This window comes from Sphingobacterium sp. UBA5996 (genome assembly GCF_002429765.1).
GTDB lineage: Bacteria > Bacteroidota > Bacteroidia > Sphingobacteriales > Sphingobacteriaceae > Sphingobacterium.
In genome coordinates this window covers 1-115,343 of the sequence record NZ_DJAS01000022.1, presented here as the reverse complement: position 1 = coordinate 115,343, position 115,343 = coordinate 1, and the positions used below count along the sequence as shown (strand labels likewise).

Sequence of the window (115,343 nt, the reverse complement as noted above, 5' to 3'; positions counted from 1 at the left end):
GTTCGAAAATTATGAATTTATCTTAAATGGTGGGACCATCAGCCATGAAGATTTAGTCAATTATCCCGGAGCAGTGCTGGGTAGGGCATTACCTTATTCGACTACAGCAAAAAACAGATACCAGGGGGCTGTCTACTTCCATACTCCCTGGTATCCGCCATCACCTTCTGATCAGTATGCCGACGATCCGGCGTATTTTATCAATACGATACAGGTCAGTCCTTATACAATTCGGGCATCAAAGGCAAAATACTATAAGCAGATCCGTCGATCAGCACGGGATACGCTGATAGATGGTATATCCTACAGGGGTTCCATCCATGTAGATACTGAAGAAGATTTTTTTGCTGACCGTATTGCCTTGCCAGAACTTATCAGGAGATATACGGGCTTGCCTATTGAGCAGGTTACCGTACATTGGCATAGTGGATATCTTAATCCGTTGAATCCCGGCGTTACCATTCATCATAATTTTTTGTTGTATTATATCGATCCCAGGGGTATTAAGCAGATTAAGGTCGATCGGATCCGCTTTGCCGAAGGAGAACGCTATTTTGTGCATTTAGTGGACGATGGCTATCCGTTTAGCTATTATACAAAAAAGGGTTGGCGTTCACCGCAGCACACCTATTTGATGTTCAAGTATCCACGTGTTTTCGATCCTTCTGCACCCTGTTATTTAGCTGATTTTGATACAATAGGTACGAGAATATACCATCGTGCGAAAGAAGAACCCCGTCCTTTAGGAGGGGAGGAAGTTTATGTAAAAAAACTATCGGCTATTATGGGGCTGCCTAAAGGAAAACTGAAAGGGGCAATGCGTCTGGATTCAATCACTGTCCAATTTGTTGTACTTGGAAATGGGCAGATTACCATGCTCGAATCCATGGCGCCTCTGCAACCAGAGCATATAGGCATATTAAAAGCTATCAAACAACATTCGTGTGTGTGGCCTGTTGTGTGGGAAGATGGACGGGTTTTGCTCTTTCGGCGAAAAATGGTTGTTTATTACCATAAAAATAAAGCAGGAAATATGAAGTCGCTAGATCGGCTTGAATATCGATAAAAATGGAAATTAAATTTAAAATTGAACAATTATCATCTTCTAATTTGGATTATCATGAAGAGCTAATTCACGAAAATATTAAAACAAGAAAGTTATTCGATGCTATTTATCAATCATGGAGTAGGTGTTGGGGCAGTAATTGAATAGCACTGATTTTATTAAAAAACAACGCACGAAAATGAAGGTTCGTATAGATTATAAGGGCTCTGTTATCAAAATATAACTAGCCCTTATTCCTATACTTCGAATCCCCAGGTTTGTGTTTGTGCGGTTTCAGATCCTGATGTTTGGGTTTCGTTTCGGGAGTAACCCGTTGTCTTCTGTCGGGTGTGCCGTCTTGTTTCTTCCGCTTTGGTCCCGGTTTGATTGCTTTAATTGTTTCCATATAAAAAATGTTTTTATCTAAAATACAGTTAGATAAGGAGGTTATTTTATGGTATCCCGTAGAGTATTATAAAATTCTGAGGCTATAATTGCATTTTTGATTTCTCGATAGATAATCATTAAATTTAAGAATGAGCCATAATATTGCATTACCTAAATCAAGTCGAGAAGAGTAGCTAGAAACTATTTCTCGAAATCTGTTGTCGCTTAAATTTGATCCTTCATTATTTGAACTTCGTTCTGAGAGTCAACGAGACAAAGGGATTGATTTTATAGGTGAAATCAAGCAGAATGGTGTGTATACCAATTTTCGTTTTGCCATACAGCTGAAATCTACTGAGTCTAGTAAAAAGTTAAAAGATGGATCTATAACATACCCAATTGAAGTAAGTAATTTGAATTATTTAGTAAATTTTGGAATTCCTTCCTATTATATTCTATATGATTATCCCGCAGATCAGTTTTATATAGAATCAGTCGGAGAGGTATACCGCAGTTTTTTTGATAAGTATAATTCAAAAAAAACTCCCAAAACATACAAAGTCAAATTCAGACAAGCTCTTGATCATGCAAAGATTGATATGATTTTTAAGGAAGCTTTCGATTTTGGTAATGTACAGCGTAATGTAGGAATGCATCTTCGATTAAATAACAATGAAGGAGGAAAGTTAAAAGGTATTGTTATCGATGATATTCAAGAGGTATATAATATCGATCAAAACATAGCGTTTATTGAAAATTATGGCTATGAGTTGCTGAATCAACATGCATTCTACAGGATTATTGAGATAGAAGAGCGCTCCCATCCGAGAGATAATGCTTCAGCAACATTTAATATGGTATGTGGAATAGCCTACTATCATCAACATGATTTATTGAAAGCTATTAACTTCCTTAAACTGGCTTATAGTGATTTAAATAGTTTGCATCCAGAAGATCAGGCTATGGTCACATATACGCTAATCCAGGCAAAGTATTTACTTGGGATAATAGGGAAAGATGAATTTAGTAAAGAGATTGAAAGGGTTGTTGAGAATGAAAATGTAGGAACATCTTTACAGTTTGAAAATCTCTATAACAAATGTTTTGAAGGAAATGAATTTGGAGCGGAACAGTTAAGGAAGTATTATGATAGTGTCATCAAAATTCTAGACAATAATCCGCAGTTCGCAGATATGCGGATTGTTGCCTATGCTCATGTGCTAAAAGCCGAAGCGAAATTATTATTGTACGAGCTGGTTGGGAATTATTTAATTTCAATTGGTAGAAAAGTCGACGCCTATCGTGACTTACTTATAGCAGAATGGTTGAAGCTGGATGAACAATATAACGATCAATTGAAAGAGCTAGTGAAGTTTGCGAAGGAGAACCACAATTTTTTAGCAGTATGCAATCTTTTATGTGTGAAAATAGAGTGGGAGTTTACGAAAACATACTATTTTCATTCCTTTAGTAATTGGAATAAAGAAACTCTCTCAATTAACATTGATATAAGAATAGAGGACCGTGATTTTTTACTTCTTTTATTAAATGATCTAGATCCAATTTTGGATACTTATGATAAATTACAGCATCGTAGAAATCAGTTTCATTGTTTGGTGTTACGGTTTGAGATCTTACATTTTTTAGGAATGAAAAATGAAGCTGATACCTGCATAAATTTGATGGAAAAACTAATAGAAGCGTATGAATTGAACGCCTTGCATAAAAATCTTGATCAGTTGGCTAATGGTCATACAAGGTCTAATTTATTTATGGAAAAATTTATCAATCAATGTAAAACAGTAGATCGAATAGCGAAGAATGGAGGGATGTATGAATATTTATATAAAGATATATCCCCAGAATTGAATGCTTATCTTGGACGAAAACCGAAATGGTCGCTTGCTGGGTTATTACCTCTTATTTATCCCGAGATTCGGATGAATACTAGTTTGGAAAATATATAGTACTAATTTTCTTTTGCCTGATTAGAAGCAATAAGTATGCATTTAGGTACTAAATAATTTTCCCTCAGTTTTGGAATGATTTAGAAATGAACACCTCTATCTTTCAAATCGATCTATTATGTAATTTATCTTTCGTAGGCCAAAACTAAGTGATTTTTCGAGAGAGGAGATGATAATATTCTTGTAATAAGTTGAATTATTGACTATACTACTACATCTTCTTTAAACATGGTGTTAAGCTCTAAGACGCCAACTAGATATTTGTTAAATGGCGTATCAGCAGTTTTCTCATGGAGGATGCCACGAGCGGTTCCTAAAGTTATTTCAGCAAGATGTTTTGCAAAGTTTCTCGGCAATGTTATGTGGTTTTTATCCTTGTCGGATAGACTTTCCAAATCATCACCATTCATCTCAAACTCGCAAGAAACTTTAATCTTAATAAATGGTCTTTCTTTATCCAAAATTGTGTAATCCATTATACAGCTAATTAGGTTGGTGTTCTCATAAGTTTCGAATAACACCTCTATTGTCTGTTGAGAAGGTAAGGTCGGTGATAAATCAGGCGCTTCACCGATAGTTGCAAATTGCAGCGTTTGAATCTTGTGCAACTTAAAATGTATACTAATAGATTTTTTTTCCACGACTAACTATGTAAATTGTTCTTCACTACAATATTTAGAAGTTTCTGTTATTGGCGCGCTTTTTAAAGCGTGGGATACATATAAATTCTTTGCAGGACGTTGTATAGGTATTACAACAATATTCGATTCGAAAGTCTCCCACAATGAACTTATATGTTCTTTATAACAAACCGCTTTAATATTAAGTTTTTTTATAAAAATGTCATCACTTTTGATTTCAATTAGTTGTATCCCAAGAACTTTTTCTATTTTATCAATAGTGTCCATTGTGAAATTTTCAGATCCTTTCACCCATTTGCTCACTTGTTGTTGACTTACTCCCAGTTTTTCACTAAACTCTTTTTGGGATATACCCAATTGGCGCAAAGTTCTAAGAATCTTTAACGCGATTAATTGAGATTTTCGGTGTATACTTTGTTCAGCTTTTTCCTTTTTAAAACGATCAACAGCATTACTTTTCTGCATTCCGCCAAAAGCTTCTCGAAGTTTTTCAAAATTATTTGCCATTTGTGTCTTAATTTTTATTTGCGAATTCTATATACCCATAATCAGTGTCGTCATCGATGCCCAATTTTTTTAAATAATCTGCTACATATTTAAGTTTCTTCAATTCTTGTGCCGTATGTTCTCTTTCTTGCAATTGTTTTGTCAATTTTATTGCCCCACCTGTAACTACATATTTATTTTTACCTAATCGAATAGCATATAGCCTTAGCATCGATGCTGTGGTATCACTTCCATACGCTTTAGACTCCGATCTTTTTATGGTTATATCATTTTTGTGCAACGGTACAAAAATATGGCTATCGAGATTTCCTTTTTCTGCATAATAAATAATATCGTCTTTGAAAGCCTGGGCTTCATCTAGCACTCTATTAACGGCATCTTCGCAACTTAAATTCCAAAATCCATCTTGGAGATCACTTTCATTTTGATAAAAAAACTCTTCTAAGTACTCGATATCGTCCCATTTTGAAAAGCAGTCATCAAAGCAATCTTTTTCATCTTCTTTATACTTTATTGCAGCTAAGGAATCTTGGACTATTTCAAAGATACAATCAATTTTCATAAAATCAACTTTTAGGTTTACTTTTATTAAATATTATAACACGGCTAACTTTAAAGACTAATACAATAGTAGTTAAAATAAATCAAAAATTGTCTAGCCGTTATTATTAAATTTTTATTTGACGGCTATTTGATTTTTTCCATATTAACCTTCGTTTTTTCTGTCTTTTTATTTGGGGGTTATTTGGTTGTGTCCTTGGGAACTGGGATGACGGTGTACTATTTTCCGCTTACCTCAATTTACTAAACTAAATTTAAGTAGCTATTTTAGGGCGAGATTACAAATGTAGTTGTGTGTTGTCTGTATACCTCCACTTCCTAAAAACTTTATGTTTTGAGAATTTGGCTCAGTGCTTGCTGGTAGTTTAGGGCCAATGTTTCTCTCTTCCTAATTAAGTCTTATAGTTCCCCAATGAGTTCTTTGCATTTATTTTTGTCTTCCATTTAGTTTGATTTACAAATCGAATCCCAATTCGGATAGCATTCGTTCGTGATTATTCATAAAATACTTCATCAATTTATACTGTTCAGTATCCTGATATGCAATTAATTTTATTCCATTTTCAGTTACCTGATAGATATCTGCTTCGGGATAGGCCATCAGAATAGGGGAGTGTGTTGCAATAATAAATTGCGATCTAAGTTCTACAAGCTCTCTTATTCGGCTCAGCATGTTTAACTGGCTTACGATAGATAGTGCTGACTCTGGCTCATCAAAGATATAGAGTCCGTTTCCGTTTAGGCGATGATGTAATAATGAGAGAAAGCTTTCACCATGAGAACGTTTGTGTAGTGATCCACCATAGGATTTCTGAGCTTCATATTGATCTACTGCGGTGGCTACATTATAAAAACTTTCAGCCCTGAGAAAATAGCCATCTTTGTTGCGGTATGCCGTACGTATCACTTGGATATCTTCGAATAAAGCGGAATGAGAATCCATGGTGCTAAAATTAAAATTACGGCTTCCACCTTCTGGATTAAAGCCTGCATTTATAGCTATAGCTTCTACGAGAGTCGATTTTCCGATACCATTTTCTCCGACAATGAAGGTCACTGGACTCCGAAACTTTAGTTCATCCAGTGCTGACAATGATGGAATATTATATGGATAATTGCCACGGTCTTCCAGCGATTTCTTATTTCGGATTTGGCTAATATAAATCATCTATTATTTAGTATTATTGATTAAACGGAGATATCCCTACGGCAGTAATTCTGTCATAATTATTATAAATCTATAGATGAAAGACTGTTATCGCTAGGCTCATCTTTTTAGACTAAGAAATTTCCAAAGGTTGAATTTGGATTTTTTCTTAATTTCCTCAATATGTTTTACGAATATTTTTTCTAAATCCAAGTCAGATTTAATCTCAACTTTCTCTCTATCTGTGACGGCAATGCCAGTGTGGCCAGGGACATTAGAAGGTATCTCTTCAAACTTTCCTAAGGCGGTCATTTTTTCTATTATTTTTAACCCATCAGCATATTCTTCAAAGAGGGGAGTTGATAGTGGGTGATAGTCTGGTGAAGATAGGATAAACTTCACAAAAAAATACGGATCTAAATCCCCAAACTCAAGCCCGAAGACAAGCGGAACTTCAATATACTGCCCGGTTATTATATTTTGAAAACCACAATGAAAACCATGGACAAAATATTTCCATTCTGCAACTTTTCCGATCTGTCGTTCATCCCTCTTTAACTCATTAAAAGTATCCAGTGGAAAATCCTTGTTTAAATTTAAATCAAGTTTGTCAACCAGCATAAACACTAATTGTTTGCCTAGTCGCCTGTAATCTTTTGCACATTGCTCAAAAAAGTTTTGATGATCTTCAATTTCTTTATCCGTAATGAGTTTTACAATGTTTAGTTCAGGGTCGATCTTATGGATCAAGACTTGAAAACCAGAAAGAGTATCATCAAGATATTGGCCAATTTGTTCGCGCTGTTTGTTAATCTTTCCTTTAAAAATAAGTTTTAGGGCTCTTTCTCTTGAAATGGATTTGATTTCATCTACTGATGGAAGTTGGTCAATTGACTTAATAATAATAACATCTGTTGTTCTGTCCACAAAGCTAATTTAAAGAAAATTTTGTGCAACAAGTGGTCATGCAGAGAGAATAGCCTTATTTTAATTTGACTATAATTGATAATTATTCATAATAATTGCGTTGAAAATATTGTACCCTCCTTGGGAATTTAGCTGAGTTTCGCCTCTCTTGTTAGTTTACTTTTGTCTATACCCAAGTCATTACTGAACAAATCAACCAGTATTTCTTCAATTTTGCTTTTATTAAAGGTGCTTGGGTTGCGTCTAGATTTCAAATAGCTTTCCCTTGTCATTTTTTTTACTACTTGACCAACAGTTTGCAGGTCAAGTATATTGCCGAATTTTCTTGCAAACCAAAGTCCAACAAAATACAAATTTGCTGTAAAAATAGCATATAGTATTTTTTAATACGCCATTGAAAATACTGTTCGTTTCATAATCCAATAATCTATTCAAGCCGCGTTCGTGATCATCCAATGTTGCTATTGGTCTTAAGCTATCCAAGTATCCTCATATTTAACAACCTTCCATTTGCCTTTTATTTTTTCAAGAATAAAATACCACCCCTGGCCACATAATCCACCGCAGATATGATCCACGGATACAAAGGCTTTTTGACCGTCACGTGTCAGGATAGGTAAGTGGAAGACCAGTTTCGTTAAGAAACGTTCTTCCTCAGTCAATCTATTGCTGTCTTTAACCATATACTTGTGAGTGATCGATTGGGGAATGAAGACTGTATCCCTGGCTCTTGTCTGATTTAGGAAACCGATTGAATCCTGCATGTTATAACCAAGATGGTCAAACAATTCCCGGATTCCAATAGCATCCCCCAGAGGATAACCCTCCTTATAGGACGTATGTATCAGATCTTTTTTAAATTTGTTTTCAATATAAGTCTCAGGTTTTTCAGTTATGATCAATCGATTGATGTAAGTGTCATGGTTAAATATCGCTTCTAGTATTTCCGCATAGTCTTTTTCAACTTTAGAATAATCAAAGCGTTTATCTGGCATTCTTGCCTTAGGTGCTTTTTTAGTGGAGCTTTGGCAAGCTACAACAAGAAATAAGAAGGGTATTAAGAAGTATACTTTCATAAAATAGGGCAAATGATTTTAAAGATGATGTCAAAAAGTCTTCTTTTCCATAATGCAATTTACTAAATTCATACATCACGTTTTTATTTATGATACTGTTGGAGGAGAAATTCAGAATTGTATCTTTTGGGATTGAGGTTAGGATAGTAAGATCTCAATGAAGTAACTAACACTTCTAACATATAGAGAAGACAATCTTAAATTATGGATTATAGAGCGACAGGAATTGATGCTGTTATATTTTATTCAATGATCCACCGTCAACTAACTGAGCGGTTCATTCCATTGAGGTATACCGATAAACATATCATTTACAAATTTTTCTGTATACCGCTGCATTCCAGTTTCCTCCTTATCAAAGTAGGTCTTTATTTTTGAGCATACTTTAGGGTTGTAGCATAACTTGACGCGGAAGTTTTCGATCCATTCTGCCCGTATAACAATGGTAATTAATTTTTTCGTATCTCTGGACAATCCGATTACGGTAATATCTTGGCACATCCCAGCATACCAATCAATAATATACACTTTGGTGCCCGGGCTAAACTGTTTCGTGCCATAGCGGGTTTCTATTTTCCCTTGACCATAGCTAATTTCCTGTTTGATGTTAGCTACCAATGTCCATAATGGTATAGGTTCTAAATGATCCATATTTATTCAGCGCTATTGTAGATATGACGCCATCGGTGTCTGTCGAAATGTTTTAGTTTTCAATGATAGTGACGTCAAGTCATCAATAATGATTTCATCTATTTGAAAATCGGTGATTATTTTTTCCTGAATGTTTGCATAATCTAAGGAGTCAATTATTTCGCCTGAGAGGATATCGAAAATATATAATGTACCTCCTGCGTACGCATTTTGGCCACTTTCAGGCATAAATCCATGAATACAACCTAAATTGCTCTTAGTTGTTATGATATTGTAACACCAAATTCTATTATCTTTTTTAAATTTGGAAAAATTTATTGACCATATCGGTTTCACCACATTGTCGTGTGTAAAGCAGTGCAATGAATTTTTTTTGTCACTTATCAATAAATAGGCTTGGGTATTATCAAATTTGATCCAACTCGTACCGCCTACATTTTCAAGTTTTATTTCATCGAAACAGTGATTGTCAAAGTGATACCTCAAAATAGATTTTTTCTCTGTTGGAATATAAATAATATTGCTTTTAAGGTGTAAATCTGCATTGTACAGACTTTTGTCGACTTTATCTTTTTTGAAAACTACCTCACCGTTTTTAATATTTACACAACATAGTCCACGATAATATTCAAGTAAAAAATAGTTAGATGATTTATCTATTATGCTTCTATATCCCAGGAACTTTTCTGTAGAAAAGAGTTGTTGTTTAGTCTCAATGTCAAAAGCTGTAATTGTCGTTTTATTTACATTTCGTATTGTTAGCCAATTTTTGGAATTCAAAAGTATAATATGGCCATTAGGGGCAAAATCTAAGAGGCGGAATTCTTCAAAACCAAGATTATTTAGAATATTTAGGTTTGAATCTGTAAAGATTAAACCTTTTTTATCATCCTCTATAATAGCCTTATTAATTTGTATTCTATTAATAACTCTTTTATTTTCGATTCTCATATTGCAATGCGCTAAGAGTCTTGTTGTTATATTTTATAATGCTTGAGATTCTTACATGACATGTTTTGTCAATTCCTGATTTGAGTTTATTAGTTTGGTATAACTAGATTAGCTTGTGAAAAGTCAATGGCTTTGTGCCTATCTTTCATTTTCTTGTCGAGTATGACCTTGTCATCCGTGAATGAAACAGGAGGGGTTTTAAAATGCCAGGTTCCCAGATAGTTTAATGAGTTTTCTGTAATCTTAAAAGTAAAGCGTTCTAATTCATCTATATTTATCAGGCCAGCATTTACTTTATCTTCAAAGCAATCTGTTGTATCCGTATTCTTAAAAATATACTCTGTATACATTTTGCCACCATACCACTTACTATTGGTCCACCAATAATTTAGAATAGCGTAGTTACCCGGCTCAATGGTATATATGAAGATATTTTCCTTTGATGATTTGAATGTCGGCTTCACTCTAAATGAAAAAACCTCCTTTGTTTCTGTATTGATCAAACGTATGTCCTGCGGAAAACCTCCACTGCTGAATCCTAATCGTTGGATGAAATTACCATAGATAATTGCTTTTCCACGAGGTATGCCGTCGTTACTTGCGACATCATTAAGGTGTTTAAGATCTTGTGCATTAATCTGCATTGATAAAAAAACTAAGAATACTGTTATTATACGTTTCATTTCTAAAGCTGATATTGGCTGAAAAATATTTCTTGCCGACTTTAATTTAGATTAACTAGCTAGCCATAAAACTATAATAAATACCCCATATTTTATGTATCAATTATGAAATTAATGATTATATAACACACCTATTTTCTCAATGAGTTCTTTGCATTTACTTTTTTCATCCATTTAGTTTGATTTAAAAATCGAATCCCAATTCGGGTAGCATCCGTTCGTGGTTATTCATAAAATACTTCATCAATTTGTATTGTTCGGTATCCTGATATGCAATCAGCTTTATTCCATTTTCAGCTACCTGATAGATGTCAGCTTCGGGATAGGCCATCAGGATAGGGGAGTGTGTTGCAATAATAAATTGCGATCTAAGTTCTACAAGCTCTCTTATTCGGCTCAACATATTTAGCTGGCTTATGATAGACAGTGCAGATTCTGGCTCATCAAAGATATAGAGTCCGTTACCGTTGAGGCGGTGATGTAATAACGAGAGAAAGCTTTCACCATGAGAGCGTTTGTGTAGTGATCCATCATAGGATTTCTGAACTTCATATTGATCTACTGCTGTGGCAACATTATAAAAGCTTTCAGCCCTGAGAAAATAACCATCCCTGTTGCGGTATGCCGTACGTATCACGTGGATATCTTCAAATAAAGCAGAATGGGAATCCATGGTGCTAAAATTAAAATTGCGGCTTCCACCTTCAGGATTAAAGCCGGAATTGATGGCTATCGCTTCTACTAGTGTTGATTTTCCTCTACCATTTTCTCCTACGATGAAGGTCACAGGACTCCGAAATTTTAGTTCATCCAGTGCTGACAATGACGGGATATTATACGGATAATGGTCGCGGCCCTCTGTAGGTTTTTTATTTCGGATTTGGCTAATATAAATCATCTAATTATACTTTATCTATATGTTGATAGTTGAGCTCTTGATTCTTTTACTTCGAATCCCCTAATTTATGTATCTGGTTTCAGATCCTGATGTTTTTAACCATTCACTTACCTCTATACGTTTAAACTCTAATTTCAACAGGAATAGCTACTTTAGCTTCGATCATATTTTTTACAGGAGTATAGATATCTATTTCAGTATTAGGTGAAGTGATACTAATGATTAGACTATACCGAACTGTATTTTCATAACGTTTTAGTTTTTTGCGAGTTTTCCACCAGCAAGTTGTAGGATGTATTGCAATAACATTTCGGGTTGCAAGGTCTGCGGCTGTACCTTCCCAAATGTCTTTGTGGACAGAACCTTTATTTCGAAGCTTTTCTCCAAGCCACCAGTTCCTCTCCTGGCCTTCTTTTTGGTAATCGTCATCTCTTTCATCTGCGCTTATTCTTTTTTTGAAGGCCTTTATGCTCTCATTTACATCAATCATTTTAAATCTTAAAGCATGCGACATATAATTATTTGCTTTTGCATATCTTTTGTTTCCTGGATTGGGTTCTATGAAATAAGAAAGCGTAACTGTCATTCTAACTGGAGTATTAAATAGCTCCGACAGCGCATCTATTGGCCACGGTAGATCGTAAAGATGGAATTTATCAGTTTTGATATCCGAGCCCTTTAACTTATAAGGTTTCAGCTCTGCCTCGCAAATTAATGTGAGTGAATTAGATGCACTTTTAATTGCTCTAGTGAGATTCGGTACGCCATATCCTACTGTTTGTAACAGCCTCATTTTTTCGGCAGCTGATAATTGGCCGATGTTTCTGTTATTTAACATGCCGGGTGTCCAGTCCGCAGAATGGACAATGAGTGCTCTTATTGTTTCCGGCCTAAAATTAGGATAGGCAATATACAATTGTGCAGCAAATCTACTGGCTAGTGCTGTTGCAGCGCTGGTGTCACCAAATGATGTTAACCATTTCAGTGTGGTGCCGCGCGACGTGCTTAACAGTTGTAGCGAATCAGGACGTAGCACTCTTCCGTATTGTAGCGCCTGATTACCACCTTCCATCACAATATCTGGTTTTCTAGGCCATTCATTTTTCCAATTGACTGAGGTTGTGTTACAAGGAGACATTGCCCCACGATTAGCAAGCAATTCCGACTGGGGATGGATAGTTAAATCTATGCTATCTTTCAGTGTATAAGCACCCACAGTTAAGGCATTAAATGCCTGTCCAGGGTCATTTATACTATGGTCATCATTCACAAGTGGGTAGCCACTTCGAACTTCGTCTAATAAGTTTCCAGAAGAGACGATAAATAAGTTTTTATCATTTATTTCTTCTGAACCATACGAGAGCTTATCAATTGTTGCAGACCATAATGATGGCGTTCCAAAATGTTGATAATGATCTGTAGAAACAGCCATGCAAATAGCTCGCTTATGAAGGGGATTCATAACTTCAGCAGTGGAAATAGCTTCTGTCGTTACAAATCCATAATTTTGAGGATCGTGCGGATTCGTATGGTCGATCATTCTTACACTCTCAAATTCATGGGAAATGTTTACAGAATGATTAGTTCCTAATACATCTGCCAAGTCTCCATAAAGTGCTAAACCGGCCATTGGTGTTCCGTGACCAGTTGTAATGCTTGTTCTATCTGCAACATGTCCATCAGGAAAAACTGTTAAAAGATTGCGCTTTTTAATATGAGGAGCAAGCAAAGGATTACCGTGATTGACCCCCGTGTCTAATAAACAGACCGATACACGGTGTTCATGTGAGTTGTTTGTCACCCTTGGTAAAAGATCATTGATCCAGTTATTTTGGTCTAAACGTTCTGCGTTAGTGAAAAAATCTGCTAGATTTCGAGGTTTGCGTAATTCACTTAGGCATTCCAAATACAGAAGACTTTTCATTTGTCGAGCAGATCCTTTGATATAACCGACCGCGTGTTCTGGAAAATAGCTCCACTGCCGACCAATTTGTAAGCCGTTTTGTTCCATTAAGGATTTGCAATGGTTAGTATGCTCCTTATTGCCGTCGTAATCAAGCCAGACTTCCCACCAAACATCTATATCCAGGTCAGAAAATCAATTTCGGGCTCTTGCCAAAAAGCCTTCAACGTAGCGGCTCTGATATCATCTATGTTGGCAATGAGAGAATTGTTTTGGGGCTTTGGGTCTCCTTTTCTGATACTCTGCCAAGTATCTTTTTTTATGAAATTATCTATTTTAGTTAAAAAGGCTTTAATCGATTTTTTGTCTAAGTAAATCCCCGCTTCTTGATACTCGATGAGATTTCCAAATTCGTCGCTTTCTTTGCAAATTCGCGTGAATGCAATACCGAAATTAGATTTATCGTCGAACTTATCAATATCCAGCTCAAAGCCTATAGCAGATTTAAAAACAAGATAAACGAAATCTTGTGGTTGTTTCCCTTCGGGAAAATCGACTAAAGCTTCATTAAATCTGACTTCCACGGAGTTTCCATGTTGTTGACGATTAATTTCGCTACGAGCTAAAACTGTATGTCCTCCTCGAATAGTAGAGGTATAATTTTTGGCATCATAAAAATTTCCATCTATCACTAGATGGGGCAGGTTATTTTCTGGCATATTGAAAAAAGAATAAGTCCCTTAAAAAGGTCTTTTCCTTCCTTCTACATAATGTAGTATTTTTTCTTCACTCACATTTTTATCACCATAAACTAGACAATCTTTCCATACATCACTTACAATACGGTGAATGTCTGCAAAGCTTAATCCGATGGCTTTATGAGTAACTTTTCTTAGATCTATAGTAGAGGGGAGGTCAAACCCAGTGAATTCTAAATCAAATAATTGGTATATATCTTCCTCAGTAGGAAGAGGAAACTGGATGATATCATCAAAACGTCTGAATAGTGCCACATCCAAAGCTTCTGGGAGATTTGTTGCAGCGATTATCAAACTTCTCGAATCATCTTTTTCAATCTGTAGTAAGAAACTATTGAGTACACGTTTTATTTCGCCCACTTCATTTCCAGCGGAGCGTGAGGTACCAATGCTATCAAACTCATCGAAAAGATATACAGCTCTAAAATCCCGCATTGCGTCAAATACTAAACGAAGTTTGGCAATGGATTTACCCATATATCGACTAATCAACCCATCGAGCCTGATGATGAATAGGGGGAGGCCCAGTTCACTCGCCAAAACATGCGCACTCATTGTTTTACCACAGCCTGGAGCACCAGTAAAAAGAAGCTTTCTACGAGCAGTCAAACCATGACTTTCGAGGATGTCTATTTTACGTTGCTCATCGAGTACACGCTGGATAGAGTTTCGTACATTTTTTGAAAGTACCATATCCATAAGTTTTACCTCAGGGCGAACTAATTCCAGTAAATCTTCTAATTCTTTTTGAGCACTATTGACAGGAAGCTTTTTGATCAGAACAGACTCTTTACTTTTAGAGAGTTTAGCTTTGGCGATCATTTTTTTGAGCTCTTCGGCTAAGGCAGTATGGCCTTGGCGCGCTTCAGCGGCAGCTATTTGCATAGCAGTAGCATAGAAACGACTGTCGTCTCCTTCGCCAAACGAACGAATCAAGCTCTTTATTTGTTCCAATGCTGCCATTTGCTGTACTCAAAAATTTTTGCAAATATAAGGTTATATAATCAAAATAGGTGCCGATTTTGGGCTTTACATAAAGGGAATAATATTATCAAAGACTGCATTTTGTTTTTTTTTGAAATAAAAAATTCGAAGCCCAAATTTTGGACTTCGAATCAATATTTACTTTTATCATTGTACATTATGAAAACCTTTTTGAACAATCAGGCTAATATCTCGCTTTAGCTGATCTCGATATTCTTTCTTTGAAAATTCTAACTCTGTCACAAAATAATCATAGTTGATTAGTCTCGCTTTTACCTTAATGTTATTGACAAAGATACCAAAGTCAATGTAAGCTATAGTAAGAAAACAAGCACTATTTCCATCAATTTCTATACTCCCAACTTTTGTAAGTTTTGTCAATTTCGTATAAAAAGACCAGGTACCGTCGGAAGATAATTTTTTAAAGGTATTTCCTTTAGAATCTAAAAATCTTATCTCGAGATTGCGTATATTTCTATCAATCGTTTTCAGGCGATACTATGTCTAAATAATAATCTTTTGGTTTTCAGTAAATACTCAAAAGTAAATCTCTCCTTGCAGAAATGTTTCTCTTTGAAAAGATAGTCCTGATTCATTTTTCTGACCATTCTAGTTTACATAGAGAAGGCCACTTTCTTTTAAGCATATATTTAGAGCTCTAAAGGAGGAGCTGGATCTAATTTCACATCTAACCTAGCGAAAAAGTTAAATCCATAATTTGGCCAATGCGCTGGTATTAATAACGTGTTCGAATTTACTGATAATAAATATGCCATTCCTGCATTAGGATAGACAATGTCGCCAGCAGCAGTAAGAACGTATTGTGTCAAACTATTGTTAAGGGCATAATTTAACTGTACATCTAAATTGGATGACCATGGAAATGCAGCGTTCTTTATGATGTAATCAAGCTTTTCATACCGATTCATAAAACGATTAACGCTATCTTGTGTCGTTGTTGGGGAACTTATACCAGCCATTTTAATTAACGTGTCAAAAGTTTGAGGCAGATTGTACTTTGCTGCTCCATCGCTTACTGCTGGAGATCCAGAGTTTGGAGGATAAGGATTGTTTGTAGGTTTTTTAGGAACGGGAGGAACAATATTTTTCAGACACTTTTTAAAATTGCTTGTTGCAATAGGATTGAAATAGTCATAATCAGGTTTTATTTCGTTTAAGAAACCGGTAGCGCAAGCTTCAACTCTTTGTGCAAACACAGCTTCGGGTTGAGGTGTGGTCAGTCCCGCTTTTTTTGCGAATTCTGCTTCGGAATCTTTTTTAGGTTCGGTAGTTTGATCTTTTTTACACGCTCCAAAGCCTAGCCCCAGCAGCGCAATAAATATTAAATATCTTTTCATTTGGTAATATAATTAGCTGAAAAGATAAGTAAAACACTGGATTTATTTTCTTTATAACGGGAAAATTACATGTAAGTGTCCCAAAAAATCCACCAGCTTAAAACTGGACATAACTGTTTAGATGACCTCCTCCCCGTTGTTCAGACAGTCAAAAGTGGAGTTTCGGGCTTTGTGAGTTGTAAGTTAACAAATTCTTTGGGAGTTAAATCATTTAGTGCGCTGTGCGGCCTGTAATGATTGTATTCCCACCTGAAATTCTCAATCTTGTGCCTTGCATCTTCAAGTGACAGAAACCAATTTACTGATAAACATTCGTCTCTGAATTTGCCATTGAAAGACTCAACATATGGGTTGTCAGTAGGTTTTCCGGGTCTGGAGAAATCCAGTGTTACCTGATTTTCGTAAGCCCACCTATCTACATCTTTTGATATAAACTCACTGCCATTGTCACACTGGATTCTTTCAGGGAAACATCCTTCCATCAGGCAGGCTTTGGTCAGTTCATTTACTACATCGGCACCTTTTAAAGACTTTCCCACTAGTAGTCCGTGGCAGATTTTACTACAATTATCCACTATAGCTAAGATGCGAAAACGTTCGCCGTTAAACAATGCATCCTGTAAGAAATCCATGCTCCATACCCGGTTTATAACTGTAGTCTGCAGTCGGTCTAACCGATGAGCAGCACTACGGCTTCGTTTTGGCCGCTTGGTACGTAGGTTTAGTCCGCAAGCCTTATAAATACGGTAAACACGTTTATGGTTATCGGTGAAACCTTCCCGTCGAAGCAGAACGAATATACGCTTAAAGCCGTAACGGATACGTGTGTGGGCTATTTCATTCATCCGCATTTTTAGCAAACTATCTTGCCAATGTCGGTAATGGATATAATAGTACATCGACCTGGCAAGGCATACACATCGACAGGCCCGTTGGGTTGATATCCGATAATTGCTAACCATCCAATAGGCCATTTCTTTTTTGTAAGCCGGTTTTACAACTTTTTTTTTATCACATCCTGTAACATATGTTTGTCCAAACTTAAGTCAGCAACAAGCTTTTTTAGCTGGGCGTTCCAGCTGCCGCAGTTTACGCAACTCTGGAACACCCAGACCGCCGTATTTTTTCTTCCAATTGAAAAATGTTGCCTGGGAGACTCCCATTTGCCGACATATCTCTTCAACACGGGTACCGGTCTCGGACTGACGTAGCGCGAAGGCGATCTGTGCCTCGGTAAACTTTGATCTTTTCATTGTTTTTCTTCCTATTTAAAATTAGTAATTCACACCCAAATTCTCTACTTTTAAAATGTAATGTTTTATGGGAGGAGGTGGAGTTGCTAACTTAGTCGGCAGATCAATTTAAGAACAATAAAATATCTTAATTTTGAAATAATGATTAAAGTCCGTAAAAAGTACGATCGCATTTTTAAAGAGCGAGCAGTTGAATTAAGTAAAAACAGGAAAAATCTTTCTGAGCTAGCTCGTGAGTTGGGAATCTCTGCTGCCCAATTATATAAGTGGCGTAAAGAGTCAGAAGAGTTTGGATCAGGAAGTTTCCCTGGGAATGGAAATATGAAGCAAACGCCAGAACAAGAGCGGATTAGTTTCTTGGAAAAAAAACTTAAAGACTCAGAACTGGAACTAGAAATACTAAAAAAGGCCATAGGCATCTTTTCCAAGAGCGATCGGTAATATATAGTTTTATCAAGCAACATCAGGGGCTATATTCGGTTGAAAAGATGTGTAAAGTTATGGGCTTTGGATCTAGAAGCTATTATGCTTGGCAAAAACGGTCCCAACAGACAAAAAGCAGGAAATGTAGCAATCTGGAGGACAAGATAAAGGCTATTTATTTCGATAAGAAACAACGGTATGGCAGTCCTAGAATAACTGCGGAGCTGTTGGATGATGGAATTAAAGTTTCTAGAAATACAGTCGCTAAGTATATGAAAAATATGGGGCTACGGAGTAAAATAGGCAAGAAATTTAAAGCTACAACCGATTCAAAACACGCACATAAAATAATGGACAATGTATTAGACCGAAATTTCAAAGCTTCAGAGCCTTCAAAAGTCTGGGTATCTGATATTACTTACATCCATACCAAAGAAGGTTTTTTATATCTAACCACCATTCTGGATTTATATGACCGCAAATGTATTGGTTGGAGTATCAGTGATGGGATGAAAACTGAAGAAACTTCATTGGCAGCTTGGAAAATGGCAATTAAGCACCGTAAACTGTCTCCTGGTCTAATTTTTCATTCGGACCGTGGCGTACAATATGCATGTGAAAAATTTAGTAACACGTTAGATTCCTATAAAATCGTAACAAGAAGTATGAGTAGAAAAGGTAATTGCTGGGATAATGCAGTAGCAGAAAGCTTCTTCAAAACGCTAAAATCCGAGCAGATTTACGGTAATAAGTTGATTACCAAGGATCAGATGAAAGCAGAATTATTCGAATACATAGAAATCTGGTATAATCGAGAACGTCGTCACTCCACATTGGGAAATCTTACAATTGAGCAATTTAATAACAAAGAGCAAAAAATTAAAAAAGCTGCTTAACTAGCACTGCCGATTTTATTTGCAAGTCCAGGTACTAACAATTCGAATGTAATTGAAATGATTAACACCCTAACTTATTTTATTATATAAATCCGTTACCCTAATTTTTAATTTATTATAAAACGCTCTTTTCTGTTGTGTCAACTTTGTTTCTAGGACTAAACAATCCTCGATTAATTCTAAAACTTCCGCCTTGGTCTTAAGTACAAATAGTGATGAGAAGTTAATATTTAATTTTTGACTCACTAACATTATGATATTCCAACCAACTATATGTTCAGCTCTTTCAATCCTACCTATCAAGGTGTTGTCGGTCTCACTAATAATGCCTAAGTCAAGCTGGGAGTACTTGTGTTCTAGCCTCCTTAATTTGACAGTTAGTCCTAGTGAGATATTAATAATTTCTATTTCGATTTTTGAATAGTTGGTCATAAACCAAATGTTGATATATTCGGGAGTTTTATTCGATACATATTTGTATTGAATAAATAAAATTTGTATATTTGCTTAATATTCATTCAATTTTTGGATAGAATAGCATTTGACTAAAAGAGTCTCGATAGTGAATTCCGACAAATTACTAGTGAACGAGACGGTAGTCCAATGCCCATGTAGATATTTTTGTACTTTTGTGCAAGCTATAGCTCGTGGGCGACTATCGTAATTCCGTTTCACTAGGCCGTCGGAAGCCTGCTATACGGTTGATAGGAGCCCGCTATAGTTCTTAATAACCTCGAGGGACTCACTTTATAAAACTTAAATTAAGTGAGTAATGAAACAGAAACAGCAAACAACAAAAAACATCTTCAAATCTCCCGAATAGTTCGGCTTGATCCGGCCAGCAATGATCTGGTAACATCAGCTATGGAATTCGAGATGCCCAATTATATACCGAGTCATACCCATTCAATAGAATTCTAGCTTTCCCAATTAACCAATTTTATTACGGGCGGTTTACGGCCTAAAAAGTAACCGATTCAGTCGGACTGGATAAGCTATGCGCTAAACTCGCCATTAAAATTCTTAAAAATGAAGTCTAATTATGCTCACCTAATCCTATTGGATATGGTTATCTATGAGACGCACAGGGAAGAATATAACCCCCTTCAGATTGTACAGAATTTCTGGGGGAAATATTCTTTGAACACGATCCTCGAACATATGGTCGCATTGCAACCTAATGTCGACAACACAGAAGGGAATTATACTATTGATCAATTGTCCTCATTTTCAGTTGATCTTCTGCGAACAACGATAGCTTATTTTATGCTGCATATGGATAAAGTCGATTTGGGTAAAGTCCCAATTTCAACGTCGGTGAACGAAGAAGAATTACAGGCAACAAAAAGAATCTTCGATTTCTTCCAGCGCGTATCCCAATCCAATACCAATTCCTAAAATGATGAAAAAAATAGAGTTACATTTAATTTGCTTTTTAAAGGCATTGAAGAATACAACAATGCTTCTGACATGCATTGCAGTATTTCATATGTTTAGTTTATCAGCTCAGACGCCCCGCAAGGACAGAGGGGCTGATAGGCTTTTTATTAAACCGCTGAAAGTGGGAGATAGCATACCAGAAGAACTTTGGAATCTTTCATTAGGGGTCGCTAACCATCCGGCTGCTAAAACCAACATCTCCCTTCAAGATTACCAGCTTAAAAAATTAATTATTTTGGACTTCTGGGCCACCTGGTGCGGCCCTTGCATCAAAGGACTCAATCAGCTCGATAGTATCAAGGCAACCTTATCCAATGAGTCTATCGAATTTATACCTGTCTCAAATGAAGATGAAAAAAAGGTATTGAAAAAAATGACTGATAACCAGTGGAGATTCTTTTCTGTATATGGCGATAACAAGCTTTCTCGGTACTTCCCGCATCAGGTATTGCCTCATTTGGTCTGGATCAGGGAGGGGAAAGTAATGGCTATCACGGGCCATGAATATTACGATATCGCTTATTTTAAGAAAGCTTTGGCAAAGCCACTACACCTGACGGAAAAAGTTGTCCCATTGATCTTTGATGCCAGCAAATCTGCTTATGAAAATCTGGTAGAGTTTTCCACCGATAAATACCTGCATCGAAGTGTCCTGACTGAATACATGGAGGGTTTATCGGACAATGTTGTCCAACAGACGGATAATACACACCTCTACACAAATATGTCTCTGGCTACGCTTTTAGTACAGGCAAATCAGCCTGAAATTCCGATGGCAGGGCATTTAGGCCGTCTGATATTTAACTGCGCCGACTCAGTGAAAGATCGCATACTGATGCCTGCTAAAAGTTTAAATAAGATGGAACGTGCCATTTGGCTACGTGAAAATGGATATTGCTATGCCATAGAAAACAGATCGACTACGGGGACGGAATCTATAAAAAGGCAGATGATTGACGATATCAATGGGCTTCTAATGGATAAATGGAACGTCAAAGCTATGGTAAAGCCGACAAAAGTACCTGTATGGGCACTGAAAAGGATTGCCAAGGTGAATAAACTAAAATATCTAAGTAATGACAAGCCCAAAATATGGGATGATAATACACTTATATATTATAGAAATGTGGAGATCGCTGACCTGATATCCAATTTAAATTACATCAATCCTGATCTGGGTATTCCCATAGTCGATAATACTCAAATAGATTTCCCGATAGATGTGCAGATGACCGTCGATCGGGATCTAGCACGCAATCTGAAAGCGCTAAATTCAGATTTGGCCAGCTATGGATTGAAACTCGTACGTAGTCAGGCTACCTTAAATATGCTTGTATTTGAAAATTTAAAAAGATAGTATTTTATGAAAACTATAATTTGCATACTGTGTATGCTGCTGATAAACTTTGGTCGCAGCTATGCACAGTCAAAACATCAAATTCGGATACTTTCTGAAACTGATCATAGGCCTATTGCGCATGCCACAATGGATCTTTTGAATGCTAAGACTTCTTTAAAGGCTGATGAAAATGGTGCCATCACGCTGACACTAAAAGATTCCTTGCATGTCATTGTTCGCTCAATGGGTTTCAGATCAAAAACGCTTTGGCTATCATCAGCGATTAATACGATCCATTTAACTGAAAATAATACCATGCTCGACGAGGTGACTGTGAATACGGGGTATCAGTCTTTTCGAAAAAGTAAGGTGCCCGGTTCTTTTGTGGTTATCGATAGTGCATTGCTGAACCGAGCTATCGGCACTGATGTCATCGCAAGGTTGGAGGGTGTCACATCGGGGCTTCTATTTGACCGAAGAATGGATAATATCCCCGTATCCCAGCCGACATCACTCGTCGCGAACGGTAAACCTCTAAACCTAAATGTGAGGGGACTGAGTACAATTGAATCGGATATGGCTCCGCTGATTGTACTCGACAATTTTCCTTATGAAGGGGACCTAGCCAGTATCAATCCCAATGATGTGGAGAGCATTACAGTTCTGAAGGATGCTTCGGCGTCGGCCATTTGGGGTGCAAGAGCTGGAAATGGGGTTATTGTCATCACAACGAAAAAAGGACGTTATAATCAAGGGAATGCTATTTCCTTTTCGGCCAATCTCTCTTATAGCCCCAAGCCCGACCTGTTTAAAAATCAGAATTATTTGGCATCACGCTCGTTTATTGATGTGGAGCGGTTGCTATTTGATCAGGGTTTTTATAATACGGCACCGTCCAACCTCAATGCGCTAAGCCCTGTGGTTGAATATCTGCAACAGGCAAAGGACAAGGGCATAGATCCGAATGAAGTAGCTGCACAATTGGATAAATGGGCTGAATTGGATGTACGCAATGATTATGAGAAATATTTCTATCGTAACCGGATCAATCAACAGTATAGCCTTGGGATGAATGGAGGTACGGAGAGATTTAAATATGTGGTATCTGGTGGCTTTGATAAAAATTTGGCTGATGTGCGTGGAAATGGCTATCAACGGATCACCCTGCGGGCGATGAATAACATTAAGTTGACCAAGGACTTGGAGTTTTCTACGGAGATAAATTTGATAAAGAGTCTCTCGGAGAACAATGGGCTGGAATATGGGGCAATACAGCAGGTTACGGGCAAACAATTATATCCTTATGCGCAGTTTGCGGATAGGGACGGGAATGCCCTATCTATTATCAAAAACTATAGGCCCTTTGTCACCGAAAATGCGCTAAAGGAGGGCTTGCTGGACTGGGAGTACCGTCCATTGGATGAATTAAATCTGGTGAAAAATCAACTAGAAAATAACACCATCAGATGGAATGCGGGGCTGCGGTATCGGATCTTTACGCCATTGTCACTCGATCTCAATTATCAGTACCAAAAGCTGGATGATAATGGGCGGATAGATTATGATAAAGATAGCTATTATGTCCGTAACTATGTCAATACCTACACGCAAGCAGATGGTACCCGGATCTATCCCTACGGAAACGAGCTTCGGGATACGTATGACCGCACGGTTTCCCATGCGTACCGTGCTCAGCTTAATTATAGCCAAAAGTGGAATGATCATGCCCTGACAGCGATAACGGGTCTGGATGTGAGACAATCCCGTATGACCCGTAATTTTTCAACCTTGTATGGGTTTGATCCGGATGTGGTCAGTTCGGTTACGCGACTGGATTTTGTTAACCGATACCCTACACGCCCGCGGGGTACAACAAGCCAGCTGCCTGCACCGCCCTCCGGAATGTTGGATTATCTGGACCGCTTTGTCTCTTATTACGCAAATGTGACCTATTCTTACCGTGATCGCTACACGCTTAATGCCAGTATCCGTAAAGACGAGTCAAACTTGTTTGGTGTCTCGACCAATCAGCGTGGAGTTCCCTTATGGTCGGTGGGAGGGCTATGGGAGATCGATAAGGAGCATTTTTATCGTCTTTCCTGGTTGCCTTCACTTCGCCTGCGTGCATCTTATGGTGAAAGTGGCAATGTCAATAAATCGGTATCGACCTTTACGACCGTGTCTTATGCCAATAATTCAACTACGGGATTATTACAAGGCACGATATCAAGCCCGGCAAATCCTTCGCTGCGCTGGGAAAAGGTGAAACAGACGAATCTAGGGCTTGATGTTTCGTTTCTTGAAAATAGGGTCAGTCTAAATGTTGATTACTATCAAAAGAAGTCTTCCGATCTGATCGGGCAGGTGGCCATAGATCCTACATTAGGCTATTTTATGGGCAGCAATCCGGCCATGAAAACCAACTATGCCGCAATGGAAACAAAGGGGGCGGATATTAAATTGAATACACGTAATCTCACAGGTAGAGTTAAATGGAATTCGGAACTGCTCCTATCTTTTGTACGCGATAAAGTCACGGATTTCAAAACAACAAATACCAATCTTGCTACTTATTTTACAACTTATAGCCCCCCGATTTTGGGCAGGCCACGCTATGGTCTATACAGTTTTGCATGGGAAGGATTGGAGCCGAGCACGGGTGACCCGCTAGTGAACTATAACAATACGATTGGTAAGGAATATACAGCCTATATAAATTCGTTAGGCTTGGATGATCTTATTTACCATGGCCCACAGAGCGCTCCGGTGTTCGGGAGCTTGAGAAATAGTTTTTCTTATGATCAATTTTCCTTTAGTTTCAATCTGACATTTAAGATGGGTTATTACTTCCGCAGGAATTCAATCAATTATTACAACCTTTTTTACAATGGAGCCGGTCATCAGGATTATGAGAAAAGATGGCAGCAGCCTGGTGATGAACTAATCAGCCAAATCCCTTCTTTTCCCAAGCAGTTCAATGATATCAATCGTGCGCTAATCTTTGAACGGTCGCCCGAGCTGGTCGAAAAAGGTGATCATATACGGCTGCAGGATATACAATTGGGCTATGATTTTAGCGGTAAACAATTAAATCGGTTTGGTATTCGCTCATTGCGCTTCAATATGTACTGCGCCAATTTGGGAATCTTATGGCGTAAAAATAAACAGGGTCTAGATCCTGATTATCCGACCACGGTCATTCTTGCCCGACCAAGTTATTCTTTTGGACTGCAGGCAAATTTTTAATAAACCCAAATAGATGTTTTATAATAAAATAAATAGATAAACATGAAATTTCTAAAAACCATATGCTTTCTGGTGATAGCTAGTCTCTTTTTATTACTATCCTGCAAGAAAGATTTTCTAGATGCGAAGTACGATAAACGGAAAAATGTACCCTCGACCGTGAAAGATTATCAGGCGCTATTGGATAACGCATCGGTATTAAATGCTGGGCAACCGATTATGGGGGAATATGCAGGTGATGATTATGAAATACTTTTTCCACGTTGGCAGAATCTCACGAACCTCTATAAGTATACATATTTTTGGTCCGATGAATTGGAGGTCATAAATGACGAATTTGTGGACTGGACAGAGGGATTCCGTAAGATATATATTGCCAATGTGGTACTGGATGGCCTGTCGTCTTTAAATCAGAACAAGGTAAATGTAGCTGAGCGTAATGATTTTGATAATGCCAAAGGCGGAGCTTTATTCTACCGCGGATCGTGCTACTACCAGCTGGCGCAGGAGTTTTGCAAGCAATACGAGCCACAATTGGCTGAAGCCGATCTCGGTCTGCCGATTAGATTGACTTCGGATCTGAATATCCATGTAGATCGAAGTACATTGTCGGCTACTTACAAGCAGATGCTTGACGATTTGCAGACAGCGGCTGTATTGTTGCCGGCTACTGTCTCGGTAAAAACCCGGCCATCTAAAGCCGCCGTGTATGCGATGCTTGCCAAAGTGTATCTACAAATGGGAGATTACGCTAATAGCTTTAAATACGCAGATTCGTGTCTTAATTTGCAGCATGAACTACAGGATTTAAATGAATTAAACTTGACGGCAAGTTTTCCATTTACCATGTTTAACAAGGAGGTGATTTTTCACGCTACGCTCTATTCCTCCGCTGGGATGACGCAAAGTAATGCGCTCGTCTCGGAAGAATTGTATCAACAGTACGAAAATGATGACCTACGGAAGATTGCTTATTTTAAGACTTCTGGCGATAGATATACGTTTAAAGGGTCATTTGCTGGAAGCGCCATACTTTTTGGAGGTATCACTACTGCTGAGCTGTTTTTAATCCGTGCCGAATCTAATGTGAGGCTTAAAAATATTGCTGCTGGAAAAGCGGATCTGCTTAATGTATTAACGAATCGGTATCGAAATAATAATATTGTACTCGGTTTAGATAATCAACAACAGTTATTGGCGAAGATTAAAGAGGAACGAAGGAAGGAATTAGTATTCAGAGGAATCCGATGGAGTGACATCAGAAGGTATAACATCTTTGATAAAGATAATATCAAAATCATTCGTAATTTGAATGGACAGGCGTTTGAATTGAAGCCTATGGATAAACGTTTTGTTTTTCCATTTCCGAAAGCAGCGATTGATTTAGGAGGATATGAAAATAACTAAACTAAGAAATCAGCCTAGTAAATTTACTAGGCTGAATTGCAGATATTCGTTATAAAATCTTATTGTTCATCTTTATAACGTTTGTTACTATTATCTGCATCATTTGGGGATGAGATTTCCGGATTGCCCATGCCATCTACTTGTTCGTCCGTAAGCCCAACAGCACAAAGTGTCGTAGGAATTGTGCTTGTACATTGAAGCTGTGGTAATCCATCTTCACCAGTAGGAATGGCAGAACCAAAGTTTCCGGATGGAGTCACCTCGAACCAATGAAGGTCAGCAAGTTTGTTGGTTTCTTCCTTTTTTAAGCCTGCTGACATTAACACTAAAGCAATCGCTCCTGCGGTAGCGCCTCCTCCCAGAAGAGACAATACCATTTTTTTAATTTTTTTCATACATCGTATGTTTAGTTTGGTTTGTAAATATTTGCCTCCAATTCATCGTATCGGTAGCAGTAAAGTCTTTTTGCTTGAAAAACTTTACAACACTAAATTACTACCTGATCTCACCCTCGCGTTAGGCCAAACTTGATTGATCGATAGGCCAAGTTTGATAAGGGCAATTTATAGATAGCCTTGATATTCGGTCAATAAATAAGGATATCCTTTTGGAAATTCACCATAGGTATGGAGGTAGGCGAGCACGATGGGGCACACTTCGCGCAGGTTAAACATTTCGATGATGGCCGGCAGGTCGAGCGGATCAATCGCCGAGCTATCGTAGGTACGGAGTATAGCAGTGATGTCCGCTTTAACCGATTCACGCCGCTGCTCTTTTTCATGGGCGTCGAGGTTACTGAATAATAGTTCTTGATATACGTTTTGAAGATCGACAACTTGTAAAATCTCATTGTGCCAATAATCGAGCTGAAAGCCATGTTTAAGCAAAATCCGAAATAATACTTCCAGACAATAATGCAGTTCCATCGCCTCCATGTAGGGCGGCGAAAAGGTAAATACCATCAAATCCGCCCAGTTTTTATCAATTTCTCCGTTCTCATGCGCCAATTGGATCACCATATCTTCCATTGTCATTTCATCGAAATAATACATGTCGCCGTCATGATTTCGATAGAGGTTACTGACAAAAGTGATTTCAGTGAGCATGCAGGAAATTAAGTAAAATAGCTCTAAGTAATCGTAGCCAATCGGTGGAAAGCAGATGTATAAATAATCATCAAGGCTTAATTTTTCTTCGGGCTGATCCACATGCGCGCGAACATCAGAGGAGGAGTCTGTCTCCCATACACTTGCGCTATCACTTTCCAGGTAACAGTCATAAAATAGCTGCCGGCTGTCCATGAGTTCCTGATGAAAGCTGCTTTCCTCCCAACCGCCAGGCGCCAACCGGCTCATCAGCTGCGGCAAAGCATCGTATGCATCTTGAAGGATGGCATGGGTAGTATTAACATCCAGTGTTTTTCTTTCTATAAAATTCATAAGAAAGTCGATTTAGTTTGATTTTTTATCGCGTATTTTGTTCGAGTTGTTGTTTAAACAGAGCGCTCGTCAAACCGGTCATCTTTTTAATAAATCGGTTCATTTCGCTCGGGCCACTAAATCCGACTTCATGAGCAGTAGTGCCCAGCTTATCGTGCTCCACAATAAGCTGCTCAATATGATCGAGAAGCAGCAGGTTGCGGTAGTCCTTCATACGGATACCGTAAAATTTGTGGAATTCGCGGCTGAGCTGTTGCGCGTCTGTCAGAAACACTGCAGCTACTTCTTTGATCAGCGCTTGAGCACCGCGCTGCAGGATCATAATATCCAGTAGCTGTCGGCAACGCACTGCAAGGTGATTGTCTATGTCAGTGTCACCCAGAAGCTTAAAACGGCTTAGATCGATCAGAAAAATCAGATGTTTGAGCAGGATATGCTCGTTGTTGAGCGTATTGGGGTTGAGTATGCTGAATAGGATACACAGGTATTTGACAGTAATGGGGCCCACACGAAAACCCACACTTTTGAGCGAAGTTGTTGACCCCTCTTTTTTTGCCTGAACCAAGTGTTTGAGAAATGAAAATTGTTGAATGGCCGGCGGCCTGAACATACCGGCATCCACGACAAAGCCAACCAGTATATGATGGCCTATAGGTAAATGTAAACGATAATGGCCCGATGCAACGTATAAATAAGCGCCCTCAGAGGGACAAAGCTCAAAACGGAATGCCTGATCCAGCCTTTCTCCCCAAATTTGAACTTCATTCAATAGCGGATAGATGACATGCAGGTCGTTCATATACACCTCAATCGTTACATCGGTCGACTTGCTGATCCAATACTCGTACGCGTAGAGATAAGCATATCGGCCGTCAAAGGTTTGTTCGCTGATCTGATTGTGAGAAGATTGCCAATGCCTCTCCTTCGCATGGCGAATGGGGTAACTTAATGGATGGGGAGGATCGTCAATGCGCTCGTATTCCGTACCAAATACAATTTTATAAGATCTTTTCATATTCTTTACAATTAGTTATGAGATGATTTTAGCAAGAATTCACCGTAAAGACCAAATAAAATGGTACATAACGTTATTTTTTATGCAAATGACACAAAAGTAGTGTAGATGACATTTTCAGATTGCACCTGATCGGTTTGTGCTGTCGTTGTCTTGCAGGCGTCCATTTGTGCTGTATGTACATTTTTTTTTGAAATAATTTTTCTTTGCCGACATCTTTGTTGCCATTGGATCCAATAAGGAGTTTTAAATTTTTGGTGAGGGAAGGTACAGCCCAAGGCCGGAAAATGGTTCAACAAACGATAGTATGAAATGGAGTCAACATGTGATTAAATGTGAAGAGGTATAGATATGCAGCCCTATACCGAATAGGGAGTGTGCTTTTGCGAAGGAAATCACTCCCTTAATTAACCAATTGAAGTCGGCTATGTGAAGGACATACGTAACCGAAAAAAACATGGTATTTTCAGCGGTAATCCCGTAGTTTTCTGTTTGTCGTAATTTTAACTGCCTGATTTTAGTCTCAATTAATAATATTTTTGTTTATATTGAAATTAAACAAATAATTTAGGTAAATTTATTTTTCTATATTTTTTTTAATTATAAACCTTTGTTTTAATAAAATAGCATGGATAAGTTAAATTATAGACTATTGATCGTTGATGATAATCCAGACTCGCTGGTGTATATTTTAATGTCATTGAAGGAACTTCCTTTTATCAATGACGACATCAAAATTGTTCGAAAGCCCATAGAAGCCCTCAACTATCTAAAAGAAAATGAGGTCGATGTGTTGATACTGGGTATGGATCTTGGAGATAAGGAGATTGATGGGATCAAATTGGCCAGTTTGATTCCCAATCCGCCCGTCATGGTTGCCTGTTCAGCACATACAGATTATGTGTTTAAGGCAAATGAGGCCGGTTTTTACACCTATTTTAGTAAAAAGATCAGTTTCAATGTATTGAAGGCCAAAATGGAAGATGTGGTCGAAAAGGTAGATAAGAAATTGCAGGACCAAGGCAGAGAAGTGAAAAGTTTAACGATAAAAGATCTCAATAACGATAGGATTCAAATAGAAGTTGACCAGATTTTTTATGCGCAAGTAGACAACGATATAATCGATATTTATTTGGAAAAAGATAAGTATCAAGTTAAAGGAAGCCTAGGAGGACTGCAGACTAACCTTCCAGCAGCCATGTTTGCCCGCCCTCGGATAAATACCTTGGTCAATCTTTCCAAAATTGATCTCTTGCGTTCAGGTGAACTTCATTTTGTCAAACCAAGAAATGGTTTCCCTATTACGGTTACCCGATCTTATAAAGATAATTTTCGGCATCAATACGAAGTCTATAGACAGAATAATAAATAAAAACCGGTAGGGCTGCGCCATTTCATGGCATCAATCAATGCAATAATTTATGTTACAATTGAATGAAATCGTACAATTGCTGCGAGAAATTAACGACAAGCTGTCCTGCAAAGCCTACCAAATCATGCCAAATGAAGGAAGGCAGATAGGCTGGAATGTGGACGAACTGATGACTCGTATGGCTGTGGTATCACGCCTCGGGATCTCTGAACGTACGTACAACCGCTGGGTAAAATCGGGAGTACTCAAACCCATTTGCCTGGGCAACAAGCATTATTACCGCGAACAGGACCTCCAGGATGCAATTAAGCGAAGCATAAATCGAGGTATGATCTAACATTGTTTTTTAAGGCTGATCTTTGGGAAAAGATTGGCCTTTTTATTTCGAGTGCACGAAGTGAACCAAGCTAGTCGCTGCTTCCTCTTTGGGATTACGTTGGGATTAGACAGCCCCTCGGTTGCCTATTCTATGGTATTTCTCTGTTATCTGTTTGCTTACCCTATACCATTTCCTTGCTTATTCTTTGCCATTTGTTTGCTTATTCATTGGTCTTTCTATGCTGTTTGGTTGCTGTTTCTTTGCCTATTGCTTGCCTATGAATAGCTTTTTTACGGCAACTTACAAGCCATTACCTGGCCTTAATGCTAACTAATTAACCTACAAATGGTCTCAGATTAACCTCAAGCAGGTAAATAACGATCAATTCAAAAGCAGGCGAGTCTGTATGAAGATCGCTCGAAAAGCACAACGTTTTCCATCAAAATGCTGGATTTGATGTCGTCGGAAATGGCATATTCAGTCAAGTGACGTCAGATGGCGCCATAAAGCAAATTCCTTTCATACACCGCTTTACCTTAGTACCATGATATCAAAGTAGTGGCTGCCTGCAGCGCCACTTTAGGGTTTAACAATTTAAAAAAATAATAACATGGCAAGATTTGTAAAAGGGATTCACGGATCCTATAGCGGAAAAGTTGGGAATGTCGTCGGAAGTTCATGGCGAGGAATAGATTATGTACGTTCGTTACCAAAAAAGAGTAGCAAGGCTTCGTCAGAAGCGCAGCTGGCACAGCGGATGAAGTTTGGGATGACGACCAGTTTTCTCAAATCTATCAAAGATATCCTGATGCTTGGGTTTTCAGACAGCAAGCTAAGGAACAAAACGGGCTATAATGCGGCCTTTCAACAGCTTATCAACCACGCTTTTCGGGGTAACTACCCACATTTTACGATAGACTTCGCGGCAGTCAAAATTGCCAGTGGTAGTCTGGCAGCTTTGGTTGGCTTAGTTGTAGGTGAGGTGGCGCCTCGTGTGCTAAACCTGACCTGGGATCCGATCAACAATCGTTTTAATGCCTTTGACGACGATCAGGTGCTGGTCATCCTGTACGATGAAGCGGACAACCTCTTTTTTGCGTACGAAGGTGCAACGAGATCGGACGCAGCGATAGATATCGTGCTACCCGACAGCTATACAGGAAAGAAAATAGTGGGCTGGTCTTTTAATATCCATCGGGATGGGCTAATCACCTCAACGAGCCAATACTTAGGGGAGTTTGTGTTGAACTAGCTGCATCTGTATAAAGGGAGGCTGCTCGCTCAGGAGCACCTCCCTTTTATCCTGAACCCCGTTTACTATTAACAAATTAAAAACAAAATAAATGGAATCCATACAAAAACAACTGGTCTCGGATGTCGAGGATATCTATTGGCCGCTAACAGGAGGACAGGTGCTTGGCATTGTACTGGTAGGTCTCCTCTTATTTTTTATCTCAGCAGGGCTTTTGCTACAGGCGATCGATCCTACAGCCGGGGTATTGGATCTAGGTATCCTCTCCGTGCTGCTCTTTGCCGTATTGGCTGGCGCGGTGGCTATTTATTGCTGCTGCTGGCTCCAGGAAATCCTGTGGCAGCCTTTTAAGTTTTTCCGTCAGGAATTTAGTTTTCACTTTAATCAATTGACATCATGGCAACAATGCATTATTTATTTTTCGGTATTCTTTCTGTCGCTATTCTCGTTCTTAGCCGTTTTGGCAATACTGCTGTAGCTTACAAGAAGCGGTCAGGCAGTTACGCTGAGCTCCGAAGTACCAGTTCTGAACTGGAGCGGGACAATGACCCATCAGTGAAACGATACTCCAGTTCGGGTGTACGCGCACGTATTGTCGATTTTGCTGTAAAGGAGATAGGCGTGCGCGAGGCCACAGGCAACAACGATGGCAGCAGGGTAGAGGAATACCTCACGTATGTCGGACTGGGAAAGGGGTATGCCTGGTGTGCGGCTTTTGCCTCCTGGTGTTACGGCAATGCTGGATTAGCAGCTCCGCGGAATCCCTGGAGCCCGGCACTTTTTCCGGTGGCCCGGCGTTATACAGCCCAGCAGATCGGGCAGGGGAGTGTTCGCCAGGCAGATCTTTTCGCTATCTATAGCTCCAGTCTCCAACGTATCAACCATGTGGGGATTGTGCGCAAAAAAAAGGACAATTGGATCGTGACTGTGGAAGGAAATGTAGGTAATCAGGTCCTTTCAAAGCGGCGTCCTGCATCCACTATTCATGCGTTTTCAAATTGGCTGGACTGAAAGGAGGTGATATGTTGAGGTATATTTACAAGCGATTATTTTTTTCTATAGTCTTCTTGTTATTTTGTTCCTGTAAACTTTATCAAAGCGAGCGGAAAGAAGCTCTGCAGGAAGAACAAACGCAGTCAAAATACAAGCAGCAACTCGATATTTGGTACAGCGGACAGAGAGATAGCCAATCGCGGCATTGGCTTTTTTTGACGGATAGCAGTTTTCGCTTTCATCCCGATAGTGGTTTGTTTGGTAGAAATGGGCAACTGGCGATGTTAGAATCTAACGTAATTACAAGCGAAAGTATGGAGATTTCTACCAATAGCAGCAATAGCCACACCCAAAGGCTACATGAAGCCAGATCAGAAAAGAGCAATGTATGGGCAGCCTTTAATCTTTGGATTATCGTATTTGTTCTGGTGGCAGTTCTTATTGGCTGGAAGTTTCGAAACTTTTTTAAAACATGATGCTGCTTGAAATCATAGATGGGCAAACATAAATTCCAGGGATAGACAATTTCTTTTTTAGGCCAATCAAGATTTTTGGTCAGTACACAAGAAAGCCGCAAAGAATATAGTTCTTTACGGCTTTCATTTTTTAGTGCTTATGACGATAATGAAAGGTCAATAGCCCGGCTGTATTTATTTTTTCACTTCCGGAAGCTGAACGATCTTGATGACGTTCTGGTCACTGATATAGCGTTGGGCAACAGCTTTAACCAGCGCTGGGGTCAGCTTATCGCGTAACGATGCGCGTTCAAAAATACGGTACATATCATCTCCATTGTACAAGTTGCTGTACAGGTAGTTCGACCAGAAATCATTTGTTTTGAGGGCCGACTCATAGCTCAGCCTATCGTTCGCTTTGAATTTGTCGAGATTGACAACAGAAGGTCCTGCTGCTTTTAATTTCTCAATTTCCTCAAGTGAATACTTCGCCAGTTTGTCCGCGTTGGCCACCGAACAGCTGAAAGCTACCGTAAGGGTGTAACGGGCATCAGGCAGCTTGCTATAATCCATCTGGATCGATGGCGAATATACACCACCTTCTTCTTCACGTAGTCGTTCCAACAAACGGATATCCAATACTTCCCGAAAGGCCTGCAAAGCCATGTTATTAGCCTCACTATAGTCATATGGGCCCGAAAGAACAAGATAGACCATCGCTTTGTCTTCTTTGCTCAGCGCCAGCTTTTTCTCGATCTTTCCTGCAGGAATGTGGATGTTTAAATTACGGTAAGCGGGTGCTTTCGACGAGATGCTCGGTAGTCCACCAATATACTTGGCAAGCAAGGGCTTTATTTTTTCAATATCAAAGCTGCCCACAAAAGTAAAATTGTATCCCGAAGCATTGGCAAAACGTTCTTTGTAGATGTCCAAAGCACGCTGAGGATTGATCTGATTGATTTTAGCCAGTGTTAGGCCTGTCCGTCGGATGTTATTGCCCGAAAGGATGGCCATCACCGAGTCTTGGAATACAGCGTCGCCATTTTTATCGCGGTCTTTCAGTCCGTCTTTGGCATTGGCCAGGATACCGGCAACAATGGTCGTGTCCAGACGCGGTTCTGTAAAATATCCATACATCATCTGCAGGGCAAGTTCCAGATCTTTGTTATTGGCGTAGCCGCTCACGCCCTGGGCAGTCTCGCTAATAAAGGGGGAAGCCGAGGCCGTTCGTCCGGCTAATGATTTTTCAAATTGGTCGGCAGTATAGTTGCCCAGTCCGCTGGCAGCAATAAGGCCAACGGCATTCGTCGCGCTCTGAAAATCTTGGTCATCGTAAAGCGATGTTCCACCGTAGGAATATCCCTGAAAGGTGATCTGATTGTTTTGGTAGTTGGTCGGTTTTAAGACTACCCGGACGTCGTTGCTCAACGTCAAAGTCGTGGTTCCTAACCTGCTGTCTTTTTCTTCTTTAACAATTGTACCGGGCTGTACTTCCTGTTTGAGCAGTGGCAGGTCGTTGGCTTCCTCCGAGAATGCAGTCTGCTTCTCTTTGGACAACGTAGCGATCCAACTGTTGATATCGGCCTCTTTCGGCAGATTTGCCTGATCGGCTTCAGGAGCTGAAATAATGATGTCGCGGTTGCTATCGGTTAGATACTGTTGCAAGAGCTGCTGGATATCCGAAAGGCTGACCGCCGGAAGCATTTCGCGCGTCAATTTCATTTCATGATCGATGCCCGGAGATGCTACATCGTTCAGAAAATGCTGGATATATTCCTGCACGTACTGTTCGGATGCAATTTTGTCTTTTTCTTGCAGCATATTTTCCATTCCGCTCATATAGGTATCTTTAGCGCGCTGCAGCTCCGTGGCTGTAAATCCATATTCTTTGGCTCGCAGCAGCTCGCGCCATACTGCATCAAATCCTTCTTTCAGACGGCCGGGTTTGGCGGTGAGCTGAATCTGGAATACATCCAGTCCGCCCATAAAGCCATTTAGTGATGCCCCGCCGCTCAAGAATGGCGGATTGGATAGCCGAAATAACGGACTATATCGCCCTGCCATCATGGTGTTAAACAAGGTCTTGATCAGGTTGTGCTTATAGTCCGACAGGTTCTGTAATTTCCGCTCAGGGTGTTTGATGCTGATATCGATGGACGTTGCGGTAATTTCAGGATCCGTCACCACCATAAATTGGTTCTTGCCCTGCAACGGAATGGTATACGTTTGGCGGGGTGTAGGCTTAACAGGGTTTTTAAGCGCCGAAAACTGCTTTTTGAGAAGTTGCTCGGTCTGATCGACATCGATGTCGCCGACCACAATAACGGCTTGCAGGTTGGGGCGGTACCAGTTTTTGTAGAAACTTTCAATTTCCCGGTAGGGAAAATGTTGAATGACTTCTTCTGTACCGATGGGAATACGCTGGGCATATAGAGACTGATTAAGCGCTACGGGCAAGGTCTTGTCCTGAATGCGCTCGCCCAAGCTCTTGCCGGCACGTTTTTCTTCCAAAATCACGCCGCGCTCTTTGTCGATTTCTCGATGTGTTAAACTGATGCCCTGTGCCCAGTCCTGAAGAATCTGAAAGCCATTGCCAACAAGTTTGCTATCATTGGAGGGCAGCTGCAGTTGGTACACGGTTTCGTTGAAGCTGGTATACGCATTGATATCGGCTCCAAAGCTGATTCCATTTTTTTGCAGGTAGTCAACTAGGCTGTTGTCGGGATAATGCGTCGTGCCGTTGAAGGCCATATGCTCCAGAAAATGCGCCAGCCCACGTTGCTTTTCGTTCTCCAGGATTGATCCTACCTTGTTGACCAGATACATATAAACACGTTCTTGGGGTTCGGTATTCTTGCGGATATAATAGGTGAGTCCATTGGCCAGTTTACCATAACGGACGCTTTTGTCAAAAGGTAAAATGCTGGTGTCAGCTTCGTGGTGTGCCCACACGATTTCAATCGCTCCGGAGGACGCATTGCTATAAGCAAGCACCGGACTAAAACCTAACAACGACAGGTAGAGCAGTCTTTTTAAATGCATATAATTGAGTGTATAAAATAGCGAATTAGAATATATTTTTTAGCGTTTCATAAAGAGCATCGCCACGAAGGTTGATGCCGATGATTTTACCTGTGGGATCCAATAAATAATTGGAGGGGATACTTTTGATATGATACTGGAGGCTTACCTGACCCTCTGGATCAACCACATTGGTCCAGGTCATACCGTCATCCGAGACGGCTTTTTTCCAGTTGTTGAGTGCGAAATCTGTGGAGACGCCCAATACTTCAAATCCCTTTGCCTTAAAAGCATTATAGGCTTTTTGCACATGCTCGTTTTCCACGCGGCAGGGTACACACCAGCTGGCCCAGAAATCAACGAGCACATATTTGCCCCGGAAATCGGTCAGCTTCACCTGCTGGCCTGTAGTGTCAGCTAATGAAAATTCTGGTGCAATATCGTCGATTTTTAGATTTTGGAGGTTGGCGAGCTGATTTTTTACCTCCTGTCCCAGCGGAGATTCCTGCAGTGAAGGCGTCAGTTTGTTGAATAACTCGGATACAATTTTTTGATTGCTGGAATCTTTCAGCAGGGCTTGTAGTTTAAAAAGGCTCAGTACACGATCGCTATGCTGCTGCACATAATTGATCTGCGCTGTCTGTAGTGCCGCAGACCACTTGTTGAGGCTCACGTCAATCGCGTTGATGGTGGTCCGTGCCGGCGAATCCATGCGAAAACTATCTTGGGAAAAGGTATTCTCTGCCTCGAAATAGGCAGCCATTAGGGTATTGATGCTGTCGAGTATGATCTCGTTCGCTTTGTCAAAACTTCTGGCTTTGGTATTGAGTGCTGAACCAGCAATCTCCGCTTGGTTGAGCTGACCAAACCGGGCCCGAATGTTAATCTTGCCCGGGTGAAGATAAAAATCCAATGTTTCAGATCGTTCCCCCGCAGTATTCATGTAAAATAGGTTCGCGATTTCGGGTCCTTCGGAAGTACCTGTAAAGCGAAAATGACCTTGTTCCAGCCGGGCAGAATCAAGCAGGAGATCGGAACCAAAACGTTGCAGAAACAGTTTTCCCTGTTGATTTTTTGGTACGCCCGCGAGCGTTCCCTGAAGGTGGTAGGTTGCTTTTTCCTGCGCCTTAACGAAGCATATGGAATAAAAAAAGGCAAAAGCTAATAGCGTAACTCTCATTGTATATCGTGTTTAGTTGTTATATCCCGGATTTTGCGTTAATTGCCTGTTATTTTGAAGCTCAACGGTCGGTAAAGGGTAGAGCTGGGCAAACGTCTTCCAGATGGTCGGTTTTGCTTTTTTCATCACATTATCGGCTAATCCCAAACGTTTGAGGGTAAACCAACGGTCGCCCCATTCGAAACAGAGTTCGACACGGCGTTCTTGCACGATTGCTGCACTGACCTGAGATTTGGTTAAACCATCGGATAAATTCGAAAGTCCCGCACGCCGGCGTATCGTATTGAGGTCTTCAACTGCTGTTGGCAGACCAAGTTCCAGACGTGCCTCGGCTCGGTTGAGGTATTGTTCTCCCAGGCGCAGTACCGACGTATACTCATTGTTTGCAGATCCGGCTTCGCCGTCCGAACGGTATTTGTTGATCTGATAGCCGTTTACCGTTTCTTCAAAACGGACAAAGTTTTCTTTCCGTTTATCGTTCTCCTCAAAGGCTTGCAAAAGACCCGTTGGATCTTCAGTCACGCCAAAGCTGGCAAATTCTCCTTTTATACCGATACCAATGGAGGCGCCCATACTGTTCCATAGCTGCAATATCTGCTCGGGATTATTTTTGGTGAAGATATCCATTGGCTCAGCCCCATCCGCACGGTCAAAGTGGCCCAGTTGGAACAACTGCGACTGTGCAATCACCTGACTGGCGGCCTCCTCGGCTTTGGTCCACTCTTTGGTGAATAGGTATACACGCGAGAGCAGAGCCAGTGCTGCCCACTTATTGGCCTTGACGCGTTCGCCCGGATAATCTGATGCCAAAAGCTGGCTGGCATCTTGCAGATCTTGAATGACCTGCGTATACACTGCCGCTGCCGCCGCGCGCGGTTTGAGGCGCTCTTCCGGGTAATTGGTCGTCAGCACCAAAGGAATATCGCCATAGAGGTTGACCAAAAAATAGTAATTGAGGGCACGCATAAATTTGGCCTGACCAATGGCCTCATCTTTGCCCGCTTGTGTCATGCCCTTGGATTGTCCAACGCCTTCAATGATTGCATTACTAACCCCAATGATGGAATATAGATTTCCCCAAAAGTCATTCGTCTGCGCCGAAAAGGGATTGAGGTTGTAGCTGTACATAAAACTATAGCCTGGGTTGAAGCTATTGACACCGGGTGTCAACTCGTCAGAAGATAATCCCGTGTTCAGTGAAAGATCATTTTGATAAGCAGCAAATCGGCCATACATCCCGACCACCACACTGTCGGCCATGGTGTCATTCGCATAAATTTGGTCCGTCGTGTAGATATATTTTGGTGTCACCTCCAGCAGCTTGTTGCAACTGCTTGCAACGACAGCAACAGGTAAAAGGAGGCTGAATAATTTGATATAGTTGGTTTTCATATCCGTAGTCTAATGGTTTAAAATGAGGTCCGTATCCCTAGTGTAAATGTGCGCAGCATCGGCATATCCACGCCGGTCTCTGGATCTGTACCCTTGTAGCTGGTGATCGTCAGTAGATTGGCCCCAGTAGCATAAGCGCGCAGGTTTTTAAGTTTTAGCTTCTCGAGAATCTTGCCTGGTACCGAATAGCTCAAAGTAATATTGCTTAAACGGATGTACGACCCGTCCACAAAATTGGCACCGGATGAATTGTAATTGGACATGGTGCTGGAGTTGGTGGTATAGGCCGGAAATTTAGCTTCTTCACCCGGATGTTGCCATCTGTCCAAGACAATTGCGGGGGCATTGATGACGCTTCCGGCACTCGTAAAGGGATAATTATAAATATGTGTGTTCTTTTTGAAACTGAAAAACACGTCTAGATCAAAGTTTTTATAATTGAACGAGTTGCCCAGACCACCAAAGAATGTCGGAATATTGTTCGCCAAAGGGACATAGTCATCTGGAAAACTGATAAAACCGTCGCCATTCACATCGCGGAATTGCGGTTGCCCATCTGCAGCGTTGATTCCCAGATATTCATAACCCCAGATCAGATTTAATGGTTTACCGATCTGATAAGTAAGGCTATTGGAAGAACTTGCAAGATTGGGATAAGACAAGAGCTTGTTGCGGTTGATACTCATCGTAAAGTTTGTTTTCCAGGTGAAAGCCAATGTATTGATCGGCGTGGTCTGGAGGCTAAATTCCCAGCCGCTATTCTGTACATTGGCATCCAGGTTTTGATTGACCGAACTAAAACCCACCTGTGTAGGTAATCCATAGCCAACTAATTGATTGCCCGACCGATTGCGGTAATAGTTTGCTTCAAAGATAATGCGGTCTTTCAAGAAGCCCATTTCAGCAGCAAGGTCAAGTTTTTTGTTGACTTCCCACTGATAATTTGCATTGAATGGGTTCTTGGGAAGATAGCCCTGCCCCTGGTAATTGTCGAATATACGTTCGTAATTGACGAAATAGGAGTAGTCGCCAATATTATCATTACCCGTCAGACCATAGCTGCCGCGCAATTTGGCAAAACTCAAGCCAAACTGATTATCCTTTAGCCAGCTCTCTTCGCTGAGGATCCAGGCTGCACCGACAGACCAAAAGTTACCATATTTTTTCCCTGGACCAAAACGGGAAGAGCCGTCACGTCTGACGGTTGCATTGATGACATATTTTTGGTCAAATGTCCATCCCATACGAGCAAATCCCGAAAGAAAACGATACTGAGTGTCCTTGGGCTCGATGTTGATAATTGGTGCGGCAGTGATGTCCCTAATCTGACTGTCGTCTGTATAGCCGTTTCCACTTGTGGTAATTGCTGAATTACCGCGATGGATATAAGTACCCCCGATAAGGGCACGAAATGAACTGCGCCCTACGATCAGATCGTAATTCAGCTGAGGCTCAAAATTGAAGGTAGCGGCGCTGGCCTTAGTAAAACTGTTGTTGCCCAAGATGTTTTCGGACGGCCGGAATGATCTCCGTGGATTGATGGCGAGCTGGTCCATTTTCATGCGCGTATAACCGGTATTGATTTTGGCCACGAGATTAGGTAACAACTCATAACTCAGCGCAATATTGCCGATTAAATTTTTAGTTTTATTTTCAAGCGTACGCTCCAGCGCAGCAATGGGGTTATCTATAGTCCAATTCAATTCTCCATCAGCATCGTAAAGGGAGAAATTTGGAGGCAGGGTCTGAAAGTTGGTAAACGATAGTGGAATGACTTCGTTTTTATCCGTTGCATAGCTCGCCGAAAGGGAAGCTTTAAATTTGCCGTCGTTACTGTTGTAGTCGAGGTTACTTCGGAAGTTACCGACGGAAAGACCATTTTTCTTTTGATATACGGTATTTTCACGCCTAAATCCACCGCCAAGGAGGTAGTTGAAACCTGATGATCCACCCGATAGCGATAATTCAGCATTGGATGTATGGGCGACATTGCCAAAATATTCTTTTTGCCAGTTGTGATCTTCAGTTTGGCTCCATTTCAGCAGGTCAGGGTAGTCATTGGGCGTAAGTTCGACACCATCGTTTTTTGCAGCTTCACGCCGCATCTCCAGATATTGGGCGGTATTGAGCATTTTTACATAGTTAGCGATAGAACCAAAACTATGGTAATAATCAGCACTGAGGGTGGGGAGACCTGCCTTACCGCGTTTGGTCGTGATCAGGATCACACCATTGGCACCCCGGGCGCCATAGATGGCGGTAGCATCTGCATCTTTAAGTACTTCAATGCTGGCAATCGTGCTTGGGTCGATACTTTTAAAAGGGCTTTCACCCAAATAGGAGGAGGTGAGGCCATTCGCACCGATATAGGCGAGTGAATTGCTATTAAAAGGAATACCATCAACAATGTACAAGGGTTGTCGCGCTTCACCATCCTGGTTGACGGTATTAATACCCCGTATCTGCACTTGGGTCTGTATGCCCGGTAACCCGTTGAGGGTATTGATCATCATACCGGGAACCCGATTTTGGAGCGCAATGAGTGGATCTGCTGTCGGTGTTTTCTCAATGGTGGCTGCAGTGACACTAGAAGTAGAGCCCGTATTGAGCCGTTTGGATACCTCTTGCCCATACGACAGTACGCTAACTTCATCAAGCAGGTTCTGCGTCTGCAACAGTTGCATGGTAACGGTGTTTTGGCTAGTTGACACAGCAAGCTGCCTTTCTTCGTAACCAACGGAACTGAATACTAAGGTATCCGTATGGCTGGTCCGCTCGATTTTAAAAGCGCCTTTATCATTGGTGAAAGTGACTTTGTCGTTGCTTTTGTTGTAAACGGTTACCAATTCTACGGGACCGGATTTGTCCCGTACAGTGCCGTCCACAAAAAGCTGTTTGGCAGGTTGCTGTTGTTTTTGATGCTGTTGGCCGCTTTTCTCCCGCGGAAGAATGGTGATCTCTTTTCCAACGATCTTAAAAGTGAACGGTAAATCCTTAAAGGCTTCTTCAAGAACATCACGCAAGGCTTTATCCTTTGCCTGAACTTTAACGACGGTATTAAGGTCTATCTGATTGCCGGAAGCAATGATGTTATAGCCTGTCTGTTGTCGGATGGTTGAAAAAAGTTCTTTGAGTGTTGGTTTGCCCTGATAATTGAGCTGTTGACCAACGACTGTGCTACCAGCAAGAAGCGACGTGACCAATAGCAAGTTTTTTAGACGATTCATCGGGTCTGTGATTTAGGTTAATGTGTTTAGATTTCTGTATTAAAAAGGCTTCGTTATTTATTTTTGTGGACAACTATTTTGCCGTCACGATAGTTAAAGTTTAATTGACCGGTGCTTTCCAAAAAGGTAAGCGTTTTGGTCAATGATTGATTTTTGTCGATAGATCCCCAAAAGACAAGCTGTTTTGTAGCAGAGTCTTCGTATTCAAAATCTACATTGTACCATCTCGAAAGTGTAGCCAAAATGGCATCGAGCCGTTCGTTGTCAAATAGGAAATATCCTTTCTTCCAGGCCGTCGCTGCTTCGATATTGGCCGGTAGAATCTGGATCGATGTCTTGGAGATGAGCGATCGCTGTCCGGGTACAAGCAGGCGTTGATTTACATCGACCGAACCTTCAAGCAGCGTAGTTTCCACAAACTCGCGGTTGTCATAACTGTTGATGTTAAATATGGTGCCCAATACCTTGACTTCTTGATTTCTGGATTTTACGATAAAGGGTTGATGTGGATTTTTGCTTACTTCAAAATAGGCTTCTCCTGTTAACGAGACTTCCCGCTTGGCGGCAGAAAATTGCATTGGATAGGTGAGTGTCGAAGCAGCGTTCAGCCATACTTTACTCCCATCGGGCAGGTTGACCTGATATTGACCACCTTTGGGAACTTCAACAATCAGTTCGCGCGATTGCAATTCCGTGTCGCTCACAGGCGATCCATCTAAATAGACAGCCGTACCGTTGACGATCTTAACACCCGATTTGCCTCCGTTGAGTGCGATGCTTGATCCGTCTTCCAATTTCAGGATGGCCTTTTCTTGTCCGGGTTTGAATTGATCTATCGCGGCTAGAGTATCGCGATGCGACTGTCCACGCGGGATAAAGAGTAAAGCAAAAGCAATCAGCAGGACGGCAGCTGCAGCGCTGATCCAAGCGGCTCTCCGGTACAATGGACTACGCGAAGCTGGTTTTGCATCAAGCTGCTCCTGGATTTGTAGGAGTATGGCATTTTTTCGGTCTTCCTGGGCGGCGCCGTCTAGTTCCCATTCCACAGCTTGCTGCGATTCGTACCACGATTCTATCAGCTGGTTTTCCGCCGCTGAACTGATGCCGAGTTCGTATTTCAATAAGATTTCTGCAATGTTTTTCTGTTCCATGAGCGCCATTGTTTATAGTATAGTTGCACCAAAACGTATTTGGTGGTAGATAAATATTAAAAAATGATGAAATTTATTTTAAATCGATGAGAAGGAGGAGAAGAAGCGAATAGAGACCTTGTTTCTTGAGGTTGTTTCTCAGAATGTTCAGTGCGTTGCTGATCTGTTTTTTGACCGTTTGGTCAGAGATGTCGAGACGTTCTGCAATTTCCTTATAACTAAGTTGTTCCTGTCGGCTCAATAGAAATACCTCTTTCATTTTTGCTGGGAGCCGTTCAATTTCACGATCAATAATCTGCTGAAGCTCCTTACCTTGCTGCTGGTCACTCAACGAAAATCCGGTTACTTCAATATATTCCAAAATAGACGCAATCAGCTTTTTTTGATTGCCTTGGGTTCGGTGATAGAAAAGAGCGCTCTTGCGGGCAGCCCCGTATAACCAGCCGTGAATATCCTGTATTTCGGACGATTGTGTCTTATTCCAGAGGTTGACGAAAATATTCTGTAAAAGATCCTCAGCATCGGTCTGGTCTTTCACCAGTTTGGACAGATAAATTAATAGTGGATCCCAATAAGATTTAAAAACAAGGTCGAACACCTGCCTGTCACCCTGCTGTAGGCGCTGAAGGATATATTTAGATTCGATCTCATTTTTAAGATTCACGTTAGTCGTAGTAGGTGACGACAAACTTAGATAAATTTGTGATTATTTGCAATAAAAGGTCCCGCTCGATTTTTAATGCCTAACTGTTTTATGCAAATTTTTGTTCCGGGGGTTTCATTCCAATGGCGCCAACTGGATTGCTTAACTACCGTCATACTTTCTGGATGATGCCACAGGATAGTTGGGTAAAATAGCTATTTTAAAGGCCTAGACATTAAAATTTGAACAATTTTGCGTCGAATTTGAACATCCAATTCTCCCATTCCCCCTAATTTTGGAATACCATTTTTTTAAAAGGAATCACACAGTTCTGTTTTATAAATCTCATAAGATCGTTGAGCAATATAATAACTGACTCCTTTGAAGAATTGGAATAACCAACAAAAAATAACACCTGATCATTCTGTAGTTCTAAAGTTTTCGGATAGCTATATGGCGCTTTTACAGCGGCTGCCTTTCCGGCAATTACAACTGAATAATCGACTAATCACTATTAAACTATAAAAAATGAACAGAAATTATGTTGAAAAGGATGTCATCCACGCCAAATATAAAGGCATGGTGACGTGGAAAATGATTGCATTGTTAGCCGTGTCATTTAATGCCACCGTAAAAGCAATGCCTTACGCGACTGATCCAACATTTGCCGTGTTGAAAACAGGAGGAAAATTAAACCAAATAACAATCAGTGGTACCGTTTCAGCGGATAATGAGCGGCTTTCGGGCGTATCTGTGAAGGTAAAAGGATCTGATCTGGGAACGAAAACCGACCAAAACGGAGCGTTCAAGATTAACGTGAACGATGCGAATGCAGTACTTGTATTTTCCATGGTGGGATACGATAGTCAGGAGGTCTCTATCGCAGGTAGAACGCAGATTGATGTTGTGCTCAAATCCGGATTTTCTCAATTGGAGGAAGTCGTGGTGGTAGGTTTCGGTACACAAAAGCGCGAAAACTTGACGGGATCTGTAGCTGTAGTCGATTCGAAACAATTGGAAAATAGACCCGTTAGAAATGCGATTCAGGCATTGCAGGGATTGGCTCCCGGGCTCAATATCTCCCAAAACAGTGGAACACTGGAAAGTAATCCCACTATAAATATTCGGGGCACGGGTACCATCGGTACGTCTTCATCGTCTCCATTGATCCTGATCGATGGTTCTGAGGGCTCATTGTCGGCATTAAATCCGCAGGATATTGAAAATATTTCGGTGCTTAAAGATGCTGGCGCTGCGTCAATTTATGGTTCACGGGCAGCTTTTGGTGTTATTTTAGTGACCACAAAATCAGGTAAGTCGGGCAAAACAACGACAAATTACAACAATAGTTTTCGCATCAATGCGCCAACACTGTTGCCGAAAATGATGGACTCCTGGACTTTTGCCAATTATTTTAACCAGGCAGACGAAAATTTTGGAAGCCAGGGTGAATTCAGTGCAGATGATTTGAAACGTATTTTAGATTACAAAAATGGCGTCATCTCGGCCTCTATCATACCCAATCCAAAAAACCAATCCTACTGGGCAGATGGCTATGGCTATGGCAACGATAATGTGGATTGGTTCGATACCATGTATAAAGACCATGCATTTGCACAAGAACACAATTTAAGTATTAATGGTGGGACTGAAAAAACAACCTATTACCTGTCGGGAAATTTTATGAAGCAGCAGGGCATGATGGCCTTCAATACCGACCATTATGATCGATACGCGATTTCGGCAAAGATAAATTCCAAATTGTCCGATATTTTAACCGTCGGATACAATGCGCGTCTCGTTCGGGAGGATTATCAAAGACCAGCCGCACTGACAAATTCCTTTTATGACGATCTTGGTCGCCAAGGATGGCCAACGCTGCCGCTCTATGATCCAAATGGACATTTATACAGTTCGCCGTCGCCAGCACTGGGTATGCGTGACGGTGGTACGGACAAATCAACCAAAGACTATATTTATCAGCAATTGCAATTGACCTTGGAACCTATCCGCGGCTGGAAAACCATTGCTAACATCAATTATCGTACGACGACGCAATTCCGCCATTGGGATTCTCAAAAATTGTACAACTATGATGTGAAGGGCGAGCCTTATGTGTACAAAAGCAACTCCAATGTGTATGAATACGCGTGGAAAGAAAATTATTATAACATTAGTGCCCATTCAGAATATGATAAACGTATAGGAGATCATCATTTTAAAACAATGGTCGGTTTTCAGGTTGAAAATACCGCTTACCGCGATCTATCGGCACAGCGTGATGGCATTTTGGTTCCCGGCCAGCCTGTTCTTAATCTGACCTCTAGCACAGATTATGATGGAAAACCTACCGTGCCAACGGTGACAGGGCAATATCAGAACTGGGCCAATGCCGGATTTTTTGGACGTATCAATTACGATTATGCGGATAAATATCTAATAGAAGGTAACTTACGCTATGATGGCTCGTCGCGTTTTAGAGCAGATAGCCGCTGGGGCTGGTTCCCATCCGTTTCTGCAGGCTGGAACATCTCCAAAGAAAAGTTCTTTACGGATAATGTTTCCTTTGTCAACTATTTGAAATTAAGGGCCTCGTATGGGGAGTTGGGCAATCAGAATACCACAGACTGGTATCCTACGTATATACTGTTACCGGTCGGCATTACCAACGGAGCCTGGCTGATCAACAATACGCGGCCCAATACTGCTAGCGCAGCAGGGTTGGTGAGTTCGACCTTAACCTGGGAATCGATCAACACGCTGAATGCGGGAATAGATTTTGGGCTATTGAATAACCGTTTAACGGGTTCATTTGAAGTATTTAAACGTAAAACGCTTGATATGGTGGGACCGGCACCACAGTTGCCTGCCGTCTTGGGAACGCAGGTGCCACAAACCAATAATACCGATTTGGAGACAAAAGGATTTGAAGCGACCATTGGCTGGACCGATAGGACCGACGGCGGATTTCGCTACAGTACCAAATTCTTAGTGTCGGATTATAGTACAACAGTGACCAATTATCCGAATAAGACCGGAAGTCTCGATGAAGATACCTACCGGACAGGGCAGCGTCTGGGAGAAATTTGGGGATATACAACCATTGGCATCGCAAAATCGCAGCAAGAAATGGATGCCCACCTGGCATCGTTGCCGAATGGCGGGCAAAATGACCTCGGAAGCCAATGGGGTGCGGGCGATATCATGTACAAAGATTTAAATGGCGATGGAAAAATCGGATCTGGAAGCAGTACCGAAAGTAATCCGGGAGACCGAAGCATCATCGGAAATAGTACACCGCGCTATTCGTTTGGTTTCAACTTCAATGGTGATTATAAGAATTTTGACTTCAGTCTATTCTTACAAGGTGTCATGAAACGTGATTACTGGCAGGGGGGATACTACTTCTGGGGAGCTACAAGTAATAAGTGGTGGTCAACAGGGCTGAAAGAACATGAAGATTATTTCCGGACAGCCGATAATGCGCTTGGTGAAAATCTGGATGCTTACTATGCACGTCCGATATTTGGTACCGATAAAAATCAGCAAGCACAAACCCGATATTTACAAAACGCAGCGTATATCCGCATCAAAAATATTCAGGTCGGTTATACTGTTCCAATGGAGACAACAAAGCGCTTTGGAATTTCAAAACTTAGAGTTTATATCTCCGGTGAGAATGTATGGACAGGCTCCAAAGTTGAGGGCATGTATGATCCTGAAACAATTGATGGCGGCAGCAACGGAACGGTCTATCCATTAACTAAAGTTTGGTCTGCAGGTTTAAGTGCTACATTTTAATAATTAATACCATGAAATTAAATACAACAACGATAAAATTCTTTTTGGGAGCGGTACTGATCGCAGCGACAGCTTCATGTAATAAATATTTGGATATTACGCCACCCTCTCAAATCGTACCGGAAGCTTACCTGAATGAGGAATCCCAGCTGGCCGCTTACACCGTTGGCCGCTATGCAGGCCTGCTTCCTTCGCATGCAAACTGGAACTTTGGAACATTTGGTATCGATGCCAATTCGGACAATATGATCAACCCCACCTTTGACAACCGGTATAATCCCGGACAGTGGCGTGTCGATGCAAAAGATGGGGATTGGAAGTTTGAGAATATCTATCAAATGAATTATTTCCTCAAAAATGTGCTGCCTAAATGGAAAAACAACCAGATCCTCGGAAATTCCGAAAATGTGGCGCATTACATCGGCGAAGCGTATTTTTTAAGGGCCTATGAGTATTTTAATAAGCTTCAGAATCTAGGGGATTTTCCGATCGTAAAAGATGTTTATAACGACGGCGAAAAACAGGCCTTGATTAATGCAAGCATGCGCTCGCCTCGAAATGAGGTGGCACGTTTTATACTGTCTGATCTGGATTCGGCTATTACGCTTTTAAAAAGTGCATCTCCTGACGGGAAAAAACAACGTATTTCCAAAAATGTAGCCCTGCTGATGAAATCGCGCGTCGCTTTGTACGAGGGTACATGGTTAAAATATTTCAAAGGAACGGCTTTTGTCCCTAATGGCCCGAATTGGCCGGGTAAAAACAAGGCCTTCACGGCAAATTACAATTACCCGCTCGGAAGCATTGATAATGAAATAAACTATTTTTTAGATCAGGCAATGGGTGCCGCGAAAACTGTAGCAGACAATATTCTTTTGGTTGAAAATAGTGGAATTATCGAATCGCCAAACAATGAAAATCCGTATTTCAGTATGTTTGGCGCAGTGGATATGTCCGGATATAGTGAAGTACTTTTATGGCGGCAATACAATCTTTCTCTTGTCACACACAACGTACCCGTGTACGCGCAGAGCGGAAACTATGCAGTAGGCATGACTAGGGGTATGGTCGAAAGTTTCTTGATGGGCAATGGTCTGCCAATTTATGCCGCGGGTAGCGGTTACCATGGCGATGATTACATTGCTGATGTGCGAAAAGACAGAGATGACAGACTGCAGTTATTCCTTAAAGAGCCTGGACAACGCAATGTATTGGTCAACACAACAGTGGGATCGCATGGAACCGCCGTTGAACCGGTGCCTAGAATTTACGATTCGAGCTGGGAAACGCGCTATACCACTGGGTATACAATCCGCAAAGGAATTTCATACGATGGCCAGCAGACTAATAACGGACAGGCGTATACGGGCAGTGTGACATTCCGCGCCAGTGAAGCTTATTTAAATTATATTGAAGCTGCCTACGAACGTAATGGAAATTTAGATAATACCGCGCGTAACTATTGGGCAAAATTGAGAGAGCGTGCCAAAGTATCTACGGATATCGATAAGACCATAGGTGCAACAGATATGACCAAAGAAAAGTTGGATTGGGGAAGTTATTCCGCAGGTATCCAGGTGAATGCAACGCTGTATAATATCCGCAGAGAGCGTCGGAATGAATTGATGGCGGAAGGACTGCGCCTAATGGATCTAAAACGCTGGAGAGCGATGGATCAATTAATCACGACTCCATACCACTTTGAAGGATTTAAATTATGGGGACCAATGAAAAGCTGGTATACCGCCGGTCAATTGATTTATGGTGCTACCAATGACAAGGCTGTGGTATCGGACCCTGCTTTAAGCGTATATCTGAGACCATTGGAAATAAAAAGTAGTGCGCTTTCTTATGCCGGAGCAAAATTCGTCATGGCACATTACCTTTCGCCGATCGCCGTAGAACATTTTCAATTGACATCGACCGACGGGTCTGTTGAAAATTCTATAATCTATCAAAATCCGGGCTGGCCTACTGTGGCTGGACAGTCTCCTACGAACTAATTGGAACAGATCATTCCGGGAAATGCCATCGCAAAATTGTTGCTGAAGCTGTTTCCCGGAATCATTTGTATTAACCCCGTCCAAGTCTTAATTTCTATACCAATTGTTAATTCTTGGAGCATCAATGTTTAATACCCTTTTGTAAATCGGTAGGGGTAATGCCAAATTGTTGTTTAAACGATGTGGCAAAATATCGGGAGTCACTAAATCCCACAGCATAGGATACTTCTGAGATGGAGATGCTTTTATCATTTTCTAGCATTTGATATGCATGTTTTAAGCGCACATTTTTAATAAGCTTACTGGTCGAAAGATCGAGCAGGTTTTTTATTTTTCGATTGAGTGTGGACTTCGATAGTCCTAAGATTGCTGCCAAAGGACCTATCTCCAAAGTGCTGTCAGACATATGCTCCTCAATAGCTTTAATGGTTTTCTCGAGAAACTGTTCATCCACAGTTGGATATTCCAGTTTAGATATATCAATCTTGGGTTCGGCTTTGAAAGCTTCTTGGCGGGTCCGCTTGTTAATGACAAAACTATTAATTCTGGCCTCCAACAGCTTAATTTCAAAGGGTTTTGAAATATAGCCATCAGCACCGACATTGTACGAATCTACCCGATCTTCTAAACTGATCTTCGCGGTCAAAAGAATGATGGGAATATGGTTCTTTTCAATGTCTTTCTTCAGTTTTCGGCAAAGTTCCCAACCGTCCATTTTAGGCATCATAACATCAGATACAATAATGTCAACATCTTGGTCAGATAATAAGGCTAATGCTTCCAAGCCATTTGTTGCTGTTAGAACATGATAGGTTTGCGAAAGAATGCGTTGAATTGACTCCCTGAGATCATCATTGTCCTCCACAATAAGGAGTGAAAGCGCTTTCTTTTTTAATGTTGGATTCTCGGTATTTTCAACCTCCTGATGTACGAGAGCTGGTTTGGTATGCTCGATCAAAGTCATATCCAAATGCGTGCGTTCAGATGGGGGATAACTTTCCAAATCAATGGGGACGCGCAGTGTGAAGCAGGATCCTACGCCCAATTCGCTCTTTACAGTAAGTGTTCCATGATGTAGGTGTGCCAATTCTTGCGATAAGGCCAGTCCTATACCGTTGCTACCTTTTTTTCTGGTTGCACTATTGGTATAAAACTGGACGAATATTTTACTTAGTTCTTCACTGGGTATTCCTGTCCCGTCATCCTGCACATCAATCACCAATACATTTTTCCCGAGCTCCTTTTCAAGCCGGGTAATGACTTCGATACTTCCTCCCACATCGGTATACTTAAAGGCATTTGACAAAAGGTTAAATAGGATTTTATCCAGTTTATCCGCATCAAAATATGCTCCTTCAATTGGTTGGTGGTGCGTTATGTTGAATGTGATCTTATTTTTCTCCGCAAGTGGATAAAAATAAGTAATGCACAAGTGATCAACAAATTGTGTTAGATGACCATAGGCAACCTTTAAATCCATGGTGCGACGTTCCGTTTTCCGAAAATCAAGCACCTGCTGCAAGAGTCTTCTGAGGCGGTCAAGATTGGACCGCATACGATCCAATTGAACGTATCTGTTTTTTGTTACCTGTTCTATATCATCCACTAAACAGAATAAAATGGTCAGTGGGGTAAGTATTTCGTGAGAGATATTTGTAAAATAATTAATTTTGGAATTGGTAAGTTCATCCAGCTTATCTTTTTCGATCTGCGCAATTTTAAGCTCTTGTTTTAATTTTATTTTACTGTAGAAGAAACGGCCGACCAAATAGATAATAAGCAACACCAGGATAACATACACGGCATAGGCGATATTGCTCTCATAGAAAGCAGCCCTTTTTCTAATGGATATTTTCGTAATTTCACTGGCTGAATTGTTGGAGGTATCAAGCACTTTTACCATAAATGTATACGCTCCTTTGGGGAGATTATGGTACGTAGCAAAAGGTCGGGATCCCGAAACACTCACCCAGTCTTTATCAATCCCTTCCAGCTTATAAGCAAATCTTGTTTTTTCCGGCGAACGATATTGTAATGCCGAAAAATTGATCTCTAGCTGTTCTTCGGATGGATTTAATACCAGATTGAGTTTATCGAAATCCATTTTTGATGGATCACTTAATTCAAAAATGGACTGGTTGTTGATTTTTAAGTCGGTAATGAATACCTTTAATCTCTTTTGCTTTCGTGATTCTTTTGAGGATATGCCCACAATACCATTATTTCCTGCAAAAAATAATGTATGGCGCTGATTATTCTCAGTTATTGCCAGTGGGGAAAAAATTTTTACACTGACACCATCTTTAGCAGAATACTCCTCCATAACCTGCTTTTCCGGATCAAATCGGAAAATGGAACGGGCAGTTGTTATCCATAAAAAATTGTCAAACCAGTAGAGGTTTAATACCTGAAGCTGCCGGGAAAAATAATTACGCAAAAACTGTTGAAAGATTTTTGTCTTGGGATTGTAACGCAATAATCTTCCGTCCAGAGTGGCTAACCATAAAAAATTATATTTGTCCATCGCGATCGCCTGTATGCTGGACGAATTTAATTGGGGCGTAGACGAATTGAGCACAGTGACGACCCTAGCTTTTTTGCGGTCGTAACCGAACACGCCTTGATCTTTGGTGCAAAACCAGATCATTTCATTATCCGATTCCGCAGCTGCGGATACAGCAGCTTGAATTTCTTTTACAGGCTCAAAATCGCTGGATGGGTTTTTCTTTTGCAAAATACCGTTACTGGTCAGTACCCAGATAATTCCTTTGCGATCCCGGAATAGATCATTGGGTGTACCGATTTTAGGATCATAATCGGTTAATTGAATGGTGCCCGTATTGGTGAGAGCACTGCCTGTTTTGTTGAAAACTGAAATTTTTCGGTCATATGCACCAGATAACCAGAGTTCATTCCCAAAATCTATTACCGAACTGGCATCTTTAATGGCGAAATTGTCGGACAGGTCCGGTTGCTCACTATACATGATGATTTCCTTCGTACGGAGATTTAAGGAACCCAGACCCAGTCGGTCTTGATTGAACCATAAGATATCCTCTTGGTCACCTTGGTTTAACATGGTGATTTTTGGAGCGATACGATAACGCTGTTTGATATAGGGTAGATGGTAGTTGCTGATGCCTGATAGTGTAAAGTCAATGGTACTCATTCCCTCATCGAATATTCCTAACCATATCGACCCTTTTCGATCGAGATATAAATCACTGAAAATATTGGCTGTCTGATCGAAAAAAGGTTTAATATTTATTTCCCTAATCTCACCGTTTTTCATCGTTCTGAAACAAGATATTCCCGAAAAAGATAAAGTCCAGATATCGCCGTTGAAATTATCCTGCAAGATGTTGTAAAATATTTTCTCAGGCTGTCCCGCGTCGTTCTTAAGCGGTATTTTCTGATAGGTATCAGTACGCGTGCCACCTGTATTCGGATCAAAAGTATACAGTCCATCTCCCCAGGTACAGACCCAATAGCGCCTATTCTTATCTTGATAAATTTTAAATGGATTATTCCTGATACCTATCTTGGGCAATGAAATAAAACGATTGCTGTTCTGATCTAGCCGAACGAATCCCCTTTCCCAGAGGCAAGCCCAAATTACACCGTTTCGATCTTGATAGAGCGAGCTGACTGTATTACCGGGCAGCGGAGAATATTTTGAATCCACATGATAGTGCTGCTGGACGTTAAAATTTTTATCGAGTACATAAATGCCGCTACGCGTTCCAAGCCAGATACGATGCTTGTTGTCGATGAGAATAGCATTAACATACTGTCCAAGAAGCTGCGGACAGGCGATCTTTTCGATCCGGCAAGTTGCTTTGTCGATTTTACATAAACCCTTTTCCGTACCGACAAGTAATATATGGTCCATTTCGGTCAAGGCGCGGATATTATTGCTGATCGCAGCTTCCCCGAGCAGGGCTTCAGGATTGATATTGAGCAATTGATTGCCATCATAACGGCAAAGTCCGCCTTGAGTCGCAAACCAAATGAATCCATTACTATCCTGGTAAGTCCTGTTGACTGTCAGCGATGGAAGATTTTCGTTTATTTTTAAGGGAGTAACACGGAAGTCCTGTCCCTTAATTTGGATGGGAGCGACAACTGTGAATAGGTACAAAAATAGATAGATGCGAAAATTGGTCACGTGTTTCGTTTCCTTAGTTGATAACAAAAATATGAAATCCTTTTAAGAAACGAACAAACACGACACCAGGATCACTTCCTATTTTTAATTTTCCTTAAAGCTGTGCCGCTGAATGTATTCGGTGGGGCTCAACCCATACATCTTTTTGAATAGCGTAGTGAAATGCGTCTGATTGGTAAATCCGAGCGAATAAGCTACCTGAGAGATATTCATTTTTTTCTCCAGCAGCAGCTTTTCAGCTTGCTGTAACCGGATATTACGAATAAATTCACCGGTCGAAATACCCGTCAGCGATTTCACCTTACGGTGCAGCTGTACACGGCTCAACCCTACCTTATCGGCTAGAAACTGCACATTGAACTCCGAATTCTCCAGGTATTGGTTTACCGTTTTAACAATACGTTCCATCAGCTGCTCATCGCTAGACTTAAAGCTGATGGTTTTTACCTTACCTTCCTGCTGCTGCGCGCCCGAAAACTTTCCTTTAATCTTCATGCGGTTTTTGATGAGATTGTGTACAACAACATGAAGCTCATCCACCATAAAAGGCTTTGTCAAATAGGCATCTGCGCCGCGACCAATGCCTTCCAAACGGTCTTCCTGATTGGTTTTGGCCGTCAGTAACACCACAGGAATATGGTTGGTCGTGCTATTGCCTTTGAGCTTTTTGACCAACGTATAGCCGTCCATTAATGGCATGGCAACGTCGGAAATAATCAGGTCGGGCTGCTCAGCAAGGGCGACCTGAAACCCCTCGCCACCATTTTCGGCAAGCAGCACTTTATAGGATGGTGAAAGTTCCTGATGCAGATAGTGGAGAATGTCGCGGTCGTCGTCAATGACAAGAACTTTATAGCCTGTTTTTTGATAATCGTTCTTTGGATGTAGGTTAGTTGCTGAAACTGGGCGGCTCTCGTGTTTTATCGTCAACGCATCAGTTGGTCTCACAGGAGCAAGATCTTTCTGCCGCAGATGCTTGTTGCCCATCGGAAGACGGATTACAAAAAGGCTGCCGCTGCAGTCCATTCTATTTTCGGCATGTATCTGTCCACCGTGCAGTTCAACCAGCACTTTGGTGAGATGTAGACCAATGCCCGAACCCTGCCGCTGATAAGTGCTATGCGCAGCAGACTGGTAGTACCGCTTAAAAACATGGCGAAGATCGCTTTTGGCGATGCCGCTACCCGTATCACTGACAACAAGTTCTAAGATTTCACTTCCCTTTCCCCGTTGTTGAACGGCTAAGGAAACCGCAATGTGACCACCACTCGGCGTAAATTTAAACGCGTTGGAGATCACATTATGCAGTATTTTTTCAAAGCTGTTGACGTCTATCCAAATTGGAATATCGTCGGCATCGCTGTGTACGGATAGCTGGATCTGATGACTAAGGGCCTGATCCTCAAAAATGCCGATCATCTGCTTGACATAATCTACCGCATTGATTTCGCAAAATTTGAGATTCATGTGCCCGCTTTCCAGCTTTCGGATATCAAGCAACTGATTGACTAGACTAAGGATGCGCTGTGCATTGCGATTCATGTTCTGCAGCGTGGATCGGGTTTGCGGATCTGCTGCATTTTTCATGAGCTTATCGATTGGACTCATAACTAGCGTCAGCGGCGATCGGATCTCGTGCGATACATCCGTAAAAAGCTGTAACCGGAAAGCATGCAGACGCTCGAGCCGACGCTCATGCAGATACTTACTGATTAGGAATAGAATACCGGTCGCAAGTAGGATATAAATGCAGTAAGCCATTCCACTTAAATACCAGGGCGGCTGGATATGCAGCGTTACCATTAAGCTTGGTGAATAGATGCCAAATTTACAGGCGCGTATTTCCAATTCATGCTCCCCGGAAGAAAGGTTGTTGTACGTGATCAGGTTCACTCCCGGAAGCGTCGCATTCCAGCTCTTGTTGATGCCTTTAATGCGGTATTCATAATGTACATTTTCTGGACTGTTAAAATCCATTGTGGACAATTCAAAAGTGAAACTGTCGTCGTTGCTATGGAAGTAAAATTCGTTTGCAGCGATCAAGTCATCCTTATAGATTACGCTTCCGCTGGGTGCCATGCCAGGCTTAATGGGCTGGTTCTTGACATACAGATTGGTAATGAGTACCGGATGTGGATAGGTCTGCAGCTGTATCTTTTCAGGAAAAAATGAAGTAATCCCCTGCCGTCCGCCGTAATATATTTTTCCTTGGGTATCCTGAAAGTGAACGCTGCGGTTGTAGGACCGATCGACCAGGCCGTCTCCGGTATAGTAATTGACAATTTTGCCTGAACCGGGATTCAGACAGTTGATACCCTTGAATGTGCTGCACCAAATATTTCCTTTCTTGTCACCGCCTAAGCCAGTGATCACATTGCTGGATAGTCCGTTATTAGTGGTGTAAATGCTGACCGACCCTGATTTCTTATCGATCTGATATAGGCCGTTGTAGGTGCCGGCCCAGATGTGACCTAAATGATCGTCCAATAGGGAGATGGTGATCTGTTCGGATAATCGATGGCCTGTATACTGTTGAGAGAAGCTCTTTGTAGTGGGATCAAAACAGCTCACGCCCTTATGATGCCCAAGCCAGATAAGACCATCATCGGCGCATAAAACGGTAGCAATCCAATCATTGGCTAAGGCGCCCTTTGTCGAATTGCTGGTATTCATACTATAACTTTGAGCAATTTTCGTATCGAGATCGTATTCCACAAAGCCCGATCCAAATGTAGCAATATAAAGCGTATTGTTTTTGCCCAAGGCGAAAGATTTGACCTGTCTGGATGGGCAGATATCCCTGAGGGTGGATTGTCCTGTTATTGGATCAATTTGTCCAAGGCCTTTCTCATATGAACTGAACCAGATCGTACCGTCCGAAGCCGCTTCCAGTTTATTGATATCCGCTATGGTATTTATTTGTTGATGTGAAATGCCTTGACGGTCAGTTTTAAAAACGCCTTCTCGCTCCACGGCATACCAAATATTACCTTGGCGGTCACGCGTGATGGCACTGATGATGTTTTGATCTGTTTTTTCCCGGCCTGAAATACGCCAAAATTCAAACTGTTTGCTTTGCACGGGGATAAAAACCAGGCCCCGTTGAAACCAGCCAAGCCAAAGATTATTTTCGCGGTCCTGCAGCAGCGCACGTATCCGTGCATGTCGGTAGTCATTGTCCAAATTAGGCAGTTCAGCTTGTGCAGCAACCAGTGGCTTTTTTTCCAGATCCAGATACCATAGCCCATCACCCTCGGTACTGATCAGCAGATGGTTTTTCTGGCCTTTTGATAATTGGATCTCCGTTACGGTAGACTGCAGTTTCGACTTGTATTCAACGGCTTCGAATGTATTGTTTTGCGGATCATAGCGGCTAATCTTTGAGGGCGACGCGAATAGGAGCTTGCCGTCATGTTGCTGCACGATGTCATAATTGCCGCCCTTCGGCATCGGAAGCAGATCCGAAACGATTTGCCTTGCCCGCTTCTGGTCGGCAGAAACCTGCGAGACCCCTACACGGTCAATAGCTACCCAAATCCTGTTCATCCGGTCTTCAAATAGACTGCGGGCAAACATGCCGCCAACCAGCGTATTGAGTCGCGGTAGCGATAGCGCCTCTCTACGGCTAACCTGAATGTCGAAGATACCCCAGCCTGATGTGGCTACCCAAATGTGACCATCTTTTTTATGGATGATATCTGTAATGTGCGGTGCAATCTGATCAGGAAAATGGATGCGCACAAATTGGTCGCTATTTTCATCGTAATACTGCAGTCCATTATTGCAGCCCACCCAGAGCCTTTTGTCGCGGTCAAGATAAAGGATGATGACATTATTGCTCGATATGGACGTGCTATCCTGCACATCGTGGAGATATTGTACAAAACGGGTGCCGTCAAACTTGTTGAGCCCATACTCGGTACCTGTCCAGATATAGCCGTGTTTGTCCTGACTGATACTGTTGGTCAGATTGGATGAAAGTTCGCCAAAGCCATAGTCCCTATTGTCATAGATGCGCGTAGCCTGTCCATGGGCATACCCTATAAAAGCAAATAGTAGTAAGACTGTCGAAAAAAGATCCCTCCGCATTGGTATGATTGGTTTATGCTTTTGAAGATACATATTATTGCGCAACCCTAAAAAGAAAAAAAAGCTTATGGCCCAATAAACCCTGTTTTACACGCCGATGTAACAAATTGAAATAAATATGAAACGTCAATGCAAGGCGTTGCAACAATGGCCAAAGGGAATGTAACAGTTACAAATGCGGCGACTCATTAAGAGTACTACTTTTAGGTTGCTGAAAAATGATCATCATGCAACATCCCTTGCTGTGCTAGTACTTAGCATTGGGAGTGGGTTACTGTATGTGCTGAATTCAGGAAAGGAAAAAACCAATTATAATGGAAATCATCATGTTTACTCATCACCGCTATTGGCGAGTGTTTTTGGTCGCTGTGCTGATCTACTGCTGTGGAGGCAATGCCCATGCTGTGTTGTCTACTACCAAAGATACGGTGGCACGGGATTTTATAGCCCGCGAGTCCGGTCCCGGTTTCCTGGCTTTAGTCAATAATGGGGTGCGTATACCTATGCTTGTCGATCCGCAAGATCACAAGGGTGTATTGCGGGCTTTCGAAAATCTAAAAAAAGATTTTATACAGGTTACGGGGCATGGGCCCGACCAGCAAAAAAACGGGCGCTCCAACATCATTATAGGTACCTATGGCAACTCGAGCCTGATTGACAGTCTCATGCATAAAGGTCTTTTGGACAGCAGTGCGCTTGCCGGAAAGCGGGAAAAGTTTATAATGACGGTGGTCAATAAGCCCTTATGGGGCATTGATTCAGCGCTGGTTATCGCCGGCAGCGACAAACGTGGTACAATCTACGGCATTTATGAGCTGTCGGCCCAAATTGGTGTTTCACCCTGGTATTACTGGGCAGATGTGCCAATCCGCAGAGCAACCGCATTGTACGCCAAGCCAGGTCTCTACACGCAGGGGGAACCAAAGGTGAACTACCGCGGTATTTTCCTGAATGATGAAGCACCGGCATTAAGTGGTTGGTCCAAGGCGACGTTCGGTGGATTTAATGCAGATTTTTATGAAAAGGTATTCGAACTGCTATTACGGCTGAAAGCCAATTACCTCTGGCCTGCAATGTGGGGGAGTGCTTTTTATGATGATGATCCAAAAAATGGACCACTGGCGGATGAAATGGGTATTATCATGGGTACGTCGCACCACGAGCCGATGGCTAGGGCGCAGGCGGAATGGAAACGCTACGGCAATGGTGGAGCCTGGGACTATGCTAAAAATAAAGTCGGATTGCAGAAGTTTTGGCGTAGTGGTATAGAACGTGCACGAAACTGGGAGTCTATCCTGACCATTGCCATGCGCGGTGACGGCGATGAACCCATGAGTGAAAAGCAAAATGTCAGTCTGCTGGAGCAGATCGTTCGCGATCAGCGACGCTTGATTGCGGAAGCCACAGGGCGACCGGCAGCAGAGACACCACAGCTGTGGGCTTTATACAAAGAAGTACAGGACTATTATGATAAAGGCATGCGGGTGCCGGACGATGTAACGCTACTGCTTTGTGATGACAATTGGGGCAACGTACGCAAGCTGCCCGATTCGAATGCCACGCCACGAAAGGGCGGTTATGGCATGTATTACCATTTTGATTATGTGGGTGCCCCCCGCAATACGAAATGGATCAATGTGTCCCAGATACAGCGGATATGGGAGCAGATGAACCTCACCTATAGACATGGCGTAGACAGAATCTGGATCGTTAATGTCGGCGACCTTAAGCCCATGGAATTCCCCATTTCATTTTTTCTGGATATGGCCTGGAATCCCGACAGGTTTAACGCCAATAACCTGATGGACTACACCCGCGAATGGTGTAGGCAGCAGTTTGGCGAAGCGTATGCCACGGAAGCGGCCAGCATGATCAACCGCTATACCAAATATAACCATCGGGTTACCCCCGAACTGCTGAACGAACGCACGTTTAGCCTCACACATTATAACGAATTTGACAGTGTTGTCAACGATTACAACAGGTTGGCCATGGAAGCCTCGCGACTTCATTACTTGCTGCCAGATTCCCTAAAGGATGCCTTCGATCAGCTTGTGGCTTTTCCAATCAACGCCTGCGCGAACCTGTATGAGATGTACCATGCTAAAGCGATGAACGACTACTATTACGCGAGAAACGATCGCAGGGCAAATGACTGGGCCGATAAGGTAAAGGCTTGCTTTCTGCGCGATTCACTTTTTACCCATCATTACAACCATTCCATTGCCAAAGGGAAATGGATCCACATGATGGATCAGGTGCGCATCGGCTACAGCAGCTGGAATGAACCGCCTAAGGCTATTATGCCTGCTGTTCACTATTTGGCGGATACTGCAGTTCACCGTTCGCCGAAGGTATTTAGCGAGACCGATGGCTATATAGCAATGGAGGCCGCAAGCTATGCTGTAGCAAGCAGTGCACCGGGGGTAAAATGGGTGGAGATTCCAGACCTGGGAAAGACCGTGTCGGCCATGACAACACAACCTGTTACAGCTAGCCTCGGAAATAACACCGCCCTAGAATACAAGATTCGCGTAAAAGAAAAGCGAGAAGCAAAGATCATAGCACTATTGTCGCCCACGCTCAATTTCAATGGAAACCGTGGGCTGCGCTATGCGATTTCCATTGACGGCGGTCCCGAAAAACTGGTCAATTTTAATGGACATTACAAGGGCGAACTCGGACAGTGGCAGGCACGCCGTATCATCGAAAGTGTGTCGGTACACAGCTTGCTGCCGGGAGAACATACCCTTCGAATCCGCTTCTTGGATCAGGGAATCGTGTTGCAGCGCATACTCATCGATTTTGGGGGGCTGAAACCCTCTTATCTCGGTCCGCGGCAGAGCGCAACCGCGCCGTTGATCGACACGGATAGTAAATAAATATTAATAAAAAAATAATTGTAGTCATGGAAAACAACGCACATTACTTACTACCTAACTTCAGGCGTAATCTGGATGGATCAAGAGGTGGACGTAACGTACAAATAATTGAAATTGCATACCCGAGTACGGTTGGTATGCTAGCGGTGGAGGGAAGCTGATGGGACAGGTGATCCGATATGGGGTCTGCCTATTGTTAGCCGTGTTGTGCTATCTGGTAGGTCAGGCAGAAGATGGCAGCCAACTGTGGTTGCGCTACACCAAGGTCGCCGATAGAGAAGCTGCACTGCGCAAAATTCACTGCTCACTCCGTGATCCTGTGGCCAATACCGCAGTCCAGGAGTTACAGCACTACTGGCGCAGAGGTGATGTAGCGCTCGTGCTGGATAAAAAATGGCCAGAATACCAGCCTGACGGATATCGTATCCGGTCGGTAGCGGGTAAGACGATTATTCGTGCAGGCAGCAGTACCGGCCTGCTCTACGGAGCTTATCACTTACTGCGGTTACAGCAGATCGGGAGTGAGCTTACACAGCTAGATATCGTTGAAACGCCGAGTTACCACTTACGCATGCTCAACCATTGGGATAATCTGGACGGTACAGTTGAACGGGGCTATGCCGGATACTCGCTTTGGAAGTGGGACGAATTACCTGCATTGAAGTCGCCTCGCTACGTCGAATATGCGCGTGCAAATGCCTCGATTGGTATCAATGCGGTTGTGCTCAATAACGTCAATGCGTCGCCCCTGATCCTGCGCGAAGACTATATAGAGAAGGTAAAGGCGTTGGCGGATAGCTTCCGTCCTTACGGTATCCGTGTGTTTCTGTCCATTAATTTTTCGGCGCCGGCGATTCTGGGCAATCTGCAGGATTCGGATCCGCTGAATCCCGCTGTGGCACGTTGGTGGAAAGACAAGGCAGATGCGATTTATAGCATCATACCTGATTTTGGTGGCTTTCTAGTGAAGGCCAATTCAGAGGGACAGCCTGGACCACAGGATTATGGCCGGACGCATGCCGATGGCGCTAATATGCTGGCCACTGCGCTGAAACCACACAAGGGGTTGGTTTTGTGGCGTGCTTTTGTGTATAATCCCTCGGCCGAGGATCGCGCCAAACAGGCTTATCAAGAGTTTGTGCCACTAGACGGCAAGTTTGACGACAATGTGATCCTACAAATCAAAAATGGGCCCATCGATTTCCAGCCGCGTGAACCGTTTAATCCATTGTTTGGAGCGATGCCCAAGACAAGCCAGATGGTCGAATTTCAGATCACTCAGGAGTACCTCGGGTTTTCTAATCACCTGGTATACCTCGCTCCGCTGTTTAAGGAGACGCTCGATGCCGAAACCTATACACGAAAGGAAGCGAGTACGGTGGCGGGTCTAACGCAAAAAGGGCCGAATCCACGGCTATCGGCGATTGCGGGTGTTGCCAACATCGGCGAGGACCGCAATTGGTGTGGTCACCACTTTGCCCAAGCCAACTGGTACGCCTTTGGAAGGTTAGCTTGGAACAGCGACTTATCCAGCGATAGCGTGGCGCGGGAGTGGCTCGCTTCAACCTTTTCGCCAGATCCGACCCTCATAGCTCGACTGTCGAAGGTGATGCTGGAATCGCGTGAGGCAGCAGTCAACTACATGATGCCGCTGGGCCTGCACCATATATTCGCTTTCGAACACCACTATGGTCCCGAACCCTGGGGCGATATTCCCGGTGGAAGACCCGATTGGATGCCTTGGTATTACCATAATGCAGATTCGCTGGGGATCGGATTTGACCGGACAGCATCGGGCAGCAATGCCGTTGCACAGTACCATAGCCCACTCCAGGAGCAGTTTGCAGCGGTGAGCAGCTGCCCTGAAAAATATTTGCTCTGGTTTCACCATGTACCCTGGGGCTACAGCATGAAAAATGGTCGCTCCTTATGGGATAACCTGTGCTATGCCTATCAGGAGGGGGTGAATCAGGTACGGTATGTTCAGCGTGTATGGGATGGTCTTGAACACAAGGTGGATGCGGAACGCTTTGAGGACGTGCAGGCAAAATTAAAAATCCAGGCAAAGGATGCCGTATGGTGGCGCGATGCCTGCCTGTTGTATTTTCAGACTTACTCCAGAATGCCCATTCCGCCTACCCTGGAGCAACCGGTGCATAAGCTGGACGAATTGAAAAAAATTAAACTAAATCTTAAACACCATAATTAGCTCCGCTAGATTAAATTATTAACCCTATTCATAGAAATAAAACCGTCAGAAAACCAGTATTGGCCCTTGGCGAACGGAAGAACGTAACAAATTGAAATGCTTTTGTTACATATTTTAATTGTTGTAAATACACTTAAAAGTATGTTTGTAATCAGATAAACCAAATTATAAATAAACCAATCATGTTAAAGCGGAAAGGGAAAATCATGCTGGGCATGTCCGTCGTTATATTGGCGACATTAACGGCATTCAGTACAAAAGAGTATAAAAGAAAACCGCAGAAAGATCGTCTTTCTGGACCTGTATTTTCGGATTTTGTCTACAAAGGTGAAGACGCAGTTTATAAGGAAAACCCGTTAAAGCCGGGACAGTTTTATTCGCCTATTCTTCAGGGGTGTTATCCCGATCCGAGTATTACGCGTAAAGGCGATGATTACTATCTGGTGAATTCCTCCTTTTCGATGTTCCCCGGTGTTCCGATCTTCCACTCGGTTGATCTGGTCAACTGGAAACAGCTGGGGCATGTTCTCGACCGCGAATCGCAGCTAAAAGTGGGGACATCAGGAATTAGCGAGGGAATATATGCCCCGGATATCGTGTACAATCGGCACAACGACACATTCTACATGATTACGACCCAAATTGCATCGGGCATCGGAAATATGGTCGTCAAAACCAAAGACCCCAAAGCTGGAAACTGGTCCGATCCAATCAAGCTGGATTTTGATGGCATTGATCCGGCACTATTCTTTGATGATGATGGCAAAGCCTATGTGGTGCACAACGATGCGCCAGATAAAGGTAAGCTGCGCTATGAGGGGCATCGTGTCATCAAACTCTGGGAATACGACACAGAGAAGGATCAGGTCATTAAAGGGAGTGAACTCATATTGGTGGATGGCGGCGTGCATCCTGCGGACAATCCCATCTGGATCGAAGGCCCACATATTTACAAAAAAGCAGGAAAGTATTACCTGATGTGTGCAGAAGGTGGGACGGGTAGCGATCACAGCGAAGTCATCTTTTCGAGCGAACAGGTTGCAGGGCCTTATACCCCGGCACCCAAAAATCCGATACTCTCACAGCGACATCTCGATAAAACTAGGCTCAATCCGGTGGAATGGGCGGGCCACGCCGACTTAGTTGAAGGTCCGGGTGGATCGTGGTATGGTATATTTCTTGGCGTCAGACCCAATGAAGTCAACCGGGTCAACACGGGACGGGAAACATTTATCCTCCCCGTAGATTGGTCCGGCGAATGGCCTATCTTTCAAGGCGGCATGGAGCCACTTAAACCTAGTGTTCCAATGCCTGCCGGTGTGGAAAACAAAGGGAATGCTCCCGGTTATTTTCCCAATGGGAATTTTACGTTCGCCGACCCGTTGACTGCAGCGAAGCTCGACCACCGTTGGGTTGCTCTGCGCGGAGCCCGCGAAAAATTTGTACAGCAGTCCGATAAAGGGACAATCCTAAAGCCATATGCTATCGATATCAGTGAGCAAAAGCCATTATCCGCCCTCTTTTACAGACAACAGCATAAAAACTTTGAGAGCACAGTATCGCTAAACTATGTGCCATCTGCGCCCTCGGATCTCGCAGGCATCACCTGTCTGCAGAGTGAAAAATACCATTATGTGCTGGGCCTGACAAAACTGGGCAAAGAAAACTATATCGTGCTGGCGAGAAATGAGAACGGTAGCACCAAGATCCTCGCGAAGGAGAAGATCAATCAAAAAGGGGCTGTGCAACTAAAGGTCAAGGCGATTGGCGATGCCTATCAATTTGCCTATGCCCTGGCACCCGGCCAGTTTAAGCATATCGGCAATACGGTATCGGGCGATATCCTGTCGACAGACGTCGCTGGCGGTTTTACAGGTGCGCTGATTGGTCTGTACAGTACCTCAGCCAATAAAATCAGGTAGCTGCATTGACCTAAAAAAGAAGTATTAAAATAACGATTATAAACAGAAGTGAAAACAAAATTTTCTTAAATCCCTAAATTATGAGAATGACGAGATTTATTATTTCTGTGCAACGAAAAAGAGCATTACAGTGTATTCTGCCCTTGCTCTTTTTGCTGGCAGCCCTGCAGTTGGCTTTTGCACAAGATAAATTGGTAAAGGGCCTGGTTTCGGATCCGAAGAGACAGCCCATTGAAGGGGTGACCGTATCTGTTAAGGGCGGCACCAAAAGTTCCATCACCGACAGAAGTGGTGCATTCGCCATCGAGGCGAGCAGTGGTTCCACACTGGTTTTTACCAATGTAGGTTACAAAACGACCGAAGTCAAAGTACCTGGCAGCGGAATGGTGCAGGTGACCCTGCAGGCTGATGATATTGCCATGGAGGAGGTAGTGGTCATCGGTTATGGTACCCAGCGTAAAGAGGCCGTCACTGGATCAGTGGCTTCGGTAAGTGGCGCCACCATGAACGAAGTGCCTGCCGCCAATATTAGCCGTGCCTTACAGGGACGTATTGCCGGAGTCAATATGCAGCAGAACTCGTCAAAACCGGGATCGCCAATGCAGATCCGCATCCGGGGTACACGCTCGCTGACTGCCGATAACAACCCACTTATCGTACTCGATGGAATTCCATTTGCTGGCTCCATTTCCGACATTAATCCGGCAGACATCAAAAGTGTCGATGTGCTGAAAGATGCTTCGGCAACAGCCATCTACGGTTCGCGTGGTGCAAATGGTGTCATCCTGGTAACAACTAATAAAGGTCGTATGGGACAGGCGGCACAATTGGCCTATAACGGTTTTACGGGACTGCGCTCCGTGTTTTCCAAATATCCGATGATGTCTGGTCCGGAATTTGCCGAAATGCGCCGCTATGTGGGACAATTTCAGAATACCCTCGATGAGTCGGACGATACCAATACCGATTGGCAAGATCTCTTTTACAAAAATGGAATGGTCAATAGCCACGATATCAGTGTCAACGGCGGAGCAGAAAAGGGCAACTACAATTTCGGAGCGGGTTACTTTCGCGACGAAGGCGTGGTACCCTTGCAGAACTATACCCGATACAATTTACGTGCAGCGTTGGACCAGCAGGTAGGTAAAATATTTAAATTTGGGTTTAACCTCAACCAGAGCTATAGTATCACCAACGGCAATAATCTGGGGCTTTTTGGTGTGCTCAGCGCGACACCGATTGCTAATCCTTTTAATGCGGACGGCAGCTTGAAGCCGCGAATCCAACAGCAGATTTCTGGACAACAATGGGTACATACCCGCCAGTCCTATGAAGCACTGGGGGATAGTTACATCAACCAGCATCGTGTGTTTGGTTCGTACAATAATATGTACGGTGAAATCCAGATTCCTGGCGTAGAAGGACTGACTTACCGCACCAATCTTGGACTTAATTTCCGCCAGAACAATGACGGAAGTTACACAGGGCAGGGAGTCTTTAGCGGTACGCCCGATAATGTGTCCACTGCTTCGGTCGCAAACGGCAGAACCGTACAGTGGGTCATGGAAAACCTCCTGACCTACGACCGCACCTTTGCGCAAAAACATAATCTAAACCTTGTGGCATTGTATTCGGCCGAACAGAATACAGGCAACAGTACGCTCATATCGGCACGCGATATTCCAATCGATGCCTTCCAGTTCTATAACCTTGGCCGTGCTCAGGGGGAGATTATCGTAGATCCCAATCAGCAGGGCTATGCCAAAAGTAGCCTGATGTCTTTAATGGGCCGCGCCATGTATACTTTCGACAACCGCTATATGCTAACGATGACCATGCGCCGCGACGGTTCTTCGCGCTTGGCGCCGGGGCACAAATGGCATACTTATCCAGCGATTTCAGCAGGTTGGAACGTTCACAACGAAAAGTTTATGTCGTCAGTATCCTGGGTAAATCAGCTTAAGCTGCGACTAGGCTATGGCGAGACCTCCAACCAGGCTGTCGATCCGTACAAAACGCTTGGGCTCCTGAGCACAAGACCGTATAATTTTGATACGCAATTCCTGACGGGTTATTACATGTCTGAATTACCTAACCCGATCTTGGGATGGGAGTTTTCCAAAACCTATAACTATGGTTTGGATTTCGGACTTTTCAAGAACAGGCTGAGCGGTACTTTCGAGTACTATGTTCAGAATACAGACAATATTCTGTTGCGTGTGGGGCTGCCACCGACCAACGGGGGAGGAAGTTATATGGCCAACATCGGAAAAACACAGAACAAAGGCTTTGAGCTTTCCCTCAATGGCGCGGTGATCGACAACGAAAGTGGCTGGAAATGGGATGTGGGGGTCAACCTGTATGCCAATCGCAATAAACTCGTTGAACTGACCTCTGGAAGTCAGCGTGATGAAGGCAACCAGTGGTTTGTAGGCCATCCAATAGACGTCATCTTTGACTATAAAAAGATTGGACTATGGCAACAGGATGATCCATACAGGGATATTCTTGAGCCAGGCGGCAATGTAGGGATGATCAAAGTGGAATATACCGGTGAGTACGACGAGAAGGGGGCACCAACACGTGCCATTGGTGCAGCAGACCGTCAGATCATTAATATTCAACCCAATTTTCTGGGAGGCTTCAACACGCGTCTGGCTTATAAAAATGTCGACCTGAATGTGGTGGGAACTTTCCAGAACGGCGGTACACTAATCAGTTCGCTCTATGGTAGCACCGGTTATCTAAACCAGCTGAATACCCGCTCAGGCAACAATGTGAGTGTAGAGTACTGGCGTGAAGACCGTACGGATGCCAAATATCCTAAGCCAGGAGGCATACAAAGTGGTGACAATCCCAAATATGGCAGTACCCTGGGCTATTTTGATGCCTCTTATGTAAAGGTGCGCACAATCAGCATGGGCTACAATTTTAAACAGAAATGGGTAGAACGCATGGGGATCGGCCGTCTGCGCGTATATGCGACGGTGGAAAACCCATTTGTTCTCTTCTCGCCCTACAATAAGGAGTCGGGCGGCGATCCAGAACCCAATTCTTATGGAGACGAAAATGTGGCCGTGGGTGGCCTGAGAAGAATCCTTGTGGTGGGGACCAATACGCCAGCAATGAGAAGTTATATTTTGGGATTAAATCTTTCATTTTAAAACATTCAGGCATGAAAACTTTCAATTCAAAACTTATTATAGGACTATGCGTCGGTTCACTCATGCTCGGCATGAACAGCTGCTCCAAATTTTTGGATGAACAGCCCAGGGGAATCTTTACACCGGGTGATTTTAAGACAGCAAATGGTATCAATAACAGTATCGTGGGACTTTATGCCCACCTGCGCAACATATATGGACAGGCGTATTATTACAATGCCTGTCTAACAGGGACAGATGAAGTGACATATGCTCAAAGCGCCGACGAGAATTTTCAGGTGATGGACTTTTCAGGTCTCAGTACCATGACAGCTGTAAATAGCCGGGCGGATGTGGCGTGGCAGGCCGCCCTGCCCAACATCAACATGGCTTCGGGCATCATCGAAAATGCACCAGCAGTAGGTACATCGCCGGCGATCATTGCCGAAGCGCATTTTTTTCGCGCATTTGACTATTTCCTGCTCGTGCAGACCTTTGGTGGCGTGCCGCTCGACCTGGGTGGAGGCGAACTCAAATATAGTACGTCTGTAGAGCGCAAATCAACACGCAATACCGTGGCTGAGGTGTATACCCGTGCCATCTTTCCTGATCTGCTGCAGGCGATCGGCGATTTGCCGGAAGCACCGCGCTTAAAAGGTGCTGCCACAAAAACTGTTGCCCGCTTGTATCTCGCAAAGGCCTACCTGACCTATGCCTGGTGGCTGGAAAATCCTAAAAATATACCCACTTATCCCGAAACCGCTCGCACGGATCCTGACGGTAAGACCAGTGCATGGTATTTCCAGCAGGCTTACGACATAGCGGTCGGCGCAATAGAAAATCCAGGACCTTTTGCTTTGCAGCCCACGTTCTATGACGTCAATGTCGGAACCAATGACCGGAACAACGAAATCTTGCTCTTTGCCGACCATACCGAGAGCAGTGAGCTGTACAATGGCGGAAGTCTCAGCTATGGAAGCGGTGGTGCACCGGATAACTTTGCGGGCTGGATGATGACCTGGAACTACCCTTCGCTGACGAGTTCGAAAACAACGGCCTGGGCTACAGCCGACCTCGTCAATTCGGTACAACGGGAGGCATCACAAGCACTGGGACGTCCTTGGACACGGATGGCACCGACCATCAATGTGGTCACCGAAACCTTTGCCGATAAAACCAACGATTCGCGTTACGACGGCACCTTTACAACAGTATACCGGGGCAACTGGGATAAGGCCAATATTAGCAATCCTTCGTTGTTCAATGCCAATAATATGCCCGTCAAACCAAAGGAAGCGATCTTGACTTTTTTGAATGAAGAACCGCAGACGCCTATCAACTACGACAATAAAACCTATAAGAGTAGTATCGGCGCTGGAGTATTGCCAGGTCGTGCGGATTATGTGATCTCTCCAGAGGGCATCAGCCGCCGCGTTTATCCAGGGCTTTGGAAGTTGGGACCTTACCGCACGGACAATGGCAATGGTCTGGGGCAACCTAACGCGGGGAGTACTCGGCCGTTTAATATTGCCAAATTCTCGGAGTTGTATTTTATCGCTGCCGAAGCAGCGGTAAAAGGAGCTACGACCAAAGCAGGTAAAAGTGCTCGGGATCTGGTTAATGTCATCCGCGGTCGTGCGGGGGTATGGCGTTGGGACAACAATGGAAACATGGCCAAGGAAGCCAACCATCGTGACGACATGATCGCAGCAACACCGGCGCAGATCACACTCAGCTACATCCTGGCAGAACGTTCCCGTGAGTTTTATGGCGAGGGCTATCGCTGGTATGATCTTGTACGTACCCAAACCTGGTCTGATATAGCCAAAACCTACCGCATTGCAGGTTCTAATGTTGGCGACCACACAGCGGCGACCTTTACCCGATCCATACAACCTTTTCATTATCTGCGACCTATTCCGCAGGGACAGCTGGATGCTATGGACATGTCGGCAGCTGAAAAAGCAGCTTATCAAAATCCCGGTTATAATTAATGGGCGTGCTGCGCCTGCCATCCGCGTACGATGGCAGGAGCAATGCCTCTGTCGCTATACTATTCCATCGCATGAAAATAAAAAGAGGACGATTTTGTGTTGTTCTGCTATCGTTAGCATTACTCTTCTGTGCCGGAGTTTCTTCCGCAGCGATACGGCTTCCCGCACTGATTGCGGATCGCATGGTATTGCAGCGTGATACGGAACTGAAAATTTGGGGATGGGCAGACCCTGGTGAAAAAATAACAGTACGTTTCCGGGATAAAAACTATCTGACGGAGACGGATGCTACAGGCAACTGGGCTGTTAGGCTACCCGCACAAAAGGCGGGTGGTCCTTATATGCTACAGGTTAATGAAATTACCGTCCGGGATATCTTGATTGGTGACGTGTGGCTCTGCTCGGGACAATCCAATATGGAAACGCCAATCGCGCGGCTGGTCGAACGGTTTCCGGAGATTAACGCATCCAACAACCATATGATCCGTTATTTTAAGGTGCCAACACAGCACGCGCTAGAAAACCGAAGCGAAATTGCCAGTGGTGGGCGATGGTGCTCCGCGGTAGCTTCGGAAGTCATGAATTGGACCGCACTGGCTTATTTCTATGCGCAGCAGAGCTATGCACATAACGGCGTACCCGTCGGTATGCTTGTCTCCAGCCTCGGTGGATCTACCATCGAAAGCTGGATCAGCCAAGAGCAGTTAAAGGAATTTCCGAAGCTGCTGCTTGACCGTCCAGCGTTGGACAGTATGCGCTTCGCCGAACGTGACCAAGGTATCAACGATTGGATAAAACCCGAATGGGACGATAGCGATTGGCCCACCTTTACGGTACCGGGTTTGTGGCGCGAGCAGCAAGTGGATAGCAAGGGCGTACTATATTTCAGAAAGTCGTTTGAATTGCCCGCAGACCTATCAGGTCGATACGGAATGCTCTATCTAGGCACCATGATCGACAGCGATTCGGTATTTGTAAACGGACATTTTGTGGGAGCCACAGGCTATATGTATCCACCGCGTAAGTATGCTGTGCCAGCGGGCATTTTACGTGAAGGCTCAAATCTGGTTACGATACGCCTTCGCTCAAATAGTGGGAATGGCGGATTTGTAGCGGGAAAGTCCTATAAACTGGTTGTAAATGATAAGGAAATCAATTTGGCAGGGCAATGGAAATACCGGGTCGGAGTGGATATGGAGTTATCCAAAAGTTATCGCGCGCGACTTAAAAATAAAAATGAAGTCGGGTCAACGCTCTATCAGGGTATGATCTACCCATTGAAGGATGTGGAAGTGACTGGTGTGATCTGGTATCAGGGCGAAGCCAATTCAGATGCGCCCCAGAACTACGAGCAGTACCTTAAGCTGCTGATCAAAGACTGGCGGCTCATACTAAATCGGCCTCAGCTGCCCTTTTTGCTCGTACAGTTGCCCAACTACATGCGTCAGCAAGAACGTCCGTCTGAATCGGGGTGGGCGAGCATACGGGAGGCACAGTTTAAAGTAGCGAAAGAGGTTCCCTATACGGCGCTAACAGTCAACTACGATATTGGTGAATGGAATGATATCCATCCTTTAAATAAAAAGGACCTTGCTGCACGGCTACTGCTAGCTGCCCGGAAGTTGGTGTATGGTGAAAAATTGGTCAGCGCAGGACCATCTTATCAGCGTATGGAAGTCAAAGGGAACAAAATCCTAATCTTTTTTACCAACGTCGGAAGTGGTTTAGCGATCCGAGATGGCAAGGTGCTAAAACATTTTGCTCTTGCGGGACAGAACCGCCAATTTAGATGGGCAAATGCGGTTATTAGCGGCAATACAGTCGTTGTTAGCCATCCGGATATATCCCATCCCGTAGCCGTACGTTATGCATGGGCTGATAATCCAGCCGATGCAAACCTCGTAAACAAAGAAGATTTGTTGGCTTCCCCATTTAGAACAGATAATTGGTGAGCCATACCTGAGCTAACGGGTAAGCCGTACCTAAGCCCGGATGACGTTATACAGAAGGAATTGATTCGTTGTGCAGCGCATGGTACATTAAAAAGGAAGACTGACCCGTGTATGGGCTAGTCTTTCTTTTTAATAACTTTTTAATAACGTTGGATTTAGATATCACGCATAATTCTAATATTTTCATGCGCTTCCCGCTGCTGGCTGAGTTGAATCTGAATCAGATTTTTAGCACCCACAGATAACTTATCCGCTTCCTCGAGTGCTTTGGTATACACCTCGCTGAAAGCAGCTTCCCCACGCTCGCATTGCTGCAATAAATCCTGTAAATCACCGCGCGACAGTTTTGATTTAATCACCATCCATAGCCGAAAAAGTTCGCCGCTCAATTTGGTGCGGTCCGTCGCATATTGACCGGCAAGCTCAACCAAAGGAGTGAGTTCAGCGATAAACTTTTCGGACTGCGCAATACGTTCTTTGAACACAGCCTCATGGGCACCTTCGCCCTGCTCATTAGCTAAGTCAATGGCAAGCTCGTAACCTTCGATGCGGTCATTGTTGATTTTAATAAGGTCATTTAAAATATTAGGGTCGTTCTGATTACTTTTCATTTTTTCCTTTATGCTTTTTGTTTTCCGTTATACTATTTTTCTTCCTATGCTGTCTTCCTTCCCATGCTATCGTCTTTCCTATGCTATCTTCCTTTCCATGCTGCTTTCCTTTCCATGCTGCTTTCCTTTCCATGCTGCTTTCCTTCCCATGCTGCTTTCCTCCATGCTGTCTCCCTTCCCATACTATTTGTAAAGAGGAACACGAAAGATTAATCATTAGTTTGTCTTTATTTCTTTAATGATAATAAAAAAAGTGTTAGTACTTGATTTTGAGTGATTTTAATTCGAATGATAGTCGTCGATCCGTATGCTAACCCTGTATAAAGGCGTAGGATATGCAAAATTTTCTCATAAAAACAAACGTTCTGCCTCGTTAAAGGGTTTATTTCTTAAAAACACTAAATACAATGGATGTAAAAAAGGAAAAGAAAAGCAAGCTACAGACGTATTGGACGATATTAAAAAATACCGTATCCGGATTTACGAATGAAGACTCGATGAAATATAGTGCGTCTCTATCGTACTACACCGTTTTTTCCATCGGCCCAATCTTGGTTTTGATGATTTCATTGGCAGGAATATTCTATGGAGCCGAAGCAATTCAGGGAAAAGTCTTTGACGAACTAAATGGATTGGTAGGCAACAATGCCGCTAAACAGATCGAAGAGGTCATCCAAAACCTCCAATTATCGGGCAAGTCAAACATGGCACTGGTCATCAGTATTGTGACCTTAATTATCGGTGCCACGACTGTTTTTGGCGATATGCAAAATTCCATTAATAAAATATGGCACGTGCGGCCAAAACCCAAGAAAGGATGGTTAAAAATGATTCAGGATCGATTGCTGTCATCGTCGCTTGTGATCGGACTGGGCTTTTTATTGGTCGTCACATTGATTATCAATGGAATAATTTTGGCCTTAACGGGGCAGTTGCAACGCTATTTTCCAGATATCACTGTTGTGTTGATGAATGTAATCAATTTTGCCATTTCCTTTATCGTCATTGTAGTACTCTTTAGCGTTATTTTTAAAACCTTGCCGGATGTAAAGATCCAATGGAAGACCGTGCGCGCAGGTGCTTTGTTTACGGCCATTTTATTTGTCATCGGTCGCTACCTGATCGGAATCTATTTGGAACGATCAGCGACTCAGGATACCTATGGCGCGGCTGGTTCATTTGTGCTTATTCTGCTTTGGGTGTATTATACGGCGGCAATTCTTTATTTTGGGGCGATCTTTACGCGGGAATATGCGACAGAGATGGCTATCCCTATAGAACCTTCTGAATTTGCGGTACATGTCGAGACACAGGAGATCGAACGCAATGTCGATGAGATCCCACCAGCACCGCTGGATGCAGAGGAAACGACAATCGATACAACGGAGTAAAAGAGCGGGAATATTTTTAACATTTGATAACATTTTTTTTAAAACGATTGTAGCTGTAGGCTGTTATATCTATAAAAAACGAAAGGAAAATATTATGAGTGAATTAACATGGAAAGGTCGTTGGAACGAAATTAAAGGTAAGGTAAAACAGCAATATGCAGATCTTACAGATGATGATTTACTATACGCAGAGGGTAAAGAAGATGAATTGGTAGGTAAACTTCAAAAGAAAACAGGAAAAACACAAGATGAGGTTAATAGCTGGTTGAACGGTTTGTAGAATAGTGTTTTTATGGTAAAGGCGAATAACAGCAATGTTATCCGCCTTTTTTATGAACACTTTTTTTAAAAAGCATAACCGCTTTAAAGACATCAGTTCACGAGAACTGCGAAACTGTTGGAATAGATCGTAGTGCTAAAGTCCTACAATAAGCGTCCGCAGCATCAAGGGCGAAAGATCGTCCACATTCTTTTCCTTCGAAAACCTGATTAGCTGCGGTAGCATAGAAATTACGCTTTATAGCGCTCAGCTGCTTGAAACAATCCCACATCCTTTAGAATGGGTAACCGATCGCAAGGTTAAACATCAAATTATCTTTACGCCATCTGGAACTTCCAAAATCGATATCCTTTAACACCCAGCGCTCACCCTTCGGTAAGTAAGGAACGCGGAGTGGAATAGAAAAGTCGGTACGCAGGATCAGGAAGGTAAAGTCGAAACGTAATCCTAGTCCACCGCCCACAGCAAGCTCCTGGAGAAAATCTTTACTAAATTTTCCTCCCGGTTTGGTCTCATCTTCACGCTGAAGCCATACATTCCCAGCGTCAATAAAGGCTGCCCAATGTATTGGGCCAGTAATTTTTGCGCGGTATTCGGTATTGAGCTCCAGTTTGATATCACCGGTCTGATCGGCGTAAAAAAGGCCATTACCAAGACGTTCTGGTGCCACAGTACCCGGTCCGATTGCACGCGCACCAAAGGCACGGATGCTATTTGGTCCGCCCACATAATATTGTTTCAAATAGGGGAGGGAACGCGAATTGCCATACGAGTAGCTCATCCCGATACTTACCCGCGAGGCAAGCTGTGAATTTTCGCTAAGCTTGAAATAATGCCTGCCGTCAACACTTGCTTTGATATATTGTGAGAAGTAGGCGTCGAAGAGTTTAAAGGTTTTGCCCTTATTGAAGTCCGCACCTTTAATAAGCCCCAGAATATTGCCCGAAAAGTCCAGATTTCCCTTAAAATAAAAGGTGTTCTGTAGATGTTTTTTCATGGTATTCTGAAAGGTGAAATTATAGTTGGGACCAATGGTAAATTGGGGGTCTATCACATGGCGTAGCGCGGGAATGGTATCCATCTGATTTTTGTAGCTTTCTGAAATACCCCGCGGTTGCACATAGGTAATTTCCATCAATGCCAGATCATGCTGTTTCTCTTCGTTCTCCTGCCAGGTATATCCATAGTCCAAAGCAATGGAATTGAGGGTATAGGCTTTTCTCCGATTTAAAAATTCGTAACGTGCTTTGATATAGGTATTCGGAATAAATTGGCGCGACGGATTGATGGTGCCAAATGGCGTTAGTATGCGGGGGAAAGTCAGCGTAGCCTCGGTACCGTAGCGGAAATAGCTGGAGTTGAGATCAGCATTGCCACCCGTCTGTAATTCGTAACCGCCGAATACATTGATATTAAGCTTTTCGGCACCTTTAAAGGCGTTACGCAAGGTCCAGTTGACATTGACTTCGGTCCCGTTGTACACGCTGGCCATTTTGCCCAGTAGCTCTACCCGGATGGACTTCTTGGGCAGCGGTGTAAGGTAATAGTAAACATCCAGCCCATTGGGCACCTCTTTGCTATCGACAAAGTTGTTTTTAACAAATTTCCAGCTATTCAGGTTCACGAGATGGCTGATGGTCCTGTTGTGGTTATCCCGGTTATACAGATCGCCCTCTTTGAAAAAGATGTGATTTGCAATAACGGGTTTGCGAAAGGTATGATTTGGATCGATAAAATAATAACTGCTGTCGAATAATTCAGCATTTCTGGCCGAACGTTGGTATCCCGTCCCGGTCTCGTTATAGTTGGGGTAGATATAAATCTTGTTAATCTTGGAAGGGATCCGCGCCTGTTCAGGCGTTTCCTTTTTGACCGTCACATAGAGGTTGACTTTGTGGTCGCCGATTGTACTGTCTACCTGCACGAGGATGTAGTCTGGACTAAAGTAATAATAGCCTTTGTTTTTCAATACATTGTCGATGCGATCCCTTTCATTGAGCACCACGTCAAGACTATAGTTGTTATTGACCCGCAAGAGGCTCGCGCTTGAGGTCTCCCGAATATCGCGGCCGAGTTGGGTTGTGCTGTCGACGTCGAAAGTGACGGATTTTATGCGGTAAATCAAATTAGGGGTGGCGGTATAGTCTACCGTAGCTTTTTTATTTTCGACGATGGTGTCTGAGGTGACTTCTGCATTGAAAAAACCAATATTCTCCAGTCTATTGCGGAGAAGATTCTCATTGTATTCTCGGTTTACATCGCTTAGCAGCACCGGTTCTTCGCCGATCTTTTTGAGAAATCGTTTGATAAAATTGCTTTGGGCTGTATCACCGGCCATGTTATTGAAATAAAGCTTGTAGGGCATTCCTAATACCCGCTTATTGGGCTTGGGGCGAAGCGACTCCGCTAAATAGGTCGCCAGCTTTTCTTTGTTTTTCTTTGAAATGGTATCCGATGCTATCTTGACATTCCCTTTGACATATAAACTCTCACCTTCAGGCAGGTTCTTAGTCGAAGAACAAGCAGCAATTAGTCCCCCTATTGTCACTAAGGCCATAAGCCATTGTAATTTAATTTGCATGGTAAGCCCTTTCCTCATCTTCATTTTTAATCGCTGTAGTTTTAATCGTATCTAAATGTTTCGGCGCATTATTTTTTTGCGTCCTATTTGTTGTGCTATCCACCTCCTGGCGGCGTTGCTGTTCTTTTTTCTGCTCTTCAATCCGTTTGCGGTATTCTGGGCTATGAAGCATTAGACTGTCGCGTATCACTGTTCTAACACTATCGCGATAAGCCGAATCCTGCTCCATACGGTCCACATCAAAGCGTTTCCTAAACTTTTTGCTGCCGGTATCGTAAAATTCCTTCAATTTTTTGGAGCGCATAAAGATCTCCTTAAATCTATTGTAGTCCATGTTGATAATGAATCCGATTCCGGTTTCAACAAATTGCCCCTGCAGGGTAACCTGATACTGATTTTTACGGTAGAAGCGCGCAAAGTAGCGTCCATCTTGAGAGAGTTGGTAATCCAGTTGAATATCACCTGCAATGTTATTGGAAGCCTCCCCGGGACGAGAATTTCCTTCTACCTCAAAATTAGATCCGATGCTGACTTTCAGGCGGTCGTTGAGTAACATCTTGGAGACGCCAATGTTTAGGTCGGTACGTGTCTGTGCCGCGCCGGTGCTGTAATCGTCTTCCGACGTGAGGTTGAAATCGAGCTCCACCCCAGTGATCAAATCCGAAGCGAGTCGGTTTAGCTGAGCACTCAAAAACGAACTGACGCTATTCCGTACCAGTGCTTCTGTACCACCACCGCCAGAAAGGCTTTCAAATGGATTGGCTGACATAAACCTACCCAGTACAATCAGCGAGAATACTTGTTTGTTAAGATCAGATGGGTTATCGCGCAATGTCGTCAGAGCGTTGTCCACCTTACTGATAACATCCTGCGATACAATGGCATTATTGGCATTTAGATCGATATCAAAGTTGAGCTGTGGCTGAAACAATTGATCCGAGATCTTCAACAGCACGTCGAATGGAATCTTTTGTTTATATAAGTTAGCATTTTGGGTACCGAGCTGTGGCGCAACCAATTCTAACGTTGGCGCCTTCAACGTGTATACGGCAGTTATGTTCAGCTGTGCGTCCAAAGGATCGCCATTCCAGGTTATTGTGCTTCCTTTTTGAAAGGTAAAGTCTCTGCTGACAGGTCCAAAGCTGAATGAATAGCTTCCTTTCTCCACGGTAAATGTACCTGACATCGTAATTTTACCGCTTGCATCCACCCCGGCATTCAGTTCGGCTTCCCCTTGAATGTTGAGGGCATCCTGAGAACCTGCGTCGAGCAAAATCTTAAACTTGGCATCCTTATCGGTCTGTAGATTGAGGTCGACGTCTATTCCGGTGAGTTTCGTGACGGTCATGGAATCTAGTCGGGCAAGTGCATTCGCCGTTGCGGTATCGCGTTTGTCCACAAATTCAACCACCCCTTTCCGGTCGGCCATCCCAGGCTCATTGTTGGGCATCACCAGCGTAAAATCGGTGCTATCGAGCACCTTGATGGTACCATCCACAATCGGTTTGTCCAGATTTCCGCCGATTTGCAGATTCGTGCCAAGATACATTTTTCCATAAAACATATCGTTGTCCGCTTGCGTGGAATTTAGTACTTCAAAGTTGTCCATAGCGATGTTGAGGTCAAAGTCAAAATCGGTGTAGGTCTGTGTACGGATCGAACCGCTAACTTGAGCCATATTCCCTTTGCTATCTTCCAGCTCGAAATTTGGGAAGGATATACCGTTTTGGTCAAAACGGATCTGTTCATCTTTTGCTTTAAAAAGTGAATTGAGCATCGCAACATTGAACTCGGCTTCCCTAAAATTAAGGTCGCCCCTGATCTGTGGTTTTGAAGGCGAGCCCGTTATTTTTAGCTGACCTTCGAGATTACCCTTGGCGTCTTTCAGGTTACCCATACTAAAGGCCTGTACGGTCTTCATGGTTAGAGGTGCGACATCCAGTGTAAAGTCAAGCGTGGCATCACCCTGTGGTGGATTGATAAAGTCTCCACTCAGAACGAGATTATTTCCGTTTTCGGTAATGCTAACATTGGCATTGAAGGTGTTTTCACGTGCATTATTGACTTTGATATTAATATTGCCAACGGTATCTTTTCCGAAGTAAAACTTATCTACCACAAGATCTGCAACAAACACAGGGCTACTTTCCAGTCGTGATAGTGTGGTTTGTCCGTTAATACCGCCGCCCACATCGAGACTGTCGCTCATCACCATTTTGGTCAGCGTCTCGATACGGAAATTGTTGAACGCTACATTTAGCGGTGAATTGAACAGGCTATCTTGGGAAGCAATGCGCAATTCTTGGCCCTTGTTTCGCAGTACAAAATTGTTGGCCAATAGGCCGGCGCTACCAAATTTCAGCGTATTGTTGGGGGCTACATCCCACTTATCGTAGTTGAGCATCAAGCCGTCCTGCAGCAGACTGAATTCAAATAGTCCATTTCGCGCCTGCATGTCTGCCCCAACGTGATATTGCTCTTTATCTTGTTTATCTTTGATCCACAGCCCCATATTAATCCTATTTTGAGCTACCTTTCCGCTGAAAACCGTATTGGTAAGCTCAATACTGCTGACTTTAACCTTGTTGATGAGTGCCGAATAATAGAGTGCACTATCGAGACTATTGATATCCAGGGTTACATTGTTTATTTCTGTACCGCCATAAACAATGCGCGGTGCATCCAACTTGGCTGACAGGTTTTTGGACGCACTGTTAAACAGGCCGTCCAAACTGATAGCTTTCATTTCAGTGAGTTCTGGAAGAAAATCCTGAATCAGTCTATTTCGGGTCAGCTGCGCCGAAAATTCGATGAGCTGCGGCGAGTATGGTGGAATCGAAACGGGTTTTTCTGGTTTATAATAGACCTGCAGAAGATCCTGTACGGCACTTTGCAGTTCCAGAATTTTGTATTTGCCAACCAGGTGGGCATTCAAAAAATCAGATTTTAAGATCAGCTGGTTGCGGCTCGTATCGGCCTTGGCAAGTAACGATACAGAGTCCAGCGCATAACGATCGTTGTTGTATCGAATCAGCGAATTGGTAATATGTGCTTCACCGTTGAGGAAGTTTGGATCAGCAGTAGCAAAATTACCGCTTAGCTTACCCCGGTAGCTGATAGCATCCGGCATTAAATTTAACTTTTGCAGATTGATGCTGTCGACCAGTAGTTCAAAGGCCACTTTGGGATACTTAGCCCTTGTATTCGCCGTAGCATTCAGTTTCAGTTTGATATTTGGGTCGGGACTTAAAACGGATGCTTTGATAGCACCTTTATCTGCGGAAAGATTCATGCCGATATCGTGATAGCGGTAACCCATGGCATCGAGCCGGTTTACTTTACCGTCAAAGTTTGCCATAAGTCTTTTGGGGTCGGTTCCCCTTCCTTTGATTTTTCCTTCAAATGAGAGAATGCCCAAGGTACTGTCCATCTGCATGATCTGACCGATGTTGAAGTCGCGGACGCTGACTGCGGCATCGTAGCTGGTATCTTGTTTAGTCATATGGACCTTTCCATCGAGTTTGGCAGTTCCTTTTTCGGTTACCAATGCAAGTTTGGTGTTAAAGGCATTCATTCCGCCCTTAAATGTGCCGTTTAGGCCGATGGTGTTGGGTAGTTCGATACCACTCGGCAGCATGGACTTAGCAACCAGTTTTTCAATATCCGAACGGCCTGTCGTCAGTTTTTTCAAATTGAGGTCTACCGATAATTTGTTCATGTCGGGAAGCCCCTTTAGATGAAGGCTGGCGATCAGACGCGTATTTGATAACGTTTGAAAATCGATTGTAGGGATATGAAGATCATCTACACGACCAATAACGCGGGTGTCGATATAAAATTTCTTGTCGAGCAGCGGCTTCATCACCTGCATGGTATCGAGGAAGGGTGCGAAAAGCCGGATATCCCGCATATCGATATGGCTTTTGTTAATATTGGCATTCACCGTGATCAGTTCTGGTTTTTTGGCAATCAGATCTAGTGAAGGGTAACTGATTTTGAAGTAGTCCCGTATGAGTGTCCTTGGCGTTTCCGCATATAGGTTTTTGATTTCGGCACCGGTATTGGTATAGTTGAAATCGGCTTTCAGCTGCTTGATAACGAAGCCAGAATGGTCAGAAGCTACGAGCTCTTTCAATGATCCGCTGATGGAATCGGCGCTATAGTATAGATCAGTCAGTTGCGTTTTAAGACCCGGCATGTGGATGTTAAAATAATCGAAACCTTTCATGCGGGGCTGGTTGTCATCTTTGAAACGAATATTGGTGTTATTAATGCGGATGTCTTTGGCCGAGACCACCCAATTCATTTTTCCAGCCGCACTTGAATCTGTTTGAGCAGCATCGGCTTTTGTCGGATTAGCTTTTCCTTCTTCGGACAACGCTTTTTGAATTTTTCCCAGCAGGACATTGTTGTCCGACCCGTCTAGATCAAGCTTTTGAATATCCACAAACTCTTTGTTCAGATCAATTTTATTGAGGTCGGCATGGAAGCTTTTTATCTTAAATTCGGATTTAAGTGCGCTGGCCTGATCTTCATATCGGACCAGAATATTTTTGAGGTCTGCCACTTGGATGCCGACATCGGGGAGGAGGGACGTCGTCTGCGCGGTTTTATCGCTGATCCCAAAGTCTTCAACAGAAGGGCCCGAGCCATCTACGGCGGGTTTCCATTGCCTAACAGTGGCATTTAATCCGTCGATATGAATTTTTGGCAGCTCAAAGGCCATGTTGTTCGTGAGGTCAAACTTCTTTATATTGGTGTTTAAACTGCCTAGATAGACGTCAGCACCGGTACCGATTACTTCGTCGGTATAGACCACATGTATTTTTGAAAATTTAATTTTATCGAGGTTAAACAACAGGGCGGATGTGGTATCAGCAGTAGGTTGACTTTCTTTTTCAGACGCAAAAGCCTTAACGATATAATCGAAATTAAAGGCGCTGTCGGGTAAAGTACGTTGTATTTTGGCCGTAATACCCTCAGCTTCCAAACTTTGGATCTCTACCGTATTTTTCAGTAGTTTTAGCATATTGATATCCACCGCAATGCTCTTTCCAGCAACTAAAGTGTCCTTACTCTGATCTTCGAGATAGATGTTTTCCAAGACCAGTTTTTTGGGAAAATCAATATTGATATAGCCAATTCTAACGGGGGTGCCAATTTTGCCTTCAACATAATGGGTTACTTTTCCGGCAATATAATTCTGTATCGAGGGAAGACGCAGCAAAAAGATAATTAGAATGAAGAGTCCAATGATTCCGCCAATAATCCACAAAAGCGTTTTTAAAGCAATTCGGGTAAATCTGTTCAATGTGTTGTCTGATTTAAGTTTACACATAAGACAACACAACCGTGCAAATGGTTTGGAAATTATAAATAGATATCGCTATAATGTCATTTTTTTACCATAGCATATACGTCAGTATGATCAAAAAGCCGCCCCGGATAAGCAATTCTTGCGCAAGCTCCTCGCGATCCAACTTATACCAGCTATATTTTTCGTAATATCTGCCGATCGTTTTCCTGTTTTTCTCGCTGACAATTTTATAATATGTTTTCATAACCGATTTATATTGATGTCTTTTAACAGTATGCAATTATGATGCTATTTTGGCGAATTACAAGGGAATTTAGGTAGTTGGTGTGGTGGTTTAGGTAATAAAATACACTGTCAAGGCGTATTTAAACGCTGCAATTGAGTTTACACCAGAGGTAATGATGCCTCTATACGCTAATTACGGCTTCGCAAATAGCATATCGAAGCCGTAATGAGTGCAATATAGTTTATTTATATTTTGTTATAGTTGGTTGTTGTCGCTGCGCGTATCAGGCTCATGTGCTGTTCCATAGTCGTGTCGAGCAGCCACTCGTCTAGTCCGTTGCGCTTGATCAGAAGGAAGTGTATCCATCTGTTTTCCGTCGCTATAAAAAGTATCTTCACTAAAGTGATAATGCGTATAGAATGTGGATGGATCATAACGATTGTCGCTTACGACAAATCCAACATCGCCTGTGCCTTCAAAGACGTGACGGATGGATAATTCCGTTTCCGGATCGACATGATGCGCGTGGTAAGCAGGCAGCCGAATGACTTGATCTTCCGTGATGGATAGCACGACCACCTCTCCGTCATCAGCAGGATTGTATAGATAATCCGTTGCAGGCTCTTCTGTCGGAATCTCGTCGACAGTAAAGATCTCGCCAGGATTAACCGGCTCAACGGGAGGAGTTGGGTAGGCGGTATCATTACTCGCCTGAATCTTCGTGCCGTCATAAAGCGAGGCAAGACCTATGGGTACGAGTATTTTCTTATCTTCCTCCACAACAAATTCAGCATCATTCAGGTCGATGAGGAGATAGCGAACCTGTTGGCTCTGCGGATCAAACAGTAGATCGGTTACCTGTCCGATCAATTGACCAGCCTCATTTTTTACTTTCCATCCTCGGATATCAGGTTCTCCATCGACTATTTCATAATCGCTTCCTCCGAGTTCAATTAAATGATTATAGTTTTTGTCTTCTAATGCCATGTCTTTAGTTTTTGAGTTATTCAATTTTTTTACGAGGGTCTAAAGGGTATCCGTTAGTGGCGCTGTGGTATTTACACTTGTATCTGGAGCAGCTTCATTTATCCGCGCGCCGCTGTTGTAGCGGTTTACAAAATAAAGGACCAATCCCAATGCAAGGAGTGATAGCAGGAGCCATAGCCACCAAGGAGCTCCATTTTTAGGTTTTACTTCTAAATGTGCCATATATATTTTTTTTTAAAAGAACAACACTTCACAGGCTTCGTTTGAAAAAATTTTTTATGTATAGGTCTGGCTATTATATTTTGTTAGCTATACCGCACGATTGGTATGAACGATATAGCTGGCTGATCACAGATGACCCTAACTTTGAAGGTCGCGTGTTATATAACTTCTGATGGGACACTATCAAAAAAATAAAAATAATTTAAACAATTTGCCGTGGACACTGTTATTTGATCGGAAATGTATTAATTAGTTAAATAAACGCAGGTTAAAGGATTGTTTTTTGTAGAGGCTAGGTTCGTGGTTGACCTAGCCTTTTTTTTGTACAAAAGATTGCTAACTTTTTTTTATCTCTTATTTTTTAGGGGCAGCAAATGAGAATCAACTGGTAACCAAATTGACCCATTTTGCACTGCTTGTTCAGTGCTCGTTCAGTGGTTGCTCAGTGGTTGCTCAGTGTGGACTGAATAATCAATGACGAATCACTGTCTAAAAATTGATTAAAAATTGGTGTTAGCCATAAATTGATGTTACGTTGTATACGTTTTAATGTTTGATTTAATTATTTATCATCGGGCAGGCTTTGTCATTAAAAGGGGCGTATATCAGTGCCAAACCGCTTATGATGTATTCCATTAGGCATATGATGTATTCCATAAGAATTAACTAAGTTTGTAGCATAGCGCTTTTGAGAAATGCAATCTTTTTATTTCTATTGTTTATTTTTTTGTTCCTTCATCAGTACTTCGGTTGTTGGACAATCGCTGGATTATCCGTCTTTCCGGAATATTTCTTTGGGTACGAACGCAAATACCGTACACTCATTTGCGCAGGATAGTTTGGGAATGCTATGGCTAGGAAGTAACAATGGCCTATTTAATTATGATGGCTATGCGCTGCAGCCGCTTACGGGAACTAAATATCCTTTTCAGACCTTTGTATATTGTATTGAAATGGTCGATGATAAGCATTTTGCGTTGGGTACCGGACAAGGCGTTCTACTCTATAATTACCAGTTAGACCGTTTCGATTCTTTCCCTTCAGGAGGTCCTTCTGACGTCAGGTCACTACTGGTCGTGGGTAATACATTATGGATAGGCTCCATTGCTGGTTTGTACTGCTATGATATAAAGACGCATAAACTTATCGACTACACCAAGTCATTTCCTACTAATAAAGGCAGACCTGCCGTTTACGCACTTGATAAGATCGACGATAGCATCTTAATAGGCACGTATAATGGACTTTTTGAGTTAGATGCAGCTCATAAAGAGATTATTGCCTTAACATTGCCCGATTATAAAAAAGGGAGCAACCAATTTGTAAATTCCATATTTTCTATTCCGGAGGTAAGCAAAACATTTATTGGGACAGAATATGGGCTATACTTGTATGATGCTAAAAAACATATGCTTCGTAAGACTCCTGTGCTACAGAACCATCCGATCAAGGCGATGGCGTCGAAAGATTCCAACACTTTATTGGTCGGAACAGATGACGGTCTTTTTACTTATCAGCTGAATCAGCAGCTCGTGAAGCGGATCAAACATGATTCCCGTAATAGAAACTCGCTGGCCAATAATATTATATGGAGTATCTTTAAAGACCGAGCGGGAAATATCTGGTTAGGTACGGATTTTGGCTTTTCATTGTGGTCTAATCGCAAGGTAGAAAAAACACTTCCAATATACCAATTGACAGCAAGTAACGACGGTAACCGTTTTTACAAAATTGCGAAGGACCGTAACGGTTGGTATTGGCTGGGTGGCGACAATGGTTTAATTCGGGTACATGGACTGGGCGATAGAAATGCTGAAAGCAATTGGTATCGGATGGATGCTGGAACCTATCGGCTGACCCATAACCGTATCCGCGATATCTATCAGGATCGTGCGGGATTGGTATGGATTGCTTCCGATGGTGGAGTCGATGTGTTCGACGCGCAGACCAAGCAGTTTAAAAACCTGACGATTATCGATGCTACCGGCAAACGGAATGCGAAATGGTCCTATAATATGCTGGAAGATGGACAAGGTAATCTGTGGATAGCCTCCTATATGGGGGGAATATTTGTGGTCAACAGAAATAGACTCTTGGAAGCTACTGGGCAGGTCGTCGCAAACCGAAATTTCAGCAAAGAGGATGGCCTCTTAGAAGATTTCGCCAATCAGATTGTCGACAATGGAAGGGGAGAGATCTTGGCACTTTTCTATAACAAAGGAATCAGCAGCATTGATGTGGCTACTGGGAAGATCAGGGATCTGACGGATAGTGCGGGGCACCCGTTAGATCGCGCGACCTTTATGCTCAAGGATAAACAGCATACGGTGTGGGTAGGGGAACACGGCGAGTTGCGACGAATTGCAGCGGATGGAAAAAACACGTTGATTCGTTTTGATCCTGTTGACAAGGGTGAAGTGACCGCTATGGCCGAAGTCAATGCTTATATCTGGGTAGCAACGAGTGCTGGAGTCTGGCAGATTAATAAGCAAAGTCTAAAGGCTGAATTATTGCGGTATGGGCAGCGTGTATCTTCTATGTACTACGATACGGAGCGAGACGAAGTAATCCTGGGAGGGGTTGATGAAGTAGTTTTGTTGCCTGCACAAAAGGAGGAAGCAGATGTAGACCGCTCGAAAAAGATTGTACTCACCGCAGTGTATGTCAATAATGAAAGGTTTGGTAGTTATGATTATGGTTTGCGCTACCGACACGAAATCACCTTAGCGCATGATCAGAACAACCTTCGGCTGGAGTTTTCCGACCTGGATTATGGAAATCATCTCGGCTATCGACTTGCCTATTCGTTTAAAGGTAAAAATGAAACCTGGATTCCAATGGAACGTGGAGATAATAAGGTGTTACTGTCCAACTTAAATTCCGGAAGCTATGATCTTCAGTTGGCGCGGGTGGATATTGCTGGACATGTAGTTTCTGAAATCTATACCTATTCAATTACAATACGCTACCCTTGGTATGCGACCTATTGGGCCAAAAGTCTTTATGTACTCATTGCTGGTTTCTTGATCCTCTGGATAGTCAACTTTTTCAGGGTACGCAGTACGCTGAAATGGGAGAGACGTGAGCGCCGTAAGGTTCAGGAGCTCACAAAGATGAAAATGGATTTTCTAACTGCTGTATCGCATGAGCTGAAAACACCCTTGAGTCTGATCTTGGCTCCCGTGAGCCAAATGATGCGGCAGACCAAGAACAGCGATAAAAAGAAGCAGCTGGATGGCGTACATCGAAATGCCTTAAAGATCAGTCAGCTTATTCAGGAATTGATGACTTTTGACCAGGTGGAGCAGCAGCAAATGCCTTTACAGGGATTGCTGAATTCTCAAATTGATCTGGTCGATTATTGCGCACAGCTTATAGCTGAATGGCAGCAAGTGCCTGAATACAGCAATATCCATATTGGATTTTCGACGACTGTAGAGAGCGTCTTTATACAGACGGATGTTGCCAAATTAGGATCAATCGTCAACAACCTGATCGCCAACGCCTGTAAGTATAATCGACCGGAGGGTAGCGTGAACCTGCGGCTGGAAGTAAATGGTGACGACGTTAAGCTGATCGTTCGGGATACCGGAATTGGCATAGCTTCGGAAGATTTCCCTTATATATTCAGCAAATTTTATCGCTCTTCTTTAAGAGAGGTCAGTGAGGTACAGGGAACGGGAGTAGGCCTTTACTTAGTCAAAAGTTATTGTGAACAATTAGGATGGGACATTGCGATAACGAGCGATCAAAATGGCACAACTGCAACGCTTTACTGGAAGCAGGATCGTATAAATAGCAAGAATCCTGCCGCCGGAACCAACACCTCAAGCAGAAAAAAACTGTTGATCGTCGAAGATAATGCCGAGCTTGCTGATTTTTTAAGAAATACCCTTCAAACAAATTACGATTGCAGTATCGTTGGTGACGGAAGTGAGGCATTACGGTTGATCGATGGGCATGGCTTTGTGCCGGATATTATCATTACAGATGCCATTATGCCCAATATGGGAGGCATTGAAATGGTCAAAAAGCTGCGCCAAAATACATTGACAGCGACAATACCCATCATTTTGTTAACTGCGCAAAGCGATGAGCTCATCAGACGTGAGTGGGTAGCTGTTGGCATAGATGCTTATATAGCTAAGCCTTTCGATCTGGATTTGCTGCAAATGCAGCTACAGCAGCTCCTGGAAAGGAAAAATAAGATTGTCGCTCAAGTGCGTATCGATCAAATCAGTCAACCAGCAGAACCAGTTGCGGTACATTCACCAGATGAAAAATTCCTAGCAAAAGTAACGCAGTTGATTGAAGAAAATATGGACGATTCGGAATTTTCCGTACAGCGGCTCAGCGAACTCACTGATGTAGCGGCAAGGCAACTCTACCGAAAAATGAAGCAGCTCACGGGGTATACTCCTGTGGAATATATTCGCAGTATCCGCATCAAAAAAGCCGCGCTGTTGCTACAGCAAAAGAAGTTTACTGTAGCCGAGGTGATGTATATGGTCGGATTCTCCAATTCGTCGTATTTCTCAAAATGTTTTCAGTCGGAATTTGGTATGTCACCAAAGGTTTATATGGAGTCTTATTCGTAACGTATTGTTGGTCAGTATTGTCTAATGGATGAGAGATGTGGAGATGTCCAATTTGTGTTGTTCTTTGTCCGATATGTGGCCTTAAAAAATAATGTGGTTTGATAGGTTTGTAATCGTAATAACCAAAAAATTATAAATCGATACAATCCATGCGTGTAATTATTTTATGCTGCCTTGCTCTTTTGGGGTACGCCAATACCTATGCACAGGTTAAGGCCAATACAAATGTTCCTACGGTCTTTGTTGATCACGAAGGTGTGATGCGCTGGTCCGACAGCAGAGCTGAGGCTTCATTTTATGGGGTCAACTATACCGTTCCTTTTGCCCATGCCTTTCGGGCACTTCAGGCTAGAGGAATCGACCGTAAGCAGGCCATTGATCGGGATGTTTACCACTTTGCCCGTTTGGGGTATAATGCTTATCGTATCCATATCTGGGATGTGGAGATCTCGGACCGAAATGGAAACTTGATGAGCAATGAACACCTGGATCTATTGGACTACCTCTTTTTCAAACTGCAGGAGCGTGGCATCCGGATTTTAATTACCGGCATGACGAATTTTGGAAATGGCTATCCCGAAAAAAATGAAAATACGGATGCCTTTACCTACCATTATGATAAGTGTCAGATCCATGCCAATCCACAAGCAATCGCAGCACAGGAAAAGTATATCAGCCAGTTGCTTCGCCATGTCAATCCTTATACAGGCTACGCTTATCAGGAAGATCCTTACGTTATTGGATTTGAAATTAATAACGAGCCGTGCCATACGGGTACCGTTCAAACGACTTCGGACTATATTGCACGGATGGTTAAGGCCATGAAAAAAAGTGGTAATAAAAAGCCGGTTTTCTATAATGTCAGCCATAATATGGATCATGTGCAGGCTTATTTCAATGCTGATATCCAAGGAACCACCTATCAATGGTATCCTGTGGGACTGGTTGCAGGAAGAGAACGTCTGGGGAATTTCCTCCCTTACATCGATCATTACCACATTCCCTTTGCAAACTTGAAAGGGTTTGCCAATAAAGCAAAGGCAGTATACGAGTATGATCCTGCAGACAATCTCTACAGCTACCTGCATCCCGCGATGAGTCGTACATTTCGTTCGGCTGGATTTCAGTGGATCACGCAATTTGCTTACGATCCGATGGATATCGCCGCCTACAATACCGAATATCAGACCCATTATCTCAATTTAGCCTACACACCGGCGAAAGCATTGAGTACGTTAATTGCTGCCGAGGTGGCCTATACGATCCCCAGGAATAAAAAATTTAATCCATACCCGCAGAATACTTCTTTTGGCGATTTTGAGGTGAGCTATGATCAGGATCTCGCCATGATGAATGCGCCGGATAAATATTTTTATACGAATAATACAGCAGTCAAACCTGTAAAGCCAGAGAAATTGATGCATATTGCCGGCCATGGTTCTTCGCCTGTGGTGGATTATAGCGGATCTGGTGCGTATTTTTTGGATCGTTTGGAAGAAGGCTTATGGCGTTTGGAAGTGATGCCGGATGCAGAAAAAATCGCCGATCCTTTTGCCAAGCCGTCGCCAAGCCGCGAGGTGGTACATATCTTGTACCGATCTCAGGCGATCGATATTCAAATTCCTGACCTTGGCGAGATGTTCACCGTGCAGCAACTTTCACATAAAACTGGGGTGATTGGAGATCTTATAGTACCAAAAACCAGCTTCAGCGTTGAACCAGGAGTTTACCTGCTTAAGCGAAAGCATGTGCAGCTAAAAAATAGCTGGACAGCCTCTTCACCCTGGAAAAATGGTAGTCTGGGTGAATATTATGCGCCAGCAGCTGCGCCGCTGAAACAAACTTTGTTAATACACCAGCAGCCCGAGGCACTGGAGAAAGGGCGCAGCGCCAAATTGGAGTTCCGCTACATCTTTGAACAGCAGCCCGATTCGATTATTTTACAGACGGATCAGGTCTCATTTTGGAACGACCATAATCCTTACATCAAGCTGATTCCGAAAGATAGTTATAAGTATGAGGCGGATATTCCGGCAGCATTGCTAAAGGGCAATGCGTTAAAATATACGGCCACAGTGTTCGTTGGTGGTAAGCAGTTTACTTATCCTGACAATCAGGCCGGAGCTCCGCTCGACTGGGACTATCGCGTCAATAGCTATTGGACGGTCGGATTATATGACCAGCATGCACCAATTTCGCTGTTTGAATCATTGTCCAAGGTCGCTACATTCGAGACCTTCGCCATTCCGGAAACCGCTTATATAACTGCAGAATGGCAACAGCAGCATTTAGGGAAGCTGCCTCTCTGGGCGTTTAGCTTTCACGGCAAGGATTCGAGTGCCCAGTATTTCTGGCTTAAAGATATAAGAACAAAAATTCTTGATCGGCCAGTGGGGCTCGAACATGTTAAAAAACTTTGTATACTCTTAAAACATACCGGTGGCAATCCGACGCTAAAAGCAGGTTTTGTCACAAAGAAAGGGTACACCTACGTCAAAAAAATAGATGCAGTTTCAGCTACTGAAACGTTGGTTTGCCTGGATTTAACAGATTTACAGCTGGTACCAACGGCTTTGTTGCCTGCCCCTTATCCCGTTTTTCTTGAACGGTTTTTTAAACCGGTAGTTTCTGATCAATTTGATAAAAGAGCGATCGAAAAGCTCATTATCTCAGGCGAAAATATGGCGGGCGTTGTGCTGTCTGTAGCCGCGGTCTGGCTGGAGTAGTGTATAAAAACAGTAGTTTGGCAAATTGGCCGTATCGAGCGCTAAGGTGAGTGTAGCGAAGGAATTGCAGCAAAGGAAAGAAACAATTATAAACACATAAATTAAAAAAAATGAAAGGTTTTGCATTTAAAACAAGTTTATTAGGCTTGTCATTGCTATCCTGCCTTGGGGAAACGCAGCTCTATGCGGCAACAAAAGGGGAGAGTAAATGGATCAGGTTGATGCAACAACAGGATGTCCGGGGGGTAGTCCGCAATGAACAGGGGCAACCGATGGCCGGTGTTACGGTGTTGGTGACTGGAACCACCGTGGGGACTTCTACGGCCAACGATGGTACCTATCGTATTTCATTGCCGAAGGGCAAATCGCAACTATCATTCTCGATAGTGGGGTATACCAGTCAAACCTTATCGGTATCGGGAACATCTTTAGATATTAAGATGGTATCGGCGGGAAATGTTTTGGAAGAGCTGGTCATCGTAGGTTATGGCAGTAGTACAAAAAAGGATCTAACGGGTGCCGTCAACACGGTAGGTAGCAAAGATTTTAATACGGGATTGGTCGGTTCTCCCGAACAGCTGATCAATGGGAAAACGGCTGGCGTACAGGTGATGTCCAACAGTGGTTCGCCTTCCTCGGGAAGTACCATTCGTATTCGTGGTGGGGCTTCTTTGAGTGCCAGCAACGATCCACTGATCGTGTTGGATGGGGTACCTTTGGAAACTGGCGGCATCAGCGGCAACAGTGGCAATTTTCTCAGTCTGATCAATCCCAATGATATTGAAAGCATGACCGTGCTCAAAGATGCATCCTCCACAGCGATTTATGGATCTCGTGCATCAAATGGAGTATTGTTGATTACGACTAAGAAAGGAAAAGGGGATACATTACGGCTTTCTTTTTCCTCCATTGTGTCCATGCAACAGGCGATGGGTGTGGCTGATATGATGTCGCGCGATGAATTTGCTAACCTGATCAATAGCAAGGGAACTTCTGCGCAAAAAGCGCTATTGGGTAATGCCTCGACAGATTGGCTTTCTGAGGTTTTTCAGGATGCCATAGGAACGGACAATAATTTAAGTTTGCAGGGAAAGATCGGTAAGACGTTGCCTTTTCGAGCTTCTGCTGGCTATTACAATCAGCAGGGAACCTTGCGCACCGACAAGACGGAGCGTATGACGGGGGCGTTTGTGCTAAATCCGACATTTTTTAACAAACACCTCGCGGTAAACCTGAATGTTAAAGGAGCCCGAAATAACAACAGTTTTGCTAATACCGAAGCGATATGGTCTGCTGTGGCGTTCAATCCCACGCAGCCCGTTTACTCTGGGGTAGCTGCTTATGGGGGTTATTATGAGAGTCTTGACAATGCTGGTCTCCCAGCAACAGGTGCAAATCTCAATCCACTGGGCCTGCTTCGTCAGGAGAAGCACCTTAGTACAGTCAATCGAGCTGTAGGTAATCTTGATCTTGATTATAAGTTTCATATGCTACCCGAATTAAAAGCTCACGTAACGCTCGGATATGACTATGCGAAAGGGAATGGGTCAAATCTAATTCCTGCAAGTGCAGCCAATAATTTTACGATTGGAGGCGCTTTTGACCGTTATGAACAGACTCTTAAAAATAAACTATTCACAGGTTATCTAAATTATAACAAGTTTTTTGCAGACTTAAAAAGCACGGTTGACATTACTGCTGGCCACGATTATCAATATTGGAGTGCAGGGCGCCCACCGATCGTGTACTATAATGAAGCAGGCGATATACGTTCTACCGCTATCGCATCAGACGAGCGCCATACGCTGATCTCTTGGTATGGTCGGATCAACTACAATTACGACAGCCGTTATTTACTGACAGCAACGGTCCGGAAGGACGGTACATCACGATTCAGTCCAGAAAATCGCTGGGGAACGTTTCCTTCTGTCGCCTTGGCATGGCGTCTTTCACAGGAATCTTTCATGAAAGGCATCTCGTTTTTGGACGATTTGAAGCTCCGTGCAAGTTATGGTATAACAGGACAGCAGGAAGGTATCGGCAATTATGAGTATTTGCCGGTTTATAATTTGGGAACCGCTTATGCCCAATATCGGTTTGGCGATCAGTATCATCTGGTGTATCGGCCATCGGTCTACAACAGGGATTTACGCTGGGAGACAACCAAAGCATTTAACTATGGTCTGGATTTTGGACTATGGAAGAATAGGGTATCTGGTGCAATTGAATATTATACAAGAAAAACACATGATCTACTGGCCAATGTGCCGGTGGCGGCAGGAACAAACTTTGACCAGAACGCAACCATTAACGTCGGAAATGTTGAAAGTAGTGGTTTCGAATTTCAATTGAATACCGTCCCTATTCAAAAAGATAACCTGCGTTGGGAAGTTAATATCAATGCAACCAATCAACACACGAAAGTAACCAATATAGCCTTGGTACAGGATGCGAATGCGGTTGGAACGTACGTCGGTCCTAATGTCAGTGGCCGTGGCATACAGATCCTGACAACAGGATATCAACCTTACATGTTTTATGTGTACAAGCAATTGTACAACGAGGCAGGAAAACCGTTGGAAGGCGTGTACGCTGATCTGAATGGTGATGGTGCGATCAATGAAAAAGACCTGTATCGCTATCAATCCCCGGCCGCAAAATGGCTGTTCGGTTTCAATACTCAGCTAACGTACAAAAAATGGACAGCAGCTACTACGTTACGCGCAAATTTGGGGAACTACGTCTTCAATAATACAAAAATGAACCTCAGTGCGTGGGAAACCGTTCAATATGTGGATCCGTCGATCAATAACCTTCATCGGGATTACTTGCATACGGGATTTCAAACTAGACAGTATTATTCAGATTACTACGTTGAAAATGCTTCCTTCCTTCGAATGGAAAATCTTTCCGTGAATTACAATTTTGGCAAAGTGGGCAAGATTTCCAATTTACGCGTGGGTGCAGTAGCACAGAATGTTTTTATTGTGAGCCAATATAGTGGTATGGACCCCGAGGTTCCGAGTGGATTTGACAGTTCGTTCTACCCGCGCTCCAGAACGTTCTCCTTAAGTCTCAATATGGATTTTTAATGGCTACCTCAAAAAAGAAAACTTATATAACGATGAAAAATATAAAAAGATTTTGTTTTGGATTGTTTAGTATAATCTTGTTGCTACACGCTTGCACCAAGGACTTAAACCAATATCCAACTGTGGAAACTACATCGGAGTCGGTCTATACTTCGGTAGAGGGGTACCGTTCGGTCCTTGCTAAATTGTATGCCTCATTTGCCGTTGCAGGCAATGGCCGTGGTGATGCCGATCCGGACATGGCGGGTAGCACAGCCTCTTGGGGCTACCTTCGGGTGTATTTTAATTTGCAGGAAGTACCTACAGATGAGGTAATCTATACCTGGGCGGGTGGTGATAACATGACCGATATTCAGTATATGACCTGGGGAGCGTCCGATACATGGGTCAATGCCATGTATTACCGGATTTATTATACGGTCGCTATCTGCAATGAATTTCTACGAAACGCCACTACAGAAAAACTGGCAACATTTAGTTCGAACGAGCAGACGCAGATTCTGACATTTGCGGCTGAAGCTCGTTTTCTGCGTGCACTAGCCTATAGTCATGCGATGGACTTGTACGGAAACGTCCCGTTTGTGACTGAGAACGATCCTGTAGCTGCATTTTTTCCACCACGGATGACGAGGGGTGATCTTTTCAAATTTATTGAAAAGGAACTTCTGGAGGTCGCAGCAATCTTGCCAGAAGCGCGTCAAAATGAATATGGGCGAGTGAGCCGTGCTGCCGCATGGTCGTTATTGGCCAAGAATTATCTGAATGCTCAGGTGTATACGGGTACAGCACGGAACGCAGACTGTCTGAACTATGCAAAAAAAGTGATTGATGCCGGATATACTTTAAATGCGAATTATAAGCAGGTATTTAATGCCGATAACGATAAGCGCACCAACGAAATTATCTTCCCGATAGAAGCCGATGTGGCACACACGACGACCTGGGGTGCGACAACTTATCTGGTGAATGGCCCTATTGTGGGGAGCATGAAATCGTCAGACTATGGTGTACTTTCTGGCTGGAATAGTTTTCGTACACTTCGCGAATTTGTCGGCATTTTTCAAGCGGAAGATAAGAGAGGTGATTTTTGGAAAAATGGGCAGTCTTTGGACGTAGAAGATCCAGCCGCATCAAGCCAGGGTTATGGATTGGTGAAGTTTACAAATTTGAAAGATGATGGCACCTATACGACAGACGAAGGTTTGGTAAGCACGGATTTTCCGATGATCCGCCTGGCCGATGTGTATCTCATGTATGCCGAGGCCGTACTGCGCGGTGGCGGCGGTAGTGTACAGGAAGCCCTTACTCTGGTCAACGCGATCAGACAAAGGGGATATGGAAGTTCCGCTGGCACAATCGAGCAGGCACAGCTCACGCTGGATTTTATCCTTGCGGAGCGCGGACGTGAACTGTTTTGGGAATGTACGCGCCGCACAGACCTCATTCGATTTGGGAAATTTACCGGAAGCGCTTACCTCTGGCAATGGAAAGGAGGGGATATGAATGGTCGTTCTGTGGATGCAAAGTTCAATCTGTATCCGATTCCAACAACAGATATGAGCGCTAATCCAAATTTAATTCAAAATGCAGGCTATTAGCCTAGTATGGTATTGATAAATCGATGGGATAGTTTTGCGACCATGCAGTGGAGCTGAAGCGCATAAACGGGTATTTCCATAGGGGTTTTTAAAGATAATGATGACTTATGAAACAATTAACACTTTATATTTTGGTATTGCTTTTCGCTGCCTGCAAAAAGGAGGGCGGGACACCAGCTGTCGGGGGAATAAAACCTGCAGTGCTGCATAGTAGTACATCGGAATTGGTTTTAAAATCTACAGATCGCAAAGCTGTGGCACTGCAGCTTGTTTGGGACGAGGCGATCTTGACCAGCGAAGAACCGATGGCGCAGTCGGCCTTAAAAAATAAGATAGAAATAGCGGCAGATCCCGCCTTTACTGTCATCGCCAAAAGCGTGGAGCAGGTGACGAGTTCCATCAGTTATACGCATGAACAATTGAATAATCTCGTCACGGGTATGGGATTTGTACCCGATCAAAAGAAAACATGCTATGTCCGTATTGCTTCTCGATTGGGTGCTAATACAGAATGGCTCTATAGTAACGTGATCGCCTTGACTATCACGTCTTACCAACCGGTTGATGAGGCGGCATACCTTTATCTTTCGAACAAAGAGATGACACAATTCCCATGGAAACTGTGTTCACGAAAAGAAGATGGTTTCTACGATGGTTTTGTTCGTCTCGACCAATGGTACAACTTTTATTTAGCCAATGCAGAAAGTGCCAGTGCATCACTGATCTATGGTTCTTATCCATTGGATGGTAGCCAATATATTTTATATAGCGGGGCAGATCGCTGGAACTGCTGGACAAGCAAAGGCGGATATCTGTACCTGACCGCCGATGTTAATAAGTTGGCCTGGAAAGAAACTGCGGTGGAATCCATGACGGTTACGGGCGATTTTAACGGTTGGAGTGCAACGGCCACGCCGATGACCTATGACCAAACGGCGAAAGTTTGGAAGGCAACAATCACGACAACAGCAGCTGAACAGTGGGGCATAAAAGTGTTGATCAATGGCAGTTGGACCTGGTTTTTTGGAGCTGCGGAAGGGGATGGCAACTGCGCACTATATACAGCAGATGGCAGTGGATTTGCTTATGACAAGGTGGGCACACATACCTTGATCCTCGATCTGAGCGATCCAAAACAGTTTAAGTATCATGTGGAGTAAACATCAATAAGATAACTCCTTAAATAATTGAATCGAATGAAAAAATTAACAATAGGAAAGGTATTTGCCGCAGCGATAGGCTTTTGTTTGGTGCTATCTAGCTGTAGCAAAAAAGATAGCTTCGAGCCCGCTGCAACCGCATCGCATTTGGCAAAAGGGGCTGATGTCAGCTGGATTACGGAAATGGAGGCTTCGGGTGTACAATTTTTCAACGCTGGAGGAAATGCAGTAGATGGACTGAAATTATTGCGTGGATTGGGGATGGATGCTGTACGCCTACGCGTTTGGGTAGATCCCGAACGTGGTTGGTGCAATAAGAACGACGTGTTGGTTAAAGCACGTCGCGCACATCATTTGGGAATGCGCATCATGGTGGATTTTCATTATAGTGATACCTGGGCAGATCCTGGACAGCAGACAAAGCCGGCAGCATGGAAGAGTTTGGCATTTGATGACTTAAAGAAAGCTGTGAGTGACCATACAAATGAGGTGCTACAATTACTGAAAGAGAACGATATTACACCGGAATGGGTGCAGGTAGGGAATGAAACCGGAAATGGCATGCTGTGGAATGAGGGCAAGGCCTCGGAGAGCATGGCTAATTATGCCATATTGAATAACGCAGGCTATGATGCGGTAAAAGCGATTTTTCCGGCAGCAAAAGTGATTATCCATCTTCACAATGGATTTGATAATAATTTGTTCCGTTGGATGTTCGATGGTCTGAAGAAAAACGGTGGAAAATGGGATGTAATCGGCATGTCACTTTACCCGACCCCCGAAAATTGGAAGGAACGGAATACAGCCTGCGTCAGTAACATTAAAGATATGATTGCGCGATACAATTCAGAGGTGATGATCTGCGAAGTGGGCATGAGCTGGGATGCCGCGGATACTGCAGAAATATGGCTCAAAGATCTTTTTAGCTCGGTTAATACCGTGCCGGATCACAAGGTGTTGGGAATATTTTATTGGGAACCTTTGGCTTATGGCGGTTGGAATGGCTACACGTTAGGCGCATTTGATAACAATGGACGTCCCACAAAGGCCTTGAACGCTTTTAAATAGACTATATTTACAGCGCTGAATGATGCTAATGAAATTCAACTTTAGACCCTAAACCCATAATTTGATGATGAGATTATTGCATATCGCTTTCGTATTATTCTTTTTGTTTTTGGTCGTGCCGATAGCATTGCATGGACAGTCGGTACGTCAGTCTTTCTTATTGGAGAAAAACTGGCGCTTTTTTCAGGGTGAAGTTGCCCAGGGCGAACGGACGACCTTGGAAGACAAGAATTGGAAAAATGTGACTGTACCGCACGATTGGGCTATTGCCGGACCTTTTGACCGTGCACACGACTTACAAGATGTTGCTGTGACACAAAATGGAGAGAAAAAAGCAACTGTAAAAACCGGCCGAACCGGAGGCCTACCTTATGTTGGGGTAGGCTGGTATCGTACCAAGTTGGATGTGCCTCAGTTTGACCCGAGCAGCAAACGCGTGGTGCTTAAATTTGATGGTGCAATGAGTGAAGCCCGGGTCTATGTCAATGGGAAGGAAGCTTGCTTCTGGCCGTATGGTTATAATGCATTTCACTTTGATGTGACCGAACTGCTGCATCGGGATGGCAGGAACAATACAATTGCCGTTCGACTGGAAAATAAAGCCCAATCTTCGCGTTGGTATCCCGGTGCAGGACTCTATCGGAATGTGCATGTAATCGTTACCGAGAAGATTCACATGCCTGTTTGGGGCGCCCATATCACAACGCCATTTGTCTCAGACAGCCTAGCTTCAGTAAAGTTGGAGACCACTTTGGAGCATGCTGATGGTAAATCGGTGCGCATGGTAACTGCAATTTTGAATGCAGAAGGCCGTGTCGTGGCGCAAAAAGAAAATGAGCAAAAAATAAATTATGGTAAGGCCTTTGTACAAAATTTTGAAGTTCCAAAACCTGCTCTATGGAGCCCCGAACAGCCTAATTTATACCGAGCTTCTACGCAAGTTTATGTCGATGGTAAGCTAATGGATAGTTTTGAGACTCGTTTTGGTATTCGTGAGGTGCGTATCATTGCCGATCGGGGATTTATGTTAAATGGAAAGATTCGAAAGTTTCAAGGTGTATGCAATCATCATGACCTCGGTCCATTGGGTGCGGCAATAAATGTGTCGGCTTTACGCTATCAATTACAGTTGCTCAAAGATATGGGGTGTGATGCAGTGCGCACCGCTCACAACATGCCCGCGCCGGAGCTGGTTTCGCTATGCGATGAATTGGGATTGATGATGATGATCGAGCCTTTTGACGAATGGGACATTGCCAAATGTAAAAATGGATACCATCGTTTTTTTGCGGATTGGGCAGAGCGGGATATGGTCAATATGATTCATCATTTTAGAAATAACCCCTCCGTGGTGATGTGGAGTATCGGGAATGAGGTGCCGACACAATGCAGTGCCGACGGATATAAAGTGGCTTCATTTTTACAGGCTATCTGCCATCGGGAAGACCCCTCTCGACCGGTGACCTGTGGTATGGACCAGGTTAGTTGTGTGCTGGAAAATGGTTTTGCCAGTTTACTGGACGTTCCGGGACTCAACTATCGTACGCACCGTTATGAGGAGGCCTATTCAAAATTGCCACAAAATATAGTATTGGGTTCTGAAACGGCATCCACAGTAAGCTCCAGAGGAGTATATAAATTTCCTGTGGTCAAAAAGGGCGACATGCTATATCCAGATCATCAGTCATCGTCTTACGATATGGAATATTGTTCATGGTCCAATCTACCGGATGAGGATTTTGCCTTGGCAGAAGACCATCATTGGACGATGGGTCAATTCGTATGGACTGGATTTGATTACCTCGGTGAGCCGTCTCCATACGATACCGATGCATGGCCCAACCACAGTTCCATGTTTGGCATTATTGACCTGGCAAGTATTCCCAAGGACCGTTATTACCTCTACAGAAGTTTGTGGAATAAAAATGAACATACCTTGCACATTCTTCCACATTGGACATGGCCAGATCGGGTGGGCCAGCAGACACCTGTGTTCGTTTATACGGACTATCCAAGTGCAGAACTTTTTATCAACGGCAAGAGTCAGGGGAAACGAAGTAAAAATAAGCATTCTTTACAGGAGCGTTATCGCCTGATGTGGATGGAAACACGATATGAACCCGGAGAAATCAAGGTTGTTGCTTATGATGAATCGGGAGAGCCGGTAGCTGAAAAGAGCGTACGAACAGCGGGAAGGCCGTTCCGGATTAAAATGGAAACGGTGCATGATTCCATTGCTGCTGATGGACGTTCGTTGGCTTACATCCGTGTCAAAGCAGTAGATAAACAAGGGAATCTCTGCCCGCATGCCAATGGATTAGTGCGATTTGAAGTCGGGGGAGCTGGTGCGTTTAAAGCTTTGGCTAATGGGGATCCAACGAACTTGGAGTCTTTTGAAAAACCACAGATGCACCTGTTCAATGGGCAGCTTACGCTGATTGTTCAGGCAGGCGAAAAATCGGGAAGTATCCGGATAAAGGCAAAGAGTACAGGACTGAAAGAGGATTTATTTATTGTGCAGACCACCGTTGTACGCGCAAATGATTGATTGTTAAGTCTTCTGAATATTTAACCATCTTCCTGGTTTTCAGTGGCGATTGTCACGACGGATATTGAACAAAAATACCGAAGTTTAAATCCCTTCGGTATTTTTGTGTAAAAAGACTTTTATTTTGTCAGCATACCACAAATATTAAAAGATTAAATTTATTAAAAGATTAAATTGTTTTGCTGTCGCGCAACATTTTAATAATATTGTGTGCTTCAAGCTGTTTGCTAAGTTGGGTATTGATCAAACTATGCACATTTTGCGAGAGTTCATCAGATCCATCTGCCAACGCTGTTTGGTACGTCGATTTAAACGCGTCTTCGCCCTGTTCGCAGGTTTCCAGTAAACTTCTTTCATCGTCGCCTGTGATATTTACTTTGATTCCCATCCAGGCGCGGAATAGTTTGCCGCTCAGCATGGTGCTATCCGTTGCCTCTTTGCCCTCAAGCTCAACATAAGGAGTTAACTCGGCAATAAATTCTTCCGATTGTCCGATATATTTTTGAAAGGTGGGAATCAGCTTATCTAGTCCGTGACTTGTTGCCAGATCAATTGCTTTTTTATAACCTTCAATACGGTCATTGTTGATTTTAATGATGTCATTGATGATCTCTGGATTGTTGATGTTGTTTTCCATAATATTATTATTTGTTACCATTTTTGTTTATTCGGAAAACAGCACCCACACACCCTTCGTTTGCAGAATCGCAGATTCAGGTATTTAAATCGTAACCCGTATTTATCGCACTTTTTATTGCAGCGTAATAAATGCAATTTAAAACTTTATGTAATTTATTGTTGTTCTTATCAACGAAAACTGCCATTCAGGCAGCGCAATGAAAACTATGCAACAACACATCCATGTAGCCATCATCGGGGGCGGACCCAGTGGCCTGTTTATGTACAAAAGATTGATTGAAAAGAATATGGGGGAGCTCAAAATATCTATTTTTGAGTCGCGAAAACAGTTAGGTGCAGGGATGCCTTACAGCTATGAAGGTGCTACACCGGAGCACTTGACCAACGTCTCGGATCATGAAATCCCGGCACTGGTGACCACCATTGAAGAGTATGTCAAATCGCTGTCGGCAACTACACTTCGTACCTATGGAATTGATGTGGACGATTTTAATCGTTATAAAGTAGTGCCGCGGTTGCTGTTCGGCCGCTATTTATCGGAACAGTTTACGCTATTAAAGCGTATGGCAGATGCCAAAGGTATTGAAACCCAGGTGTACCTAGCTAGCCAGGTAAGCGATATCATCGACCTAGAAAGCCAAGCGCAGGTAAAAATAATGGTTGGAAGCACGGACACGTATATCGTTGATAAGGCCATTATTTGCACTGGACACAAATGGCCAACTAAACATGAGGGTAATGTCGAACACTACTTTGAATCGCCTTATCCACCATCTAAACTCGCCTTAAAGACTGATCATGCCGTTGGGATACGTGGAGCTTCGCTTACCGCGATAGATGCCGTACGTACACTGGCTCGGCACAATGGCTCTTTTGACGTGCTCGATACAGGGGAGATAAAATATCAAATTGATCCGGGAAGCGAAAATTTTAAAATAGTGATGCATACACGCAGTGGGCTTCTCCCTGCGATCCGCTTTCATCAGGAAGACCCGTTCTTAGCCAACAATCTCTTGATTTCAGAAGAGGAACTTATGCTTAATAGGCTCGAAAATGAAGGATTTGTATCGCTTGATTTTTTATTTGAGCGAAATTTTAAAGCCCAGTTTAAGGAGAAAGATCCCGCCTTCTACGACATGGTAGAAAAGCTCAGTCTCGAAGACTTTGTGGAAGCGGTACTTGCCTTGCGGGAGCAGAAAGATGCCTTCGAAGGTTTTCGTCAGGAACACGCACAAGCGCTAAAGTCCATCAAAAGGCACGAATCAATTTATTGGAAGGAAGTGCTTTCTGCGCTGAGCTTTACATTGAATTATCCAGCAAAATACATGTCTGCAGAAGATATGCTTCGTTTAAAGAAGGTGTTAATGCCCCTGATTTCTATTGTGATTGCTTTCGTACCGCAGGGCTCTAGCCGCGAGTTGCTCGCATTGCACGATGCCGGTCGTCTCGAGGTGGTAAACGTTGGTACCGAAAGCCGTGTTGAACCTGCAAAGGACTGTGGAGCCAATTACTTTTATACAAATGAGCAAGGTATAGAAAGTAAAACATATTATAAGACATTTGTCGATTGCGTAGGTCAGCAGCCGTTGAATTTTGAAGATTTCCCTTTTAAGAGTTTGATCGACAACGGTAATATTAGTCCCGCTTATTTGAGGTTCCGCTCTGTTGAGCATGCCAAGGAACAGTTATTGGCGGGTAATGATCATATGTTTGTGGCACCGGATGGGGCTATCTTTTTGCGGGTGCCGGGGATAAAGATAGACGACAGCTTTCAGCTTGTTGATCACAGCGGGCGCTCCAACCAACGTATTTTTATGATGGCTGTACCTTATATCGGCGGTTATAATCCTGACTATTCAGGGCTTGATTTTTGTGCAGCGACTTCGGAAATTATTGCCCAAAGGATTGCTGAAGGGGGATAAATACGTAAATTTTTGTTAAAATACGGTATCATCCTCCGTGCTTGCTTAGGCGATATTCATTTTAGGCCCCCTATTGCTATATTTGGCGGCCATCTAGACCATCAGTTGGCATAGTCTTAACTCAATGGATGAAAAAGCATGCCTAAAACTATTTTAAAAAACCTGCAGATAGGTTTTGGAATATCGCTACTGTTGCTCTTAGCAAGTTCAACGGCTTCTTATGTCAGTATTCGTAAGCAGATTCATAATAGTGAGATGGTGGACCATAGCCGTCGGGTGATGAGCCGTGTTAATAAAATTCTACAGGATCTGCAGAATGCCGAGACGGGTCAGCGAGGTTATTTACTGACTGGGCTGGATAAGTTTTTAAATCCTTATCAAACTGGTCTTGAGTCGCTGCCTCAATCGCTAAGCCGTGCGCACGATTTGACAGCTGATAACCCCGATCAACAGCGGGTAATCGATACCCTGTCCACGCTGGTAAGGTCTAGACTGACCAAACTTGAAAATCTGGTTACTATCAAAAGGCGGGGCGGAATGGTGACGGTCTCCCAACTCGAAGAGGGGAAAGCCTATATGGATAGCTGTCGAATTTTAATCAGCCAGATTATAGATAAAGAAGAATCTTTGTTGAACAAGCGTTCGAATGAACTTGGACGATCTTCTGGCTACACATCGATTTTCGTTTTGCTGGCCGCAGTAGTTTCTTTGCTGATCACTGTCTTTTTTTACTTCCGTTTGCGGGATGATTTCTTTAAGCGAGAACAGTTACAACATGATCTGAAACGTAAAGATGAGGAGATCCAGCGGAGACTCAGCATTACCCAGCGCATTGCCCGTGAAATCGCAGCGGGAAATTATGATATGCAGATACAGGATGCTGAACAGGACGACTTGGGAAGCTTGACGGGATCGCTCAATGAAATGGCTAGGTCACTGAAAATTTCTTTTGATGAACTCAATAACAATAATTGGCATCAAGCTGGATTAACGCAGCTGAGCAATCTTTTAATGGGCAATAAACTCCAAGAAGAGCTCACGGCCGTCACGTTACGACATCTAACGACGTATGGCAGTTGTGTTAATGGGGCCATTTATCTCATGGAGCAGGATCAGTTGATGTTAAGAGGATCTTATGGCCTTGAAGATCCGGAGCATAAACGCTTTGCTGCAGGGGATGGCATGGTAGGGCAGGTATTTAAAGATGGCCAGGAGAAATTATTTGAAAACCTCGAAGATGCACATTATGTCATCAGCTTTGCTACTGGAAAAGTACAGGTAAACAACCTTTTTATCCTTCCTATTTTTGATGGAAGTGAATGTATCGGTGTAATGGAACTTGGTTCATTGCAGCCCTTTTCTTCGATACAGCTTGCGTTTTTTAGAGATGCGGTGCAAAAAGTGGGTGCTACACTCGCTGCATCGCAAGCGAGATTGGTGGTACAGAACTTGTTGGAAGAGACACAGGCGCAGACCGAAGAGCTGCAGGCGCAACATACTGAGTTGGAATCACTCAATTCTAGTCTAGAAATGCATACCTATAAATTACAGGCTTCTGAGGAAGAACTTCGTGTTCAGCAGGAAGAGTTGGTGCAGTCTAACCGTGAGCTGGAAGAGCGTTCCAGGTTGTTGGAAGATAAAAATTTGGAAATAGCCGAACGTAACCAAGAAATTCAGAAGAAAGCGGCAGAGCTTGCACAGAGTACACGCTATAAGTCTGAATTTTTAGCTAATATGTCGCATGAACTGCGTACTCCGCTCAATTCAATTTTGCTGCTCTCTCGTTTGATGGCCGAAAATACGGACGGTAACCTCAATGACGAACAGATGGAATCGGCAGCCGTGATCCAGAGTTCGGGAAAGAGTCTGCTGACCCTGATAGACGAGATTTTGGATCTTTCTAAAATAGAATCCGGCAAAATGGATTTGGATGTACAGCCCGTATTTTTTGCGGATGTAATGCAGGGTCTGTCGGCGATGTTCGGACCAATTGCTGCCGACAAGAAACTTGGATTGGAAATGAGCGTAGCGGAGCAATTGCCCGCTCAGATCGAAACAGATAAACAGCGGCTAGAACAGATTTTACGTAATCTACTCTCTAATGCTATTAAATTTACGGCATCGGGCAAAGTAACGCTACATATCGATCGGGAGCAGTCGCCCCGAAACGGGATTGTATTTGAAGTGCGCGATACCGGAATTGGAATACCAAAGGATAAGCAGCATCTAATATTTGAGGCTTTTCAACAAGCTGATGGCTCTACGCGCCGTAAATTTGGTGGTACAGGGCTGGGGCTTTCCATAAGCCGGGAATTGGCCCGCTTACTTGGCGGTGAAATCTTATTGAATAGTGAAGAAGGAGAAGGTAGTGTCTTTCAACTGATTATTCCCGAGCGCATTTCGGGCGAAAGTACATCCCTATTCGGCGCTGCGCAGACGTTGTTAGCAACCGACGGCGTGGAAATTTTACCTGTGGAGACTACATCTTTGGAACAAATTCCAACGGTACCAGCTTTACCTGCAGAAAAGACGTTGCAAATACCTATCCCAGCCGATATTCCGGACGATCGCGATAGTATCGTTCCTGGCGACCGCTTTATTTTGATCGTCGAGGATGATATCGAGTTTGCAAAGATTCTACTCAAATATACGCGCCAGCAAAACTATAAGGGGATTGTGGTGGTGCGTGGCGACATTGCTGCGGAAGTGGTAGCGCAATATATGCCGCTCGCGGTATTGCTGGATATTCAGCTGCCACTTAAAGATGGATGGCAAGTAATGGCTGAGATCAAGGAAAATCCCAAAACACGACATATTCCGGTGCATATCATGTCTTCTCTGCAGGTTAAAAGAGAGAGTCTGCTGCAGGGTGCTATCGATTTTATCAATAAACCTATGGCGTTGGAACAAATGGGTGATATGTTTCGCAGCATAGAGGATGCACTCACCAGACATCCTAAAAAGGTACTTATCGTCGAAGAAAACCCTAAGCATGCAGCAGCGCTATCTCTTTTTCTCGGGAGTTTTGACATTGTCTCTGAAATCAAAAGCAACGTGGAAGACAGCATTGCGGCGCTAAGCTCTGATACTGCAGACTGCGTGATACTCGATATGGGCGTTCCGGACCGGGTCGGTTACGAGACATTGGAGGCTGTAAAACGCAACCAGGGTCTAGAAAAATTACCGATTATTGTGTTTACCGGTAAGAATCTATCGCAGGTGGAGGAAATGAAATTAAAACGTTATGCGGATACAATCGTCGTTAAAACCGCTAATTCCTATCAGCGCATATTGGATGAAGTAGGCTTATTTTTACATCTTGTAGAAGAACACAAAGGTACTTCGGCGAAAGCTCCCGCTAGGCTCGGCTTTTTGGAAGATGTGTTGAAGGGTAAGAAGGTGCTTGTAGCGGATGACGACATCCGTAACATTTTCTCGCTCACCAAAGCGCTTGAGAAATATCAGATGACGGTTGTACCAGCAACGGATGGAAAGGATGCACTGAAACAGCTAGAAGAAAATGAAGATGTGGCTGTGATCCTGATGGATATGATGATGCCCGAAATGGATGGGTACGAAACGATTGCGTCGATTCGAAGTAATCTCCGTTATAAGGATATGCCGATCATCGCTGTTACTGCCAAATCAATGATGGGAGATAGGGAAAAATGTATCGCTGCAGGAGCGTCAGATTATATATCTAAACCGGTGGATATCGATCAACTCTTGTCCCTGCTACGGGTATGGATGTATGAATAGTTGTTGTAGTAAAATAAAAGGCAATAGATAAAAGAGCATGGACAAGAACAAAACCGTATTAATCATCGATGATGATCAAAACAATATATTTGCGTTGAAATTGGCCCTAAAATCAAGAGGCTTTCAAGCCTTGGGTTGCCTGTCTGCGGAAGAGGGGCTTGCTCAGCTGCGGGATCGTGCTGGTGTCGGTCTGGTGCTGATGGATATGATGATGCCCGAGATAGACGGATATGAAGCTACCCAGCTGATCCGCAAAACTTGGGATGCCCAAGAAATGCCGGTCATCGCCGTCACGGCGCAGGCGATGACTGGAGACCGTGAAAAGTGTCTGGCAGCGGGAGCCAATGGCTATATTTCAAAACCGATCGACATCGAACTTCTGGTGCGGTTAATGGGGGAAATTGTAAAATGATCAGTGGCAAAAAAATTGTTAGCCAAGAGCAGGTGACGATATTGATGGAAGATGTGGAGCGTCTTTATGGCTACGATTTTACCCATTATACCATAGCGTCCTTATCGCGGCGGATCAATCAGCTTTGCCTACTGGATAATTTTGCAAGTTTTTCCGAATTGCGGTACCGTGTGTTACATGAACCCGAGTACATGCAGCGATTTGTCGAAAAGATGACGGTCAACGTTACAGAAATGTTTCGCGATCCAAGCTTTTTTTTGCGTCTGCGCGATGAAATCCTACCCCAATTAGGCACTTCGCCCTTTATCCGTATTTGGATAGCGGGCTGTGCGACAGGGGAGGAAGCCTATTCATTGGCCATTTTGTTGCAGGAGGCCAAACTACTGCACAAATCACTGATTTATGCCACAGATATTAATCCTTCTGTTCTAGAACAGGCTAAGCGGGCAGTTATACCCATGGCAAATCTAAAATCTTATGTGGAAAATTACCAGCTTTCGGGCGGGAGGGCAGACTTTTCCAGTTATTATACAGCCAATTATAATTGGGTGAAGTTAACATCCAGCTTGCAAGAACGGATTGTCTTTGCTTCACACAATCTGGTGAGTGATGCATCTTTCAATGCCTTTCAGCTGATTCTGTGTCGCAATGTACTCATCTATTTTGATACGCAACTGCAGGCTAAAGTACTATCTTTATTTGATGAGAGTTTGGAAACCCTCGGATACCTTGCGTTGGGCAGTCAGGAAACGCTACGCTTCTCGGTGCTGGCACCAGATTATCAGCAAGTGGGTAATGAAAAAATATGGCGTAAGGTTAAATAAAATGGGTTCATATTTCATTGAACTATTTTTAAAAAATTAACTTATTAAAAAAAATAAAGTATCTTAGTGGGATTGGAGGAAAAATGACTAAAATTCTTTTAGTTGATGACCATCGGCTTGTAAGAAACGGGATACGATTGATCATTGATACCCACGACAAGCTTTCTGTGGTAGCGGAAGTAGATAGTGCAGAGGATGCATTAATGTACCTTGAAAACAATATCTTGCCGGATTTAGTTTTAACTGACCTGAATATGCAGGGTATGGATGGAATAACTTTCATCCGAATGGCCAAGAAGATCTATCCAGACGTCAGATTTGCGCTTTTGTCGATGGTGGAAGAACCGAATGAAGTGGCAGAAGCTTTTCGTAGCGGTGCAGATGGTTATCTGTCGAAGGGTGGCGATTATGATGAAATCTTATTTGGATTATTACGTTTGTCCCAAGGGCATAAATATCTGATGACCAATTTCGGTCTACGGTTTATGGAAAATTTTGACGTGGAGAGTAGTACCAGTGTCGATGTGGCTTCACGTCTTTCGCAATATGAAATCACGGAGCGGGAGTTTGCTGTACTTGAACTCATTGCTCAAGGCTTTACTGCTGTGGAAATTGCAGATAAGATCTTTTTGAGCAAACGGACTGTTGAAGGGCACCGTCAAAATCTCATGGATAAGACCAAAAGTAAAAATACAGCCGACCTGATCCGTTTTGCATTTCAGCAAAAGTTACTGAGTTAATGGAGGTTTTTTTGGGGATGAAAAGGATGGCCTATGGCTTTATGGATAAGCCTTCTGGATGGGTCTCAATTGAAAGCAAAAGGTGGCTTCCATGAGTTGGAAGCCACCTTTATTATTGTCTTATGCGTGCTCGAGTGTAGCACTTTTATTTCAACTTTTTCAATTTTATCATTTTCGTTGACGCAGGTATTGTATAACGGTTAAATGAATCCTTACTGAAACCTTCTACTACGTAGTTGCTTTCGGGATTAACATTAAGCAAAATATTCGTAATCGGTTGCTGACTAGCGCTATTGAAGACCAACGTGATGCTGCGGTCTTTTTGATCGTAGTGCAGTTCGGCAATCTCGCCGGCATCTGTTGTGAGCCAAAGATTCTCCTTGGCAAGGAACACGCGGCCTTTGGATGCTGTCGTTAGTGCAACTTTGACCAGCTGTTTTTCGGTTTTTAGATTACCGCTGAATGCCAGCCACCCAAATTCAGGGTGCTCCACTATATAGGTTCCCGAATTGACTGCATAGCCATAAAAACCGGTTCCGTAATCTCCGGAGATCCCGTCATTGGCCAAGGTGGATGGGTAGGAGTGGAATGCTCCGGGACCGAAGCCGTCGGCTGTGACATTGGCCAGCGCTCCCATCATGCCTGCATGTCCGATACGTAGCAAGTAGAAATCATCGGGATGGTCCCGATAAGCTGTCAGAACAGGTATGGAATTAAGCGCTGAACCGTAGTGATGTAGCTGACGCTCGATTCGTGAAAGCTTCCCACCATAAACAAAATCCCAGTAACGCCGCGCACTGCCGTTGTAACCCCAGTGTGGAACGGTAGGCATATAGGCGATAATAGCATTCAACGTCACCTGTGCTTTCTCATCAAAGCCAAAAAAGCGCGACCAAAGAAATACTTCTTCTTGACCCGTGGAATCCCAAGGCATTTCACTTCCGAACGGATAATTAAGAGTTTTCCAATGCTCTGCCCGCTTGCGCATAGCAGCTTCAAGGTTATTGGCCATCGTCGTCAATCCTTCTCGGCGAAGATCTTGTAAGACGATAAGGAAGATACTGCCTTCCATTTGGCCGAACTGGGCGTAGTAAGGTGCCTTTTCTACCATGGCGATACTCGTTTGGTAAGCCCGTTCGAGGTAAGTTTGCCAGCTTTCTTCATTCACTAAATTCGTATAGTTGCGGGCGAGTCTGTACATCACCCAGTGCGCTGCTGCCACATGAGGATAATTGTAGGAACGACCAATATCGTCGGCTTCTTTTTTCGGCCAGGCAGACCAGGTCTTCCAGTTTATGTCTGTACGATAGGTGCCAGCTGGCATGGAGTCGGGTTCATAATAAAATAGGCTTTTAACAACCCCATATTTTTTGTCTCCTTCTTTGTGCTGGATATGGCCATATAAGGTCTCATTGACAAATCGTTTCAATTTGGCTATTTCCTGTTGATCGGGCTGCAATGCTTGTTTCATCAGTGCGGCAAGCCAGCTTGCCGCTCCAGCTTCGTCACTGAGACCAGCAAACCAGGCACTTCTATTTTGGGTGATGGGCTGCTGTTCCTCATAGTCGTATGATATGACAGCCGGGGAGCGGCCGAAGGGATCTTTGTCATTCTCATACCATTGTTTTGTGGTAAGGAAATGGCCGAGATCCTGAACTACTTCTTTTTCGGACTTGATTACTTTGTATTGGACTGTCTGCGTAATACCGTCCCGATAGTTGATTGTTAGTCTTGCACGTCCCCAACGGTTGCCTTTCACTTCATATTCGGTCCATTGCTGCGGTGTGTTTCCTTTTTTTGTCAAGGTTAATGCTCCTTCGGGATAAACACTGATACTTTTAATAGCTTTGTTGTGCTTGATAAAAAGTTTGGCCGGATTGTTCATCGGAACAAGATAGCCAGGTACGCCAATAGCTACAGGCCTGTTGTTCTTCACTAATTCCGACTCTATTTCCCGGATACTTGGGGCAAGGACAAATTTCAAGGCAAAGGTCTTTGATTCATGTGGTTTCAAGAACGTAGAAGTCGGTGTATTCCATTGTTCTACACCTTTCCATTCAGTCTCGGCATGAGCCTTACTGTGGATCAGCCATTCATGAAACCCCTCAAAAGTAATACTTCGGGGAGTAGGGTCTGTATTAAGCGGATTGTAGGCTTCAAATCCTGCATTTTTATAGGGCAATACCAGCAAACTTGGACCGTTGCCGTGCAGGCGGTTGACTTGCAGATATCCGGCATCTTTACCGATGTAGGGGTCGAAAAAGACATTCTGGGCGTGTGCCTGATCGAGATTCTTCCAGTCCATGTTATTATTGAATGGGAGAGGGATACCCATTGATCCAATCTCGATCGCATAATCGTTGGGGTTTGTGAGTTCAAAACTCAAGATCAGATCACCATGGTCATCTTGCCAGTGACGGATCACTTTCAAAGGGATATGGTTAAGCGTGGGAGTGATATCTGCACTAGCGAGGTTGTTTTTCGCAGGAGGTATTGCGATGACATGCTTACGTTCGGCAGCTGATGAATAGGCCGTCCATGAGCTGTCTCCCTGACGACGCAAACGGATATTGATATCGCCGATATGAAAAAACTGATTGCGATCCCTTTTGTTTAGAAGTTCAACTGGCGTATAGTCAAAACCCTTTTCGCCGCTATTGGGTCGAAAGGAAGATAGTGTCTGCGATGCGTTGAGTATAGCCACATTGAGTTTTTTGAGGGTGAAGCTTTTTGCACCCTCTTCCAAGCCCAAAGTGGCTTGCTGTGCTTTTACTGCTTTCCATACCGGATGTTCATCCTGCTGGCTATACACGCTATTTGACAACTGTGTGCAGAAGAGCGCAAATAGGATCCAATAGCTTTTTTTTAGATTCATTTTAGATATTTTAGTAACCATTTTAAGACAGCGAAGGTCATTGCTCTTACAAAGATGGATGATTGTACCCTGTATTTATGGGTGAATTTTAACCTTAAATAGCCCATTCTTAACCGATTTGACTTCAAAATTTGGAATACCGCTGCTGATTTATAAATTTAATGTAAAATTGACATTTATCGTAGGTTTTATTCGTGATAAAATCGATTGGTTGAGCTGTCAATTTTTGAACCAATAAACTTTGCGTTATGAGGATGAATTCTTTCTATTTTACGGTGCTGGCTATAATGTACTGGTCGTTGGGCAACAAGACGTTCGCGCAGTCGTTACAACCTTGGCAGCAACCGAATGTGTTGAATCCGCTACTGCCTGGATATTTCGCTGATCCGACGATTAAGAAAATTGCTGATACCTATTATATTTTTGCGACGACTGATGGGAATGGCTGGGGTGCGGGCCCGTCACAAGTATGGACATCGCAGGATTTAAGAAACTGGAAGATTCAACCGATGAACTGGCCCAATACACATTGGTACTGGGCGCCGGATATGACACAGGGATACGATGGCCGTTATTACCTCTATTATAGTCAGCCTGTTGAAATTTTTGGGGCGGTGGGCGACAGCCCAACGGGACCCTGGAAACCTTTAGTGCCTGACGGCAAATCGATGATCCCAAATTATATGATTCCGGGCGTGATTACCCTAGACGGGCAAACCTTTCGAGATGACGATGGCCGTATCTATATGTATTGGGGAACCTGGGGTATCTATCCCGATCATGGATGCGCTGTAGGGATACTCAATAACGATATGAAAACTTTCGAAAAGACAGCGTTGATCCCCAATACCGTGGCGAAGGACTTTTTTGAGGCTCCTTATATGTTTAAACGTAAGGGCATCTATTATCTGATGTACTCTTCCGGGCATTGTGAAGATGATAGCTACCGCGTACAATACGTTAAAAGTAAAGCAGGCCCTATGGGACCTTTTGAATATCCCTCTACCAATCCCATTTTGATCACCAATGAGGATGGTAGCATTCATGGCCCAGGACATCATAGTGTGCTGGAGCTAGACAACCGTTATTTTATTGTTTATCACAGACACAATAATCCGCATTCGGGAGGTGGTTTCCACCGTCAGGTGGCGATGGACGAAATTTTCTTTACGCCAGAGGGGGATATCGTTCCGGTGCGGCCCACACATACTGGCGTGCAGGATGTACTACCTTCTCATGCAGAGCCGGTCGATTTGGCTTTTGGGAAAGCAGTGAGGGCATCCTCTTTCTACTCGATGGATTTTAGACCCTCTTTCGTGGTAGATAATAATAATGGAACATTATGGCGGGCCAAGAACAACGAAGGACCGGCTTGGGTAGAAGTAGACTTGGGTAAGGTGGTGGATATACAGACAATAGCCATTCAATTTGAGTACCCGACTTATGCCTATCAGTACCGATTGGAGACTTCTGTCGACGGAATAAGCTGGACAAGTTATGTGGATCGTTCGGATAACAGCCGTTGGGCAAGTCCTATCGTTGAACATGGTAAAGCTTTGGGGCGATATGTTAGACTGCACATACTGAATACGCAATTGAATGGCCTTCCTCGTGGTCTGTGGAATATGAAGGTTTATACACAGCAGCTCGCTCAGGAGACATTGTGGTCGCCACCACAACACATGCCTGCTAAAGAAGTAACGCGAGGTGATCTGATCCATATTGATGCAGCGGATTACGAGGAGGGGCAACATGTGAAAAGTATTAAAAATAAGGGTTTGATAGGGGGAGTGTTTAGTTCTGAACAGGCACTGGCCGTTAAAAATTATCAGGGAAAGCGAGCCTTTTTTTTTAATGGAACCACCGCGCTGCGATCGAGTTTTGCCGTACCGCAGTCGCTGGAAGGGAACAGCTCGTTTAGCCTTGCGCTGTGGGTAAATAATCCTACGGTCGAAAGATTTGAACAGCTGCTCGCCTGGTCGTCGGGATCGCAGGACCTCAGTAAGGCGCTATTTGGTTATGGCAGCGATCCAAAACAGGGTGCCATCATTCATGGATCGTGGCCTGATATGGGGTATTCGTCTGTTCCAGAGGCAAATGCCTGGCATCACATTGTATTCTCCTTCGATGGCTATCAAGAGTCTATTTATGTGGATGGAAAGCTGCAGCGTACGGAAAACAGAATGCTATTCGTTAATCCGGGAAGGTCTTTTGTTTTTGGGGCTTCAGACATACTCAATCAAAACTTTTCGGGTTATGTAGCGGGTTTGAAACTGTATAATACCGCCTTGGATGAGCAAGCAGTAGTCAAGTTGGCGAATGTTGACCCGAAATGGCAATTTTTTGCGCTGCAAAGTGATGATTTGAACTTGGGTAAGCTCACTACCTTACGAAACCAGGGAACAGCAGCAGACACGTTGGTAACGCTCCAGAATGCAGAAGTCGTTGTGAAGGGGAACAGACTGTCAATAAAAGGAAACACCTTTGAAAGTAAGGCTTTGACAGCGATATTGCAGGAAAAAAACTATGCTTTGGACTTCGACTGGTACGATGGTAATGCGTGGCAACATGCTGTGATTACAGCTGATAATGGGAAGAAGAAATTCTATCATAATGGTAAATTTGAACAGCTGGGTCATTCAGACAAACTGCTGCGGGTCATGAACAACGGTATCCAATTGACTTATCCCTTTCATTTCTTTCGTGCTTATCCACATCGCTTAACATCGGATGTAGTAAATAAAAGGTTCAGTCAGTGGAAGGAAGGGTTGGCTAATGGTTTGGAAGGGTATGTTCCAAAGGTACTTTCGCCACCGCACTTTATCAATGGCAATCAGGTCTTTGTGCAGGTGGAAAAACAGCAAGGGCTTTGGTATCTGTTTCGGGGAGAAGGTGAACTATCGGGCTGGAAACAAGAGCCCTACCATCTTTTTAAATCGTCCAAAATTGAGAACGCCATCGAAGTGTTTGCCAAAGATGTCTTTGGACATGTGAGCAAGCCCACCCGACTGTCTGTTCGGGAGCTAAAGCCTAACTTGCTCCAGTTCTCACAACTACAGGGGGATACAGCCAAAAGTAAGAAGATCCCTTTTTGGGATGGATATGAAGCTATTGGTTGGAATGACAGTACACAGACTGGGGTTTCTTGGCAGAACAGCAGCTGGAGAATACAGTCCAAAGACACCAAGTGGGGCGACAAATTACATCCCGGCCCTTTTCTTTATAAAGAGATGGAAGGTGATTATACTGTGGAAGTCAAGGTCAGCGATTTAGCGGGATTGGCTCGTGGGATACGCACATCAAACGAAGCCGGTATTATGATTCAACCGGCGGACAGAAAGGATGTTTACATCAATCATTGTATTTTAACGGGATGGAACCTCGGCAATCTTTCGCGAAGCATTGGACCGCAAATTTTTCAGGAAGACAATACGGGCACGGGAATCAATTTTTCGCCTTATCTTCAGGTTCAAAAGGTGGGTGATTATTTCTTTTTACGTTCCTCGAAAGATGGTTTGGATTGGAAGGATCTACCGGGCACACCATTTGTACGAAATGATCTGAATGGTAAAAAGCTGCGCGTTGGACTGTATCAAATTGCAGGTAACAATGCGTTGGGCTATGTCGTATTTGATGCATTCAGGATATGGAAATAAACCTATTTTTCATTTTTTTATGAAGCTGTCTCAAATTTATT

73 protein-coding genes and 1 pseudogene (1 of these 74 running past the window's edge) are annotated in these 115,343 nt (G+C 43.2%); 38 read left to right on the top strand and 36 right to left on the bottom strand.

Annotated elements, in window-relative coordinates; all coding sequences use genetic code 11:
- On the top strand, positions 1-1,066 hold the 3' portion of the coding sequence (locus tag B3E00_RS16880) for a hypothetical protein (RefSeq protein WP_293939418.1). The gene continues 131 nt to the left of window position 1, outside the view; only the last 1,066 of its 1,197 coding nucleotides appear in the window; its start codon lies off the left edge, out of view; the stop codon is at positions 1,064-1,066.
- Positions 1,067-1,289: 223 nt separating this feature from the next.
- Here B3E00_RS16880 and B3E00_RS16875 read toward each other — a convergent pair whose 3' ends face one another.
- Positions 1,290-1,451 (bottom strand): hypothetical protein, encoded by a 162-nt coding sequence (locus B3E00_RS16875; RefSeq protein ID WP_293939417.1) that lies wholly within the window; start codon positions 1,449-1,451, stop codon positions 1,290-1,292.
- Between the two features lie 184 nt (positions 1,452-1,635).
- Between B3E00_RS16875 and B3E00_RS16870 the strand changes: the two genes are divergently transcribed.
- Entirely contained in the window at positions 1,636-3,399 is a 1,764-nt protein-coding gene (locus B3E00_RS16870) for a DUF4365 domain-containing protein (protein ID WP_293939438.1), read from the top strand.
- 203 nt (positions 3,400-3,602) lie between these two features.
- Here B3E00_RS16870 and B3E00_RS16865 read toward each other — a convergent pair whose 3' ends face one another.
- The 15 genes and pseudogenes from B3E00_RS16865 to B3E00_RS16795 all read right to left on the bottom strand — a co-directional run bounded on the left by B3E00_RS16865 (position 3,603) and on the right by B3E00_RS16795 (position 17,697).
- The gene (locus B3E00_RS16865; protein ID WP_293939416.1) at positions 3,603-4,040 is read right to left on the bottom strand and encodes a hypothetical protein; all 438 of its coding nucleotides are present in this window, start codon (positions 4,038-4,040) and stop codon (positions 3,603-3,605) included.
- Between the two features lie 6 nt (positions 4,041-4,046).
- Positions 4,047-4,547, bottom strand: coding sequence for a helix-turn-helix domain-containing protein (locus B3E00_RS16860; RefSeq protein ID WP_293939415.1), 501 nt, complete (start codon positions 4,545-4,547; stop codon positions 4,047-4,049).
- Positions 4,548-4,554: 7 nt separating this feature from the next.
- Positions 4,555-5,109, bottom strand: a complete 555-nt coding sequence (locus tag B3E00_RS16855) for a hypothetical protein (protein WP_293939413.1) — start codon at positions 5,107-5,109, stop codon at positions 4,555-4,557.
- A 453-nt stretch (positions 5,110-5,562) separates the two neighbouring features.
- Positions 5,563-6,276: an AAA family ATPase gene (locus B3E00_RS16850; RefSeq protein ID WP_293939411.1), complete on the bottom strand. Its 714-nt coding sequence runs from the start codon at positions 6,274-6,276 to the stop codon at positions 5,563-5,565.
- 99 nt (positions 6,277-6,375) lie between these two features.
- On the bottom strand, positions 6,376-7,182 hold the full coding sequence (locus B3E00_RS16845) for a DUF6896 domain-containing protein (RefSeq protein ID WP_293939409.1): 807 nt from the start codon (positions 7,180-7,182) through the stop codon (positions 6,376-6,378).
- Between the two features lie 470 nt (positions 7,183-7,652).
- A complete protein-coding gene (locus B3E00_RS16840) occupies positions 7,653-8,177 on the bottom strand; it encodes a hypothetical protein (RefSeq protein WP_293939407.1) in 525 nt (174 codons plus the stop codon).
- 345 nt (positions 8,178-8,522) lie between these two features.
- Entirely contained in the window at positions 8,523-8,909 is a 387-nt protein-coding gene (locus B3E00_RS16835) for a hypothetical protein (RefSeq protein ID WP_286710021.1), read from the bottom strand.
- A 12-nt stretch (positions 8,910-8,921) separates the two neighbouring features.
- Complete coding sequence (locus B3E00_RS16830) at positions 8,922-9,860, bottom strand: hypothetical protein (protein WP_293939404.1); 939 nt, start codon at positions 9,858-9,860, stop codon at positions 8,922-8,924.
- Between the two features lie 89 nt (positions 9,861-9,949).
- Entirely contained in the window at positions 9,950-10,543 is a 594-nt protein-coding gene (locus B3E00_RS16825) for a hypothetical protein (RefSeq protein WP_293939402.1), read from the bottom strand.
- Between the two features lie 184 nt (positions 10,544-10,727).
- The gene (locus B3E00_RS16820) at positions 10,728-11,441 is read right to left on the bottom strand and encodes an AAA family ATPase (RefSeq protein WP_293939401.1); all 714 of its coding nucleotides are present in this window, start codon (positions 11,439-11,441) and stop codon (positions 10,728-10,730) included.
- 121 nt (positions 11,442-11,562) lie between these two features.
- Entirely contained in the window at positions 11,563-13,452 is a 1,890-nt protein-coding gene (locus B3E00_RS16815) for a S8 family peptidase (RefSeq protein ID WP_293939400.1), read from the bottom strand.
- 68 nt (positions 13,453-13,520) lie between these two features.
- A complete protein-coding gene (locus B3E00_RS16810) occupies positions 13,521-14,063 on the bottom strand; it encodes a hypothetical protein (RefSeq protein WP_293939398.1) in 543 nt (180 codons plus the stop codon).
- Between the two features lie 21 nt (positions 14,064-14,084).
- Positions 14,085-15,065 carry an AAA family ATPase gene (locus tag B3E00_RS16805; protein ID WP_293939396.1) on the bottom strand — a complete coding sequence of 327 codons (981 nt, stop codon included), beginning with the start codon at positions 15,063-15,065 and terminating at the stop codon, positions 14,085-14,087.
- A 671-nt stretch (positions 15,066-15,736) separates the two neighbouring features.
- Positions 15,737-16,444, bottom strand: coding sequence for a hypothetical protein (locus B3E00_RS16800; protein WP_293939395.1), 708 nt, complete (start codon positions 16,442-16,444; stop codon positions 15,737-15,739).
- 140 nt (positions 16,445-16,584) lie between these two features.
- A pseudogene (locus tag B3E00_RS16795) lies at positions 16,585-17,697 on the bottom strand (IS3 family transposase).
- A 141-nt stretch (positions 17,698-17,838) separates the two neighbouring features.
- Between B3E00_RS16795 and B3E00_RS22255 the strand changes: the two are divergent.
- The 6 genes from B3E00_RS22255 (at position 17,839) to B3E00_RS16765 (ending at position 26,448) form a co-directional block, all read left to right on the top strand.
- Complete coding sequence (locus B3E00_RS22255) at positions 17,839-18,138, top strand: transposase (protein WP_070566721.1); 300 nt, start codon at positions 17,839-17,841, stop codon at positions 18,136-18,138.
- A complete protein-coding gene (locus tag B3E00_RS16785; protein WP_414712422.1) occupies positions 18,138-19,016 on the top strand; it encodes an IS3 family transposase in 879 nt (292 codons plus the stop codon). Before B3E00_RS22255 ends, B3E00_RS16785 begins: the two co-directional genes overlap by 1 nt.
- A 1,029-nt stretch (positions 19,017-20,045) precedes the next feature.
- A complete protein-coding gene (locus B3E00_RS16780; RefSeq protein ID WP_293939391.1) occupies positions 20,046-20,414 on the top strand; it encodes a hypothetical protein in 369 nt (122 codons plus the stop codon).
- Positions 20,415-20,505: 91 nt separating this feature from the next.
- Positions 20,506-21,813, top strand: coding sequence for a TlpA family protein disulfide reductase (locus tag B3E00_RS16775; protein WP_293939389.1), 1,308 nt, complete (start codon positions 20,506-20,508; stop codon positions 21,811-21,813).
- Positions 21,814-21,819: 6 nt separating this feature from the next.
- Positions 21,820-25,041 carry a SusC/RagA family TonB-linked outer membrane protein gene (locus tag B3E00_RS16770; RefSeq protein ID WP_293939387.1) on the top strand — a complete coding sequence of 1,074 codons (3,222 nt, stop codon included), beginning with the start codon at positions 21,820-21,822 and terminating at the stop codon, positions 25,039-25,041.
- Positions 25,042-25,083: 42 nt separating this feature from the next.
- Positions 25,084-26,448 carry a RagB/SusD family nutrient uptake outer membrane protein gene (locus B3E00_RS16765; RefSeq protein WP_293939385.1) on the top strand — a complete coding sequence of 455 codons (1,365 nt, stop codon included), beginning with the start codon at positions 25,084-25,086 and terminating at the stop codon, positions 26,446-26,448.
- A gap of 59 nt (positions 26,449-26,507) precedes the next feature.
- Here B3E00_RS16765 and B3E00_RS16760 read toward each other — a convergent pair whose 3' ends face one another.
- From B3E00_RS16760 to B3E00_RS16750, 3 genes are all read right to left on the bottom strand, one after another.
- Positions 26,508-26,825: a hypothetical protein gene (locus B3E00_RS16760; RefSeq protein ID WP_293939383.1), complete on the bottom strand. Its 318-nt coding sequence runs from the start codon at positions 26,823-26,825 to the stop codon at positions 26,508-26,510.
- Between the two features lie 186 nt (positions 26,826-27,011).
- On the bottom strand, positions 27,012-27,887 hold the full coding sequence (locus tag B3E00_RS16755) for a hypothetical protein (protein WP_293939381.1): 876 nt from the start codon (positions 27,885-27,887) through the stop codon (positions 27,012-27,014).
- A 25-nt stretch (positions 27,888-27,912) separates the two neighbouring features.
- A complete protein-coding gene (locus tag B3E00_RS16750; RefSeq protein ID WP_293939379.1) occupies positions 27,913-28,902 on the bottom strand; it encodes a helix-turn-helix domain-containing protein in 990 nt (329 codons plus the stop codon).
- A gap of 628 nt (positions 28,903-29,530) precedes the next feature.
- Here B3E00_RS16750 and B3E00_RS16745 point away from each other — a divergent pair.
- The 6 genes from B3E00_RS16745 (at position 29,531) to B3E00_RS16720 (ending at position 33,314) form a co-directional block, all read left to right on the top strand.
- Positions 29,531-30,274 (top strand): LytR/AlgR family response regulator transcription factor, encoded by a 744-nt coding sequence (locus B3E00_RS16745; RefSeq protein WP_293884918.1) that lies wholly within the window; start codon positions 29,531-29,533, stop codon positions 30,272-30,274.
- 49 nt (positions 30,275-30,323) lie between these two features.
- Positions 30,324-30,611: a helix-turn-helix domain-containing protein gene (locus tag B3E00_RS16740; protein ID WP_293884919.1), complete on the top strand. Its 288-nt coding sequence runs from the start codon at positions 30,324-30,326 to the stop codon at positions 30,609-30,611.
- A gap of 592 nt (positions 30,612-31,203) precedes the next feature.
- Complete coding sequence (locus B3E00_RS16735; protein WP_293884920.1) at positions 31,204-31,845, top strand: DUF6266 family protein; 642 nt, start codon at positions 31,204-31,206, stop codon at positions 31,843-31,845.
- A gap of 91 nt (positions 31,846-31,936) precedes the next feature.
- Entirely contained in the window at positions 31,937-32,323 is a 387-nt protein-coding gene (locus B3E00_RS16730) for a hypothetical protein (protein WP_293884921.1), read from the top strand.
- Positions 32,242-32,856: a CHAP domain-containing protein gene (locus B3E00_RS16725; protein ID WP_293939378.1), complete on the top strand. Its 615-nt coding sequence runs from the start codon at positions 32,242-32,244 to the stop codon at positions 32,854-32,856. The genes B3E00_RS16730 and B3E00_RS16725 overlap by 82 nt, the downstream gene beginning before the upstream one ends.
- An 11-nt stretch (positions 32,857-32,867) precedes the next feature.
- Positions 32,868-33,314 carry a hypothetical protein gene (locus tag B3E00_RS16720; RefSeq protein WP_293939376.1) on the top strand — a complete coding sequence of 149 codons (447 nt, stop codon included), beginning with the start codon at positions 32,868-32,870 and terminating at the stop codon, positions 33,312-33,314.
- Between the two features lie 174 nt (positions 33,315-33,488).
- Here the strand turns inward: B3E00_RS16720 and B3E00_RS16715 are convergent, their stop codons facing one another.
- From B3E00_RS16715 to B3E00_RS16690, 6 genes are all read right to left on the bottom strand, one after another.
- Positions 33,489-36,335: a M16 family metallopeptidase gene (locus tag B3E00_RS16715; protein WP_293939374.1), complete on the bottom strand. Its 2,847-nt coding sequence runs from the start codon at positions 36,333-36,335 to the stop codon at positions 33,489-33,491.
- 25 nt (positions 36,336-36,360) lie between these two features.
- Complete coding sequence (locus B3E00_RS16710; RefSeq protein ID WP_293939372.1) at positions 36,361-37,494, bottom strand: TlpA disulfide reductase family protein; 1,134 nt, start codon at positions 37,492-37,494, stop codon at positions 36,361-36,363.
- Positions 37,495-37,506: 12 nt separating this feature from the next.
- Positions 37,507-38,886, bottom strand: coding sequence for a RagB/SusD family nutrient uptake outer membrane protein (locus B3E00_RS16705; RefSeq protein ID WP_293939370.1), 1,380 nt, complete (start codon positions 38,884-38,886; stop codon positions 37,507-37,509).
- A gap of 17 nt (positions 38,887-38,903) precedes the next feature.
- Positions 38,904-42,113 carry a SusC/RagA family TonB-linked outer membrane protein gene (locus B3E00_RS16700; RefSeq protein WP_293939368.1) on the bottom strand — a complete coding sequence of 1,070 codons (3,210 nt, stop codon included), beginning with the start codon at positions 42,111-42,113 and terminating at the stop codon, positions 38,904-38,906.
- A 53-nt stretch (positions 42,114-42,166) separates the two neighbouring features.
- Positions 42,167-43,264, bottom strand: a complete 1,098-nt coding sequence (locus B3E00_RS16695; protein WP_293939366.1) for a FecR family protein — start codon at positions 43,262-43,264, stop codon at positions 42,167-42,169.
- Between the two features lie 73 nt (positions 43,265-43,337).
- Positions 43,338-43,928 (bottom strand): RNA polymerase sigma factor, encoded by a 591-nt coding sequence (locus tag B3E00_RS16690; RefSeq protein WP_293884929.1) that lies wholly within the window; start codon positions 43,926-43,928, stop codon positions 43,338-43,340.
- Between the two features lie 507 nt (positions 43,929-44,435).
- Between B3E00_RS16690 and B3E00_RS16685 the strand changes: the two genes are divergently transcribed.
- Positions 44,436-47,708, top strand: a complete 3,273-nt coding sequence (locus B3E00_RS16685) for a SusC/RagA family TonB-linked outer membrane protein (RefSeq protein ID WP_293884930.1) — start codon at positions 44,436-44,438, stop codon at positions 47,706-47,708.
- Positions 47,709-47,719: 11 nt separating this feature from the next.
- Complete coding sequence (locus B3E00_RS16680; protein WP_293939364.1) at positions 47,720-49,711, top strand: RagB/SusD family nutrient uptake outer membrane protein; 1,992 nt, start codon at positions 47,720-47,722, stop codon at positions 49,709-49,711.
- A 121-nt stretch (positions 49,712-49,832) separates the two neighbouring features.
- Here B3E00_RS16680 and B3E00_RS16675 read toward each other — a convergent pair whose 3' ends face one another.
- Both B3E00_RS16675 and B3E00_RS16670 read right to left on the bottom strand, forming a co-directional pair.
- Entirely contained in the window at positions 49,833-53,906 is a 4,074-nt protein-coding gene (locus tag B3E00_RS16675; RefSeq protein ID WP_293884932.1) for a hybrid sensor histidine kinase/response regulator transcription factor, read from the bottom strand.
- Between the two features lie 57 nt (positions 53,907-53,963).
- Positions 53,964-57,968: a hybrid sensor histidine kinase/response regulator transcription factor gene (locus B3E00_RS16670; RefSeq protein ID WP_293884933.1), complete on the bottom strand. Its 4,005-nt coding sequence runs from the start codon at positions 57,966-57,968 to the stop codon at positions 53,964-53,966.
- Positions 57,969-58,282: 314 nt separating this feature from the next.
- Between B3E00_RS16670 and B3E00_RS16665 the strand changes: the two genes are divergently transcribed.
- The 7 genes from B3E00_RS16665 (at position 58,283) to B3E00_RS16635 (ending at position 72,070) form a co-directional block, all read left to right on the top strand.
- Positions 58,283-60,850, top strand: a complete 2,568-nt coding sequence (locus tag B3E00_RS16665; protein WP_293939363.1) for a glycosyl hydrolase 115 family protein — start codon at positions 58,283-58,285, stop codon at positions 60,848-60,850.
- Positions 60,851-60,876: 26 nt separating this feature from the next.
- Positions 60,877-61,011, top strand: a complete 135-nt coding sequence (locus B3E00_RS16660; RefSeq protein ID WP_293884935.1) for a hypothetical protein — start codon at positions 60,877-60,879, stop codon at positions 61,009-61,011.
- Complete coding sequence (locus tag B3E00_RS16655; RefSeq protein WP_293939361.1) at positions 61,011-63,059, top strand: alpha-glucuronidase; 2,049 nt, start codon at positions 61,011-61,013, stop codon at positions 63,057-63,059. Before B3E00_RS16660 ends, B3E00_RS16655 begins: the two co-directional genes overlap by 1 nt.
- Positions 63,060-63,241: 182 nt before the next feature.
- Positions 63,242-64,981 (top strand): glycoside hydrolase family 43 protein, encoded by a 1,740-nt coding sequence (locus B3E00_RS16650; protein ID WP_293939359.1) that lies wholly within the window; start codon positions 63,242-63,244, stop codon positions 64,979-64,981.
- A gap of 80 nt (positions 64,982-65,061) precedes the next feature.
- Positions 65,062-68,145 (top strand): SusC/RagA family TonB-linked outer membrane protein, encoded by a 3,084-nt coding sequence (locus tag B3E00_RS16645; RefSeq protein ID WP_293939358.1) that lies wholly within the window; start codon positions 65,062-65,064, stop codon positions 68,143-68,145.
- An 11-nt stretch (positions 68,146-68,156) separates the two neighbouring features.
- Positions 68,157-70,118 (top strand): RagB/SusD family nutrient uptake outer membrane protein, encoded by a 1,962-nt coding sequence (locus tag B3E00_RS16640; protein WP_293939357.1) that lies wholly within the window; start codon positions 68,157-68,159, stop codon positions 70,116-70,118.
- Between the two features lie 71 nt (positions 70,119-70,189).
- Complete coding sequence (locus B3E00_RS16635) at positions 70,190-72,070, top strand: sialate O-acetylesterase (RefSeq protein WP_293939356.1); 1,881 nt, start codon at positions 70,190-70,192, stop codon at positions 72,068-72,070.
- A gap of 155 nt (positions 72,071-72,225) precedes the next feature.
- On the opposite strand, the gene B3E00_RS16630 is transcribed toward B3E00_RS16635, so the two are convergent.
- Positions 72,226-72,681 (bottom strand): PA2169 family four-helix-bundle protein, encoded by a 456-nt coding sequence (locus B3E00_RS16630; protein ID WP_209575067.1) that lies wholly within the window; start codon positions 72,679-72,681, stop codon positions 72,226-72,228.
- The gene (locus B3E00_RS16625) at positions 72,671-72,898 is read right to left on the bottom strand and encodes a hypothetical protein (protein WP_293939355.1); all 228 of its coding nucleotides are present in this window, start codon (positions 72,896-72,898) and stop codon (positions 72,671-72,673) included. The genes B3E00_RS16630 and B3E00_RS16625 overlap by 11 nt, the downstream gene beginning before the upstream one ends.
- Positions 72,899-73,088: 190 nt before the next feature.
- Between B3E00_RS16625 and B3E00_RS16620 the strand changes: the two genes are divergently transcribed.
- Positions 73,089-74,072: a YihY/virulence factor BrkB family protein gene (locus tag B3E00_RS16620; protein ID WP_209575065.1), complete on the top strand. Its 984-nt coding sequence runs from the start codon at positions 73,089-73,091 to the stop codon at positions 74,070-74,072.
- Positions 74,073-74,166: 94 nt separating this feature from the next.
- Positions 74,167-74,352, top strand: a complete 186-nt coding sequence (locus B3E00_RS16615) for a CsbD family protein (protein ID WP_046675215.1) — start codon at positions 74,167-74,169, stop codon at positions 74,350-74,352.
- 274 nt (positions 74,353-74,626) lie between these two features.
- On the opposite strand, the gene B3E00_RS16610 is transcribed toward B3E00_RS16615, so the two are convergent.
- The 5 genes from B3E00_RS16610 to B3E00_RS16590 form a co-directional block, all read right to left on the bottom strand.
- On the bottom strand, positions 74,627-76,957 hold the full coding sequence (locus tag B3E00_RS16610) for a BamA/TamA family outer membrane protein (protein ID WP_293884941.1): 2,331 nt from the start codon (positions 76,955-76,957) through the stop codon (positions 74,627-74,629).
- Entirely contained in the window at positions 76,923-82,244 is a 5,322-nt protein-coding gene (locus tag B3E00_RS16605; RefSeq protein ID WP_293884942.1) for a translocation/assembly module TamB domain-containing protein, read from the bottom strand. The genes B3E00_RS16610 and B3E00_RS16605 overlap by 35 nt, the downstream gene beginning before the upstream one ends.
- A 91-nt stretch (positions 82,245-82,335) precedes the next feature.
- Positions 82,336-82,494, bottom strand: coding sequence for a hypothetical protein (locus tag B3E00_RS16600; RefSeq protein WP_293884943.1), 159 nt, complete (start codon positions 82,492-82,494; stop codon positions 82,336-82,338).
- A gap of 237 nt (positions 82,495-82,731) precedes the next feature.
- Positions 82,732-83,463 carry a PRC-barrel domain-containing protein gene (locus tag B3E00_RS16595; RefSeq protein WP_293884944.1) on the bottom strand — a complete coding sequence of 244 codons (732 nt, stop codon included), beginning with the start codon at positions 83,461-83,463 and terminating at the stop codon, positions 82,732-82,734.
- A 39-nt stretch (positions 83,464-83,502) separates the two neighbouring features.
- Positions 83,503-83,685, bottom strand: a complete 183-nt coding sequence (locus B3E00_RS16590) for a hypothetical protein (protein ID WP_293884945.1) — start codon at positions 83,683-83,685, stop codon at positions 83,503-83,505.
- Positions 83,686-84,380: 695 nt separating this feature from the next.
- Between B3E00_RS16590 and B3E00_RS16585 the strand changes: the two genes are divergently transcribed.
- The 7 genes from B3E00_RS16585 to B3E00_RS16555 all read left to right on the top strand — a co-directional run bounded on the left by B3E00_RS16585 (position 84,381) and on the right by B3E00_RS16555 (position 100,475).
- Positions 84,381-88,283 (top strand): ATP-binding protein, encoded by a 3,903-nt coding sequence (locus tag B3E00_RS16585; protein ID WP_293939354.1) that lies wholly within the window; start codon positions 84,381-84,383, stop codon positions 88,281-88,283.
- A 149-nt stretch (positions 88,284-88,432) separates the two neighbouring features.
- Positions 88,433-91,009, top strand: a complete 2,577-nt coding sequence (locus B3E00_RS16580) for a hypothetical protein (RefSeq protein WP_293939353.1) — start codon at positions 88,433-88,435, stop codon at positions 91,007-91,009.
- 110 nt (positions 91,010-91,119) lie between these two features.
- Positions 91,120-94,101 carry a SusC/RagA family TonB-linked outer membrane protein gene (locus B3E00_RS16575; RefSeq protein ID WP_293939352.1) on the top strand — a complete coding sequence of 994 codons (2,982 nt, stop codon included), beginning with the start codon at positions 91,120-91,122 and terminating at the stop codon, positions 94,099-94,101.
- 122 nt (positions 94,102-94,223) lie between these two features.
- Positions 94,224-95,699 (top strand): RagB/SusD family nutrient uptake outer membrane protein, encoded by a 1,476-nt coding sequence (locus B3E00_RS16570; protein WP_293939351.1) that lies wholly within the window; start codon positions 94,224-94,226, stop codon positions 95,697-95,699.
- Between the two features lie 107 nt (positions 95,700-95,806).
- A complete protein-coding gene (locus B3E00_RS16565) occupies positions 95,807-96,859 on the top strand; it encodes a DUF5111 domain-containing protein (protein ID WP_293939350.1) in 1,053 nt (350 codons plus the stop codon).
- Positions 96,860-96,895: 36 nt separating this feature from the next.
- A complete protein-coding gene (locus tag B3E00_RS16560; RefSeq protein WP_293939349.1) occupies positions 96,896-97,927 on the top strand; it encodes a glycoside hydrolase family 53 protein in 1,032 nt (343 codons plus the stop codon).
- Positions 97,928-97,991: 64 nt separating this feature from the next.
- Positions 97,992-100,475 (top strand): glycoside hydrolase family 2 TIM barrel-domain containing protein, encoded by a 2,484-nt coding sequence (locus B3E00_RS16555; RefSeq protein ID WP_293884951.1) that lies wholly within the window; start codon positions 97,992-97,994, stop codon positions 100,473-100,475.
- Between the two features lie 169 nt (positions 100,476-100,644).
- Here the strand turns inward: B3E00_RS16555 and B3E00_RS16550 are convergent, their stop codons facing one another.
- Complete coding sequence (locus B3E00_RS16550) at positions 100,645-101,112, bottom strand: PA2169 family four-helix-bundle protein (RefSeq protein WP_209575031.1); 468 nt, start codon at positions 101,110-101,112, stop codon at positions 100,645-100,647.
- A gap of 208 nt (positions 101,113-101,320) precedes the next feature.
- On the opposite strand from B3E00_RS16550, the gene B3E00_RS16545 reads away from it, so the two are divergent.
- From B3E00_RS16545 to B3E00_RS16525, 5 genes are all read left to right on the top strand, one after another.
- The gene (locus B3E00_RS16545; RefSeq protein WP_293939348.1) at positions 101,321-103,036 is read left to right on the top strand and encodes an FAD/NAD(P)-binding protein; all 1,716 of its coding nucleotides are present in this window, start codon (positions 101,321-101,323) and stop codon (positions 103,034-103,036) included.
- A 138-nt stretch (positions 103,037-103,174) separates the two neighbouring features.
- Complete coding sequence (locus tag B3E00_RS16540) at positions 103,175-106,795, top strand: response regulator (protein ID WP_293939347.1); 3,621 nt, start codon at positions 103,175-103,177, stop codon at positions 106,793-106,795.
- A 37-nt stretch (positions 106,796-106,832) separates the two neighbouring features.
- Positions 106,833-107,207 (top strand): response regulator, encoded by a 375-nt coding sequence (locus B3E00_RS16535; protein ID WP_293939346.1) that lies wholly within the window; start codon positions 106,833-106,835, stop codon positions 107,205-107,207.
- Positions 107,204-108,031 carry a CheR family methyltransferase gene (locus tag B3E00_RS16530; RefSeq protein WP_293939345.1) on the top strand — a complete coding sequence of 276 codons (828 nt, stop codon included), beginning with the start codon at positions 107,204-107,206 and terminating at the stop codon, positions 108,029-108,031. The genes B3E00_RS16535 and B3E00_RS16530 overlap by 4 nt, the downstream gene beginning before the upstream one ends.
- An 83-nt stretch (positions 108,032-108,114) precedes the next feature.
- On the top strand, positions 108,115-108,771 hold the full coding sequence (locus B3E00_RS16525) for a response regulator transcription factor (RefSeq protein ID WP_209575022.1): 657 nt from the start codon (positions 108,115-108,117) through the stop codon (positions 108,769-108,771).
- 145 nt (positions 108,772-108,916) lie between these two features.
- Here the strand turns inward: B3E00_RS16525 and B3E00_RS16520 are convergent, their stop codons facing one another.
- The gene (locus B3E00_RS16520) at positions 108,917-111,646 is read right to left on the bottom strand and encodes a DUF5695 domain-containing protein (RefSeq protein WP_293939344.1); all 2,730 of its coding nucleotides are present in this window, start codon (positions 111,644-111,646) and stop codon (positions 108,917-108,919) included.
- Positions 111,647-111,894: 248 nt separating this feature from the next.
- On the opposite strand from B3E00_RS16520, the gene B3E00_RS16515 reads away from it, so the two are divergent.
- Positions 111,895-115,302 carry a family 43 glycosylhydrolase gene (locus B3E00_RS16515; protein ID WP_293939343.1) on the top strand — a complete coding sequence of 1,136 codons (3,408 nt, stop codon included), beginning with the start codon at positions 111,895-111,897 and terminating at the stop codon, positions 115,300-115,302.
- The last annotated feature ends 41 nt before the right edge of the window (positions 115,303-115,343 follow it).

Coding starts and splice junctions, on each gene's coding strand:
- B3E00_RS22255 (WP_070566721.1), top strand. CDS start 17,839: ATGATTAAAGTCCGTAAAAAGTACGATCGCATTTTTAAAGAGCGAGCA.
- B3E00_RS16615 (WP_046675215.1), top strand. CDS start 74,167: ATGAGTGAATTAACATGGAAAGGTCGTTGGAACGAAATTAAAGGTAAG.
- B3E00_RS16740 (WP_293884919.1), top strand. CDS start 30,324: ATGTTACAATTGAATGAAATCGTACAATTGCTGCGAGAAATTAACGAC.
- B3E00_RS16820 (WP_293939401.1), bottom strand. CDS start 11,441: ATGATTTATATTAGCCAAATCCGAAATAAAAAACCTACAGAGGGCCGC.
- B3E00_RS16535 (WP_293939346.1), top strand. CDS start 106,833: ATGGACAAGAACAAAACCGTATTAATCATCGATGATGATCAAAACAAT.
- B3E00_RS16525 (WP_209575022.1), top strand. CDS start 108,115: ATGACTAAAATTCTTTTAGTTGATGACCATCGGCTTGTAAGAAACGGG.
- B3E00_RS16595 (WP_293884944.1), bottom strand. CDS start 83,463: ATGGCATTAGAAGACAAAAACTATAATCATTTAATTGAACTCGGAGGA.
- B3E00_RS16745 (WP_293884918.1), top strand. CDS start 29,531: ATGGATAAGTTAAATTATAGACTATTGATCGTTGATGATAATCCAGAC.
- B3E00_RS16550 (WP_209575031.1), bottom strand. CDS start 101,112: ATGGAAAACAACATCAACAATCCAGAGATCATCAATGACATCATTAAA.
- B3E00_RS16560 (WP_293939349.1), top strand. CDS start 96,896: ATGAAAAAATTAACAATAGGAAAGGTATTTGCCGCAGCGATAGGCTTT.
- B3E00_RS16725 (WP_293939378.1), top strand. CDS start 32,242: ATGGCAACAATGCATTATTTATTTTTCGGTATTCTTTCTGTCGCTATT.
- B3E00_RS16780 (WP_293939391.1), top strand. CDS start 20,046: ATGAAGTCTAATTATGCTCACCTAATCCTATTGGATATGGTTATCTAT.
- B3E00_RS16555 (WP_293884951.1), top strand. CDS start 97,992: ATGATGAGATTATTGCATATCGCTTTCGTATTATTCTTTTTGTTTTTG.
- B3E00_RS16860 (WP_293939415.1), bottom strand. CDS start 4,547: ATGGCAAATAATTTTGAAAAACTTCGAGAAGCTTTTGGCGGAATGCAG.
- B3E00_RS16625 (WP_293939355.1), bottom strand. CDS start 72,898: ATGATTAATCTTTCGTGTTCCTCTTTACAAATAGTATGGGAAGGGAGA.
- B3E00_RS16830 (WP_293939404.1), bottom strand. CDS start 9,860: ATGAGAATCGAAAATAAAAGAGTTATTAATAGAATACAAATTAATAAG.
- B3E00_RS16805 (WP_293939396.1), bottom strand. CDS start 15,065: ATGGCAGCATTGGAACAAATAAAGAGCTTGATTCGTTCGTTTGGCGAA.
- B3E00_RS16520 (WP_293939344.1), bottom strand. CDS start 111,646: ATGAATCTAAAAAAAAGCTATTGGATCCTATTTGCGCTCTTCTGCACA.
- B3E00_RS16720 (WP_293939376.1), top strand. CDS start 32,868: ATGTTGAGGTATATTTACAAGCGATTATTTTTTTCTATAGTCTTCTTG.
- B3E00_RS16735 (WP_293884920.1), top strand. CDS start 31,204: ATGGCAAGATTTGTAAAAGGGATTCACGGATCCTATAGCGGAAAAGTT.
- B3E00_RS16540 (WP_293939347.1), top strand. CDS start 103,175: ATGCCTAAAACTATTTTAAAAAACCTGCAGATAGGTTTTGGAATATCG.
- B3E00_RS16565 (WP_293939350.1), top strand. CDS start 95,807: ATGAAACAATTAACACTTTATATTTTGGTATTGCTTTTCGCTGCCTGC.
- B3E00_RS16775 (WP_293939389.1), top strand. CDS start 20,506: ATGTTTAGTTTATCAGCTCAGACGCCCCGCAAGGACAGAGGGGCTGAT.
- B3E00_RS16850 (WP_293939411.1), bottom strand. CDS start 6,276: ATGATTTATATTAGCCAAATCCGAAATAAGAAATCGCTGGAAGACCGT.
- B3E00_RS16815 (WP_293939400.1), bottom strand. CDS start 13,452: ATGGAACAAAACGGCTTACAAATTGGTCGGCAGTGGAGCTATTTTCCA.
- B3E00_RS16730 (WP_293884921.1), top strand. CDS start 31,937: ATGGAATCCATACAAAAACAACTGGTCTCGGATGTCGAGGATATCTAT.
- B3E00_RS16800 (WP_293939395.1), bottom strand. CDS start 16,444: ATGAAAAGATATTTAATATTTATTGCGCTGCTGGGGCTAGGCTTTGGA.
- B3E00_RS16655 (WP_293939361.1), top strand. CDS start 61,011: ATGGGACAGGTGATCCGATATGGGGTCTGCCTATTGTTAGCCGTGTTG.
- B3E00_RS16680 (WP_293939364.1), top strand. CDS start 47,720: ATGAAATTAAATACAACAACGATAAAATTCTTTTTGGGAGCGGTACTG.
- B3E00_RS16630 (WP_209575067.1), bottom strand. CDS start 72,681: ATGAAAAGTAATCAGAACGACCCTAATATTTTAAATGACCTTATTAAA.
- B3E00_RS16530 (WP_293939345.1), top strand. CDS start 107,204: ATGATCAGTGGCAAAAAAATTGTTAGCCAAGAGCAGGTGACGATATTG.
- B3E00_RS16770 (WP_293939387.1), top strand. CDS start 21,820: ATGAAAACTATAATTTGCATACTGTGTATGCTGCTGATAAACTTTGGT.
- B3E00_RS16610 (WP_293884941.1), bottom strand. CDS start 76,957: ATGAAGATGAGGAAAGGGCTTACCATGCAAATTAAATTACAATGGCTT.
- B3E00_RS16585 (WP_293939354.1), top strand. CDS start 84,381: ATGCAATCTTTTTATTTCTATTGTTTATTTTTTTGTTCCTTCATCAGT.
- B3E00_RS16760 (WP_293939383.1), bottom strand. CDS start 26,825: ATGGTATTGTCTCTTCTGGGAGGAGGCGCTACCGCAGGAGCGATTGCT.
- B3E00_RS16645 (WP_293939358.1), top strand. CDS start 65,062: ATGAGAATGACGAGATTTATTATTTCTGTGCAACGAAAAAGAGCATTA.
- B3E00_RS16855 (WP_293939413.1), bottom strand. CDS start 5,109: ATGAAAATTGATTGTATCTTTGAAATAGTCCAAGATTCCTTAGCTGCA.
- B3E00_RS16710 (WP_293939372.1), bottom strand. CDS start 37,494: ATGAGAGTTACGCTATTAGCTTTTGCCTTTTTTTATTCCATATGCTTC.
- B3E00_RS16705 (WP_293939370.1), bottom strand. CDS start 38,886: ATGAAAACCAACTATATCAAATTATTCAGCCTCCTTTTACCTGTTGCT.
- B3E00_RS16750 (WP_293939379.1), bottom strand. CDS start 28,902: ATGAAAAGATCTTATAAAATTGTATTTGGTACGGAATACGAGCGCATT.
- B3E00_RS16840 (WP_293939407.1), bottom strand. CDS start 8,177: ATGCCAGATAAACGCTTTGATTATTCTAAAGTTGAAAAAGACTATGCG.
- B3E00_RS16670 (WP_293884933.1), bottom strand. CDS start 57,968: ATGCGGAGGGATCTTTTTTCGACAGTCTTACTACTATTTGCTTTTATA.
- B3E00_RS16665 (WP_293939363.1), top strand. CDS start 58,283: ATGGAAATCATCATGTTTACTCATCACCGCTATTGGCGAGTGTTTTTG.
- B3E00_RS16640 (WP_293939357.1), top strand. CDS start 68,157: ATGAAAACTTTCAATTCAAAACTTATTATAGGACTATGCGTCGGTTCA.
- B3E00_RS16695 (WP_293939366.1), bottom strand. CDS start 43,264: ATGGAACAGAAAAACATTGCAGAAATCTTATTGAAATACGAACTCGGC.
- B3E00_RS16635 (WP_293939356.1), top strand. CDS start 70,190: ATGAAAATAAAAAGAGGACGATTTTGTGTTGTTCTGCTATCGTTAGCA.
- B3E00_RS16575 (WP_293939352.1), top strand. CDS start 91,120: ATGAAAGGTTTTGCATTTAAAACAAGTTTATTAGGCTTGTCATTGCTA.
- B3E00_RS16660 (WP_293884935.1), top strand. CDS start 60,877: ATGGAAAACAACGCACATTACTTACTACCTAACTTCAGGCGTAATCTG.
- B3E00_RS16755 (WP_293939381.1), bottom strand. CDS start 27,887: ATGAATTTTATAGAAAGAAAAACACTGGATGTTAATACTACCCATGCC.
- B3E00_RS16650 (WP_293939359.1), top strand. CDS start 63,242: ATGTTAAAGCGGAAAGGGAAAATCATGCTGGGCATGTCCGTCGTTATA.
- B3E00_RS16600 (WP_293884943.1), bottom strand. CDS start 82,494: ATGAAAACATATTATAAAATTGTCAGCGAGAAAAACAGGAAAACGATC.
- B3E00_RS16825 (WP_293939402.1), bottom strand. CDS start 10,543: ATGAAACGTATAATAACAGTATTCTTAGTTTTTTTATCAATGCAGATT.
- B3E00_RS16835 (WP_286710021.1), bottom strand. CDS start 8,909: ATGGATCATTTAGAACCTATACCATTATGGACATTGGTAGCTAACATC.
- B3E00_RS16765 (WP_293939385.1), top strand. CDS start 25,084: ATGAAATTTCTAAAAACCATATGCTTTCTGGTGATAGCTAGTCTCTTT.
- B3E00_RS16590 (WP_293884945.1), bottom strand. CDS start 83,685: ATGGCACATTTAGAAGTAAAACCTAAAAATGGAGCTCCTTGGTGGCTA.
- B3E00_RS16545 (WP_293939348.1), top strand. CDS start 101,321: ATGCAACAACACATCCATGTAGCCATCATCGGGGGCGGACCCAGTGGC.
- B3E00_RS16715 (WP_293939374.1), bottom strand. CDS start 36,335: ATGCATTTAAAAAGACTGCTCTACCTGTCGTTGTTAGGTTTTAGTCCG.
- B3E00_RS16515 (WP_293939343.1), top strand. CDS start 111,895: ATGAGGATGAATTCTTTCTATTTTACGGTGCTGGCTATAATGTACTGG.
- B3E00_RS16685 (WP_293884930.1), top strand. CDS start 44,436: ATGAACAGAAATTATGTTGAAAAGGATGTCATCCACGCCAAATATAAA.
- B3E00_RS16580 (WP_293939353.1), top strand. CDS start 88,433: ATGCGTGTAATTATTTTATGCTGCCTTGCTCTTTTGGGGTACGCCAAT.
- B3E00_RS16700 (WP_293939368.1), bottom strand. CDS start 42,113: ATGAATCGTCTAAAAAACTTGCTATTGGTCACGTCGCTTCTTGCTGGT.
- B3E00_RS16810 (WP_293939398.1), bottom strand. CDS start 14,063: ATGCCAGAAAATAACCTGCCCCATCTAGTGATAGATGGAAATTTTTAT.
- B3E00_RS16875 (WP_293939417.1), bottom strand. CDS start 1,451: ATGGAAACAATTAAAGCAATCAAACCGGGACCAAAGCGGAAGAAACAA.
- B3E00_RS16620 (WP_209575065.1), top strand. CDS start 73,089: ATGGATGTAAAAAAGGAAAAGAAAAGCAAGCTACAGACGTATTGGACG.